Here is a 115,343-nt window from a genome sequence, read left to right as displayed (position 1 = left end):
AGCGGGGTATCGAGCTTGGAAGTCACTCTGGAGATAGCTCCACGATTTGAAACATGGCGGGCAGGCATACACCAACCGGATATAGGGCGCAAATCGGGCAGGGGGTATGCGCCAAATTGGCCTCATGATTTCGGTCGAAAATTTACCACGTCTTCGCCCCAGAAGACTTAAGACGGTGTTTGGCAGAAACCGTGCAATTTTTAGTGAAAATACGCGCAATCACCCCTTTGGGTGATGCAAAAAAATCAGAACTGGCCTACGGATTGGATGTGGTCGATGGGGCCACGTGCACAGTGATCAACTGGGAGTCGTAATCCACGGCTCCATTTTTTTATGCTTGGGCCGCTTTCCGGTTGCTGAAACAACAATGATCGCAAGTGGCTTCAACGCAAAATGCCCCGCCCAAGAATATTTTCAAAACAGACGGGCGATCCGGTGGACGAGCCGTGCGAGTTGAAGTTGTGTGTGCGCTCCGGTCTTTTCGTATATCCGTCGCAGGTGTGTTTTTGCTGTGTTCTGCGTGATGCCGAGATCCTGGATCGTGGTGTTCAGTGCGCCGGTCATGGTCAGATGCCAGGCCAGGCGTGCTTCGGAATGTGAAAGCTCGTAATGGTCCTGAAGGCAAATCTCGACCTCATCCGGAGGGTCCTTTGATGTTGTCGTGCGGATCAAAAACAAAGGTTGTGCGCAGGCGTCCGGCGTCAGGCTTGGACAGGAAACGGTCTCCAGCGACACCCGGCAGACAAGCCCGCTCTCGGGTGCGGGACAAAAAAGGACGCTTGTCGGGTCTGCGATGCCACCTTCTTCGAATGTCGCCAGTTGTTCCTGGAGGGCAATCTCAAGGCGTCTGCTGTTGATCGCCAGGTGTCGCTGCCGACGGACGGCGATATCCAGTTCGTTCAACCTTTCCAACCCCTCTGACGTCTCAGCAAGTATCACCCTGTTAGCGTCGACAAGAACCGCAGCGCTGTCCTGTTCCAAGAGCATCAATTCCCGGAGCTGGTTTTCGAGCCGTTGTTTTTCCAGTTGGAAATGCAGATCGAGTGCGGGCAGCAGCGCGCTGACAAGGGTGTGAAAGGTTGCACTGGCCCGGTCCGCGTCAATCCTTTCGGTGCTGTATCCTCTGAAAAGGCAGCCAAACAGGACGAAAGAGTGTGCAGTGCGCCTGACTGGGGTAACCAGCCCGGGAGCATTTTCCAGCCAGTTGCCTGCCATATTCGCATCTGGGTGCGAAGTTTCCTGCGATCCGGTGGCGGGGTCGGATGCCGTCTGTCGATGGTTCGCCAAGGATGTCTTTGAATAGGGGTAAAGCGGGGAGGCTTCGGTGAGCAGGAACTGAAATGCGGTGTTGCCGTTCACCGTTTCAATGCGGCTCAAAAGGGTCGCGAGCTCTCTGGCCTGCTCTTCACCGCCCAGGGACCTTAACGGCGTCCCGTCTCCATCGTATTCAGCAAGAAAGGTTCTGCAGTTCAGTTTGCCGTCGATGAAGTTCAGTACCGGGGGCCAACCTTCAGGTTGTAGCGGGCGCTTGAGCATCTGCATAAGTAGTTCTATGTGGTCGCGTTGGCTGAGTGCCGGCATGCTCTGCTGCGTCTATTAATGATTACATTGTCAGGGTTCTATTTGACAATATATTTATCAAATTATCGAATAAATGGCAATAAATACACCAACGATAACCTAGCGTACGAATGACAGAATGATCGTCGAACAGTATGAAATTTATTGTGTCAGGATCAGGGCGGAACTTGAACTTACTTTAAAATGAACAAAGTGAATGTCGGCTTGTACAGCTAAATTGGACGTAGTTGACGCCGTCGTCTGGATAAAGGTGGTCGACACTTCAACGAGGTGACGCGCTCGTAAAGTCTGCGTTGCTCCGGATGGTGGTGGGGCAGCCGCAAGCCGGTCAAAACGATGAGGGATGACGTAAGCTAAAAGCGTCTGCCGGTTGAACAGGCCACGTATAAGGGGGCTGATCGCGATTTGACGGTATGCGTCTGGTCGGACTGGAAAATGACCTTGTCGGATTATTGCGGGTCGAGTGCTTCGGTGCCGCTGGCTTCGCCATTTTGACCCAGTTGGATCTTCTCGACCTTGGCTTCCGCCGATTTCAGGAGTGTGTCGCAATGTTTGCGCAGCGCATCACCGCGCTCGTACATGTCGATGCTTCGCTCCAGCGGCACGTTCCCTTGCTCGAGTTCCCGCACAATGGTTTCCAACTGCTTCAGCGCTTCTTCAAAGGAAAGGCTGGCAATATCGTTGGCAGCATCGGTCATCGGTCGGATCCCGTTTGTCTGGATGGCATCTGGTCTTGAGGGAAACTTGCGGTCTGAGGGCCGAAGGTCAAGGTTTCATTTGGGCCTTCAGACGGTCATCCCCGTGCTTTTCGGTCTTGCTGCGCCGAAGCGGGATCGCTTAACCCGTCATCAACGTCATGACATGGGCTGCGACCGATCGCGCCAGGCCCTCGAGATCGTATCCGCCTTCAAGGACGGAGATCAGGTGACCGTTGCTGTGGGCATCGGCAACGTCCATCAGCGCCCGCGTTGCCCAGGCAAAGTCGGCTTCGACCAGATTAAGGCCCCCAAGCGGGTCGCGCATGTGCGCATCGAAACCTGCGGAAACGATGACCAACTCCGGTGCGAAGTGATTGAGGCGAGGCAGCAACAGGACTTCGAACGCTTCCTTGAAGCCGGTTCCATCCTCCCCCGGGGCCAGAGGTGCATTCACGATCGTGTTGGCTTCTCCGGTCTCCGAGGCGGCCCCCGAGCCCGGATAGAGCGGCATCTGGTGGGTGGAGCAATACATTACCGTGGGATCGTCCCAGAAAATGTCCTGCGTGCCGTTGCCGTGGTGAACGTCGAAATCGACGATGGCCACCCGCTCCAGTCCGAACTTTGCCTGCGCATAACGCGCGGCGACCGCTGCATTGTTGAAAAAGCAGAAGCCCATGGCGCGGTCTTTTTCCGCGTGGTGGCCCGGCGGGCGTGAGGCGGAAAAGGCGTTGTTGACCTTTTTCGTCAAGACCTCGTCGACAGCACGACATGCACCGCCAACGCCGCGAAGCGCTGCTTCCCAGGTGCCGGGCGACATGGTGGTGTCCGCATCAACCCGGGCTGTTCCTTCCGCCGGCGCCAGCCGGTGGATCTGGTCGACGTAGCTCATCGGGTGGGCGCGGGCGATGTCCTCAACGGTTCCCATGGGGGCAAGATCGCGTTCCACGGACTGGAATTTTTCGTGCTCCAGGATCCTGTCGATCGCCCGGATCCGGTCCGGTCGCTCCGGGTGCCCCACAGGTGTCAGGTGGTCGAGATAGGACGAATGATGCAGAAGCAAGGTAGACAAGGGGGCGTTTCCGGAAGGTGGATTGTTATCTTTTGTCGGCTCTGTATCAGAACGGTTGCCGGACAGGCTGTCAATTCCCGCATTGGAATAACGACTGCGGCAAAATTGGTGAGCCGCGGAAAGGAAAGCCGGGAGTTCGGGCGGGGCATTGAGCAAGTCAGATCGGACCCAACTCGAACCCCGATACCGGTTCCACCTCGGCTTGTCTCGCATCGAGGGAGGCGCATTGAGCGCGTTTGAGGCAAGTGACCTACATGAGGCAGCAGACTGGGCCAGTGTCGCACGCTTCCTGGTGTACCGGCTTCCGCTTCGGCTGGTCGGACTTGGGTCATGGAAAGGGAAGGTCAAAAAAAGGGGCCGGCTCTTTGCCGGCCCTTACCGAGGTGCGAGCACCGCAATGCCCGAGGGGAGGTCCGCTGCATCTCAAATCTGATTCTTAAACTACGTGATTCCAGTAAGGGAATGCGAGCTTTTTACCGTAATCCATTTGGGGCATGGTGTTGATAAGTTTGCAGTAGAGGGTCGTATCTCGATAGATATTGTATGATTTGCTTAACCAAAATCGAGTTGCGACGGCGACGGTTGCTTGTCCGTTAAAGCGGAAACTTGCGTCTCTTTTCGGTTAACTTAAGGCGATCCGGATTCAGCTTGAATTTTAGCGCCTGCTTCCGAGTTGCTGTTTTTTAAGGCCTTTTGTTTTGGTACCGAAGAATGCGCCAAAACATTGCCGGATGAATTTAGCCGGCTCATTCCATCGCAAGTGTTGATCGGGGTCAGTCGCGCGGTGCTGCCGCACGGCGCAGCCGATCGTTGATCGCTTCGCCCAATCCAAAGCTGGGGATAAACTGCACCTTGATGACGCGGACACCCTTGGCGTCCAGAAATCGCATGGCGCGAAACAGATTTGCGGCAGCTTCAGCAAGGTCACCGGCCGGGCTCAGGTTGAATTCAGCCTGTGCACGATCTGCCCCTGGCAAACGATCAGCCCCGAAGGAGAGCAGTCCGTCTGCGGCGTTCACCTCGCTGGCGTTCAGTATCATCGCAGCGTCGGGGGCATAGTGAGACGTCAACATGCCGGGGGCTGCAGGAGCGTCCGGCCGCATGTCGGGGCTGGCGCCTTGCAGCGATTGGCCAAGTACGCGTTCGATGTCCTCGCGAGCAAGGCCGCCTGGCCGCAACAGGCGCGGTGTGCCGTCAACCAGGCCGACAATGGTGGATTCGATGCCGACGGCACAAGCGCCCGCATCAATGACGAAGCTGAGCGAAGGGCCGAGATCGGCAACAACGTCTTCTGCCCGCGTCGGACTGATCTTGCCTGAGCGGTTTGCGCTTGGCGCCGCGAGAGGCCTGCCGGTCTTTTCTGCCAGAAATCGCATCACCGGACCGACCGGAACCCGAAGCGCAACAGTCTGAAGTCCAGCAGTGGCCAGATCGGAAATCGGGGAGGCTGGGCGTTTGGGCACGACCAGCGTCAAGGGGCCGGGCCAGAAGGCTTCAGCCAGTGCAAGTGCGCGTTCGTCGAAAACACCATGTTCCAGTGCTGCATCCAGCGTCTGGATGTGGGAGATGAGCGGATTGAACTGGGGCCTGCCCTTGGCGGCAAAAATCTTCGCACAGGCCGTGCCGTTGGTGGCATCGGCGGCAAGGCCGTAAACGGTTTCGGTTGGCACCGCCACAAGGTCACCCGCCATAAGCGCAGCGCACACCGCATCTGCTTCAGGCGCTTTCTTCCAGTCAGGTGCCACGATGTCGAGCGTCCAAGTCCGCATGTGCCTCACTCGCTTGCGTACCCGGCAGCCGAGAGCTGCCCGGATGTGCGAAGATTTCGGTTCCGACAGTGACGGTACAATGAGTTCCGGAAGGGCTCGAGCCGACCGGACGTGTCATTTCCGCAATTGACCAAAAAGACGATGACCTGCCGCTGCGATACGGGTTGACGTTAACGTCAACGGGTCTATTGTCCTTTCAAACCGCTGTCGATAGCGCCTTTTGCGGAGTAGCCTTGCCGCCGTCAAGCTCGGAACAGCGAAAACCGCCACCCGGCGGCAAGAATCGAAAGCCAATTGGTTTTGGGAGGACCTGAATGTATCGCGCACCCGTCGATGAGATTGCCTTCACTCTGAAACATGTCTGCGGTCTGCCCGACCTGCAAAAGAGTGCCCGTCATGCCGAACTCGGCGACGATCTTGTCGATGCCATCCTGACCGAGGCGGGCCGGTTTGCCGCCGAGGAAATCGCGCCTCTCAATGCAGTTGCCGACAAGCACGGCACACCGCTTGCCGATGGCAAGGTGTCCACTCCTCCGGGCTGGCGCGAAGCGTATCATGCATGGATCGAGGGCGGCTGGAACAGCCTGACCGCCAATCCGGAGTCCGGCGGCCAGGGCCTGCCGGTCATGATGTCGGCGGCGGCTCTGGAAATGTGGAACTCCGGCTCAATGGCATTCGCCATTGGACCGACCCTGACCATCGGCGCTATCGAGGCGATGGAAAAACACGCTTCGGAAGAGCTCAAGGAAAAATACCTGGAGAAGCTGGTTTCCGGCGAGTGGATGGGCACCATGAATCTGACCGAACCGCAGGCCGGTTCGGATCTGAACGCGCTCAAGGCAAAGGCCGAGCGTCGGGACGACGGCACCTACCGCATCTTCGGCCAGAAGATTTTCATTACCTACGGCGACCACGATCTTACCGACAACATCGTTCACATGGTGCTGGCGCGCCTGCCGGATGCGCCCGCAGGCACCAAGGGTATTTCGCTGTTCCTTGTGCCGAAGTTCCTGGTCAACGACGACGGTTCCTTGGGCGAGCGAAACGACGTGAAAGTGGCCGGTGTCGAACACAAGATGGGCATTCACGGTTCGCCCACCTGCACCATGGTCTATGGCGACGAGGGCGGTGCCATCGGCTGGCTGGTCGGTGAGGAAAATCGCGGTCTGGCCTGCATGTTCACAATGATGAACAACGCTCGCCTTGCGGTCGGTATTCAGGGGCTTGGTGTGGCCGAGCGCGCCTATCAGCATGCGCTTGCCTACGCGCTGGAGCGCAAGCAGGGCAGGGCTCCCGGCGAGACCGGCGAAGGCATGAGCCCGATTGCCCGCCACCCGGATATCAAGCGCATGTTGTTGGGCATGAAGGCGCGCACGCAGGTTGCCCGCGCCATCTGTTATGCCTGTGCCCACGCCATCGACATGTCGAAGATTGCCGAAGACGAAGCTGGCAAGACCTTCTGGAACGAGCGTGCAAGCCTGCTGACGCCGATCGCCAAGGCGCTGCCGACCGACTTCGGCGTCGAGGTCGCTTCGCTGGGTATTCAGATACACGGCGGCATGGGCTTCATCGAGGAAACCGGCGCCGCACAACATCTGCGCGACGCGCGCATCGCCCCGATTTATGAAGGCACCAACGGTATCCAGTCCATCGACCTGGTCATGCGCAAGCTGCCGCTGTCCGGCGGTGAACACATCAAGGGCTTCATCGCGGAACTGCAGACCGTGGCCGACGAGGTTGCTGCCTCCAACCGCCCTGAATTCGGTGCCACCGCGGATCGGCTCTCGGCCAGTATCCGGGATCTTGAGGACGCAACGAGCTTCATGCTGAGCGCGCAGGCGGAAGGCAGGGTCGGCGATGCCCTGGCCGGGGCGACGCCCTATCTGCGGCTGGCCGGGCTGACCCTGGGCGGCGCCTTGCTTGCCAAGGGGGCGCTTGCCTCGACAGGTGAACCGGCACAGCGGCTGTCAGAACGTACGCTGCTTGCCCGCAGTTTCTGTGAAACCACAATGGGGGAAACCGCCGGTTTGAAGTCGGATATTCTTCTGTCCGCCGAAGCCATTCAGGCGTTCGACGCCGAAGCCCTGGCGTCCTGAACCGCCTGATCGGAGTAGATGATGATCCGCAAGTCCCTTGAAGACGGTGTCCAGACCCTGCGTCTGGACCGGCCGGAAAAGAAGAATGCCCTGACCGGGCAGATGTACAGTGATCTCGCCGAAGCTCTGGAAACAGGCAACACGGATGCGGGTATTCGCTGTCATCTGATCTGCGGCCTGCCGGAAGTTTTTACCGCCGGCAACGATATTGGCGACTTCCTGCAATACGCTGGCAAGACTGGGCTTGGTGAAACACCGGTCGTCCGGTTCCTGAGGGCTCTGGTTCGCAACGAAAAGCCTTTGGTTGCCTCGATAGACGGTATCGCCATCGGTGTCGGCACGACCTTGTTGTTGCATTGCGACATGGTGTTTGCCAGCCCGCGCGCCCTCATCCGTTCCCCTTTCGTCGATCTTGGGCTTGTTCCGGAGGCGGGGTCCAGCCTGCTCGGACCACAGATCATGGGGCCGGCCCGGGCCTTTGAGCTGCTCTGCCTCGGCAACGCCTTTTCGGCCGAAAAGGCGGCACAGGCCGGACTGGTAAACGAGGTTGTCGAAGGTGACGTCGACGCGGCAGCACTTGCCTGCGCGAAGGAAATCGCCGCAAAGCCGCCCGAAGCAATGGCGCTTTCCAGAAAGCTTCTGCGCGGCGACACAGCTCAGCTGTCCGAGCGCGTAGAGGAAGAAATCAGGATCTTCGCCAGCCGGCTGAGTGCGCCGGAAACGATAGCTGCCTTCCAGGCTTTCATGACGAAAAAGAAGGCCTGAGCCACGTTTGCTCGGATGAGAAAATTTCAGACCGCAAGGTTGTCGCCGGAGAGCGGCTTACGGAGGAACCACCATGTCCCTGAAGGGCAAGACACTTTTCATCACTGGCGCGTCGCGCGGGATCGGCAAGGCAATTGCGCTGCGGGCTGCGCGTGACGGAGCCAACGTTGCCGTTGCCGCCAAAACCGCCGAGCCACATCCAAAACTGGAAGGAACGATCTATTCCGCTGCCGAAGAGATCGAGGCGGCAGGCGGCAAGGCACTGCCGGTGCTGCTCGACGTGCGCGACGACGAAGCGGTCAAGGAAGCAATGGACAAGACCGCGGCACATTTCGGCGGGCTCGACATTCTGGTCAACAACGCCAGTGCCATTCAACTGACCCCGCTGCAGCAGACCGACATGAAGCGGTTCGATCTGATGCACCAGATCAACACCCGTGGAACGCTTGCCTGTTCCAAACATGCCATCGAACATCTGAAACAGTCCGACAACCCGCATATCCTGATGCTGTCGCCCCCGCTGGACATGCAGGAGAAATGGTTCGCGCCCTTCACGCCCTATTCGATCGCCAAATACGGAATGAGCCTGGTGGTGCTGGGGCTGGCAGGCGAGCTGCGCTCCAAGGGGATTGCGGTCAACGCGCTATGGCCACGCACGACCATCGCGACGGCGGCGATCAAGAACATCATCGGTGGTGACAAGATGATGCAGCAGAGCCGGACGCCGGACATTCTGGCCGATGCAGCCTATGAGATCTTCACCACACCGTCGAAGGAATTTACCGGACAGTTCGTCATTGACGATACGTTCCTGGCCAGTCGCGGTGTCACCGATTTCGACAAGTATCGGGTGGACCCGAGCCTCGCACTGGCACCTGATTTCTTCGTACCTGACGAGAGCAAGGCGCCGTGCGACCTGGGGCCGGTCAAGAAGTAGAACCTGGTCTTCCAGACTGTTCAGAAGGTTTGGGGGCCGCCGGATGTCGATCCGGCGGCCTTGTCATTTAACCGCGCATGGTCTTCAGGGCGGTTGCCCACTTGGTCAGCTCGCCCAGAAGCTGCGTGGCGCCTTCACTCATCTTGTCATTCGGCGTGAAGACGCTTTCGTCGTTGATGAATTCCGGGAAGAAGGGAACCGGAACCACCTGCGGCAGAGCCATCACGTTGACGTTGCCAAGCAGCTCGCGCAGCGTCTGCGACGCGCGCAGGCCACCGGAAATCCCGCCGTAGCTGATGATGCCGGCCGGTTTGTAGTTCCATTCGCGGTAAAGCACCTGAACGGCATTCACCAAGGATGCCGGCGTGAAATAGTCGTATTCCGGGGTCAGGAACAGGAACGCGTCTGCGTCGGCGACAATGCTGCTCCAGCGCTTGGTGTGGTCGTGGGTGTATTGCTGGGCGGCTGGATGCGCCGGCTCGTCCAGAAGCGGCAGGTTGATGTCGGCGAGATCGATGCTTTCCACCTCGAAGCCGCCATGCGCTTCGGCGGCACTGGCTGCCCATTTCGCGATCGTCGGCCCGACGCGGCCAGGCCGGGTCGACCCGGAGATGATCTTCAGTTTCAGCGACATGATGAATTCCTTAAGAAACAAAAGCTTGGGAGGAGTATCCAGACGATACCTCGGTATACGTTGGATACTGGTATGAAATGATGTAAGACTGAGCCGACCGCAAGACGGCACTTTTTGGAAACCGAGGTATCCTTGATGAAACCGCTGGCGAAACCCGTCGAAGAGCTGCCGCGCGAACAGCTGCCGCACCACGAGGATCCGCGCTGCGTGCCGGTACGAAGACTGCTGCAAACTGTCGGCAGCAAATGGTGCAGCCTGGTGGTTGCCCATCTTGAATATGAGCCGCGCCGGTTTTCCGATCTCAAGCGGTCGATTGGCGGCGTGACCCAGAAATCGCTGACAGCGACCTTGCGGGAACTTGAAAAGGACGGCCTGGTCAACCGCGTCGTGACCCCCAGCATTCCCCCGCGTGTCGACTATTCGCTGACGCCGCTCGGCAGGACGCTTCTGGTGCCGCTGAAAGCGCTCACCAACTGGGCGATCGAGAACGAAGCGGCTGTCTCCTCGGCTCGAGAACGGTTCGAGAGGGAGAACGGTCCGGACTGACCTCCGGGGTTGCAATCCGTTGTGTCCTCATGCAATTTGGCGTTGCCGACGAGGGCGGCTGCCGGATCCGCGGAAAGCGAAAGCACCCTGACTTCTGACGACATATGCCGGTTTTTCACCTGCGCCCGACACCAGCGGATCGCCCGGGCTTTCGACACAGGAGAAAAGCCATGTCCGCAGGACCTGCAACTTCCCTCGACGACTTCAAGAAATCCGCACGCCGTCTCAGAAAAGCCTTTCTGAAAGGCGAGGCGGGAGCCACTGACCGTGTATCCGCCCACATAGACCCGGCAAAGCCCCTTCGCCACGCGGATTTTCTTCATGTGATTGCCCGTGAAGCCGGTCATGACAGCTGGCCGAAGCTGAAATTCACCCTCGAAGCAGCATCCCTGAGCAGGGAAGAGCGGGCAGAGCGTTTGAAACAGGCGCTCTATTTCGGCCAGCATTGGGTTACGGAAAAACTGCTTGCCGATGACCCGACGCTGAAGGACGACAATTTCGGTCTTCAGGTTGCCTTGTACGACCTCGACGCCGTTCGCGGGGTGGTGGCAGCGGACGCTGCAGCCGCCACGCGCCTGGTCGGTGTGCGCTCGCCGATCCTGCATCTGGCATTTTCGAAGGAAATACATCGGCGTCCGGAACGGGCGGCAGACATGATCGCCATTGCCGAACTGCTGGTCGCCAACGGAGCGGACGTGAATGACGGTCACCCGGAAAGGCCGGGTGACAAACACATGCTGTCCGCACTCTACGGCGCGTTGTGTCACGCGGATAATTTCGAACTCGGCCGTTGGTTGCTGGACCAGGGAGCCAGTCCCAACGACAACGAAAGCCTCTACCACGCCACTGAGCTTGAGCATCCGCGTTCGCTCGAACTGCTTCTGAAGCATGGCGCGCAGCCGGATGGGACCAATGCCTTGCCGCGCGCACTCGACTTTGACGATGAAATCAAGGTCCGTCTGCTTCTGGAAGCCGGAGCCGATCCGAACATCACCGTACCGGACCATCCGAGCGGCCAGCCCATGAACACGATTCCCTCCCTGCATCAGGCAGCCCGGCGCGGTGGCTCGGTAAAGATTGTCGAGCTGTTGCTTGCCCATGACGCCGACCCGGACGCGGTTTGGGACGGACATACCGGATACGCCATGGCGTTGATTTACGGCAATCTGCCGGTCGCCAAATACCTGGCGGAGAAAGGTCATTCGCACAAGCTGGACCGGAACGAACAGGTTCTGGCCGCCTGCGCCGAGGGAAAGGCAAATCCTGGTAGTCTCGATACTGCGCGTCTGAGCAAGGAAGACAAAAGCCTGCTGACGCGGCTCGCCTTCATTCCAGGCAAGCTGGAACACATGAAGGCGCTGATTGCGGCCGGGTTGGACCCGAATGAGCCCGACGACATGGGGCTGCCACCATTGCAGGTGGCAGGCTGGAACGGCCTTGCAGATGAAATGGCCTATTTCCTCTCGCTTGGACCAGATCTTACCCGCAAGAACCGCTTTGGCGGTGATGCTCTCGACACTGTCGTCCACGGTTCGGAATTTGCCCCGAAACGCCTTGAAGCCGATCATATTGCCTGTGCACGCCTGCTGCTTGAAGCCGGCAGCTTGCTTGATCCGCGCTACATCAGCGGATGCGGCAACGAGGAAATGGCACAGTTTCTCGAGGATTGGCTTGCCGGTTCAGCCGATGAAGCCAACTCCCCGGCAATATTCCGGTAAGTTACAGCAATCTCAGGGTGCATTGCTGGCCAGTGCCTAAATCTGCTGTTAGTACTTCCACGTATTCAAGTGATTGTACGGGAACGGAGGGACTTCATGGAAAGCGCAATCGACCAGGTGAGCGTCTATACGCCACTGATCATCAACGCAGTGAAAGCCATCATCGTTCTGGTGATCGGCTGGTTTCTGGCCGGCTTCCTGTCGAGCATCGTCAAGAGCAGGATCGTGGCTCACCCGCGCATCGACGACACGATCGGCAGCTTTGCTGCATCCATCGTTCGCTGGTTGATCCTGCTCATCACGGTTATCGCGGTTCTGCAACTCTTCGGTATTCAGGCCACCAGTCTCGTTGCCGTGCTGGGCGCCGGTACACTGGCCATCGGCCTGGCGTTGCAGGGAACATTGAGCGACATCGCCGCAGGCGTGATGCTGATCATCTTCCGGCCTTACAAGATAGGCCAATATGTTGATATCGGCGGAACGTCCGGAACGGTGAAGGATCTCAACATCTTCGTCACCGAGCTTGTGACGCCGGACAACGTTCAGATCATCATGCCGAACGGCAAGGCCTGGGGCACGGTCATCACCAATTTCTCGGCGCATTCCACCCGGCGTCTCGATCTGACTTTCGGCATCGACTATGATGACGATATCGACAAGGCGGTGCAGATCATTCTCGATGTCGCCAACGCGGACGAGCGCGTTCACAAGGATCCGGAGCCCTGGGTCCGGTTGACCAATCTGGGAGACAGTTCGGTCGATCTTGGCGTCAGGCTGTGGTGTGATGCCGGAAACTACTGGGAACTGAAGTTCCACATGCTGAAGTCGGTCAAGGAAGCGTTTGATGCCGGTGGCATCTCCATTCCCTATCCGCATTCGGTCGAAATTCAGAAAGCTGGATAATACGGCGTACCATCGCCGCAGGGGAACGTCCGCTGCGGCGATTGTATTCCAATCAGGGGCCTATGCCGTCTCGCGGGTCTTGGTCTTCGGCTTTCGAGTTTCCTCAGGCTCGCTCGTGGCGGCGGCCTCTTCAGTTGGTTCCGTCTTGCCCTGGTCCGGCGTTGATGCGTCCGCTGCAGAAGCTTCGAAGCTTTTCGAGTGTGGCTGTGTGCCTTCAGCGCCGCCCTTTTCCGGTTCCGCATCGGCAGAGCCGGCGTCGCTCTTGGCGAGTTCCTGTCCTTCTTCGTCTTCTTCGGCGTGGCTGTCTTTGTCCTTGTCCGACAGAGAGGGCTCTTCAGGCGTTGCAGTGACGGTATCCGCCGCGCTCAACTTCTCCATGAGCGAAGGGTCATTCTGCGCGTCCGCCTCATCGAAGGTGAGAATTTCGGTTTCTGTTTCTCCTGCATCAGGCTCCGCAAGAATGGTCTCCGGGGACAGCTCCTCACCGGTCTGGTTGCTGGTTCTGATCTCGGTGAAAATAGGAAAGACAGGGTCTTCCATTTCCGTTTCGCCGTCGTCCAGGTTCATCAGCTGACGCCGTTTGGTCAGCATGGCGACGTGGTTGCGCAAGTCCTCGTTTTCGGCCAGCAGCGCCTTGAAGTCCTGCGCCCTGAGGCTGAGCAACTGGCAATACCCGAGTGCGACGACATCCGCGCTGCGGCGGCCACCGGTCATCAGCGCGATTTCACCAAACACGTCACCGCGGCCAAGACGGATGTTGTGGCTGGGTGCACGCACTTCCACTGCGCCGGACGCAATGAAATAGGCAGCATCACCGCGGTCCCCCTTGCGGATCAGTTTCTCGCCCGGCGTCGCGAATTGCGGCCGCATCATCCGGCGAATGGCCTTCTGCTGCTTGCGGGTGAGGTCCGCAAACAGCGGATGCGCGCTGACGAGTTCGCGGGTCTTCAGGCCAAGATCGAGTTTAGGCCGCGTGTGACAGGCTTTTCGGGTCCGCTCGACATCCCGCAGAAGGTCGCGATGCAGTTCGGTGCCGATCAGCATCTGCTCCTTGGCTTCGTCATAGGCGGTTTCTTCCAGCCGGACGCCGGCCTTGCGCAGGAACTGTCCTTCCAGGGCGTCCGCGTAATCCGGATACTGCAGGCGCAGGGCATCGATGGCTGCAAGGGTCTCGTCCTGCCGGATCGCCAGTGTGTCCTGCAGAATGTCGGCAACACGGTCGCCGAGCAGGGGGCGTATCCGCTTGTTGTTGAAGTCGACCAGCTCGTCGGCAAGGATCCGGTAAACCAGCAGGAATTCGAACCGGTCGGCAAGACGGATTGCCAATGGCCGGGCAATCCTGAGCCGCCGCTGCAGTGTCTGGGCGAGGCGGAAGCCGAGGCCGAATTTCAACGGCTGACGCGCAGCCTGATTATAGCCGGACCGGCCGTCGCTTCGTGTCAGATCGCCGGTACGTCCGGTCAGGGCCAGGAACCGCGAAACAGACCGTCCGGAGATGGTCTTTTCATGGAAATGCTCCAGCACGAGCTGCTGTTCCCGGTCTGCCAGGGCAATCAGGCCAATGCGGACGCGGTCCCAGTCCTTCAGTTCTTCCAGCTTGTTGGTTTCCGCAGCTGCGGCTTCCGCACGGCTCTCGTAGTCTTTCAGCACATCGTCCGTGACGCGCGGTGCAATGTGATAGTTGCGGGCGGCGGTTTCCAGCTCGTGCCGGACGTCTGACAAAGCCAGGGCCAGGAACTGTGTTCGCAAGGCCTCGTCGCGGGCATTCAGCTTGTCGAGACCGAGCAGCCGGATCAGCGGCTTCAGACTGGTGCCGTAAACCAGCAGCGTGAACAGGACGAAGCCCGTCGCCAGTTTGGTAACGAAGACCGACACTTCGTCCGAGAGCATCGCATGCTCGGACACGCTGAGTGCCAGTGTCAGCGTGACCGCTCCGCGCATGCCGCCCCACAGGATCACCGTCTTGTAGCGGTCGTTGACCGCCTGTCCCATCCGAAACACGCTGAGCACCGGCAGCAATCCGAAGATGACGACCGCACGGGCGGCCAACGCGGCGACGATGACGACGAACAGCAACAGGATGTCGACAGGCGTGAAGCCTTCCACGAAACGCGGGATCAGGATGGCGGACAGGAGGAAGATGAGCGAAGCAGCCCAGAAGGAGATCTGCTCCCAGACCGCATGGAGAAATTGCCAGCTGGCCGGCTGAATGCGGGCCGGGCCGTAAAGGTTGAACACAGTGCCCGCACAGACGACGGCAACAACGGCGGAAACATCAACGAACTGGTCGCTGAGCACATAGGTGCCATAGGGCAGTGCCAGGCTCAGGGTCACCTGTGCCAGCGGAATGTCGCGCATGATCGGCAGAAGGGAAACCGCGATCCGGCCAAGCAGCGCACCCACGATGATGCCGCCGGCGAAAGAGCGGCAGAAGGCAATGGCGGCTTCGCCGACGGTCATGGTCTCGTGACCGGCCAGCATGTGCAGCAGGATGACGAAGATCACGATGGCGGCAGCATCGTTCAGCAGGCTCTCGCCTTCCACGATGCGGCCGAGCCGCGCGGGCGCACCAATGTCCCGGAAGATGGCGACAACGGCAACCGGGTCCGTCGTGGCGACAATCGAACCCAGCAGCAGGCAGGCGATCAGCGTGATGTCGGTGAGCGAAAACAGCGTTGCCAGCGGATAGAGGGCAAAGCCGATAAAGGCTGTTGCGACAAAGACGGCGACAACCGCCATCAGCAGGATCGGGGCAATGTCCTCGACGATCCGTCGAACTTCCAGGGTGAGTGCGGTTTGAAACAGAAGGATGGGCAGAAAAATGTAGAGGATCATCTCCGAATCCAGCGGGGGATTGATGAAGACGTCCGCAATAGCGTTGAAGGCATTCGTTTCGGCAGTGTAGCGCAGATAGATCGCCAAAATGCCGATCATGGTGCCGACCGTGGCCAGCAAAACGCTGGGCGCCAGCCCAAGCCGTCTGGCAAGGGGCTGCAGCAGGGAAATCGTAATCAGGAGCAGCGCGAAAGCGCCTGTAATTAATGGAGTTTCCATGTCGTTATGGTGCACCGCGATTGCGGCAATTTCAAATTGGCCATCCAAAATTATTGCCGCCACGGGCAATAGGGCACAGGATTACGCGCAAATGCGTTAACGTCCGAATGCTTTTCGGAACGGCCATGTAAGAAATCTCACCCAGTCGCCGATAAAGAGCCAGATCATCGCCGGAACCAGCATGATCAGTGCAAACGGCAGGAAGAAGACGATCTTCACGAGCTTGAGCGGCAAAGAGGGAGCATCGGCGGCAGCACGCTTGCCTAGCACGAAGCGCCAGAAGCGGTTCCACCAGCGCCAGAGATACCAGCTCATGAACAGCGTTACGACGGAAAGGACCGAGAGCAGGATCAGGTCGAAATTTGATATCCAGGGTATCCAGCGGCTTTCGACTTCTTCCGTGTGCTCGGGGTCCTCGCCATTGCGGTGAATGGTCCTGACACTTGTGCGCAAGCTTGCGTCCAGCAACCAGCCTGCGATCGTATAGTCGTCTCCGGCGGTGGCAGACACCTGAGGGGACGTCGTTACGGGGTTCGCTGCCGGGCTGAAACGGGCGGCGGTAACAAGGCGGAAGTTTCGTTCATCGGCAGCGTGGATCAGTGTCGTGCTGTTCGGAGGCGAAAGTGCCTTGAGCAACTCCGCCTGGGTCATTGCCGACTGCGCGGCCTCGAAGCGTTTTTCGAGCGCTGTTCTTGAAAACCAGCTTTTGCCGGGCTGAACCAGAGACTTGCTTTCCACAAGCATCAGGTTGACCCGCTGGCTTTCAGCCGCCTTCTGAAATGCGTCGAGGTCGATTTCCCGCACGGACTTGCCGTCACGCACGCTGAGCTGAGGCCGACCGGTTTGCGGGTGCGGGGTAATGCGGCCGGTGACAACCAGCGTCCTGTTTTTGTACTTCGCCAGGCTGGAGGCCAGAATGTCGGCATTCAGATCGGCAATCATGTCTCCGGGACCTGAAGCATTGGCTGCTTCGGAGCTGTTGAACCGCGCCATCTTGATATCCGCGCGTTTAACCGGACGGGACAGGAACCTGATGTTTCCGTCGAGCGCCCTTGCGGTTGCCGGATTGATCAGGACGTCTGGAGAAAGCGCAACCGCAAGCCGTGTGCCATTTGAAGTGCTGATCGGTTTCAGGTCGTAGGTCTTGCCATTTGGCCTCACCATCACCGGCCGTGCTTTGGGGGGGAGGCTATCCAGTTGGTCCCGAAGTTTGAAAAAATCGGTTTCCCGGAGCGCAAGTTGCAGGGCGTCGGGCACAGGAGCCTTGCCCGGGAGATCGCCCGCCAGTGGCCGGTGGGCCTGTCTGGCGGCATCATCCAGGGCATTCGGCAAGTCGTGCAGGGAGGCGAGCTGAAGGCTTTTCCCGTCAGGCGTGACAAGCTGCCAGGCGTTGCCGGGTGCCGGCATCAGGGCAAGGGATGCAGCACCAGTGACCTTGGGCAACCGCTTTGCAAGGGAGGCGCCTTCATCGAGAAGATGCTTGGGCGTGTCGATATGCTTGCCTGCGGACCCCGCCGCATCGCCTGCTTCCCGCGCAAGCCGCGACAACAGCCCGGCGTCGGCGGTCGAGACAACACACAAGGTGGCTGCCACGAGGGCAAGCACGCGGAGAGAACCTTTGAAACTGCGCAACACGCCTGAAATCCCGGTCAGATAGAAAAGATGTTTCCAAAAAACTCAAAACGGCAGCAAGGATAATGGGCCTCGACCCGGTTGCAGCTGGGGCGGCACTGTGCCGATCCGCTTAACCTGCCTTGCGCTCCGACAGCCAGATGCCGCCGATCACCAGTGCCAGAGCGGTGCCGTGGTACCATTTGAACGGTTCTCCGAGGATGGAGACCGCCAGTATGGCCGCAAAGATCGGCACGAGGTTGATAAAGACCCCCGCGCGCGCCGGCCCGATCAGTTCGACACCTCGCATGAAGAAGATCTGCGCGAGGCAGGAGGGAAACAGCGCGATATAAAGGACCACGAGCCAGCCTTGGAGTGACGGCCACTGAACGGTGCCGGCGGCGATGTCGTATGCAAGTCCGGGCAGAGATGTGATGGCCGCAATGCCGGACAGAACCGCAAAGAAGGCCAGCGGTGAGACCTGGGGTCGGTCACGCAGGGCAAGCGTATAGCCGGAATAGAGCACACAGGCGATCAGCATGACGCCATCGCCCGGATTGACGGCAAGCGCCAGCAGCACGTCCAGGCTGCCCTGGGCGGCAATCAGCGTCACCCCGGCAAGCGTCAGCAGAATGCCGATCACCTGCAGAGCTCGGATCCTGCTGCCGAAGGCAATCATGGAACCGATCAGAACAAGAATCGGGACGGACCCCTGGATAATGCCAAGGTTGACGGCCGTGGTTTCCGTCGCAGCGATGTAGAAAAGGGTGTTGAACCCGATGAACCCGAAGACGGCCATCAGCACCATGCGGAAGGAATAAGGCCGCATCAGGGGCCACTCCGCACGTATGTGCCGCCATTGCAGCGGGACCAGGATGCCGGCAACGATCACCCAACGCAGGAACACCACCACCATCGGAGACACTTCCCCCACCGCAAGGCGGCCGGCGACGGTGTTGCCGCCCCAGAACAGTGTGGTCAGGGCCAGCATCAACAGGGCGTTGCCGTAGGTCAGGTCGCCTACACGTTTAACCAGCGAAAACATGAAAACCGTTGCGTGGAAGATGGAGTGGAAACCCATCGGTAACGGATTGGCGGGCGCAGGCAAAGGGCTATCTTTTTGTATACCGACTTATACTGTTGGAGATAATGATCTGGATCTTTTCCAAAATGGAAAAAGTCATCCAATCGACCCGGCAATTGACGATTGCGTGTTAAGACCCCAAAACACGGGCTAATATCAGACATTCAAGTTCGTTTAGGGGAGCTGACAGATGACAGGCCGCGTCGATGCCCATGGATTGCAAGTTGCCAGGGTTCTTTATGACTTCGTCAATGAAAAGGCCCTTCCGGATACCGGCGTCGATCAAGACCATTTCTGGAAAAGCCTGTCCAGCCTGATCCACGATCTGGCACCGAAGAACCGGGCACTGCTGGCAAAGCGCGACAGCCTGCAGGAAAAGATCGATATCTGGCACAAGGCCAACCCCGGTACTCCGGACATGGACGGCTACAAGACCTTCCTGACGGAAATTGGTTACCTGGTGCCGGAAGGTGCGGACTTTGCCGTTGGTACCGCCAACATCGATCCGGAAATCGGCTCTGTCGCGGGCCCGCAGCTTGTCGTTCCGGTGATGAACGCGCGCTATGCGCTGAATGCCGCCAATGCCCGCTGGGGCTCTCTTTACGATGCACTTTACGGCACCGATGCGATGGGCTCTTTGCCGGCCGGCAAGGGATTTGATCCGGCACGCGGTGCCGAGGTGATCGCCTATGCACGCAAAGTCCTGGATGAGGCTGCACCGCTGGTTGATGGAAGCTGGTCCGACGTGACCGGTTTTGCCGTTGAAGGCGAAGCTCTGGTTCTTTCCACCAAGACGGGCTCCACGAGCCTTGCCGACGGTTCGCAGTTTGCCGGCTATTCCGGGGACAACGCGGCTCCCTATAAGGTCCTGCTGGTCAGAAACGGTCTGCACCTTGAAATCGACATTGATGCGCAGCATCCGATCGGCAAGACCGATGCCGCCCACATCGCCGACGTGATCCTGGAATCGGCCATGTCGACGATCATGGACTGCGAGGATTCCGTTGCCGCCGTCGACGCGGAAGACAAGGTCGTCGTCTACACCAACTGGCTTGGCCTGATGAAGGGTGACCTGGAAGAAACCTTTGTGAAAGGCGGCGAAACCGTTACCCGCCGCATGAATGGCGATCGCAATTACACCGCTCCCGACGGCTCCGCGCTGTCGCTGCACGGTCGCTCGCTGCTGCTGATCCGCAACGTCGGCCACCTGATGACCAACGATGCCGTGCTCGACAAGGACGGCAACGAGGTGCCGGAAGGTCTCCTCGACGGCATGATCACTTCCCTGATTGCGCTGCACGACATTGGCCCGAATGGCCGGGAGCTCAACAGCCGTGCGGGTTCGGTCTATATCGTCAAGCCGAAGATGCACGGACCGGAAGAAGTGGCATTCGCCTGCGAGATCTTCAACCGCGTTGAAGATGCGCTGGGCCTCGAGCGCAACACGCTCAAGATGGGCATCATGGACGAGGAACGCCGCACCACGGTGAACCTGAAGGAGTGTATCCGCCAGGCCAAGGACAGGGTGTTCTTCATCAACACCGGCTTCCTCGACCGGACCGGCGATGAAATGCACACGTCCATGGAAGCCGGCCCGATGATCCGCAAGGGCGACATGAAGGCCGCGACCTGGATTAGCGCCTACGAGAACAACAACGTCGATGTCGGACTTGCCTGCGGCCTGCCGGGCCACGCGCAGATCGGCAAAGGCATGTGGGCGATGCCGGACCTGATGCATGCCATGCTGGAGCAGAAGATCGGCCATCCGATGTCCGGAGCGAACACGGCCTGGGTTCCGTCACCGACCGCCGCAACGCTCCACGCGCTGCATTATCACAAGGTCGCCGTGAAGGATCGTCAGAACGAGCTGAAGAGCCGCGCTTCCGCGAAGCTGGAAGACATTCTCTCCATTCCTGTTGCCGAACGTCCCAACTGGGCACCGGAAGACATTCAGGCAGAACTCGACAACAACGCCCAGGGCATTCTGGGTTACGTCGTCCGCTGGGTAGAACAGGGAGTTGGCTGTTCGAAGGTGCCGGACATCAACGATGTCGGCCTGATGGAAGACCGCGCAACGCTGCGCATTTCTTCGCAGCACATCGCCAACTGGTTGCACCATGGCGTTGTCGGCCGAGAGCAGGTTCTGGAGACCATGAAACGCATGGCCGCTGTCGTTGACGGCCAGAATGAAGGTGACCCGCTCTACCGGCCGATGGCGGCGGATTTCGACGGCTCGGTCGCCTTCCAGGCAGCTTGCGAACTGGTGTTCGAAGGCACCAGCCAGCCAAATGGTTACACCGAGCCGGTGCTGCATCGCCGCAGGATCGAGTTCAAGGCGAAAACCGCAGCCTGACATTTGTCACCAGGTCTTGAAGTTTCGGCCGCCGGGAGCGATCCCGGCGGCCGAAATCGTTATGATCCCCTGTTCCCGCATGGCGTGTTGCTTCGCTTTGTGCTGCGCAATACGGGAATGGTAAACGGGTAAAAATCGAAGCAAACTGTCTTGGATCGAAAGCGTACAGTTTCCGGAAAATACTCTCGCATTTACAATCAGTTAAAACAATTTACCAACTGTTATCCATATTGCATGGGATATAGGTGTTTTTACTACTTTAGAGCAGAAAAACGCTATCTTGCATCATCTGGAGTTGATGATGCTAACCGTCCTGTCTTGCATAGCTTTCGAGCATGACCCGTTGTTTGTTGCCCTGGCGGTAATAATCCTGACGGTCGGTGCCGTTTTGACTATGCGGCTGTTCGCCCGTGTTCGGCGGACACAGGGCGATCTCAAGTATCTCTGGCTGCTGTTGTCCGGCCTGATTGCCGGCGGTACGATCTGGAGCACGCACTTCGTTGCCATGATCGCCTACAAGAGCCCGTTCATTCTGGGTTACGATCTCAAACTGACGGCCTTCTCGCTGGTTATCGCCATTGCCGGCACGACAGCAGGACTTCTCGTCAGTAGCATCTCCCAGCGCTCGGCACTTATCGAGGTCGGGGGTGTCATCTTTGGCGCCTCTATTGCGGCGATGCATTTCATCGGAATCAAGGCGCTTCAGATATCCGGCATCATGATGTTGTCGACGCCTTTCGTGGTGGTTTCCGTCGTTTTGGCCTGCGTCTTCTGCCTCATTGCCACAAGCCGTGTCGCCCGCCCGGTGACACGCTACTGCAAATACGGGGCTGTACTCAGCCTGATCCTGGCTGTGGCCAGCCTGCACTTTGTTGCGATGGCTGGTGTCGAAATTCTGCCCCTGCGGCTGGATGGCAGCGTCAAGGACCTTGTCTCCAACCAGTTGATCGGCATCTCGGTGGTCTTCACCATGAGCGTCCTGTTGCTGTCGGCGATGATCACCTATTCGATCGACAGTGCAAACTCCCAGGTTGCCGAAAGCAGGGTCAACCACATTACCCATCACGACCCGCTGACCGGTCTGCCGAACCGCCGGGCACTCGACCGCCATCTCGATAGTTTCCTGACAAGGTATGCTGCCGACAATGCTCGGGTCGTCGTGCTCAACTGCAGTCTGAGCCGGTTCAAGGAAGTCAACGAAGTTCATGGCCATGCGTGCGGAGATGCTCTGCTGCGGCACGTTGCCAAGCATCTGTCCGAGAACCTGGAGGCCGACGAATACATCGCCAGGAACGGCGGCGTCGAATTCGTGATCGTCGGCAAGCCGGTCTACTACCGGGGCTACATCCTTGACCTTTGCAAGCGCATCCAGAAGCTGGTCGCTCGGCCACTGCTATGGCAGGGCGAAGAAATCCGCGTCAGTTGCAGTGTCGGCTACGCGAACTATCCCGATCACGCATCGTCGGGTGCGCAGTTGATCGAAGCCGCGGAGCGGGCCATGCACCGTGCCAAGGCTGCCGGCGGCAATGCCGCGCTTTGTTATGACGTCGAGCTAGATCAACAGACCCGCGAGCGCAGCGCCCTTGCCATGGACCTGCGCAATGCCCTGAAGAACGGCGAGTTCGAGCTTTATTATCAGCTTCAGAACGATGTCATGACCCGGGAAGTCACCGGCACGGAAGTTCTGCTGCGCTGGAACCACCCGCAGCGCGGCATGATCCCGCCGTTCGAGTTCATCCCGATTGCGGAGGAGACCGGCCAAATCCGTGAAATCGGCGCCTGGATCATTCGTACCGCCTGCCGTGAGGCGGCTTCCTGGGACAACCGGGTCAAGATCGCGGTCAACGTGGCGCCAGTGCAGCTTGCTGACAGCAGCTTTCCGGATATCGTTGCCCACGCCTTGAAGGAAAGCGGCCTGTCACCGGAGCGTCTCGAACTGGAGATCACCGAGACCGGCATCATCGCCGACACATCGCACGCGCTTCAGATCATCCACCAGCTGAAACGTCTCGGCATTCGCATCGCCATGGACGACTTCGGCACCGGCTATTCGTCGCTTGCCACATTGCAGGCCTTTCCGTTCGACAAGATCAAGATCGACCGGGAGTTCGTCAAGGATCTCGGGGGCAACAAGCAGTCAGAAGCGATCATCAAGGCAACGATCATCCTGGGTGAAAGTCTCAATATTCCGGTGCTGGCCGAAGGTGTGGAAACGGAAGACCATCTCGGCTTTCTTGCTTCGCAAGGGTGCAACGAGGTTCAGGGCTTCCTGTTTGGCAGGCCCATGCCGGTGGCCGACGTCCGCCGTGCCTTGATGGCATCAACCGCCATCCGGGTCGAAGAACCTGTTCCGCCCGCTGAGCCCGCGCAGGACATGACCCTGATCAGCAAGGTGGCCTGAGGCAACCTTCTTTCCCGTCATCCCATGGCTTGACCATGAGATGACAAAGGCAAGGGCCAGGCAAAGGAATGCCGCCTTGCCGGCCCTGATCCCCTTATAGCGGCAAAGCCGGGCTTTCCTGAAACCCGAGATGCAATTCGTTGCCGGTATAGGGATGGGCCCGCGCGACGTCTTCGTTCAGATCATGACCGAGGCCCGGTTCGCTTGAAGGAATGACATAGCCGTCTTCCCATCGAATAGGCGTCTTCAAGAGGTCGGCATAAAAACCGTCGAAGGTCCGGATCGATTCCAGCACCAGGAAATTCGGGCTGCAGGTTGCCAGCTGGATATTTGCGAGCGCCACCAGCGGTCCGCAATAAAGGTGAGGGGCGATCTGCGCTGACCGGCATTCCGCCATGGCGGCAATCTTCTTGGCTTCCAGAAGGCCGCCGACGCGGCCGAGGTTCATCTGCAGGATACTGGCCGCACCGGTTTCAAGCACGCGGGCGAATTCATACTTGGTGCACAGACGCTCACCCGTCGCAACTGGCATGGAGGTAAACCGTGCAACCTCGGCCATGTCTTCCGGCTTTTCGGGCGGGATCGGCTCTTCGAACCAGAGCGGATCATAGCCCTCGATCCGGCGTGCAAGTCGCTTGGCCCCGGAAACGGTGAACTGTCCGTGGGTACCGAAAAGAAGATCGGCCCTCGTTCCGACGGCATTGCGGATCTGCCGGCAGAAGGCTTCCGAGCGTTCCAGATCGTCAAGGCTCGGCTGGTGGCCATCGTAGATCGTATAGGCACCGGCCGGGTCGAACTTCACCGCCGTGAAACCCTGATCGACGGCCTTGAGGGCTGCTTCGGCCGCCATATCCGGATCGTTGTAGACATTGGGTTTCGCGGGGTCCGGATAGACATCGCCATCGGAGGGATAAAGGTAGGTGTAGGAGCGCAGGCGCTCATGCACCTTACCGCCCAGAAGCTGATAGGCTGGCTTGCCGGCGGCTTTTCCGATGATGTCCCAGCAAGCCATTTCCAGGCCTGACAAAACGCCCATCACGGTCACATCGGGACGTTGCGTATATCCGGCACCATAGGTCTTGTGCCACAGCTTCTCGATATGATGCGGATCTTCGCCCTCGAACTGGCGCTGGAACACGTCCTTCGCCATCTCGGCCACCAGGTGCGGGCCGAAGGTGGCGTTGTAGATCTCGCCATAGCCTATGATGCCGCAAGCGGTCACCAGCTTGACGAAGATGAAGTAGCGCCCGCCATGGCGCGGCGGGGCGTTTTCGACGACGAAGGTCTCGATTTGGTCGAGTTTCATGGTGGTCCGCTTAGCTCGCGTTGCTGATCGTGATGGACTTTACCTTGGTATAGGCGTCGAGGCCTTCCCAGCCTTTTTCGCGGCCGTAACCTGATTTCTTGTTGCCGCCGAATGGCAGCTCAAGCCCCCCGGCCCAGTAATCGTTGACCGACACCTGGCCGCAATCCATTGCGCCGGCAACCCGCATCGCCCGCCCGACATCATTGGTATAGACGCTGGCAATCAGGCCGAAGTCCGTACCGTTGGCAAGGGCAACGGCTTCTTCCTCGCTTTCGAACAGTTGCACCGACAGGACAGGGCCGAAGATCTCTTCCTGGATTGCCGGATCGTTCGGTGCAAGGTCCGCAATTACCGTTGGCTGGAAGAACCAGCCTTTGCCCGTCTCTGCGTCGCCTGTAGCGTCGCCGCCGGTCAGGATGTTGGCACCGCGCGCCTTTGCGGCATCCACATGGGCCTTGATACGGGACAGGTGCAGCTCGGAATTGATGGCCCCCATGTCCGGAGCCGTCAGTCCGTGACCGGTCCTGATCTTGGCGGCTCGTTCGGCAAGGATGGAAAGCACTTCGTCGCGGATCGATTTATGCAGGATCAGCCGGGATCCGGCCGAACATATCTGACCGGCGTTCGAGAAGATTGCCCAGTAGGCTCCGTCGGCGACCTTTTCCGGATCGGCGTCGGCGAAGGCGATCAGCGGTGACTTGCCGCCAAGTTCCAGCGTCAGGCGGGTCACATTCGGGGCAGCCATCTGGGCAACATTGATACCGGTGGTGACGGAGCCAGTGAAGGTCAGCTGCTTGATGCGTGGATCGCGCGCCATCTGCGCGCCGACATTACTGCCCAGGCCGGTGACCACATTCACCAGCCCTTCCGGCACCCCGGCCTCGCAAAGCAGTTCCGCCATGACAAGTGCGGTAAAGGGCGTGGTCTCGGCCGGCTTGGCAACAACGGAACAGCCCGCGGCAAGGGCAGGGGCGACACCACGCGCGAAGGTCGAGGTGGGATAGTTCCAGGGAATGATGTGTCCTGTAACGCCGACCGGTTCGCGCACGGTGAAGGCGGTATAGGCCGGACCAAGATTGACCGATCGGCCATCGAGCTTGTCGGCAGCGCCGGCGTAATATTCGAAAAGGCGTGCGGAGGACTGAACGTCACCCTGGGCCTCGGCCAGCGTCTTGCCGCTGTCGACCACCTCTATCACGGCCAACCGGTCTGCGTTGTCGCGGAAGACCCGGGCAACATTGTTGAGGATACGGCAGCGCTCTGCCGGTGAGACTTGCCGCCAATGCAGAGCTGCTTTCTCGGCAGCGTCGATGGCGTTATCCACATCGGTGTCGGTCCCGAGAGAAAATTCGGCAAAGGCTTCTGCACGGCCCGGATCGAAGCTTTCCATCTTCTTGTTCGAGGCCGGAGTGCGTTTGCCGGCGATGAAATGCCCGTCGGGCAAGGCATCCAGCTTGCCGGTGGTCAGATAGTCTTGGGCGATGTCCTGAACGGTCATGAGAGGGCTCGCTTCTGGTCTTCTAGAATGAGATCGGCTCCCTTGAGAGCCAGCATCATGGTCGGGGCGTTGGTGTTGCCGGAGGTTATGTTCGGAAAGGCGGAGGCGTCGGCAACGCGAAGCCCTTCAATTCCGTGCACCTGCAGCCGGCTGTTGACGACGGTTGTCTCGCGGTTCTCGCCCATGCGGCAAGTCGATACCGGATGGAAGACGGTGCTGGCCCGGGCGCGGAAGTCCGCCAGGATGCCGTCGCCGTCGAGTTCTCCGAGGTTCGGAGCGATGGGGTGTTCGACAAGCGCGCTCAAGGCCTGGCTTGCCATCAGCTTCTGGCAGAGCTTGCCGCCATCGATCACGGTCTGGCGGTCTTCCTCAGTCGCCAGCGAATTGGGCTGGATCGAAGGCGCCGCACTGGCATTGGCACTTTTGATGTCGATGCGGCCGCGGCTCGTCGGGCGGGCCGGCTGTGCGCAAATGATGAAGCCGTTGAACGGATCGATGTTCAGCCGTGTCTTGTCCTTGTAAGGCCTCAGGCGATAGCTGATAGGATTGAAATAGAGCTGCTGGTCCGGCCGGCTCAGCTCGGGGCGCGAGCGCAGGAATCCACCGCACTGGTTGACGGATAGAGCCAGAGGACCCTTGCGGGTTGCTGCGTATTGCATGGCGGACAGGGCCTGACCCAGCAAGGGACGCAGGATCGCATTGAGTGTCGGTTCCCTGGCGCGGAAGGTGAAATTCGCAGCCAGATGATCCTGCAGATTGCCGCCGACGTTGTCATTGGCCTGGATCACCGGAATGCCGAGCTCATTCAGCAACCTTCCCGGGCCGATGCCGGAAACCTGAAGCAGTTGCGGCGAACCGATTGCGCCTGCCGCCAGGATGACCTCTCGGCTGGCAAGCAGGGTTTCCCCGCTCAGGAGTTCGACGCCGACAGCCGTTCTTCCTTCAAACAGGATGCGGGCAACCTGGGCCTGTGTCCGGACGCTTAGGTTCTTGCGGGCAAGGGCAGGATGGAGGTAGGCGCGTGCGGACGAGCACCGGCGGCCATCTTGCGTGTTGATCTGGTAAATGCCGCCACCTTCGGGAGCATCACCGTTGAAGTCGTCACTCCAGGGCAGGCCCACTTCACGGATCGCGGCAAAGAAGTGCCGGTTCACTCTGTGGATCTGGTCGGACACATTCTGGATATGGATCGGTCCCTCGCCTTGCTTCACGCCCTCGCAGGTCACCCGGGTTTCAAGGCGCTCGTAAGTTGCCTTTACATTCGCCCAGCCCCAACCTGCCGCGCCGGAGGCCTCCCAGTCTTCGAAATCGCCAGGCAGACCTCGGCAATAGACCATGGCGTTGATCGAGCCGGAGCCACCCAGCAATCGACCGCGGGGCCAGTAGACACTGCGCCCGCCGAGGCCTTCGTCTGGTTCGGTCATGAAGCGCCACGTGCGTTTTGGGTCGGAATTCAGCTTGCCATAGCCGAGTGGCAGCGACACCCAGGGTGAGGCATCGGACCCACCGGCCTCCAGCAGCAGAACTCGCGTCTGCGGATCTGCGCTCAGGCGTTCCGCCAGGATGCATCCGGCCGAACCGGCTCCCACGATGATGTAATCGACCTTGTCCATGATGCGCTGCCGGTTGACCGCTGTTTCGGAGAAGTGTCTGCGAGGATGGAAAATTCCTGAAACGAAAAAAAATTTGGTATAGCTTTGAAAAAATTTGAAGGAGACGCTTGTTGCACAGGTGCGAATTCGTTTCAGAAAATGAAAACAGCTTCTGCACCGGATGATAAAAGGAAGACGAAATGGCCTACAGCCTACCACCGCTCACATGGCTGCGCGCCTTCGAGGCGGCTGCGCGCCTGGGGAACTTCACCCGGGCGGCGGAGGAGCTGCTGATCACTCCGGCTGCTGTCAGCTACCAGGTTCGCCAGCTGGAACAGCTCCTCGGCTACCCGCTGTTCGACCGTGTTCACAGGGAACTGGCCCTGACCAGACTGGGGCAGACTTACCTGCCGACGGTCGAGAAGGCGTTTTCGGATCTTTCCATCGCCACCGTCTCGGTGTTTGGCGAGCGGGACAGGCAGCCGGTTCGTTTTCGCTGCCTCAACAGCTTCGGCCAGCTCTGGATGATCCCACGTCTGCGGGCTTTTCAGGAGGCACACCCGGGCATCGACCTGCAGATGATCTCGGCCTCCTGGGCGGAAACTCTCAGCCCGGAACTGTTCGACATCGATATCCGCTTCGGCGACGGCAGCTGGACTGACGGAGTGGTGGCCTTTCTGTTGAACGACCCGATCATCCCGGTCTGTCATCCGGATCTGGCGCTTGACCCTGGCAAGCGTGAAATCGAGGCGCTGGCGGAAGCAACCCGGCTCGACATAATGGGCGTGATCGACACCTGGGAGAGCTTCTTCCGCAGCCACGGGCATGCGGTTCCAAAACGCAACGGCCTGCAGGTCGACCAGACCCTCTCGGCCCTGGAACTGGCTGCTCTCGGCCATGGACACGCTCTGGTTCTGGAAACGCTCGCCCAGCCGTATCTCGACAGCGGCCGGCTGATCCGTTCATCGGACAAGAAGATAAAAAGCCGGCACAGCTACTATCTCGTCACTGACGGCTCGCGTCAGGCACTCGGCCCCGACGCCCAGATCTTTTGCGACTGGATGTTCCGGGAACTTGGCGGCGAAGCGGGAGAAGGGAGGAGCAAGGATATGAGAAGTTTGTCGGACTGACCACGAAAAACACCGGTTCAAACTGGACGTCTGGACTGAAAGTGTCAGAGGGCGCAGTTGACGTGGTTCGTGTAACGAACTTCCGCCCTCCTCAGTTGTCATCCCCGCGAAGGCGGGGATCCAGTAACAACATGAATTTGCTTTGGAAATATAATTCTCACCTCATGGCGTGCTGGTTTCCCGCTTTCGCGGGAATGACAAGTGTGGTTGTGGCAGTCGCCCAGAGTACCACTTTCGGATCAGACACTCAGGATGAGGAAGAGAGTTTGGCTGAACAAAAGCTCATCCGCTCAAGCTGCAAGATTAATCCAGCGAGAAGGTGAACTCGAACAACCGGTCAATCGGGTCGAGCGGTTTGGGGTCGCGGTATCGATTGAGGTCCAGCAAGCCTGCCTGAAGGGTGTCCTGGTCTTTCAGGGCGGTCTGGATCCGGTCGAAGTCGGTCCAGAATTCCGGGTCGGTTCTGCGGACGCCAAAACGGTCGACGAGCTTGAGGAAATCATCTTGTGACCTGATCTCCCGAACCGTCTCCACGAAGGCCGGCAGGTGATCCTGCTTCACCTTGAACATGAAATTCGGATAGCTGCTGAACTGGCCGGGCACGACCGTCACGCTGTCGTTCTGGGGTTCGCGGCGCAGATCCTCGTTGAAGATGAAGGCAACGTTGCTGTGGGCCATGTCATGCACCAGGGTAAAGACCTGCGTGTCCCGTTCCGTTTCCACGAGCAGAACCGAGATATCAGGCAGGAACTTTGCATATGGCGCAGGTTTCTGGGCAAGCGGACGTAGTTGCCCGGCAGGCGTGTCACTGGACGCACAGGCATTGCCGGTGCAGCGGTTGATAGGGTCTTGTTCAGCCCACAGGCCAGCAGGTTCGCGCAGTAGCTCGGTGAGGAACTCCTCCTTGGGATCGCTGGTGGAAAAGTCGATACCTGTCGGAGACCTGGTGTCGAGCGCGCTTTCCTTCCAGAGATCGACCATGCTGACAAGCGGACCCTGATACCAGCTTTCGTGCATGGGTTTGCGCACTTGTGGCGGCAGGAACGACAGGAAGGTTCGCTCTCCTTCACGGCGCAGGCTGTCCATATAAAGACGTGTCGTGAGCTGGTGTTCCACATTGCCGAAGACATCGAACCCGGCAACGAGATTGTAGTAGATCCGCTCGAACAGCGGGAAATCGATTACCCAGGCGGTTTCGGGCACCGCGCCGACGAAGCCTGTCACCACCGAGGCGGAAGAGAAATTACGGTAGACGGTCAGACGGGCATCGACCTCGGAGCCATCACCTTGCCAGATGTCACCGTAGTCGGGGCCGCCTTCCGCCAGGAACTTGCGTTCATACCGCCCCTTGCGAAACTCCTGATACTTGACCGGTCCGAGCGACAGGAAGCCTTCCAGACGCTTGGACAGTTTTCCCTTCGACTGGGCAACCGGCAGTTCGAGGATCGGGGTCGCGGCTTCCAGGAAGCTCGGGTCGGTGACGGAGAGATCGGCGTCGGGTGTCAGGAAGGAGACCCAGAAACGGTCCTCGATCACGTTCACCGCGACCTGGCCGTAGCAGACCGGACCACGAATGAAAGAGCGGACAAAATAAAGTGCTTCGTCCAGCAGGAACTGGTAGCGGCTGCGCGCAGGAATGGCGCGGAAGGTCGACAGCGGGTTGCCGCCTGCAGCCGTTGAATAGGGCGGCAGGCTCGCAATCTCCCAGTCGCTTTTCAGGAACAGGTCTTCATAGCGGTTCAGGCGTTCGGGGCCGATCTCATAGACCATGTGCTCCTTGTGCAGGATGGTGCCGTCAATCGGGATGAGCCTGTAATGAAAGGGGCCACCTGGATCGTCAAAGGGTCGGCGCGAGGCAATCTCATCTGGAGGCGACCCGGTCGCGGTTCTGGAACGGATTATGCGGAAGAAGCGGTTCTGGTCATCGCCTTCCAGGTGCAGATGGGCCAGGAACAGATGTTCATAGATATAGCGCGCGACAAGTTTCGACCGTTTGTCGCCGCGGTTGAAGAACGTTTCGATAGTGTGCACCGACTGTTCGACACTCTGTGGCAATCCTTTGCCGGCGTCCGGTGCAGGTGCCCCATCCCTGGCCCAGGACAGCAGGGTCTCGTAGTCGCCATCTGCAAGCGGCGCCATGGCAAAGGGCATGCCGCCCTGCGGGTGTTCCTCGAGGTAGTCCTTCACCTTGCCAGGCATGGCGCAGGTGTTTGCACGCAGCGTCGAAATGTCGATGTCGTCAGGAAGCGGCGCTCCGAGCTTGAACGAATTCTTGCGGCCGGCCAGCAGCAGTTGTTCCAGAACGGATGGTCCGTCCTGTGCACCGACAACGTCGAAGAAACCCTTGGCGCGCCAGCCCGGAACAGACTTTGCGTCGATCCCCAGGCGTGTCATCGGAGCATCTTCCAGACGCGAGGAATCGTAGACTTTCTGCTTGCTCGCTCCGCGCATCCAGCCCGCGGCGGATGACAGCTTGAGCTGACAAGGTGCGTCATAGCAGCCGTGGCAGACGACGCAGCGCTTGTTGAGGACATCGAGAGCTGATGTATCCTCCTGCGCCGATGCAGCGCCGGCACAGCAAATCAGAAGTATGGCGCGAAACGCCTGTTTCAGGATCCGAGGCCAGAGAGCCTGAAGGCGGCCGGCCGCAATCATGCCAGAGGCATCAACCTTCATCGTCTTCCATCCGTGGACGGGTCACCCGGCTCGGGTCATCAGGCCCCTTGTAGTTGAACAGGTAAGCCCAGGCGGCATAGGCGGTGATTGCCGCCATGATGTAGACCCATGTGATATTGCCGAATGCATATTCCACACCGGTCCAGCCGGCGCAAAAAGCGACCAGAACAATTCTGCGCCAAAGCGCATCGAACCAGGGATGTTCTACGGGACCAAACACAGTTTTGCCTTCCTTTTGCGTCATCTGAGCCGAGCTGCCCGGGCTTGCTGACGTAGCGGGAGCCTCAAGAGCTTGCAAAATCAGGCAAAACTTGCCTGCCATCACCTGATTACACCTTGAAACTGGCTGCTGAACAAGGGAATGTGGCGTACCACTCCCGGCCACGGAAATTCATGTTGATAAGAGGAGCCTGGCTTCCGACATGCTGACTGCGCTTGATCTCCTGACAGCTAATGACACGCCAGGTCAACACCCACCTTCCTATTACGCTGCAACTGCCAACAGGCAAACGGCTCACCCGGTTCTCGATGGCTCACACACCTGCACTGTCTGCGTCATCGGTGGCGGTTATACGGGGCTATCGGCTGCATTGCATCTGGCTGAACGGGGTGTTGACGTCATCCTCCTGGAAGCCAACCGGATCGGGTGGGGCGCCTCGGGCCGCAATGGCGGCCAGGTCGGTTCCGGCCAGCGCATGGACCAGACGGTTCTGGAAGAACGCCATGGCAAGTCTCACGCCAGATTGCTGTGGGACCTTGCCGAGGATTCCAAGGCGCTGGTCAAGGACCTGATCATCAAGCACCAGATCGCCTGCGACTACACGCCGGGGATACTGCATGCCGATCACCGCAAGAGTTTTGTCGAGGAAAGCCGCGACTATGTCGAGCATCTCAGGCTCGTCTACGGCTATGAGGACATTCGCTTTGTCGGTCCGGATGAAATCGGCGAACAGGTCGGCAGTCCCCGGTATTACGGCGGCTCTCTGGACACGGGCGCAGGCCATCTGCATCCGCTCAATTTCGCACTGGGTCTCGGGCAGGCAGCCGAAGCGGCAGGGGCCAGGATTTTCGAGGAAACCAAGGTCACCGGCATTGACGGCCAGGGCACGGGACGGATCACGGTGAGGACGGGGCAGGGCGACGTTCGTGCAGAGCACGTCATTCTGGCGTGCAACGGTTATCTCGGCCGCCTTGACCGGCAGACCGCCGCGCACGTCATGCCGATCAACAATTTCATCGTCGCAACGGAGCCCTTTTCGGAAGACGAGGCGCAAAAGATCATCCGCAACAATGTCGCCGTGGCCGACAGCAAGTTCGTCATCAACTACTTCCGTCTGTCGGCAGACCGCCGGCTGCTTTTCGGTGGCGGTGAGAATTACGGCTATCGCTTTCCGGAAGACATCAAGGCCTTCGTGCGCGAACCGATGCTGGAAATCTTCCCCCAGCTCAGCGACGTGGCCATCGATTACGGCTGGGGCGGTACGCTGGCGATTACGCCCAAGCGCATGCCCTATTTCGCAAGGATTGCACCCAACATGCTGACCGCAGGTGGGTACTCCGGCCACGGGGTTGCCATGGCAACCCTTGGTGGTCAGGTGCTGGCGGAAGCCGTGACGGGAACTGCGGGTCGCTTCGACGTCTTTGAGAAACTGAACGTACCGGCTTTCCCCGGCGGTGACCGGCTCCGCTTCCCGCTTCTGGTACTTGCCATGACGTGGTTCTCTCTGCGGGACAGGCTCGGGTTCTGAGATGCCGCAGAGCCGTACAGAAGCGCGCCGGACGATCGGCAGTTACTGGGAAGCCAGCGTTCCGCAGGTCAAGCTGGACCGGCAGCTCATCGGCAACGCGCTTTTCGATGTTGCGATTATCGGCGCCGGGTTCGCCGGGCTGAGCGCAGCGCTACGGCTCGCGCAGGCAGGCGTTTCCGTGTGCGTTCTGGAAGCGGAACACGTTGGTTACGGCGCTTCGGGCCGCAACGGCGGATTTTGTTGCCTGGGTGGTACCAAACTCGATGAACGCCGCCTCATCAAGAAATTCGGCCTCGAGGAAGCGCGCCGTTTCGTTGCCTATCAGGTCGCGGGCGTCAATCTGGTTGCCCAGAGGCTCGACAGCTGGGGTGTTGACGCCGACCGCCATTCCAATGGGGAAATCTATCTTGCCCACCGGCGGAAGGATTACGCCGGCTTTCAGGCGGAAGCAGCGTTCCTGAAGGAGAACTTCGGCATCAAGGCCCGGGTGCTTTCCAAGACGGACCTGGACGCGGAAGGCTATGGCGGGCCAACATTCCACGGCGGACTGCAAGTACCCTACGGCTTTGCACTCAATCCGATGGCCTATGTCCAGGCTCTGGCGGATCAGGTGCGCCGAGCCGGCGGCAAGATCTTCGGCAAGTCGCCGGTGACTGGGATGACCCGGGACAATGACCGCTGGCAACTGGAGACCGAACACGGCTTCATTCGGGCCCGGAAGGTTGTCCTGGCGGGTAATGGTTATGCACGCGAGGATGCGCCCAAATGGCTGCACGGGCGTACACTGCCGGTCATGTCGTCAATCCTGGTGACCCGCCCCCTGAGCGAGGGTGAACTCGCCGCACAGGGCTGGACCTCCGACACCATGGCTGCCGACACTCGTAACCTTTTGCATTATTTCCGCCTGTTGCCCGACCGGCGGTTCCTGTTCGGAACGCGCGGCGGCATCTTCGAAAATGCCCAGTCGCTCGCGGCGATGTACAAGCGTGCAAGGTTGGATTTCGACGAGATGTTTCCTGCCTGGGCGGGCATTGAGGCCGAACACAGCTGGTATGGACATGTGTGCCTGGCGCGAAATCTGACCCCCTTCGTTGGGGAAGTGCCCGGTCTCGGCGGCGTCTATGCCGCAATGGGGTGGCACGGCAGCGGTATAGCAATGGCATCGATCTCGGGGGAGAAAGTAGCCGGTCTGATCCTGGGCAAACTTCAGCCGGAAGATCTGCCGGTTGCCCTGCGCCGGCCTTTTGCAAGGTTTCCCCTACCGTCACTGCGCAAACTCTATCTTCAGGGCGCTTACTGGTGGTACGGCTGGCAGGACAGGTAAACCGCAGATCTGCATTCGCCATGATCCGGGACCATTGAAGACAGAAATCGGATGCTTATGACTGATACCATGATCGTTCGGCAGGCCGAGCTTCGGGACCTGGAAGCCGTTTACGATATCTGCCTGAAAACCGGCCAGGCCGGGCGCGACGCGACGGATCTTTATTCTGACCCCGCATTGATCGGCCATATCTACGCAGGGCCCTATGTGGCTTTGAAAGGTCCCATCAGCTTTGTCGCTGAAGATGATCTCGGCGTATTCGGTTATGCCGTCGGCGTCAGCGATACACGGGCTTTCGAGCGCGAACTGGAGCGGGAATGGTGGCCGGCTTTGCGGGAACGTTACCCGGAACCGGTGCAGCAGGAAACCGAGCAGTCAGCAGATGATCAGCGGATCCGCACGATCCACAATCCGTCGCCCGTGCCACAGGCCGTCATCGATGAATATCCGGCGCATATTCACATGAACCTCTTGCCGCGCGCGCGCGGGAGAGGAGTTGGCACCAGGCTGCTGGACGCCTGGATTGCCGCCGCCAAACTGAAGGGGGTCTCGGCTGTTCATGCCGGGGTGAGCGCTGCCAACGAAGCCGGGCTCGCTTTCTGGACAGCACGGGAGTTCCATCCGGTTCTGACAGTCAGCACCAGCGGATCTCATGGCACCATCTGGTGCGGACGAAGCCTGTAGTCGCCACGGGCCAACAAGGCTTTAGCTCCGCATAGTTCGCACTGAATGTTGTGGTCACGGGAGAGCGGAATGCCTGCAACCACGAAAACGGAATTGCTCGCCGCAAGCGAGAGCGAGTTTTCAAAGCTGCAAACGCTCCTCGATGACCTGCCCGCGATGCTGCGTCTTGAAAAGGATGCGGACGGCATATCGCCAAAGGATATCGTCGGTCACCGGGCCCACTGGATAGACCTGTTTCTGGGCTGGTACCGGGACGGCCAGGCCGGCAGACCGGTCTGGTTTCCGGCCAAAGGCTACAAGTGGAACGAGACACCCAGATACAATGCCGACTTGCGGCAAAAGCAATCCAGTCTTTCCTGGCGATCGGTGCGATCCCTTCTGGAGGGAAACCACGCCGAACTGCTCGCCCTCGTGGAAAGTCTGGAGAATGACGAACTCTACGGCGAACCGAAGAAAGGCTCCAACAACAAGTGGACGACGGGACGCTGGGCGGAAGCCGCCGGTCCAAGCCATTACCGGTCGGCTTCGAAATATCTTCGCCAACGTCTTTCTCAGTTTCAGGAGGAAAGAAACCGGCGCAATTCCGATGTAAGGGATCAGTCCGGGTCGATCTGAGCCTTGCGTCTGACAACGGCTACGTTGACCTCCCGCCATATCTCGAAACCCAGCTTGCGGTAGAGGGCAATTGCTCCGTGATTGTCCGCATAGGCGTGAAGGAACGGAATGTCGCCGCGGCTCCTGATGACTTCAGTCACATGAAGAGAGAGCTCGGATGCCAGGCCTCTGCCTCGGAAATCGGGATGAGTGCAGATCCCGCTCACTTCCGTATAGCCGTCGAGGTTGATCCTGCTACCCGCCATTGCAGCCAGACGGCCGTCCAGCCTGATGCCGAAGAAAGTGCCCAGCTCCGGCGTGCGAGCGGTGAACGGACCCGGTTTTGTCAGCGCTGCAAGCTCGACCATCTCCGGGACATCGGTTTCGTCCAGCTGCACGATTGAAGTCGATCGGGATGGGCCTGCTGGCGGGGAAACTTCCACCATGAGAACACCCAGCGCGGTGATCTCTGCCTCAAGTTCATGGGGCAGGGCGATGTCGTCCGCCTGCAGTATGAAAGCCCGGTCGTCACCCGGTTGAATCAGTTCCGCCAGCGCGGCCAGAGCTTCGGGCGAGTTGTTCGCCGCTGCCGCAAAGGGGGAGATGGCCGGATCGAAACGGCGGGCAAGGTCGCCCCCCTGGCTGAATTGCGCATGCCGGGAAGTCAGGGCTGACCAGACAACCCGCTTCAGAAGGCTGTCCCGGCTCGGTTCATTCGTAACTGCGTGCATCTTCGAGCTCATAGTGTTGTGAAATCAGATCCCATCGCTTCAACACGTCCCGGGCGGCATCGGGCACATAACAGCGCTCGTAATCCGGGCCTTGAAACGCGATGATGTCGTCAAGCGAGCGGAAACTCATGATGGTGATGAACTCCACCTCGGTTTCCAGGTTCTTTCGAAGGACCTCGATGCCGAGATAGCCGGGAATGGCTTTCGCCTCGATGCCCGGAATGACCTGTGTCGTGAGAACATGGGCATAGGTGTCGGCCATGCCGGGGTCCGTCCAGCCATGCCAGATGCGCTTGATCATCGTTCAAGCTCCGGGGGCGTTTGCAGAGAGTTCCAGTCCTGCAACGGCCTGTCCTTGCAGCGGACGGAAAGCGGCCTCGTGCAAAGGGCATCCTCCAGACCTGCAAGCTGGTCAAGCAAAGGACCTTCCAGACTGTTGCAGGCATCGGCAACTGCCAGTGTGATCGCGGGCCAGAGCGTTTCTTTCAGATGGGCGACGAGGGCTACTCCCTTGTCGGTCAGGCCGATTGTCGTCACGCGACGGTCCTGTTGCGAGGCAACGGATTCAACCAGTCCATCCGACTTCATCTTGTTGATCGTTCTGGTAACGCCCGGTTGGCTCTGGCCAAGGGTCTTCGCCAGATCGCCGATACTCAGCGGGCCTTGCCGGTCAAGTGCGGCAAGAACGGGGTTGTGCGGCGTCGGCAGACTGGTGTCGGCAAGCTCGGCCGCAACGATCTGCGTTTGTGCCTGCAGCATTTCCCCGATCCGTTTCAGCCGGCTGCCCAGGGTGGCATAGCCAAGCGCGCGGACGACATCTTCGCTCATGGGTCACTCCATTTACATAACTTAGTATATAACTAGTTATATAAATTCGCAAGACCTGGTGGGTGAAGAACTTGGAGACTGACCTAAGGCGGAGATGTGGAAGGTTGAAAAACCTCGCCCTACCAGTAGCACTGGCGGGGCGAGGTGATGGTCAACAGTTGACGAAGAAGCAGCCTAGTCGAATTCCGGTCCGCGTGCGCGGTACGGAGTGATTTCCTTCCAGGCCCGCATCAGCGTGTCCAACTCGTCGTCGCCGTGCGGCGGCATTACGATCTGCAGCTTGACCAGAAGGTCGCCATGACCACCGGTCTTGGTCGGAAGGCCCTTGCCCTTCAACCGCATGGACTTGCCGCTGGAGGCGTTGGCCGGAATGGTCAGGTTGACGGCACCGGACAGGGTTGGCGTACGCACCTTTGCGCCCAGGACAGCTTCATAAAGTGTCAGAGGCAGGTCAAGGTGGAGGTCGGACCCCTTCACTTCGAAAAGCTTGTGAGGCTTGAAGCGGATCTCGACCAGGGCGTCGCCTGCGGGGCCGCCGTTTTCCCCGGGGTGCCCCTGGCCCTTGAGCCGGATCTTTTCGCCTTCGACCACCCCCTTGGGCAGGGTAACATTCACCGTCTTGCCGCTTGGAAGCGTTACCTGGGTCTTGCCGGAGTTGACGATATCCTCCAGCGAGGCGCGGGCGACGATTTCCGCGTTGGCGCCTTTTGTCTTGGGCGGCGCCTTCGCGCGGGCGCCGCCGCCGAAACCTGCACCGGGTCCAGCGCCTGCACCTGCGCCGGCGCGTGCACGACCACCGCCGAAGCTGCCGAAAATGTCGTTCAGAATATCGTCGAAACTGCCGCCGCCACCGGATGTCTTCTGGGTGCGTGCACCGCCGAAGTCTTCATATCCGGAAAAGCCGTCAAAACCATGCGCCTGATAGCGCTGCTTGCCCTCCGCATCGATTTCTCCGCGGTCGAACTTGGCACGTTTTTCCTTGTCGCCGACAATTTCATAGGCCTGATTTGCTTCGGAAAAACGCTGTGCGGCCGTCGGATCATCCTTGTTCTGATCCGGATGGTATTTTTTGGCCAGCTTCCGAAAGGCCTTCTTGATTTCGCTCTCGCTGGCAGATTTTGCCACCCCGAGAACGCTATAGGGATCACGCATTCGTCTCACCAGGTTCCTAAGATTTTCCGGCAGGCTGCCCCGCGCACTGCTCCGTTCGGCGAGCCGAACACAAGCGTGCAAGTTTAGCAGGTCATGCTTGACCGGACTTGTCCTCTATATCGGGATGGATAGGAAAAAATTCCAGACCCCGAATTCGTCTTGAGGACCTTCCGGTTTTAGCGGTTTTTTGACGGGGTTCAAGCTTCGGCGACAGTCAGGCTGGTGACCGCGAATTTTTGCGTGATGTCCCGGCAGGCCGTGCCGGAGTACAGCTTGATGCCGACGATGGTATTTGCCGTCGTCTGAAAGCCGAGACAGCCTGTCTCGCCGTAGGTGGAGGCATTGATGTTCGACAATGTGCCGGAATTGCCGCTGATCGCGTTGAGCCACGTCAGCGACAAGGCCTGCGTCGGCTTTCCGGCGGCAAGGTCCTGGCTGATAGTGTCGAGGTTCTGCGCGATCACAGACCGGTCGTCCTCGTTGATATCGGCATAGGCGACGTCGGATGCGGACGGAATTGAGCCGGTCAGGACTGTCGGGGAATCGATGTTGTTGCTGCCCACCGGAACGGACAACTGGCTACAGCCGCCAAGTGCGGTTGCAACGGCCATGCAAAGTGCGGCTAAGGGTTGGATCTTTATGTGCCCGGCAGTATATGAACGCATACGATACATTTTTCAGGCAGCCCCCCGGTCCGGCTTTTCGAGCCGCTTTAAAGGCTGTCGTTTCCTTCGACAGGTTACCGATGACAGACCTTAAAGATCCCCCTGAAGAGTTAACAAAAGGTGACTTTACAGAGGTAGTGAAGCCATTTGAGCTTTTTGCAGAATGGCTTGAGGACGCCAGGGCTTCGGAGCCCAACGATCCCAACGCACTGGCGCTGTCGACCGTTGACCCAGACGGCCTGCCGAATGTGCGGATGGTTCTGCTGAAGGACTTCGACGAACGCGGCTTTGTTTTTTACACAAATTTCGAAAGCGCCAAGGGGCAGGAGCTGCTCTCCGCCGGCAAGGCTGCCATGTGCTTCCATTGGAAGTCCTTGCGCCGGCAGGTTCGCATTCGTGGTCTTGTCGAACAGGTTTCGAACGAGGAAGCGGACGAGTACTACCGCTCCCGGCCGCGCGGCAGCCGGATCGGTGCCTGGGCGTCCAGGCAATCGCGGCCGCTGGAAAGCCGTTTCGCGCTGGAAAAGGAAGTGGCGAAATATACCGCCAAGTTCGGTATAGGCGACATTCCGCGGCCCGACCACTGGTCAGGCATGCGCCTGGTGCCGGTTTCCATCGAATTCTGGCATGACCGGCCGTTCCGACTTCATGACCGCGTGCAGTTCACCCGAACTGGCGTGGATCAGCCATGGTCCAAGGCGCGCCTTTATCCGTAACGCGCCTGCGACTGGGGCCGAAAGTTTCAAGATGCCGGACCGGTTAAAGCAGGCGTTTCCAGCGGAAGAACAGGAACGTCAGCCCGACTGACGACACCATCAGGCCCAACGAGAACAGGAACCCGAGCTGCCAGTTCAGCTCGGGCATGTTGGCAAAGTTCATGCCGTAGATCGATGCGATCAAGGTCGGTGGCAGGAAGATCACGCTGACGACCGTAAAGATCTTCGAGATCTGGTTCTGCTCCAGCGTGACGAGGCCGACCGTTGCGTCCAACAGGAAGGACAGCTTGTTGTCCAGCGCGTCGCCGTGTTCCTTGATGGAATGGATGTCCCTGCCGAACATCTTGCAGTCGGCTTCCTGCTCTTCGTTCAGGTTCAGACGTTTGGCATGTGTGCTGAGGTAAAGCATCATCCGCGACAGGCTGGTGCAGACATCGTGCATCTTGGACACATGCAGTCCGATCTGCCCCAATTGCTTGATGGCGATCTGATAGCTTGCGGTCTTGCGCATGTTGAGGCCGTCGCCGAACACCTGCACTGCCAGCTTGTCATACCGTGCTGACGCGCTTTCCATTTCATCGGCACACCGGTCGACGATGATGTCGAGCATCGTGAAGAGAACAGCCGGCCCCTTGTGGGCGATCGTCGAATCGGCCTGAACCTTGCGGGACAGAAGGGCGATGGATTTCGGTTCGCCATAGCGCACAGTCACCAGCCGCTTGGCATTGACGACAAATGTGACAGACGAAAGCGCCGGGTCGATCATCTGCGTGGCGATCGGAAGCTGCGCGGTCATCACCACGGCGCCGGGCTCCAGGTAAAGGCGTTCGGAGGTTTCGATGGAGGCGATCTCGTCCCGTGTCGGGATTTCCGCGCCCATCAGCTTTTCTGCTGCCTTTTGCTCTTCCTGCGTCGGCGCGATCAGGTCGATCCATACAGACGTGGTCGGAAGGGGGGCGCCGGAGGCAAGCTCAAGACGCTCCAGACCTTTGACGGTCGGGCAGTAGGCAATGATCATGCAGGCAATCTCCGCCGAAGGACACGGAGCGTGCCCTGTTCGGCGGCAGTTTGCCCAACAGATCGGAAGACGGCAACCGTCTGAAGAAAGTGATTTTGCGGCACCCCGACGGGGCTTGGCCGCTTCAGAATGGCGGACATTCAATCGTCACCGATTGTATGTCCGAACGCTATCCTGGACCGGTCACGCCGGCCGTCAACCAGCGTCTCGAAACAGCATGGCAAGCTGGCCGTCACCAGCGGCTTGCCGCGTCTTCGGACGCTATAGCGCAGCGGCTCAGTTCTTCTTTTTGGCCACCGTGCCCGCATTCTTGCAAAGGGCAGCTGCATTGAGGGCTGCGATGCCGACGGGCTTGTAGAGGTTCACCAGTTTCGCATCGGCGCTTTGCTTCGGGGCAGGGCGGGCAGATTGCTCAGACATTTGTCTCGTCCGTTGTCTTTTCCAGTGCCCGCTCTCTGGGTTAAAGTTTTCATGGCTCGCGGGCGGTGTGCATGTCGTATCCAATTGCGGCAAACGGAAGGCAGAAAACACGCCTTTCAGCCGGTTTTCGCAATGGATGTGAAAAAGCATGCGCTTATTGGCGGAAATCGGCCAGTCAAAAACAATAACAAGATGTAACGAATCCCGGCCGGATTTGAAGTAATACAGTAAGGATTTATTTACGAATTAGGCCTGCCAGTCATTTGAGCAAGTATATGACTGCCCATTCATATGAAATAGCTTCTGTGATTCCGTAGTGGAGAGCCCCGCAAGGCACTGCAGAATCCTAGCAGCGATCGCGCGTAGCTGAGCAGTACCGTCGTGGCACAAAGGCCCAGTCCGGCCAGCATCAATGCAGAAGAGATCGAAGCTCCCAGAAGGATCATCAGGCCTCCTGTGCCGAGGCCTATGACCAAGAGGGCAATGGTTGTCCGCAGGTAATGATAGTGGGCTTGCAGCCAGCGTCCGCCCGGTTCGGCATAGAGGATCGCAAATGCCAGGGCGATGGGCGACAGGAGTATCGTCAGAACCAGCAGGTGGCACAGGCAGATATTGGCAGAGCCTGGCCGAAACAAGCCAAATGGTGAAAACGCCTTTTGTTTTCCGTCACCGGCAGCGCGGTGTTCCTGTTCGCTCGCCGTATGACGGGACCGCAATCCGGTCATGCCTTACCCCGATTTGCAACTGTATTTCCGGCGTGTCTTGCTTGCACGTTTATCGTTTGCCCAGAAGGAATGTATGATGTGTTCGCTGTCGAAGTGAAGTTCATTTTTGACAAATTGGCTGTAAACGAAGAAACAATCAGGTGGACACCTTGCCGCGCAGATGCGGCAAGCCAGGCGAGATAGGATCTCATGAAGCGCTACGCCGTCTATAAAACAGCTTCGGCACCGGCCAGTCGCACGACCGGCTCCGTGGCGCTGGCGCTCGCGGCAATTGCCTTTCTGGCAAAGCGGTTCGGCCTGATCGACGCGGATGTGTTTGTCCTGTCTCTGATTGCAGCGGCTACGATTGCGCTCGCCGCCATCCTGCTTGCCCTGTTCGGCTTCCACCGGATCTGGACCTATGGTGGACCCGGCGTGCCGGCGGCGCTCACAGGTTTGTTCCTGGGGCTGCTGGCGCTTGCGACGCCCGTGCTTGTGGTCGGAATGCTGGTCATGCACGCGGGAGCGAGCGACCTGGCCACCAACCGAACCGATCCACCCGAACTTGAAACAAATGTGGCTTCAAGCGAACAACCTTTTCTCGACTGGCTGAACACCGCGCTTGTTGAAGACGTCTGGCCGGCGGTTGCCGCTTATACGGGTGCCGCGCCGGGCATGACTGCTGTGGCCAATTCGGCGGAAGACCGTCTTTACCCCGATATCGTTCCGCGCCGATACCGCATTTCTACCGCTCAACTGCATGCGGCGAGTGTCAAGGCGCTTGAAGGTCTGAACTGGCAGGTCGTTGATGAATTGCCACCCGATCTCCTCGATGCACCGACCTATCTGCAGGCCGAGGGCACTTCGCAGATCCTGGGATTGAAACACGATATCGTACTGCGCGTCCGGCCGGATTCGGTGGGGGCCCTGCTTGACGTCCGTTCGCGTTCGCGCACACCGCTGAAGGACCTGACCGACAATGCGGACCGCATCCGACTTGTCTTCAGCGAGATCGACCGTGTGCTTCTGGAAACATACGGCGATCTGGCGCGGCTTTCGGTCGACGAGACAGAGCTGGAAGAAGACCTGCCGGCCGAACCGGTTGAAGACTTGCGCGAAACCATTCCGTTGCCGAGCTTCAAACCCTATTTCGAGGACGAGGATGCGCCGGTTGCCGAAGGTCTGGATGCGGTCGATCTGGAAGGCTGATCGCTTGCAGGCTCAGCCGGTGAGGCGATAGCGGGCGGCAAGAGACAGCTCCGGACTGGCCTCGACGCGGCCTCTGTCCGCGAGGTCCTCCAGGTGCGCGAATACGGACAGACCTGCTGCCGGGTGCAGCGCCGGATCAACCGCTGCATAGAGCACCGATACGATTTCCGGAATCGATCTTTCGCCTTTTGCCAGTTCATGAAGGATAGAGGCTTCCCGGTCGTGCCTGTGCCGCTTCAGGTCGCGGACGTAGTCGATGGCATTGCGAACAATACCGCCGTGTCCGGGCAGATAGACGGATTCGGAACGGGCCAGCAGTTTGTCGATCGAGGCCATGTAGTCCCGCATGCTGCCGTCGGGTGGGGCGACGACCGATGTCGACCAGCCCATGACGTGATCGGCGGACAGCAGAACCGGTTCCCCGGCAAGGGCAAAACATAGATGGTTGGACGTGTGGCCGGGGGTGGCGACGGCTTCAAGCGAAATGCCTGCGGCCTCGAACATCTCGCCATCTTCCAGCAACCTGTCGGGCGCGTAGTCCTTGTCGCCGCTGGCGTCGAGCGGATTGACCTCGTTTTCAAGAAGCGCGCGTGCCGGCCGGTGCGGCCCGCACCCGATGATCTCGGCACCGGTTCTTTCTTTCAACAGCCGTGCGCCCGGCGAATGATCCACATGCGTGTGGGTGATCAGGATCGCCTCGATGACTGCGCCTTGTGCAGCCTTCAAGATGGTGTCGACCTGGCCTTCCAGGGCAGGCCCGGGGTCAACGCAGATCAGCCGATTGGTCCCCAGCAGATAGCTGTTGGTGCCATGAAAGGTGAAAGGCCCCGGGTTGTTTACCGTTAGCCGGCGCACGCCCGGCATCAGCTCGACGGCAGTTCCATATTGCGGATCGAACGTGCGATCGTGCTTCATGATGTCTCCAGTTGGTTCCGCCAGGGGCGACAGTTTCGGCAGGTTCTGCCTCGGTCTGTACGTCATGTATCTGACGTTTGAATCGGCTAGGGAAGCGGTACTTTGCCAAGCCGGGTCCAAATGTGAAACAGTGCGTTTGGGGTTGGAAAGAACGAATTTGACGGAAAATCATGACACATGACACCGAGTGCCGGGTTGAAGGCATGTTGAATCTGCCGCGGAGCCAGGCGTTTTCACTGTTTGTCGACCGGCTTGATCTGTGGTGGACATCGCCTTTCAAGGATGCGGGCGAGGGCAAGATTCAGGCGGGTATCGATCCCTATGCGGGCGGTAGCTGTTATGAGATAGACAGTGAAGGCCAGCACAGGGTCTGGGGAACCGTCCTCTCACTGGAACCGCCGCTTTACATTCGTCTGGCCTGGCAGGTCAGCCGGGATGGCGAGGAAGTTGCGGATCCTGCGACGGCAAGCCGTGTCATGGTGAACTTCCGCGAGGCCGGGGACAGCACGCGCCTTGAAATCGTTCACAGTGAGTTTCTGAGACATGGCGAAGCGGGAGCGGAATATCTGGAACGCATGCGCCAGCCTGATGGCTGGCCGCGTATTCTGGACAACCTGAAATCCGCCGCCAGACATCCCTTGCCTCAAAATCGGTGATTGGTGCGGGTATTTAGCGCCGGTTCGGAAGTTTCGGTTCACCTGACGCGAACAGCGTTGGTGGGTCAGAGCCCATTTTCAGGGGTGTATTTGATTGTCGCTTGGCTGACATGCTTTCCGTGTTAGGGGAGTGGTCCGATGCTGCCCCGATCTCCCTATTCCGGCCTTGCACATTTACTGAGACGTCGAAATAGTGTCTGCACTCGGGACACCTAACTGCTGAAACGAATTCGCTCGACCGTCCATGACCCAACCGCCTTCGCCAATCGAAGAACCTGCTGAAGACCGGCAGGCCGCATCGCCGCTGACCCGACTTGGCGAGGCCCGCTGGATTCTGCTGTTCGCGTTTGCTGCTGCCGCAGGCGCGGTCATCGTCCATGAAGTGCCGTTGACGACGGCGCTGCTCGCCATGGCGGCAATTGTTGTCGTGGCCTGTTTCGTGCCGCGCAAGTCTTCGAGCCGCAGGGTCAAGCTGAATGCCCAGCGGGAAATCCGCAGGATGTGGCCGGGTACGGGCATGAAGGTCACTGTTGATGCGTTGCCGACACCCTGCTTCGTTGCCGACGGGCGGGGCATCACCCGCTATGTCAACAAGCAGGCGCTGTCGATTTATGAAGGCGTGAAACCGGGTGATCCTCTGTCCTTCTCGCTCCGGGCTCCTTCGCTGCTGGAAGCGTTCGACCGTGTCTGCACAACGGGTGAGGCCGAGAAGATCAGCTGGATCGAGAAGGTGCCGACCGAAACCTGGTACGAGGCTCATATCTCGCCAATCTACATGCCCGGAAGCGCAGGCCTGGAAAAGATGCCGAGCTTGCCGGACTTCATTCTGGTGGTCATTCAGGACCTGACAGAAAATCGCCGGCTTGAACGCATGCGCACGGACTTCGTCGCCAATGCCAGCCATGAACTGCGCACGCCGCTGGCCTCGCTCACCGGATTTATCGAGACCTTGCAAGGACCTGCGCGCAACGATCCGGAAGCGAGAGACAGGTTTCTGTCGATCATGCTGGATCAGGCGGGGCGCATGCGCCGGTTGATCGATGATATCCTGTCACTGTCGCGGATCGAGCTGAAGGCGCACGTCCGGCCCGCAAATGCTGTCGATCTGTCAGAAATCGTCCGGCATACGACCGATGCGCTGTCTCCACTGGCCTCCGACATGGGCGTCGAGATCCGGCTTCAGCTCCCGGACACCCCCGTGCGGATCAGGGGCGACAGGGACGAGCTCATCCAGGTGACGGAAAACCTGATCGAGAACGCGCTGAAATACGGCCATGACGGCAAGTTCGTCGACGTCGGTCTTGAAAGACCGCAGGCGCCGCAGGATGCACTGACCTGGCAACTTTCGGTACGCGACTACGGGGAGGGCATTCCGCGTGAGCATCTGCCGCGCCTGACAGAGAGGTTCTACAGGGTCGATGTCGAATCGAGCCGGGCGATGAAGGGGACGGGCCTCGGGCTTGCCATCGTGAAGCACATCCTGACACGCCACAGGGGCCGGCTGGAGGTGGAGAGCGAGCCGGGGCAGGGGGCGACGTTCAAGATCAGTTTGCCTGCCATGGAGAACGTTGAAGGTCTGCCCGAGAAGATCTCCGCCTGATGCCGGATTGGCGACTGTCGTATTCCTGAGACGCGAGACTGCTAGAGACTTGCCACTGCAAGATCGGAAAAGTCTTTTGTGACCGGTCAGGCGATCCGCCTAAAGGAAGGCCTGTCTTGCCGGATCGCGCCAGCATTTTTGTCCAGGAGTTTTAACGTGCCGATGTATTTTTCAGCCCGCGCTGTGTTGTGTGGCGTTTTTTGTTTGGCATCCCTGACCGCCGAAGCGCGTGACCGATTGCTTATCGTCGGCTCGTCCACGGTATTTCCATTTGCGACCGCGGTCGCAGAAGCAGTCGGCAGCAATGGCGTAAAGTTCCCGATTGTCGAATCCACGGGCTCAGGCGCCGGTTTCAACCTGTTCTGCAAGGGCGTTGGTGAACACACGCCGGACATCACGAATGCATCCAGGCGCATGAAACCTTCGGAACTGGACACCTGCCTCGCAAACGGTGTCACGCCGGTCGAAGTGGAAATCGGTTATGACGGCATCGTGCTGGCCAATTCGCGCAATGGCCCGAAATTCACCCTGACAGTGGAGCAGATCTTCGAGGCGCTGGCCGAGAAACTTCCGAAGGACGGACAGCTTGTCGACAACGGCAACCTCGCCTGGTCGGACATCGATGCGGATTTGCCGAATGAGGAGATCGAGGTGCTTGGACCGCCTCCGACCTCCGGCACCCGTGACGCGTTCGAAGAACTTGTCATGGAAGAAGGCTGCAAGTCGGTCAAGGATCTGGAAAAGGACGGTTGCACGCGCATTCGCCGGGACGGCAGCTTTGTCGAAGCGGGCGAGAACGACGACCTGATCGTCGGTGCTCTGGAGGCCAATCCCGTGACGGTCGGCATCTTCGGTTATTCCTTCCTGATGCAGAACCGGGACAAGATCCAGAGTGTTGGCGTCAACGGGGTCGAGCCGACGTTCGAAAAGATTGCCTCCGGGGAATACCCGGTGTCCCGCCCGCTGTTTTTCTACATCAAGAAGGAACACGTCGGCCTTATTCCTGGCATGGAGGAGTATGTGGCTGCCTTCACCAGCGAAGAGGCCTGGGGCGACGATGGGTATCTGGCGAGCAAGGGACTGATTCCCCTGTCTGCCGAAAAACGCAGGCGAGAGGCGACCGACGCAATGGCGTTGCCGGCCTTGCAACTCTGATCGAGCTGAACCGGGCAATGCAAAACCCCGTTCGGCCGCAGCGGCAGGTGCCTGAAAGCCTCCCTGATCTGGCATAACGCTCGCCAGATGGATAAAAGGGATGCCTGTCAGCTTTGCCGAGGCAAGCGAGAGCTGCACCATGTGCACCTCGAGACGGGTTTTTGTGACCCTTTGCGACATAAAACCGTCAAGGAACAGGTTTTCTTGAGTAATTTCAGCATCTTAAATTGTCACAAAACTGAAAAGGAACTGTCATAGAACTCTCATCCGTGGAGCCTAGGTTCCCCGCATCGCTCGTGCACATCCAAGCGCGGTGATCATCTAGAAACCTTGACATTCAAAGGGAGTGGTCAAGTGAAATTTACGACCCTCGTTAGCGCAACTGCTCTTGCCGTTGCTTCCACTGCATTCGTTGGTTCGGCTCAGGCTCGCGACCAGGTGCAGATTGCTGGTTCCTCCACGGTTCTTCCTTATGCTTCCATCGTTGCTGAAGCATTCGGCGAAAACACCGATTTCCCGACACCGGTCGTTGAATCCGGTGGCTCCTCTGCTGGTCTGAAGAAGTTCTGCACCGGCGTTGGCGAAAACACCATCGACATCGCAAACGCTTCCCGCGCTATCCGCGAAAAGGAAATCAAGGCTTGTGCCGAAGCTGGCGTGAAAGACATCATCGAAGTCCGCATCGGCTACGATGGCATCGTCTTCGCTTCCCAGAAAGACGGCCCGGCTTTCAACGAATTCACCCAGGTTCAGTGGTTCAACGCTCTGTCCCCGAAAGTCCTGAAGGACGGTCAGATCGTCGACAACCCGTATACCAAGTGGTCCGAAGTTGACGCTTCCCTGCCGGACGCGGAAATTGCTGCTTTCATCCCGGGCACCAAGCACGGCACCCGTGAAGTGTTCGAAGAAAAAGTTCTGGCTGTTGGCTGTGAAGAATCCGGCGCTCTGAAAGCCATGATCGACGGCGGCATGTCCGAAGACGACGCTGAAGACGCTTGCATCGCAGTTCGCACGGACGGCAAGTCGGTCGACATCGACGGCGACTACACCGAGACCCTGGCTCGCATCGACTCCAACCCGAACGGCGTTGGCGTTTTCGGCCTGGCGTTCTACGAGAACAACACCGACAAACTCAAAGTGGCAACGATGGCCGGTATCGCTCCGTCCACCGAAACCATCGCCAAGGGTGAGTACCCGGTTTCCCGTCCGCTGTTCTTCTACATCAAGAAGGCACACATCGGCGTTATCCCAGGCCTGAAAGAATACGCTCAGTTCTTCGTTTCTGACGAAATCGCTGGCCCGGACGGCCCGCTGGCCCAGTATGGCCTGGTTTCCGATCCGGAGCTTGCAGCTACGCAGGCTTCCATCGAAGCCGAAGAAACGATGGGCAACTAAGCACATCTTTCCGGAAGGGCGGCTTCGGCCGCCCTTTCTTTCTTCTTTGCCGGTTGGGTCGCCCTATGTCACTTCCATATATTCTTATTGCGCTGCTGGTTCTGGCTGTCGCCGGATACATAGTCGGCCGCGGAAAAGCCTTAAGTTCTGCCGGAGGGGATGTGCGAGAGCTCCATTCCCTGCCTGGTTATTACGGCTGGAACGTCGTCGTTTCGATACTGGTTCCTGCCCTCCTGCTGCTCATTGCGTGGCTGATCTTCCAGCCCATCATTCTTGACAGTCAGGTTTCCTCCAAGATTTCCGAAGAGACCATTGCCGCAAGTTCGCTCGACCTCGTCATGAGCGACGTCGTACGTGTTGCCGAGGGTCTCGACCTTGCCGTTTCTCAAGGTGCCATGTCGGCCGACATGGCGTCTTCCATCCGTACCGATCTGACCGACGTGCGCAGCCGTCTCGGCGAGATAGGTGTCGCGCTCGGTTCCGAAGTGACCTCCGAAACGTTGCGGGCCGCGCAGACATACCGCAGCATCTCGGGTACAGGCCTGCTGTTGCGGACAATCGGCGTTCTGGCGGTCGGCCTGATCGGTTTCGCTGTCGGTGTTCTGCGCACCAACAAGGATTTCCGTGCCCGCAACGTCGTGGAAACGGTCGTCCGCTATATCCTGATTGCAGCAGCCTCGATCGCCATCCTGACGACTGTCGGCATCGTGCTGTCGCTGATCTTCAACACGGTCGAGTTCTTCCGGCTCTATCCGGCCGCGGACTTCTTCTTCGGCCTGACCTGGGCGCCGAGCTTCGGCGGTGGATCGGAGCTGGGGATCGTGCCGCTGATCTGGGCGACCATGTATATCTCCCTGATCGCACTCGCCGTTGCTGTGCCTATCGGTCTGTTCGCTGCCATCTACCTGTCTGAGTATGCAACGCCTCACGTACGCGCCGTTGCCAAGCCACTGCTCGAGATCCTGGCCGGTATTCCGACCATCGTTTACGGTCTCTTCGCGCTGCTCACAGTCGGCCCGCTTCTGATGAACGTCTTCGGCTCCGGCGGTGCGCTCGGCGTAAGCTGGATGTCCGGTGCTTCCTCGGTGTTCACTGCGGGCGCTGTCATGGGCATCATGCTGATCCCTTTCGTCAGCTCGCTTTCCGACGACATCATCAACGCTGTGCCGCAGGCCATGCGTGACGGTTCGCTCGGACTTGGTGCCACCCATTCGGAAACCGTGAAGCAGGTCATTCTGCCGGCGGCCCTGCCGGGGATCGTCGGGGCCATCCTGCTGGCGGCCTCTCGCGCCATCGGTGAAACCATGATCGTTGTTCTGGGGGCCGGCGCAGCTGCCCGCCTCAGCATGAACCCGCTCGAAGCGATGACCACCGTGACCGCGAAGATCGTCAGCCAGCTCACTGGTGACGCCGACTTTGCCTCCCCGGAAGCCCTTGTCGCCTTCGCACTCGGCATGACCCTGTTCGTCGTGACCCTGGGGCTCAACATCGTCGCGCTCTACATCGTGCGCAAATATCGGGAGCAGTACGACTAATGACCGACACGACCCTTACGCCACCGTCGGGCAAGACCAGTGCTCCGACCCCGCACAAGACCACGTCGATCCTCGAACTCGATCCGCTGACCAGAAAGCGCAACGCCGCTGAAGCGCGCTTCAAGCTCTACGGCATCATTGCCATCGGCATCGGCCTGTTCTTCCTCGTTGCGCTGTTGTGGGCAATCCTTTCCAACGGCCTTGGCGCCTTCAGCCAGACCTTCCTGAAGGTGGATGTCCCGCTCAATCAGGAGCAGATTGCTGAAGCGGAAAAGTCGGTGGTCAAGACGTCCAAGTACCGGGCCATCATCGATGACGCCTTTGCCAAGGAACTCGCCGGTGCAAACATCACCACAGACATGTCGGCAAAAGACCTGCAGAAGCTGTTCTCGTCGGGTGCTGCCGCCACGGTCCGTGACTTTGCGCTTGCCAACCCGGACAAGATCGGTTCGACGGTAACCTTCGAGCTTATCGCCTCATCCCGTGTCGACGGCTACCTGAAGGGCCGCGTCAAGCGCGAGGATCTTGCCGAAGACAAGAACCTGGATGCCGCACACCTGGATCTGGCTGACCAGATGCAGTCCGCCGGCATGCTGGAGAAGCGCTTCAACTGGGCCTTCATCACCGGAACCGATGCTTCCGACAGCCGTCCGGAGCAGGCCGGCATCGGGGCGTCCATGATCGGGTCGCTGTTCATGATGCTGGTGGTGCTGTTCCTGTCGCTGCCGATCGGCGTGGCCGCTTCCATCTACCTGGAAGAGTTCGCTCCGCAGAACAAGTTCACAGATCTGATCGAGGTGAATATCTCGAACCTGGCCGCCGTTCCGTCCATCGTGTTCGGTATTCTCGGCCTGGCGGTGTTCATCCAGTTCATGCATCTGCCGCAATCCGCACCGCTGGTCGGTGGTCTGGTGCTGACGCTGATGACGCTTCCGACGATCATCATCTCCACCCGCGCCTCCTTGAAGGCCGTTCCGCCGAGCATCCGCGATGCGGCCCTTGGCATTGGCGCCTCCAAGATGCAGTCGATCTTCCACCATGTCCTGCCGCTGGCAATGCCGGGCATTCTGACCGGCACGATCATCGGTCTGGCACAGGCGCTTGGGGAAACCGCTCCGCTGCTCCTGATCGGGATGGTCGGTTTCATCGCCTCCAATTTCCCGGACGGTGTGGCTGCCGGTTTCTTCTCTCCGAACTCGGCCATGCCGGCCCAGATCTACGAGTGGGCGAAACGTGCCGACCCGGCTTTCTATGAACGCGCTTGGGGCGGGATCATCGTGCTGCTGGTCTTCCTCATGACCATGAACATTATCGCTATCATCCTGCGCCGCAGGTTTGAACGCCGCTGGTAAGGATTGCTCCGATGAACGAGATGCCGAATTTTGAACAGGCGAAAACCATGACCGACAGCAAAATTTCCGCGAACAAGGTGCAGGTCTATTATGGCGATACCCACGCCATCAAGGACGTGGACATCGAGATCCAGCCGAGGTCCGTGACTGCCTTCATCGGTCCGTCCGGGTGTGGCAAGTCGACGTTCCTGCGGACGATCAACCGCATGAACGACACCATCGACATCTGCCGTGTGGAAGGGTCGATCAAGATCGACGGTGAGGACATCTACGATCCCAAGGTCGATCCCGTACAGCTGCGCGCCAAGGTCGGCATGGTGTTCCAGAAGCCGAACCCGTTTCCCAAGTCGATCTACGACAACATTGCCTACGGTCCGCGGATCCATGGTCTGGCCCGCAACAAGTCCGAGCTTGATGAAATCGTTGCCTCCAGCCTGCAGAAGGCCGGGCTTTGGGAAGAAGTCAAAAACCGTCTGGACGAGCCGGGCACCGGCATGTCGGGTGGTCAGCAGCAGCGTCTGTGCATTGCCCGCGCGATTGCCGTCAGCCCGGAAGTGATCCTGATGGACGAACCGTGCTCGGCGCTCGACCCCATCGCGACCGCGAAGGTGGAAGAGCTGATCGACGAACTGCGGGAAAACTTCACCATCGTGATCGTGACCCACTCGATGCAGCAGGCTGCCCGTGTGTCTCAGCGTACCGCGTTCTTCCACCTGGGTATTTTGGTTGAAGAAGGTCTGACGGAGGACATCTTTACCAATCCGAAGGACAAGCGTACGCAGGACTATATTACGGGCCGCTTCGGCTAAGCATTTTTTAGGTTTCTGAAGGGGACACAGGATGTCTGAACATACAGTCTCGGCTTACGATGACGAACTGACGGCCATGGCCGGCAAGGTTGCCGAAATGGGTGGTATTGCCGAAAAGGCTTTCGCCGATGCGGTGTCCGCGCTGGTGTCGCAGGATCTGGAGCTTGCCAAGGCGACGATCAAGGGCGATGTCCGGCTGGACAGCCTTTACAACGAACTTGAAGTGAAGCTGATCGAGCTGATCGTCCGCCGCCAGCCGATGGGGCAGGACCTGCGTGAAATCACCGCCGCAACGCGCATTGCCAATGACCTGGAGCGTGTTGGCGATCTTGCAAAGAACGTTGCCAAGCGCGTCATCGCCATCGACAGCGACTTGCAGTCGAAGAAGCTTGCGATCGGTGTGGAGCACATGACGGAACTCGCTCTTTCGCAGCTCAAGCAGGTGCTGGATGCCTACGCCCGGAAGGATGCGGAAGCCGCCCGCCGGGTTCAGGAAGCCGACGCCGAGGTCGACGCGATCTACACGTCGATCTTTCGCGAACTCCTGACCTACATGATGGAAGACCCGCGGGTCATTACCCAGTGCGTCCATCTCTTGTTCTGCGCAAAGAACATCGAGCGCATCGGCGATCACGCGACGAATATCGCCGAGAACGTCTACTACATGGTCACTGGCGAGCGTTTGCCGGAAGACCGGGCAAAGGTCGACGAAACAGGCGCGGTCTGACCCGCTGGTAATCGTCGGATTTGCAGAAGATCTTAACGGCCGGCGCTTCGGCGCCGGTTGCGGTAATTGGAGCGAGATGTATGCCGAAGGTGCTCATCGTTGAAGACGAAGAACCGCTCAGCCTTCTATTGAGATACAATTTGGAAGCGGAAGGGTACTCGGTCGAGTCCTGTGTCCGGGGTGACGAGGCGGAAATCCGCCTGCGGGAAAGCCTGCCGGACCTGTTGCTGCTCGACTGGATGCTGCCGGGCCTGTCCGGAATTGAACTGTGCCGCCGCCTGCGGGCGCGCGAGGATACCGAGCGCCTGCCGGTCATCATGCTGACGGCACGCGGTGAGGAAGCAGAGCGCATCCGCGGCCTGTCGACCGGTGCCGACGACTACGTGGTCAAGCCCTTCTCGGTACCGGAATTGATGGCCCGCGTGCGCGCCATCCTGCGCCGGGCAAGCCCGGAAGTGGTGTCCAGCATGTTGCGATCCGGCGATATCGAACTGGATCGCGAAACGCACCGCGTTCGCCGCAACACCAAGGAAATACACCTGGGGCCGACGGAATTCCGCCTGCTGGAATTCCTGATGACATCGCCTGGTCGTGTCTTCTCCCGCGAACAACTGCTGGATGGGGTCTGGGGTCACGATGTCTACGTGGACGAACGCACTGTCGATGTTCACGTCGGTCGCTTGCGCAAGGCTCTGAACAAGGGCAAGGCGAAGGATCCTATCCGTACCGTCCGTGGTGCCGGATACGCCTTCAATGACCAGTTCACCTCTGCCACCGCCTGAGGGCAACTTGCAGAATGGAATTAAGGAGCCCGCTTTCAAGCGGGCTTTTTGTTTCTCAGCGGTTTTGTGCCTTTCGCGGAGCAAGGTTCTCTTCTGCGACTACCCCATCAGTTGTGTCGGTGTCGGGGCTGATCCTGCGGTCCCTGTCGTGGCGGAGCGGTCAAACAAGGTTTGATTTGATGGGGCGGAAACGGCATGGATCGGTGCCGTGATTAAGCTGTGGGAGGTCATTGGTCGGGGTCGGACATCTGGTCAATGGAAGGCCCAAACAAAAAAGCCCGCCAAATTGGCGGGCTTTCTCATGAACTGCTTCGGTGCGAGACTATCAGCCTGCCTGAGCCATCGTCTTGCGGTCGCGGCGGCGGTCGGCGACCGGCTGATACGCGATCTTGCAGTGATGAGCGCAGTAGGGGACGCCGGCATCGGACTGGCGGCCGCAGAAGTAGAAGTCGTCGGTTGCCGGGTCGCCAATCGGCCATTTGCAGGTCCGCTCGGTCAGCGTCAGGATGGTAGCCCGCTGCGAGATCGGAACGAGCTCCGCAATCGGCTCTACGCGCGGCTTGGCAGCCACCACTGGAGCCGGCGAGATGTCTGCTTTCAGGGCCGTTGCGCCGATCGACTGCGGATGTGACGTCGTCGGTTTCTTCGGCGCTGCACCCGTTGCAGGAGCTGCGGTGCGCGGCCGGCGCGGCTTGGCGCTTGAAGAGGTGGACTTGGCGCGGCCGGACAGGCCAAGGCGGTGCACCTTGCCGATCACGGCGTTACGGGTAACACCACCCAGTTCGCCTGCGATCTGGCTTGCGCTCAAGCCGCCGCCCCAAAGCTTTTTGAGAAGCTCAACTCGTTCGTTTGTCCAACTCATTGCCGCACCCTTTAGTTTGACCGTCCTGCGGCCATTAACCCCGTGTTAAGCATGCGCAAGCACGCTTAATGCTGGCAGATCTAGTGCCTCTTGGTGATTTGCCTCACGAGATCTCGTGTCTGATTGCTGAGAGGTTACAATAACGTTAATTTGTCAGGCAACCACTCGACCCAAACCAGTTGGGGATGAAACGACTTTTCCCCAATTATGGCGAGGTCATTGAGAATTTTATGAAATCCGCCCTCCGCGGCACATGAAATGTCTTGTGCGCCATTTCCATTGACAGTGCATGGTACCGGCAGTGTATAAGAAAGCCGCTGCGTGCCGCCTCATCGGGGCGGCACGTTGCGTTTTGGCCCTTCGGCATCTTTTCAAGGTGACGGCCCGGCGTCGGGGCGACGCAGGGGACAGCAGGGGCGTTTAAAGGAGACAAACGAGGTTATGTCCGCGACTGCACTATTCGGAAATTACGCAAGATCGAACCTGTCTTTCGATCATGGGGAAGGCGTCTGGCTGGTTACCACCGATGGCCGACGATTCCTCGATTGCGGTTCCGGCATCGCGGTCAACGCACTCGGTCATGCCCATCCGCATCTGGTCAAGGCGTTGAAGGATCAGGCAGCCAAGCTGTGGCATACCTCCAACCTGCACCAGATCCCGGATGGCGAACGGCTGGCGCAGCGCCTGTGCGCGGAAACCTTTGCCGACAAGGTGCTGTTCGTGAATTCCGGCGCGGAAGCGATGGAAGCTGCCATCAAATGCGCGCGCCGTCATCATTATGACAACGGCAACCCCGAGCGGTTCCACATCGTGACCTTCGAAGGGGCTTTCCATGGCCGGACCATCGCGACCATCGCGGCTGGCGGCCAGGCGAAATATCTTGAAGGCTTTGGCCCGAAGGCTCCCGGTTTCGACCAGGTGCCGGCAGGAGACCTGGATGCGCTGAAAGATGCCATCGGTCCGCAAACGGCCGCGATCGCGATCGAGCCCGTGCAGGGCGAGGGCGGGATCCGCGAAATTCCGGCCGATTTCCTGCGTGCGCTGCGCAAGATCTGTGATGACAACGGCATTCTGCTGATCTTCGACGAGATCCAGACCGGTGTCGGACGGACCGGCAAGCTGTTCGCTCACCAGTGGGCGGGCGTGGAACCGGACCTGATGGCAATCGCCAAGGGTATCGGCGGCGGGTTCCCGATGGGCGCATGTCTTGCAACGGCAGAAACGGCAGCGGCGCTGTCCCCCGGGACCCATGGCACCACCTTTGGCGGCAATCCGCTGGCCATGGCAGTCGGCAATGCCGTTCTGGATGTCGTTCTGGAAGACGGGTTCCTGGAAGGTGTCCGTCAGAAGGGGCTCAGCTTCAAGCAGAAGCTGGCCGGACTGGTGGATAGTCATCCGGACGTTCTGGCCGAAGTGCGCGGCAACGGCCTGATGCTCGGTCTGAAATGCGTGGTGCCGGTGGCAGATTATGTGCTTGCAGCCCGTGAAGCCGGTCTGCTGGCAGTTCCTGCCGGCGATAACGTGGTGCGCATCATGCCGCCGCTGACCATGAGCGAAGAGGAAATTTCCATTGCTGTCGAGCGCCTGGAACAGGCTGCTGTCGCCGTGGAAGCGAAATTGGCGGAAGGAGCGGCCTGATGACCGCAAACGGAACCTACCGGAACTTTCTGGATCTGACGGACTTCGAAGGCGACGAACTGCGCGCCATCCTGGACACCAGCCGGAAGATCAAGTCGAGCCGTAACGGCGTGCATCGCGGCCAGGGTCCTCTGGCCGGCAAGGTGCTGGCCATGATCTTCGAACAACCGTCGACCCGTACGCGCATTTCCTTCGATGTCGGCATGCGCGAGCTTGGCGGCGAGACCTTGATGCTGACCGGTGCGGAAATGCAGCTTGGCCGCGGCGAGACAATCGCCGATACGGCGCGGGTCCTGTCACGCTTTGTCGACGCGATCATGATCCGCATCCTCGATCACAACGACCTGCGCGAACTTGCCGAAAATGCGACGGTGCCGGTGATCAACGGCCTAACCAAGCTCTCGCATCCCTGTCAGATCATGGCGGATCTGTTGACCTTTGAAGAGCATCGCGGTTCGATCAAGGGCAAGAGCGTTGCCTGGACCGGTGACAGCAACAACGTGCTGGCTTCCTGGATTCATGCCGCGCCGCGCTTCGATTTCGAATTGCGCATCGCGACGCCGGGCGAACTGGCGCCGCCAATGGACCTGATTGAAACTGCTCGTGCCAAGGGTGGTTCCATTCAGGTCACGACGGACCCATATGAGGCAGTCAAGGGGACCGACTGTGTCGTGACCGACTGCTGGGTGTCCATGGGCGATGACGATGCGGAATCGCGTCACAACCTCCTCAGCGCCTATCAGGTCAACAAACGCCTGATGGCTGAGGCAAACCAGGACGCCCTGTTCATGCATTGCCTGCCGGCCCACCGGGGTGAGGAAGTCACCTCGGACGTCATGGACGGTCCCAACTCCGTTGTGTTTGACGAAGCCGAAAACCGGCTCCATGCCCAAAAGGGCATTCTGGCCTGGTGCTTCGGCGCAGCATAAGGCAAGCCAAGTGGCACTTAATCTTGATGAACTGGGCATTACGCCTGCAGGGCTGGACGCTGTCCGGCCCTTTGCCGTGGAAGGGCTCGACGTGCGCGGCCGTGCGGTCGCGCTTGGTCCTGTCCTGGAAAAAATTCTTGACCGGCATGCCTATCCGGAACCGGTCTCGCGCCTGCTGGCGGAAGCGATCGTTCTGACCAGCCTCTTGGGAACGTCGCTGAAATTCGACGGTCGCTTCACGCTGCAGACGCAGACGAAGGGGCCGGTGTCCATGCTGGTCGTCGACTTCAAGTCACCCGACGCAATCCGCGCCTGCGCAACCTTCGATGCTGCTGAAGTCGCAGCGCTGATAGCTGACGGCAAGGCGACGCAGGAGGCCCTTCTCGGGCACGGACATCTGGCGATGACCATCGACCAGGGAATGCACATGCAGCGCTACCAGGGACTGGTGGAGCTGGATGGTGTGTCGCTGGAAGAAGTCGCACGCCGGTACTTCGAGCGATCCGAGCAGATCCCGACAGAAGTTCGTCTTGGTGTTGGTGAACTGTTCACCCGCCAGGAAGGCGAGGGGCACGTGAAAACCTGGACAGCCGGCGGGATCCTGATTCAGTTCCTGCCCGAAGCGCCGGAACGCATGCGCCAGGCTGACATTGATCCGGGCAATGCCCCGGAAGGCACGAGCCCGCACGAGATTGACGAGGACGATGCCTGGGTGGAAGCCAAGGTACTGGTCGAGACGGTCAAGGATGTCGAACTGACCGATCCGGAAGTCAGCGTGGAAATGCTGCTCTTCCGGCTGTTTCACGAACGCGGCGTCCGCCTTTTCGAGCCGCAGCCGCTGGTCGACAAGTGCAGCTGCTCTCGCGAGAAGATCGAGAATGTTCTCGCCGGGTTCAGCGACGACGACGTCGACCACATGACTGTCGACGGCAAGATCATCGTCACCTGCGAGTTCTGCAGCACCAGCTACGAATTCGACGGCAAGCCCGGCCAGTAAGCCGGACTGTCATCAAATTCAAAAAGCCCGGATCGGAAACGGTCCGGGCTTTTTTTCTTGCTGCCTTGCGCGTAAGCCCTGGACTTGCGCTGCGCTTGTCCGGGCACGTAGTGGGCCCTAACTCGTGAGCCGATCCACGAATGCCCTGACTGCTTCGGCTGCCAGCTTGATGTTGCCGTCGAGTGTCGCCGGCGACTTGCCGCGCGGTCCGAAGTCGTGGTTGCCGTCTTCCAGATAAGTCAGGCTGACATGAGCTGGCAGGGTGACTTCATCGAGTTCCGCCTTCGAGCCGAACGGATCCCGGTCGCCCTGGAGAACCAGAACCGGCCGTTTGACGTCCTGCAGCGGTTGGAGCCGCCACTCGGCATCGGCCTTGCCGGTCGGGTGGAAAGGGTAGCCGAAACAGGCAACACCCTTGGCGCGCCCAGGCAGCGAGCCGCCGCCTGCCAGCATCGCGGCGACCCTACCACCCATGGATTTGCCGCCGATCAGCAGAGGGCCGTCGCTCTGGCTGAGGGCAGATTGCAGGGCGGTCTGGAACTCGGCAATCAGCTTGTCGGCCCGGGGCGGCGGCTTTTTCGGGCCTCCCGTCCGGCGGCCGGCCATATAGGCAAATTCAAAGCGTGCGGCCGCAATGCCTTGGCTCGCGAGGGCTGCCGCGAGCTTGTTCATGAACGCTGAGTCCATGGCAGCGCCAGCGCCATGGGCCAGCAGCAGGGTTGCCACAGGTGGCGTTTCGGGGCGGGTCCAGAGAAAGTCGGTCATGATGATGTGATCTGTCGCAGCGGCAAGGAATGATATCAGGAGTATTGTCGTATCGCCCTATCGTGCCATCGGGACCGTGGCAAGCAGCATTAGTCAGGACGTTTCAAAAGACCCCATGTTTGACCAGATCGACATCAACCAGGTTCGCATGGCCTGTTTCGGCGGCATCTTTCTGATAATGGCGCTGTTGGAGGCGGGCTTGCCAAGGCGGCGCCTGAAGAGCAGCCGTTTGAAGCGCTGGCCGACTAACTGGGGCATTGTTCTGCTTGATGCCCTTCTGGTGCGGCTGATCTTCCCCATCGGCGGCGTCGGCCTTGCAATGCTGGCACAGGAAAAGGGTTGGGGCCTCTTTGCATTTCTCGGCTGGTCGGGTGTTGTGGCCGGTTTGATCACCTTCGTCGTGCTCGATCTTGCGGTGTGGTTTCAACACCTGGTGTCGCACAAGGTTCCCCTGTTCTGGCGCATTCACCGCATGCACCACGCAGATAGTGAGGTGGACGCAACAACCGCGCTCAGGTTCCACCCGATCGAAATTCTGCTATCCTTCCTCTGGAAGGGGCTGGTCATCATCGCCCTCGGCGGTCCTGTTGAAGCCGTGCTGATCTTCGAGATCGTTCTCAACGGCTCTGCGGTTTTCAGCCACGCCAATGTCCGCTTGCCGCTTTGGCTGGACCGCCCCTTGCGGTTTCTGATCGTCACTCCGGACATGCACCGCATTCATCACTCGGTGCTACCGCACGAGACGGATTCCAACTACGGGTTCTATCTTTCAGTCTGGGACCGCCTGTTCGGAACCTACGTGGAAGATCCCGAGCAAGGACAGGAGACGATGGAAATCGGGCTCGGTGCCGCGCTCACGCCGCGTGCGCATTCGTTTCCCTTCAGCCTGGCGATCCCGTTCCTGAAAAATCCGGACCGCCGGAAGGCGGCGCGTGTCGAGGACGCGAAAGGCAAAAGCTGACCTGGTTCTTTGTCGGGAATGGCCGGAAAGGTCAGAAGAAGCTCATGGGAAAATAGCGCAGGTAAAGCTCGCGGTAGATGCCCTTCTGGTGAAGCTGGCGCAAGGCATATGTAAGGGCCGCAGCCCGTTCCGGATCGTCCTGGCGGGTCGCAATGGCCATGCCTTCATCAAAATAGCCCGGCTCCAGCCACGGGCCGCCGGCAAAGGCACAGCAGCCATCTGCAGCTTCGCTTGGCAGCCAGAACGACAGGTTCAGGCCGTCGCCGAACAGAGCATCGGCCGAGCCGCCCTTGACCGCCTCACGTGTTGCCTCTGCGGTTTCCAGGCTGATGATCTCGGCATCGGGAAAGAAGCGCTTGGCAAACGCCTCGTAGCGGGACCCTGCTTCAACGGCTATCCGCTTGCCAGTGAGCGCCTGCTCGTTGAAATCGGACGCGTTGTATGCCCGAACCACAAACCGCGCCGGCAGCTTCAGATAGTCCTCGGTGAAGTTGAGGCGGCGCGTGGAGGGGAGGCTGCGCGACAGGCCGGAGATAATCGCGTCACCTTCTTCTTCGTCCAGTGCAGGCAGAAGAACCTCGAAGTCCTTGATGCGCAGGGCGCAGGAACTTCCAAGTTCCTGGCAGAGAGCCCGTGCGAGATCGACATTGAAGCCTGTAAGACGGCCATGCTGGTCACGGAACACGAAGGGCGGATATCCGTCGGTTGCCAGAAACTGGATCTTGTCCGGAATGGCATTCGGCCGGTCGTGGACGGCTTTCGGATCCCAGAAATTGGGAACGCGGACCGAAGCCTCCTGGGCTGAAACCGACAGGACGCCGAGCGCCAAAGTACCAAGCGCCAAAGTGCCAAGCGTCAGCAGCCCGGCTGCAACGCGGCAGATCGTCTTGAGAAGTGGCAGTGAAGCTGGCACGCGGACGCCTCGTTCCATATCAGGTCATGGTCGGCAATACGCGCCGGGAATCGTACAGACAGAATATCGCGAACCGGCAGCGCTTGTCAGCCCGCTCCGCCGAAGATGGCACGAGGCATTCCTGAAAACAAACGCGTGACCTCTGACATTCACAGCGTCGACTGAATTCCGCGGAATGCGGTCAGGTCTCCGGTTCCGGATCATAGGAGCGCAGGACGACGATCGTATCGAAGCCCTTGATGTCGTCTTCATAGAAATGCGCCTCGGTGAAAGTTGCATAGGCTTCCATGGAAGAGCACTGCACGGTGAGTACCAGATCGGCCGGACCCGTGACGTGATAGATCTTTTTCACTTCCCGAAGCGTCAGCAACTTCTGCCGCAACTTCGCCATGCGTTCCGGCTGTCCACGCGACAGCATCAGCATCACGAGCAAGGTAACGGAGGCGCCAGTTGCCTCCGGTGACACGATGGCCACTTCCCGCTCGATCGCCCCGACTTCTCTCAGGCGTTGCACCCTGCGCAGGCAGGCGGCAGAAGACAGGCCAACCTTCTCGGAAAGCTCCTTGCCGGTTTGCCGGGCATCGAGGCTGAGGAGACGCAGCAGCTGATGATCGAAATCGTCCAGATCCATGATGGGGGAGGTCCTGTTCGGTGCAATTGTGCGGTAGTTTATCTCAAAATCCAAATTTTTGCGAATTTATCGCTCAAACTTGAGAATTTTGCGCTCTGTCCGTAGAGGCTTTTTCTAAAATTGCTCCTGTCCCGTCGGAAAGGAGCAAAACAGATGACCGATCACCTTGTACACCTGCACCTGGCACGCGTCCGTAGAGCCGGTCTCGGTGCTGCCGTCTTGCATTTTGCGCTGAAGTGCCTGCGCCGTCGGCGCGACATGGCCCACCTGGCGGATCTGCCCGACTATCTCTTGAAGGATGTTGGCCTCAGCCGCGCTGATGTCCGGCAAACCCCGCAGGTCGGCGAAACGCTGCGCTGAAGAAAAGCCACTGGGAAATTCGGGAATTGGATTGGTTGTTTGGAGCGGGTGAGGGGAATCGAACCCCCGTCTTAAGCTTGGGAAGCTTAAGACGGTATTTCTCTGCATTTCGATGGTATGCGATAATTGGCTGAAAATTAAAGAAAAAAGGCCTAATTGGCTACGCTGCTTTGCGACGTAGGTTGCGCTGAGTTGCTTCCCCGTGCTTCCCTATTGCTTCCCCGGCGGATATGGACAGGCGTAGTCTGACCGGTCCCACGGGCTGGTTTGTCTGCGCAGCTATAAGACAGTAGGGGGAGATCTGCCGTCCATGCCGTCCGTGCCGTCTAAGATGTTGTTATGCACGAAGAAGCTTTCGGACGGCAGCCGAAATGGTGCCGTCCTTGTCATCATCGCTGCTGTCCAACCTCTGTGTGTCATCGTCATCGGCGGGCTGGCAATGACCAGCGGCCAGACAGAGGTGTCGTTGCCTGGATGTGCAGGGACCGTACGCCGGGGTTTCAGCCATTACGGGCGGGAAGACCCCGACGTTTCACCAGTAGCTCAGTTCGCAACCGATACACGCTTTTCTTGCACGCGTTCGCACAAATGCACGAATGCACAGATGCATGCGAGAAAGTTAGGGACCTTACAAACGCACTTGCCGACTACGGGTGGAAAGCTCCCGGCATCGCGCCAGTCTCACGCTCAGAACAAAGCCTAAAGTCTAAAGTTGAGGACTAAAGTTGAGATCCAGAAAGAGACTGACCAAACGAACGGTCGATGCAGTGCGCGCGGATGCCAAGGATTTGTTTCTCTGGGATGACGAAGTGCGGGGATTTGGCCTTCGGGTCAAGCCGAGCGGAACAAAGACTTATTTTATCCAGTACCGCAACAAGCAGCGCCGAACCCGAAAATTCGCGATTGGCCAGCACGGCGCGTTGGCTCCCGATGAGGCTAGAAAAATCGCCAGACAACTTCTTGCGGATGTTGCACGCGGCGCGGACCCTTCTGCGGAGCGCAAGGCGATCAGGGATGCGGAAACTGTCGCCAAGTTTCTCGATCGTTTCGAGACGGACCACATTGCGAAGAACCTGGCAGCGAGTACGGCCAAGGTCTGGCGATATCTCATTGCCACCCATATTCGTCCGGCGCTGGGCACGTTTCTGGTAGCGTCAGTCACGCGGCAGGACATCATCAAACTGCACCGTTCTATCCCTGGTGGCGGACGGCAAGCCAACAATGCGCTGACCGTTCTCAGTAGCATTTTCGCGCGTGCCGAGGAGTGGGGCGCGCGGCCGGAAGGGACAAATCCGGTTGCCGGTGTGCAGCGGCACAAGGAAAATGCACGGGAACGGTTTTTGACCGACAAGGAAATCACCCGGCTCGGCAAGGCTTTGCGAGCCGCCGAAGAGTCTGGCAGTGAACACCCCTGCCACCTGACCGCCGTCCGTCTTCTGCTGTTCAGCGGAGCACGTACAACGGAAATCCTCACGCTGGAATGGAAACACGTCAACCTGGCGAACGGCCTTGTTGCTTTTCCAGGAGTGAAAGGCGGAGAACGGGTGGAGCACCCTGTCAGCAGTCACGTGCTTGAGATCCTGAAGACGCTGCCCCGTGTGAAAGGATCACCTTGGGTGTTGCCGATGCCAACCGATCAGAAAGAGGCGATGCCATACCACCAATTGCGGCGTTGTTGGGATCGGCTACGGACGGCGGCCGAACTGCAGGACGTGCATCTGCACGATCTGCGACACACTGTCGGCACAATGGGGGGACAGTCGGGCGCGAATGCGTTCATGGTCCGCGATCTGCTCCGTCATCGCACTGTGGCAATGACAAGCCGGTATGCGAACCGTGACAATGACCCCTTGCGTGAATTATCAGACAAGGTTTCCGGCAGAATAGCTGCGGCGCTGGGCGGCCTACAGGTGGCCGTAGAAGGGAGCGCTGATCACGTTGAAGAACGGAGCGGCAGCACGGCCAACGGCAGTGCCGGAAGCACGCAAAAAGCCTGACACTGACAAAAAAACGGCCCTGAAACAGGGCCGCGTGAAACTGTAACCCGTTTTGACGGTTATGCCGCGAGGTTCTTCGATGCCTGTTGTTGTCTCAATAGCAGAAGCTCTTGCGACGCAAAGTTGGCGGCGCGAGACGCCATTTCTGCTGCGGATATGCCGTATTGCGCGTAAACCTTCAGAAGAAACTCTGCGCGATTTTCGAACTCGGAATAGCTCGCAGGAGTGCGCGCCTCAATGGACGCAACAATTTCATCGTTTATGTGCCAGAGGCATTCGATCAAACTGTCTACTACGTTTCCTGCCGCATTCGGGTTCACGCCGGCTTCCATAGAGTGAGATGGTTGGCAAAGGTTGGCGGCAAGAATGTCGCAGATCGCTGACAGCGTTTCGTATAAATGATAGCGATCAGAAGGATCGGCTTCCTTGAGGTTTATTTTGACCGATGCGAAATCGGCAGCCTTCCCAAAGCTGTTGCTGATTGTGTTGACTTCTGTTGCCGTTTTCTGGATTTCTTGTCCTGTTGCCGGGTTGATTCCAGCCATTGCATAGGCGCGCGTGGCCAGCGCCTCCTGATGGGTATTTCTGTCCATATCGCCATTGTCGTCGGCGAAGATGATTTTGAAAGTCAGGTCTTCCATCGTACACGGCTCAAAGTCAGCGGCTTGCTGTTGTAGCAACTCAATCTCTTCGGAAATCGTTTCCCTCACGGCGTCGTCACAGTCGTCATGCAGGTTCCGTAACTTTTCTTCTTGGGTCCGCCAGCGGTGGAAAAGTTCGCGCAGCTGGCTTTGGCCGGCGCTATTGGGTTTAGCTGCCAAATCCTCGTTCAGGCTGTGACTGATATCCTTGTCCCGCATGTCGTACTCCTTTTGGTTTTGGGAATTCGCAGCCGAGGCAGGCCGCGACTTTTTTGTCCGGTTGAAAATTCAATCCGGCACGGGTCGCTTCACGCGGCCATTGTGAGCGCTTCGATTTCGGTCTGAAGATCAGCCTGGCGGGCAGAGCGAAAGTTCGCGACCGCGTTGCTGTATGTCAGCAAGGCCAGCTTTTCTATTGCTGCTTCCAGCCGGAAGGCGCGGATTTCGGGGGAGAGAGATGCTGCGTAGGTGCACATCCGTTCGGTTCGACGGCTCGCGATCGCAGCGCACCGGGCTTCAAACCAACCATCGCGAAGGGCCTGCGCAAAGCAGCTCCGGAGCGAACGGGGCGTGCCGTAAATGTGCTGATTGCGAATGCAGTTTGCCCGGGTTTCGCGAGCCATGGTCCAAGCGGTGCTGAAGATAATCGAGTGATTGAAAGCCATAGTGGACACCTCGTCGAAACATGTTATCTTTTTAGTATCATATTAACTAATAAAGGTCAATCTAAATAGATCATATGATACAGAAAGGATGAAAAATGATAAGCATGGCGCAGTTACGGGCAGCGCGCGCTTTGATCGGAATATCTCAAGCCGATTTAGCAAGGCGAGCATCGCTTTCCCTGCCGACTATCAAGCGAATGGAGACGATGGGACCAGAGCGAAGTACCGCAGCGAACGTAGAGGCAGTGAGGCGTGCGCTCGATGCGGCCGGGGTGGAGTTTATCCCGGAAAATGGCGGCGGCGCTGGGGTGAGGCTGAAGACGGCCAACGTGACTGCTGATACAGCCGCGCGGCCATGAGTACGAACTATTCGGAATGCGGTGCAGTTAGATGAAGAAATACAGGCCTGATCAGGCACCATGGCACTCTGGCGGACTTGAGCCCACACTGAATGAACTAAAAGACTTAAGGGAAAAAAGAGCGACTTCGGTCCTGTCATCTGATGAGGCCAAGAACCTTGATCGGTGTATTCGGGATGAGGCTTTGTGGCATCGCTTGTTTGGACTGCGGACGCCGTTTCAAGGTCGGGCGCTTCTATACGAAGCCCCATTTCCACCAGGTTGGCGTCCGTGGGAACGACCGTCCGCCCCGTTTCCACGGTATGAATTTGACAAACTCATCGAGGAAGCTTTGTCCCGGCGGGGAGATCCATGGAAGTCGGAGCTAGAGCAGTCTGGGGTCCGCTGCCTGTTTCTTGAAACGAGGGCGGAAATTCGCCGATGGTTTCTTCGGATCGAGGCCGCGCACGGCGGTTACATCCAAAGGACAGAAACTGCCAAAAAATTTAAAATGCTCTTGGAGTCCAGTTCAGCAGTTCTTGAGGCGATTGATAAGATGAGGGAGGCGATAATCTACCTTTCAAATATTCAAATTGAAGATGGAGACAAAAATATCGATCCATTTACGAAGTACATCGATCTATACGACGATTTTATTTTTGATAGGCGATTTAAGGATATAGAGGAATACCTTGTTAATCTTGAATACCCGACTAGGCGACACATAGATTATTATTCTCCAAAAGGAGCGCTATCGACATCAGAAAAGCTGCCTGGACGAAAAAAGGGAACGGGCGTCAATGTCAGGCGTAGACTATTGGGCATCAATGCCATGGTCTTATTCGCGTTTCTCAAGAATGCATTTCCGGGCCAAGACAACACGGCCTTTGAAAATTTTCTCTCGGATCTTGAAAACCTTTTCTTTGCCGATGAAGACACTGAAGCACCAAGGCCATCTGAAGTGCCATCGGTTAATCGCAAAGACATACATCGGCTCGCGCGCGATACCGTTCAGCTACTCAAGGATATCGAACTGGACGAGCGCATGGATTTGATCCCGAAGGAATTTGACGATTTAGGCAGATCACAAGAGAAACTTCGGCAAATTTTTGAGGAACAAGTCTGGAATAGTTGGGACGAAACGGCTCCTGGGCTTTGGTCCCATCCGTGCACAGATGCACGCGACACCACTTAATTGGCTGAAAAAATCGTAATTCACGTTGGGTACTGAACTTCATCGCCCAACTATCAAACTCCTGCGTAACTCATAACGCAGGAGAGCAGATAATGATGAATTTGGTTGAGCAGCTTGATCCCGACCGGCTGATGAACGAACAGGAAGCGGCGGATTTTCTAAGTATCAGTTTCAGGACCTTGCAGGCCTGGCGCGTCCGCGGTGGTGGGCCACGCTACTGCAAAATGGGCCGTGCCGTCAGGTATCGCCGCGCTGATCTAGTTGCCTTTGCTGGGGCCAACACCGCCCGCACCACGACCGAAGCAGATGCGAAGCGGGACGGTGCCAATGGCTGATATAGATAAGCAGAGCGCCCGCATCGAAGAATGCGACACGCCGCACCTCAATGCAGTCCGAATTGGCGCGAGCGCGCAACTCGTTACCGCGCCGTGCCCATGGTGCGGCCGAAGTCATCCGCACGGTGGCGGAACCGATTTCAAATCCGGTGAAATGCTCGTTGATCGGGGGTCTCGTGTCGCGGACCAGTGTTTTGATGACTATGCCTGTAAGATTGGTCCGCGCGGCTACAAGCTGATCGAATGGACTTCGGTTGCCAACTATCGAGAGGCTGCCAACTTCTTCGGTGTGCTTGCAGATCGTCCGTTGATCGCCAGGCTACACCCGAAGAATGGACGGCACTCACGCTTGATGTCAGTGATCGCGAAAACGATGTTTCCGGGCCCGCGGGTGGACGCGGGCCGTTGTCGCTCCGGTAAAATTGTGGCGGCTCTCGATGAGAATTCGCGGTGTTTCTATCTCGGGCGTGACGGCTCTTGGTTCGTGTCGTCAAACGACAATGAAACAAAGGTGCTCGCACGTGGCGACAACCTGTTGCAAGCGCTGGCATTGTTCTCAGGAATGCCTGCGAGTCATGTGGCGGAAAACCTGCTGTTTGCCACAACCGGTTGTGTCCTGGGGCATTTGACTGGATCTGCATTCGGTTCGCTGATCGATCAGTGCGCGGGGCACGCGGAGATCGTCGATCGGGATCGTTTTCCAGGCAATCCGGAATTTCTCCTGCGGATGATTGGCGGTGGGTTGGCTTCGCCTTCGTCGCAAGTCCCTCCGCTAATAGAGGTCTTTTTTCTCCTGATGTTGCCGGGTGGAACGGCGCATGGCGGTGTGATGGAGTACAAGAACGCCCAGCGCCAAATCAGCACAGTCATACTTCATACTGGCGATTGGGCTGGAAGCTTTCCCTATGCCGGATCTAGCGCAAATTCGGGGCAGCCGGTCCGAATGCAGGGCCACAATTTGTTGAGCCTGCTTGCCGCGCTCACAGGTCTCGATGCCGGTTGGTATGCCGAGCGGATCTTGACGGCCGGGCTGGGGTTCGATCTTCCCGCAAAAATCCGTAGTCAACTTGCCGGGGGACTCACGGAAGCCATTGGGCAAGCGGCCGTCCGTGATGGGTTGGAAGGCTCGGAATGAGGCGGCGGCAAGTGAATTTTGAGCGGATTGCGGCAGCGGCGCTGTCGCGATCCGACGCACTCGTGGAGCGTTGGCTGCCAGATGGCCGGCGAGAAGGTGCGGAGTGGGTGGCTCGCAATCCTCGCAGGTCAGACCGGAGATATGGCTCCCTGAAAGTGAACCTGCAAACGGGGAAGTGGGCGGATTTCGCAACCGGTGACAGCGGCCGGGATCTGATCGCACTGGCAGCTTTCCTGTTCGGTTTGTCGCAACCTGATGCGGCTGTGAAGGTCGCGGAGATGTTGGGGGCCCATCCGTATGACGAATGACCCCTTCGCGCCGCTCGACGGGGCGGGGAGGCCGGTGCGCCGCTCTGCGTCACAGGATTGGACGGCCATTATCCCCGTGCCGGAAACCGCTCCCAAGCCTCCTGCGCGACACCCCAAACGCGGCAAGCCGTCAGGGGTATGGAAGTATCTCGACGCGGACGGCAAGCTTTGCTCCCTGGCTGTACGTTTTGACGGCAAGGACGGCGACAAAGCCGTCCTTCCGTTAACCTGGCAAAAAGATACCAAAGGCCGAGAGGGTTGGCGATGGGCAGCAATCCCCGATGCGAGGCCGCTCTATCACCTCGATCAACTCGCCCAGCGCCCGGATCTGCCGGTACTGGTATGCGAAGGTGAAAAGGCAGCGGACGCGGGGCAGGTTCTGTTATCTGGCTTTATCGTGGTGACCAGTGGCGGCGGCAGCAAAGCGGCCGAGAAAACGGACTGGTCGCCACTAATTGCGCGGCGGGTTGTGATCTGGCCGGACGCCGATGAAGCGGGCGATGCCTACGCGGCAGACGTGGCGCGCATGGCGCTCGACGCCGGGGCCGATACCGTTGCAATAATTGAACCGCCCAATGAAGTTGAGCGTGGTTGGGATGCTGCCGATGCCTTGGCTGAAGGTTGGGACCAAACACGTGCACTGGACCTGATTTCACGTGCAAATGCGTGCACGACGCGTGCACCCAACGTCACCCACAAGAATGAAATTTCAGCCAATTCCAATGATTTGCGTTCCGCGCATAGCTCGTCCAGCCGGACGCCCCCGGACACCATTGCCGATAGGGATGCTGAAGGGGGGGGCAATTCCCGGAAGCGCAAGCGTCCGCCTCAGCGGGATCAGGTATTGAGCTTGTGCGAATTTGTTGAGCTTTGGCACGATGAGGGGTTTGAAGCGTGGGCCACGTTCAAGGTCCGAAACCATTCTGAAAACTGGCCCATTCGCTCGCGGGAATTTCGGCGCTGGATCGCAGCTCGTTACTATGAGGAAAGTGGAGGAACGCTTGGCGGTCAGGCGATGGAAGACGCCCTGCGAGTGCTCGACGCCCGTGCCGTAAACGAAGGGCCGCAACATCGCGTCTTTATCCGGTCCGGTGAGACACCTGGGGTTATCTGGATAGATTTGGGAGATGCAGACTGGCGCGCGGTGAAGATAACACCGTCAGGTTGGGAAATTGTCTCCCGGCCGGAATGCAAATTCCGCCGATGCCAAGCGATGTTGCCTATGCCTGATCCGGAGAAGGGTGCCTTTATCGAAGAGTTGGCGAATTTCGTCCGCGTGTCGAAAGACGAGGATATGCTTTTGATTGTCGCTTGGCTGGTGACTTCGCTCCGGCCAAATGGCCCTTTCCCGATCTTGCTGGTGAACGGGGAACACGGCAGCGCGAAATCCACCACAAGTCGCATGCTGCGAAAGCTTGTTGATCCAGCTCGCGCTCCGTTGCGGTCTGCGCCGAAGGATGATCAAAACGTTGCTGTCGAAGCTGCAAATGCTTGGGTGATGGCTATCGACAATCTGAGTGGCATGCCGAACTGGCTTTCGGATGCCCTTTGCATGGTCGCCACGGGATCGGGGCTGACGACTCGTCGCCTTCATACAGATCGAGAGCAAGAGGTATTTGACGCAGCGCGACCCATCATTCTCAACGGCATCAATGATCTGGCAGAGCGAGGCGACCTAGCTTCACGCGGCGTTGGTGTCTATTTACCGGCAATTCCGGAAGAAGAACGACGCACGGAAGAGGAAATATGGTCGGAGTTCGATGAGGCTTGGCCTCGCATCATGGGATGTTTGTTCGACGGTGTATCGCGCGCCATGCAGCGCAAGAACCTTGTTCGGCTTGAACGTCTTCCTCGCATGGCGGATTTCGCGCGGTGGGCCGAGGCGGCAGGTCCAGCGCTCGGCTGGGAGCCGGGGCAGTTTCTGGCGGCGTATGAGCAAAACCTGAGAGGAGCCACAGAGAGCAAGTTCGAAAATGACGCCGTAGCAGTCGCAATTCGCGACAAGCTTTTCGAGGATTTCCCAAACAGTTTTGCTGGCACGCCCACGGCGCTATTCACTGCGATGATGCTATATGCGCCGGACTCGCGCGAGCAGCGCCGTGGTTGGCCGGCAAACGCAGCCGCTCTGGGAAAGCACTTGCGTCGTATCGCGCCCATGCTGCGGACTGTGGGAATTAGTTTTGAAAGCGCTCATTCGGGTGACCGGATGTGCCGATTGTGGCGGGATACGTGAATTGCAACTGCGGATGTTTAAGGTGTCACTGGCGGAATACCTCAAACTATTGTTCACGCGGGAAGCGGATATCTGTAGCGAAAAAATGCAGAAACACTCTCGTTAATAAGAGGCACGGGTAACAAGATCAGCGCAGATGGAAATTACAATAACTCAGGCCCTGAGACCTGTGAGGTCCGTCTTCGAAGGCTTTCGCAAGCCTACCGGCCCCAGAGACTCTTTAAGAGAGCGGAAGTGCCGATTGCGGGAAATCCGCTATTGGAAAAAGTTCAGTATCAATGGAACCCAGAAAAAAATTTTTGCGACTCTAGCCCCTAAATTTTCGAGGACGATGTCAGGTGCGAATTTTTCCGGGGCGATTTCTATTCTGCCGACGGATCTTTGGAGACACCCTTGAAGTGAACGTTTCGTTGTTTTGACAAAATAGCAGGAGATCTTGCCTCAGGAGGCGGGCATAGCCCTTGGCTGGTAAGCCTATTTTCTGTAGTGAGCTCGGGTTTCGGTGTGCCCATTACTGATGGAGGGACAGGTATTGTCAGCTGCATTCCATGTGTTTGGATCAGTAATGTTTCCGCAGTGGATGTTGACGAAGTATCTCGGCCTGCGGTGGGTACGAAGAAGCTAACCGCGATGGCGATGGTGAACGCGACCACGCCGTTGCGGATGAGTTTAATTGCTGTCGATGCTTCATTTGAACGAATAATGTTCATGATTTGAAAGCCGCTCGCAGCCTTCCTTATCTCATCCGCTGCCTCGTTTCCGCCTCGCGCAATGATGCGAAGATAACCAGCGCCATACCCATATCGCGGCTTCGGGCGGAGACCGCTGAAACCGATCAGGGCGCCACATAGAAACATGCTCATCGACACGAAGAGAAGGACTGCGATGACCGTCTTTGCTGGCGTCGCGGCCAGCCCATCGAAGATGGTTTTGGAAGCAACGCCCCCCACTGTGACGGCCACAGATAGTGCAACAGTCAACTTAGTCAGTTTTTCGTCAAGCTCTTTGGCACGGGTCCATTCGGTCTCTAGATATTTAGTCAGTTGGTCAGTGTCTAATGCCCTGATGTCGTCAAACTCCGGAGCTGTTTCCCAGGCTTCAAGCTGCCTAGCCAGCTTCCGATTAACGGTCAACATGCCGATTGCATCAGGCACCGCCCGCTTCGCCAATTTTCGAAGCTTCAACAGGATGGACATGCCAATTCCTCTGCAATTGCAGCGGATAAGCCGCGCCCTTCTCGGTCTAACCATCCCCATTCGCCAGTTGGATTGATTTCGATGAACCAATAGCGCTCATCGGAATGAGCTAAGTCGATCGCGCCAAATCGCAAACCGAGGTCGCGAACAAGTGAACGACAACGTTCGGCTATATCCATGGGAAGATCGTAGTCCCGATAAGAAATTTCATTCTTGGCTAGGACGCGCCAGTCGCCATCGATGGCTCCATGCTCACTAGTGATGGCGTCACACCACAAGCGATCTCCGACAACTGTTACTCGCAGGTCTAATTTGGGGGCGAGGACGCTTTGACAAGTTGCAGGTGCGAAGTGGAAATGCTCGTCAGCGCATTTTGCCCAGTCAATCAAAGTCGTGTAGCCGAAATGCTGATAGTGTTCATCCTGTAGCAGCACCGTATCGACGCTTTTCAATGCGATTCGAGTGCCGATCTTACCTGGGACGTCTGCCTTGGGATCATTCGTCACCAGTGTTGATGGCACGTCGAAACCAAGAGCTGCTGCGCGCCTCAATTGGTAGGGCTTAGACTCTGCTTGATACGTCTCTGCCGGATGGTTCATCCAGATCGCATGGTCGAACAGCATCATGCCGCGCATGGCGCCTGACCATTGTGAGCGTTCCAACTGTTCGGTCGTCGTCAATCTGCGACCCGGAGTATTTCGGAGAAAAGTTGCTTGCCGCCACCACACCGATCGCAATTCAGATCCCACATGCCAAGTTTGGCTATCATATCGGCACGTCATAGTGGCTGCCAAGGGGTCGATTGAGAACCTTAAATCGGCAAGCTGATCTTGGTTTATACGCAAGAACGATACGCCTTGCCGAGAGAGATGGTCGCATATTCTGTCGGTCGAATAATCCAACAATCCGGACAGAATAAGAACAGCGACACTATTTTCTGTCATGGGATTACTGACCCTTTTGATCCTCACCTGTCTCGAGGTCATTTTTTTTGGTCTGTATGTCGCATCGAGTGTCGTAAGCGATCAAGCCCTCGTTGTTGCGCCAGACACCGGCGGCGAAATCATACTCGGCATCTGCCGGCACGGCGATTTTCCCGAGTTTTGTCGCCTTTGCCTCTCGCTGTAGAACGTGCATCGTCGTATCCCTCTCCGAGCAAGTCGCGTCTGCCGATGGTGCTAGCCGCTCCTATTGAACACTTGTGTCTCATAGCACAGGCGCTCCGCAAGCGGCCAGAACTGAACCGAACGTTTGCTTACGGGTCGCTTCGAAAGCACTCTGAAAGCGCCGGACGGCAAGTCGCGGCTCTTTCTGCGTGATCCAAAATCAGTAAAGGACCAAGAGCTGCCTATCGCAAGCGAGCTTCACTGAAAAGGCAATCTCACTAGGGTATACCAAAACGAGACAAGCTATTGAGACAACAAATATGTCTCAATAGGGTTGATTTAATATTTTTGAGACGATATAGCGCTGTAAGCGCCGTCTGCGGCCCACCGGGTTTCATCTTGACGGGGTGAAGTTCCACGGCAGGAGTTCGTCGATCCTGCTTTTCGGATGACCGCCAGCAATGGCTTCGAGGGTGGCCTTGAGATAGGCGAAGGGTTCGACGTTGTTGATTTTCGCGGTCTCGATGAGCGATGCGATGCGGCCCCAGGTGCGGCCGCCCTCGTCATGGCCGGCGAACAATGCATTTTTCCTGTTCAATGCAATTGGCCGGATCAAATTCTCGACACTGTTGCTATCAATCTCGACACGGCCGTCGTGGAGGAAGGTCTGCAAACCGTCCCAGTGACGATGGATGTAGGCAAGCTTCTCGCCGAGACGGGACTTGGCGGAGACCCGGCGGCGTTGCTCTTGCAGCCATTCGCCAAAGGCGGCGACCAGAGGCGCGGTGCGGGCCTGCCGGGCCGAGAGCCGCTGCCCGGGCGCCGTTCCGCGGATATCGGCCTCGACCCTGTAGAAGTCGGCGATCCGGCGCAAGCCTTCGGCGGCGATCTCGGAGCCGTCTCTATCGAACACCTCCTTCAGTTTCCGCCGTGCGTGCGCCCAGCAATGGGCCACGCGGATCGGATCGCCACCCTTGCGGGACGGGCGCGTCAGGCAGTTGTAGCCCTGGTAGCCGTCGAGTTGCAGGACCCCGTCGAAGCCACGAAGGATTTTCTCCGCGTTCTCTCCGCGGCGGTCAGGCGCATAGAAGAAGACCACGCCGGGTGGATCGTCCCCGCCCCAGGCCCGGTCGTCTCGGGCCAAGGCCCATAGATATCCGGTTTTCGTCTTGCCGCGGCCCGGATCCAGCACCGGCGCCGTGGTCTCGTCCATGAACAGCTTGGTCGACACCTTCAGATGCTCGGCCAGCCGGTCGAACACCGGGGCGAGGTGGAACGCGGCGGTGCCGACCCAATCCGCCAGCGTGCTGCGATGGATATCGATGCCCGACCGGGCAAGGATCTGGCTCTGCCGGTGCAAGGGCAAATGGTCTGCGTACTTGGCAACCAGAACATGCGCAATGGCGCCTTCCGTCGGCAGACCGCCTTCGATGAGATGCGCCGGTGCCGGCATCTGGGTGACGCCGTCGGTACAGGCGCGGCAGGCGTATTTGGGGCGGACGGTGACGATCACGCGCAGCTGTGCGGGCACGATGTCGAGCCGCTCCGTGCGATCCTCGCCAATCTTGTGCATCTCACCACAGCCGCAGGGACATTGCAGGTTGTCGGGCTCGATCACACGCTCGATGCGCGGTAGGTCCTTCGGCAGGTTGCCCCGGTTGCGACGGGCCGGACGGCGGGTTTTGCCCTCGGAAGGGATCTGCGTGTCCTGGCTTTCCTCAACCTCGGCGATGGCAGTCTCGAGGTCTTCGAAAGCCAATTGCCGTTCATCTTCGCTGAGTTTCTCCGACCTTTTGCCGTGAACCGCGTGGTTCAACTCCGCGACCAGGTGCTCCAGGCGCCTGTTGATCTCCTTGAGCGCATCCCTTTCGCGCAAGAGCGCGGCGACAGCATCACGCTGGTCGGCGGGGATCGCGGAAAGGTCGATGGCGACAGTGGAAGGCATGGGCCGAGAATAGCCCGAGGCGGCTGCGGATGCCCGCCATTTCCGGCACCTGATTCATTCTGCCGCAGCCGGAGAACGAGCCTCCAATGCCTTCACCTTGCGCCAGTCCAGGCCCGAGAACAGTGCCTCGAACTGAGCATGGTTCAGCGACATCATACCATCCCGAACGGCGGGCCAGGTGAAGGTCGTATCTTCCAGCCGCTTGTAAGCCATGACCAGGCCGGTGCCGTCAAAATACAGGAGCTTCAAGCGGTCGGCTCGCCTGGACCGGAACACAAAAACCGTGCCGGTGAACGGGTCCTTGCGCAAAACGGACTGGACCAGGGCGCTTAGCCCATCATGTCCTTTTCTGAAGTCGACTGGCTTTGTCGCCACCAGGATACGCACCCGGTTCGAGGGGAAAATCATGATCCACGCCCAAGGGCGCACACGATATCGGCAATCCTGTCCGGGCTCACGGAAGCGTCCAGCCGGATTGTGGTTCCGCCGTGAATGATCTCCACCGCGGCCAGCGGCTTCGCATCCTCTTCAATGGACACAGGGGGCGGTTCCAGAACGGCCGGTACAAACTCGGCTCCCGGAAGATCCGGCACCACAAGTTTGCCCTCCCGTGCCAAACGCCGCCATGCCGAGAGATGGTTGGGCTTCATGCCGACACGCCGGGCGACCTCGTTCACTGTCACCCCGGGAAGATAGGTCTCCGCGACAAGCTGCCCCTTCACTTCATTGGGCCAACGGCGCATTCCCGTGTCGCGCGGCAAAATCTCATAACCGCATACGGACTCCATATGGAGCTCTCTATGGACTCCCAAACCCGCCTCCATTCCCAAATCAACAATGGGTATGGATTCCTGCATCACGACGGAAGTGAATAGGTGGGGGACAGCCGCCGCTTACATAGCGCTGTCATCTAGACCCTATTGAGACATTGAGGTTCGGTATGGCAATTTATGGTTACGCTCGCGTCAGTACGGCCGAACAGGATTTGACCGTCCAACTTGAAGCGTTGAAATCGGCTGGGTGCGAAGTCGTCCGAGAGGAAAAGGCATCGGGCACAACACGTGCCGGACGGACCGAGCTTGAGACCTTGCTCGCATTCCTGAGGCCCGGTGACACGCTCATGGTGACCCGAGTTGACCGCTTGGCTCGTTCCATAGCAGACCTTCAAGAAATTGTTGGATCTCTGAGAGAGAAAGGGGCCTCACTAAAGGCCACTGAACAGCCAATCGACACATCAAGCGCCGCTGGCAAAGCGTTCCTCGACATGCTTGGTGTCTTTGCTGAATTTGAGACGAACCTTCGTCGTGAGCGACAGATGGAAGGCATCGCCAAAGCGAAGGCCAATGGCGTCTACAAGGGGCGCAAGCCCAGCGTAGATATTGAGGCAGTAAGGACATTGAGGGCTGCGGGCTTTGGTGCTTCCGAAATTGCCAAGCGTTTGGGTATCGGTCGCGCAAGCGTATATCGGGCATTGGAAGCGTAATTGGCACGCCGAACAGTTCCATAGGTGCTACGGCTTGCACCTATTCGCAGCCCGAATGCAAACTTCGCGGATGATTGCCTAAATTAATTGATCTTATGCGAGTTAACAAAATGGAGTTAGTCGTGAATAACTACTGATTAGTTTCTGCTGGATTGCAAGCATCAACATCGGATTACATCACATAGAATTCGCAGCCAAATTTAAAACAGATTACACTCAGCCGCTGCATGTCGGCGTCGGTTTTGGCAGGCGCCTTAATCTCGGCATCGATGGTTGCAACCCGGCAATTGATCTCTTCCAGCTCAGATGCCATGTCTGACTGCATCAAGACGATCCGTTGCGACAGATCGGCAACGCCCTTCGCCGTCAACTTCGTCAGTTCTTTCTGGAATATGTGACGGCCTGTACCGACACGGATGCCGCGTTCCATCAGAAAGGCACGGCCCTGATTGATCAGGCGGGTCCTGTCCGACACCTGACGTTCACGCGCACGGTGTAATGCCTGGAGGTCGAGCTGCTCTTCGGATTTGATTGGGATGAATGGCATGGTCGGTCGGGTGGTGGCTTCGGCGATCGCCTCCGCATCGCGGTCGTCATTCTTGTGAACCTTCACATAAGGTCGGACATACAGCGGTGACATCAATCGGGGTCATGCCCATGTTCGAGGCCGAAGCGCCCGATGTGATGTGCACCCCCGCAGGCCTCCATTGCGACAATACAGCTTGGCAACTCCGCCAAGAAATCCAGCAACCGGAGTCGTTTGCGAAAAACTACAGTGCCGCTGGCATCAAGCCCCGCAAGGCTACAAACCGACTTGCCCAGATCAATCCCAAGCACTGTGATGTCCATCAAAATGCTCCTTCTTATCCACCATTACGCGCAACAATAGTTGCGTCTCGGTGGGAAGGTAGTTCATCCCATTAGTTCAACCTTATGATCTGACAAGCAATGGTTGCAGAAAATGGCCAGTGGCCGCCCTTGCTTACGATCACAAACCCCAATTTTTACCGAAAATCTCCTTTACGCGGATGCAACTAAGGACGTCACGCTTTCCGCCGGCCTGTAGGTCCATTCGACACCGTCTTGTCCGGTCCCCAGCAGATTGAGGACGGCGCAGGGCAGGCTTCGAGATGCCATCTTGCGCCGCAGAAACTCAGCCTGAGCGCGGTCGTGAGTTGATAAGAGCACCTGATATCCACGGCTGGCCACCAGATTGCAGACGAAATCCGCGAACGCCGCAGCGTGGATAGTGTCGTTGTGTTGCAGCGGGTCATCTAGGACCAACCCCCGCCAGCGAGACCATGGGTAGGTCAGGCTGGCGGCACACAGCATACTGACAGACAAGGCCGCCATTTGGCCTTCGCTATGTATCAATCGTGCATCTATAGACGCGATCTCGGGAGGGAGGGCCTGCCCCTCTTTTGTTGGCCGCTGTTCGACGCGGCGGTTCTTAACATGTGACTCCAAACCTACCCTTGGATCGCCCATGATTGACCTATTTATGGCCTTCATCAGGGTGTCGAGAGGCTGCATATAGCTGGTGTTGAAATCCGCCAGTTCGTCGAGAATGTCTGAGCTCGCGGCCTGGGCGATGTCCTTTGTCTCTCTGGTTGCCTGCGCGAGTTTGACCTTAGCAAACACGCGATCCTGCGCCTCCTTACGAAGCTGTAGTCTCTCGCTGTTCGGTGCACCATCTACCGCGGCCCGCAGCCGCTCTAATGCTGCCAGATGATTATCTACGAGAGCTTTGGCAGCTCGACCGTCCTTCAGCCGCTTCAGTAAATCGTCGGCATCTCCCAACTTCTCTCGAAGTCTACTGATGGTCGTTTTCTGCAGAGTGATCGAGTGCTTGTCGGGTACTTCCGATTGAGCGAATGCAAGTCTCCGCCAAATTTCCTGGGCGTCAACTTTTCGTCGCGCGACAGCGGCGATCTGATCAATAGCCTGCTGCTGACGCGTCCTTGCGATGGGAAGAGCAACGTCAAGTGATGCCAGCCGCTGTTCAATCGCCTGCCTCGCCTGCGTTGCCTGACGGCTCTTTTCCTCAGCTGCTGAAAGATCACTCTGAGTTCCACGGATCGCTTCTGCCAATTGGTTTTCGCCAAGATCGCCAACGATTTTCACGAGCTCGCGAACGGACGACGCCGCTGCGTCGAATTCCGCTGCAATAGTTGACTGTGTTTGGGTTGCGGTATTTAGTTGAAGCTGAGCTTGGTCACGCCTCTTGGTGGCGGTGGCCTGCTCGCCTCCGGGTGCAAAGAAGTCGCCGTTCACTAGGTTCCGCCAATACCACTTGCGCTGCCTCAATCTCGTTATTTCTTCGGCGCTCCTTGCCAGTTGCCTATGACGCTCTTCAGCGACCATACGATCAACCGCGGTGTCGCCGAACACGCCAACACCCGCCTCAGTCCTTGCGCGTTCCTCGGATTGGAGTTCTTCAATGAGCGTGGTCAGCTCTTTCTTGGCGGCCTTCAATCGGTCGAGACGGTTGGTGGCTGTCTCAGAGCGCTGCGACGCGGATTGAACGCGCTCCTCTTGCACAAGAACCAGGGGAGCTAGCCTTGCTGCAGCACTTGCTGCGCGTTGTTGTAGTTCGCCATTAACCTCAAAGTGGGTCGCGCAAACAGGACAGTCGCATGCATCGTGCGGAAGGTTGGCGGCGACGCTAGCGATCGCGCTCGACATTTCCGAGACCGTCTTCCTTAACTCGATAAGGACGGCGTTCTGCTCATCAAGGAGTGTCTTCGCTTCTCGAGCCGATACTTCCGCCTGCTCGATGTCCAAGTCAAGTGTGGGGAAGCGCAACTGGGACGACTGTATCGACGCCTGCAGCTCTGCAACCTTCACATCGTGAGCAAGCCACAGCTCTACTTTGTGCCTCTCGATCTGGGCTAATTGGCTCCGTTCATCGAGCCGGCCCACATCACTCTCAATTCGACGCACGATCTGCAGCCGACGTTCCAAGGCCTTCACGGTTAGGTTTTCGTCGGCGACTGCCTTTTGAGCCCTTGCGAGGGCAGCGTCCGCCTCCTCTTTCTGGATCTGCACAACTGTCTGGGCAGTCTTTGCGTCTCGCAAGCCGGTCAGCAGACTGAAGACTTCTCGGTGCTCTTCTGCCAAACTGGTCGCACTGACCTCATCGGCCTTAGCCTTCTCCAATGAGGCCAGGGTCTCCGCATGCTGTGAGGTCATTGTCACTACCTGCCCGTCAACGATGGCCTTTGCAGCCTCTTGCTCAAGCACTTGCTGTGTCGCACTCTCCCATGCCTCAAGCACAGACGTGGCTTCTACTAGCCCTTTTTCAAGGATCCGCAGCCGTTTCCGCTGCTCATCGAGACGCCCGTCCAGCCACGAGATCGTGTACTGATCGAAGCCAGCTACTCGCGTCTGAGGGGTGTTGCCCACCGCATCATCCAATAGCTGCGAAATGATGTGGGCCGCCTCTGTGGCAGCAGCGTCATCCAAGGCGCCAACTCCGGTCAAACCGGACCAAAGGTTCGCCTCTGTGTCGAGAATACCTTGGAGAGCGTCTACCTCGTCATTCAGCAGTTTTATCCGACCGTTATAGGCTCGAGCGGTTTTCGTGTTGCCTTTCCCATGAAGCGCCTTTGCGACGTCTTCGATCTCCTTGCTTTCTGCTGCCTCCTTCAGGATATCGAACCGTTCACTCGGATCTCGATTCGTGAGCCGGGACATCGTGGACTGCCCAAGGAAGTGGGTAAGTAGCAAGTACCTCGAGAGTCCGGAAATGCTCCGGCCCCAATTCTCGTCTTTTAAGAATTCCGTGATGTCATCGATGTTGCCTCCCGTGACCGACTTGGTAGCCTCGGAGGAAGACAGGGTGCGCGAAATACATTTCTCGCCAGTGAAATCCATGGTCACGGACGTGGGGCCAGGCGTTCCTTTGCGCCATCGGCAAAGATAGCTGCCAACTTTTTTGACGCCGTCGGCATCACGGAAGTGGTCAATCTTGTCTGTCAGCGCCCATTCGAGTCCATCGAATAGTGAAGACTTACCGATACCGTTGCTGCCCTGGACAATGAGCACGCCGGGCCCGTCACGGAGGCGAATATCCAACTGTCTGAAGGTTCGGTACTGTTCTAGCCGGACACGGGTAAGGTAAACGTTGCTCATCTCGACGCCTCCCAGGTCTGGACAAGTTCTGTCACAAGGCTTTCTGGGTCGTCTATTAACTGCTCTGCGAGCGAAACCCACTGATGAGCCACATCCTGATCGAGCCCGTGTTTCTCGAGAAGGCGCTGAGCCAACTCGTGGGTCTGATCGAGTTGGGCGTCACTCACCGCCGTCACTTGCTTCCATGGCATCGACAGAAACGTTCTCGCCATGAAAGCGTCGAATGACTCCTGCATCTCCGTCTGTTTCGGGATCCAAACAAGTTTCCGACAGACGGTTTCGTCACGTTCGATTAGATCGACCAGTCGCGCCCAGTCGCCTGTTGGAGTAGGAGCGGTTGCACATAGCAGTAGATGTGCGTTAATGACCTCTCGCTCATACATGTACGACCTGGCGACAACCATCTGGGCGTGCAGCTTTTTGAGTGCGCTCATAACACCCTCAACCGTGTCCAGAGCTATAGGAGCAACGATCACCGGATACTGACCTAGGCGGAGACCAAACAGACCAGGTATCGCCTTCGTCTCGGCTTCGGCCGGCCGGCTGCGAAACGTCGGAGAGGTGAAGTCTTTGACTTCATCGACCCGCCAACCAAGTTGCTCCGTCGCGGCGGTCAACAGGAACTTTAAAACCTCGGGTGTCATGTCAGTACCCTATCGCGATCGTTGTTCTGCCGCTCACGCCACGCCTGGAATTCTTCCCTCACCGCAGTTTTCCACGCGGGAAGCCCGGTCTTGAGTGCCGTGCGCCACGGCCCATCGTTGCGAACGATCGCCGGTTTGGTCCGTCGCGCTACATCAAGCCCAGTTCCGGGATCTCCGCCGTTCATGATTGTATCATCAGGTCCTGTTACAGATACCTCGGAGCTGCGGGAAAGGATTAGGGCGTCGACATCCCAGTGTTCGGGCATACTCCATTCAGTGAGCAGGCCGCCATCGTCCAACTTATCGGCAGACGAACCCAGTGCATGCCCATTCTCGTCGAAGCTAAGATTTCCTCTGGGTACTGAAGCCGGCTGGAGCGGCTCGCCAAGATGAGTTGCAAGGATCAGCACCAATGCACCAGCCATTTGCTCTAACACCGTTACGTCGCCGCTCCATGGCTTTGCGCTCTCAGAGCCGATACTGCCTAACCAAGCAAAGAAATCACGGCGAAGGGCGGGTGACGCATCAAGTGTATGGCGCCATCCCGCCCAAGTGGCAAGAACCTCAGCGAAAACATCTGCTGCGATTGTTCCCAAAGTATCGCATGTGCCAACAGCCTGCGCTGTTTTGAGAATTGCATCCAATTGTCGGACTAGGGAGGCGTCGACATGCTCTCCGATATTGATCGCGCTGACCAACCGATAAGGGTAGCGTGAAGCCGCTGTCATAGCGATAGAAGCGTTGGGCAGCCTGGATTTCCACGCTTCTTGCACGGTTGCTCCAAGGCTGAGGGAGATCTTACCTCCACTGGCTTTGCTCAAGCGGATCAAATCATCAGCATCGATTTTCTCCGGTGGCACTTCTAGTTGCACAATGATAGGCGTGGCTGCGGACTCACACTGGGTCACGAGCTCCTCAAGCGAGACCTGGCCGCGCTGCACCAACGTCTGAGTTGCGACGTCCCAAGTGACTAATATGGTGGTGGCTTCAAGTGCAGATCGCCCAGCGAGCTGCGATTTTCTGGCAGCGTCGGCAAGTTTATCCAGCCAGAGGTCGAAAAACACAGTATAGGTTTCGGCATCGAGCGTGGGCGGGACAAGCAGGTCGGGCTTCGCCTCGAACCGATCCGTGGATACCCTCTGATACTCGTCAAACTGTTCTTTGACCGGGTGATACCGCTCGTTCTTATTTGGACCATGCCGCAGGATAACATGATGGAACCGTTCCACAAGAGCTGCCCCATTTAAGGTTATCCCAACAGGCTCAAGACCATCTGCGTGCTCGATCACATTTTCGATCTTACCGGAGCTGCGGCGGACGACGACACCTTTCTGCTGAGCTGCGTGCAGGACAGCGAAAACCATGGCTTGGTTGAGCTGAGCTGCCTTTCCCACCGAGAACAGCGGACCGCTCGAGTTGACGGTAAGAAGCCGATCGGTCCGGAGCTGAGGCACAAGCCGATCTAGGATCCCCCGCTCATTAAAGATCGGGAGCACATTCTTTTCGAAATTCGGCTCCAGATCAGCATCCGGCAGGAGACCATCATACGCCCTCAGGACAGTAGTCCTCAGGATGTCCCGATTGAAATAGCCGAGGAAGGTCTCTGTGAAGGGGACGTGCTCGAACCCGTCGATAAGGAGGTTTAGGATGTCAGTTAGTGCGCCGTCGCCATTGCCGCTTACAAGATAGGTCGCATGCGCAATGGCCTCGACCGCGGCTGTCCCGACGCCCCGCTCCTTCCAATAGTCATATGTGTCAGCCGCCCCAACCGTCCGTTCGTCGCCAAAGCCCATGGCGAGGAATACCTTCTGGACGATTCTTGATGCTCCATCGGCGAAGGTCATTCGCCATTCTGTACCGGACTTTTCTAGCTTCTCAAGGCGAGTTCCCTTATTCCAGATAAGCTTCGGGAGCATCGCGTTATGGCTATGGAATTCGGCTGCAAGCCGCTTCGCGATCGGCTTGCCGGTATCCAGATCCCAGTCGAGCAACGGCAACCCGGCGCTCTTGTCGAGCGAGCCCGGCGATGGCCATTCGTAGATATGGGGATGGAGCAGGCGAGGCGAAGCGCTCTGAAGTTGAAGCACTTCAAGCGCCGGGTCGTATAGGGCAACGTCGTAATCCAGAAGGGCCAACGCCAATGCGCAAGTCACGCCCGCGGCGCCAGCACCGACAACGGCCACTGTATCGTACGGTTTAAGCATACCTCGCTCGTGCAGCGCTCTGACCAATCGGAATGCACGTACCTGCTGGGAATAGAATGTGATGCGCCGCTCGAACGTGCCTAGAAAATATATGCCGTCGCTTCCCGGCAGCGTGCTTGCCGTAATCCATTCATTAAGCGTATCTGCGATACCGATCATGCCTACTTTACTCGGCGCGGGCATCTGCGCGCACAGCGCGGCGCCGGCCAATTGCTCCCAACACTTTGTTTGCCCCACCTCAGGATCTCCCAAGAGATCCGAAACACCGCATAAATCCTTGCCGGCAAAGTCCGGCCCGCGCAACAGTGGATCTATCAAAAAACACCCCAGAAGGTTGAGTGTACCGTTTTGAAGTGACAGTTGGGGAGAACGTCCGCTTCTGGCAATCGGCAGAAGAAGCCTAATGAGGGAATTGGGGGCGGGTTACTGACTGACAGATAATGGGAGGTTCAGCCCCTCTGTTTCGGGGGCGTGAAGGGGCTGTCGGCTTTCGAGCAGTTCGCTTCAAAATCAGACGTTAGGGAAGACAAAATCTTCCGTAACGCTGCCTTTCCGCTACCGCCATGCGAGCAGACTGCCCCTGGCATCAGTAGCGGTTCGAACCGTGCCGGCCACCCAGCCTGAACCGTCAAGGACCCGAAGCAAAACGATTGGGTCAGTTATCTCGTTCGCTCCAAGATACATTGCTGCGTGCGTGTATGGACTGTCCGTGACCTGCAATATCTGTTTCTCGTGCTCATTGGGCATCAGAGGTCGGTACAGTAGGACATCGCCTGGCAGAAGTTCACCGAAGGTAATAATCGGCAGAGTTTCGCTCGGAACGTCATTCATAGAACCACCAACTTCCTCTTCGTCGTTTCAGTCAAATCTCATTTCTAGAAAGCAGCTATTGGCTCTCGCGTTGATGAGCCGAAACGAACTCACGACGACCGCTTTTTCCGCGTTCGCCGGAAAAGGTGGCGATGACTCTTGCGGCTAGTTGAAGCGTCCCTGCTACTGCCTCAAGTTGTGCCCTCCCATCGGACGTGAGAAGCAATAACTGCCCCGTTCCAAACCTTTCCCCTTCATACTGTGCTTGCTGCTTTGTGCCTTCTACCCATCGGATCGTTCTTGCAACGAGGCTTCCGGAAGCGTCAGAGAACTCAAGCGGATTGGTATCAGTGCGGCTCCATCCGAGCTCTTTGGCAACGAACGGACAAATGGTGATTGTCTCATTTCGAAAGTCGCCAAACAGATCGCCGGGAATGCGGCAAACGAGTGGGCTTTCGGACTGCTTATACATCGGCCGGAGATAGTCGTGGGAGAACAGCCGAGGCAGACCACTGATACCTTCTGTTATATCAACACAGCTAGGCAGCATCGTGCGGTGAGCGTCGGCGGAAGAGCGGACTGCTTGGATCAAAAAATGGGAATCTTCCGCCAGGATGAATTCATCGGTTAATAACGTGGGTCGCAGCATGCTCTCGCAGTATTCGAGCCACTGATCACCTTCGATACCTCCATACTTCCGTATGGCCAACTCAGGCCAAATCAGCCAACTCGGCCTTGGATTATCCTCAGGCAGTTTATCAGACATAGATGGCCCGCCCATTTCATCCCAGAGGGCGCGAAACACATTGGGGTCGACAGCACCGGCGCGTTCCAATTCACGCAAAACTTTTCCAAATGCTCTGAGGCAAGACGAGGCCATAGGTCGCCGATAAGCAAACTTCAAGTCCAATCGGCGGAGTTGTCCCGCTAGCTTGTCTTCTACACCTGGCCCGAAGGCGGATTGCCCACCTTCTTTGCTCATGAAGCTCGCACACCGCCTACGCAGTAGCTCCAAAGGTACGTGAGTAGCATCCGCAAGGAGACGAAGAGTACCTCTTAGCATCGATGTCCATGTCCACGGGTCATCGGACCAAACCGGTCGTTGTCCAGACAAAAGTCCGGGGGGGGGATCGAAATTGTCCGCTTGGTCGGAATTCGATGGCAGAAGCGAATAGAAGGCAGGTAGGTCGGTTGACGGGAGGTCGTCCATTTCCTCTCCGATATCATGCAGCACCTTTCGCCCGATTACCGAGACGACGAAGTCGTCGTCCAGGACAAGTTCGTTTGCTTCCTTGATGACGAATGCGCGCAAAGAAGTGTCTACCCTTAGACTGTGCAGCAGGGCAGCGCGTTCACGCCCTCCATCCGAGTAGACTTGCAGGTAGTTCGCAAGCTTGTCAGCAAAGCCGGCGCCTTTGCCACTTTTAGAGATCAGGCGTCCGGCCCGCCGCGCATGGATGGTCACCTCCGGGCAGCACAATTTGAAAGCAAAAGCGACGATGAAGGCGAGAACGTCGGAGTATGTTTGAGCGCTTTCGATTGTATCGACGGGCTCGGCAAGCCGAAACTCTCGATACTCCTTTAAGTGCTCTTCAGTCTCCGACCAGAATTCACTGAAGGGGATTGGATCTGAGATCACCGCAAGCACGTCATCGAGGTTCAAGAAAAGCGAACTGCCGTGTGTCTGGCCCGCTGAAAGCTCAGTGACCAGGACGTCAAACCCCTTGTCGATCGCCGTCCTTCCTTCTAGCTCCAACCGAAGCCGTTGCACTTCAAGTTTCTGACCGCCCATGAATGTTGACCAGTAGCCAGAGAACGCGGCCATTTCGGCGAGTTCAAAGTATGTGATCGCCTCCTTGCGAAGGCCAAGTTGCAGGAAACGCCGCGAAATTGCACAGGCAGCTTTGGCATCTGCGACGATGTGAGGTCGCTTGGCGATAAAGTCCTTGATGTCTTCCTTGCTGGAGCTAAGAAAAAGACGTTCTGCTGCGCGGGCATATGAATAGTCGACTCGATCTCCATAGGTCGTCTTTCCGTCGCCGGCAGCAAGAAGAGAGCCCAAGGAGTCCGCTTCAATGTCGACTGAGACATTAGGTTTGGAACTATGGCCGCGCGGCTCTCCAAGGGTAAATCGGCGAAGCTCCTCGGCAACCTCGGCGGCGCCCTGCATCAGCGGCTCTATCGATAGTGTTGCTTCGGGAGCAAACTGAATGATCTCCTTCAGGATGATTTCGCGTTCTGAGGGCGGACACCAGCGCTGCACTGACGACAGAAGAATTGAAATTGGTTCCGCCCTTTCGGCAGGCGTGAGCGCGGGAAGCGCCATCTTAAGACACCGCTCGATCCCTCCCTTTGCGAACGGCACGACGAGGCAAGCGCAGGCGATGATGGTTTTACCAGCAAGGGTTGGGTCATGCTTAGCAACGGAAGCAAGGGCGGCCTCCACAGTATCGGCCCAGGTGGACAGACTACTTTGGAGCAACCTGTTAGTGACCCCTGCAAGGACACGAGGACTCGCTCCAGCGCCATCCAAGAGATCCGCGACCAGCCGGGCGGCCGTCTCATCTCCTTCAGTCTGTTCCATGCCAAGAATGAACTGGGCGAAGGCGAGACAAGATCTCTCCATGGAGCTTGGAGAAGTCTCGCAGGCATTTAGGAAAGACCAGGCCCAGAACTCATATTGAGGTTCCTTCTTGGCCCTCAACCAATAGCCAAATGTATCTTCGTGCATAGCATCGAGTGTGGCGCGTGCTTCGTCCGCGAGACCGATGTGACAATATGCATGCGCGCGAGACGCGCAGGAATCTACCACCTCCTGGGGAGTGCGGCCGGATCGCCCAGCGGCCCGTGCAAGGTCAATGCGCGTTCGTGCAGCAGCGGAGTCGCCGTTCACGTTGAATACTGCTTTGGCGAAATTGACCCGGAAACCTTCGGACCCCGCAAGGTTATTGTCTCCGCGCGCTAGCCTATCATCCACTGTTGCGACAAATTCGTTGAACGCTGTTTGTCCGCAAGTCTCGGCTATCTGGACAAGGTGCTGAGCAATGCTGCCGAGAGAGCCAACAAACCGGTATGCAGCGAGATCATCGGGATCCTGTCGCGCTTGAGCGAAAAAGAGGACAAGGGATTTCAGCGCCTTCATCGTCAGGCTGGTTTTTTGCTCGGAGGCAAGAGCTCTTAACGCGCCCAGCTCTCGCAATTTCAAGTGGGCCGTTGCCAGGAGCGTGCTGCCGTCCGGATCGCGGGCACAGGTTTCCTCCGGAATCGATACGCTTAAAGCTGCACCCAGGAAGGCGGTCTCGATGATCGCTTGAGAGAGGTCCCCTAGGTCTTCTTGCATTGTATCCTGACGATCGAGCCTAGGAACCGTTAGCTTGGAGGCAAGCCTTACCGCGAGGGTCAGGTCTCCGAGTTTTCTCGCAGCGAAGGCGGCTGCTCGTCTCCACGATGAATGTGTTGCATCGAGATTTCTGGATGCGAGTGCGAGACATTTGAGGGCTTCATCTCGCTTCTCATCTTTAAACGCTAGTTCTGCTGCATGCACACCCAAGCATGCAGCTTCTTCGTCGGATAATTCGAGCAGCTTTTTGATCTCTGACAAGTCTGTGATGTGCTGGTCGCTGACAACACCTAAGGCAAGGCTGAACTTAAGTCCGCGCCGTGTACCCGAGCCATCGTCGTCATCATGCGTCCAATGTGTCTGTACGACAACGGAGTCGACCAGTGCAGCGAGCTTCTCGAGTGGCCGGAAGCGCTGCGCTCTCTCGATCCAACCACGCGCGCGTTTCATTTCGTTGTATGGATCGAAGCCCTCTCCAGCGAAAAGAACCTCAAGGGGCTCATTGGCTTCAAAAACTTGCCGAGCTCGCTCAGTATCTCCTTTATACCAATAGTGGTCGACAAGTTTGAGCCAACCCTCGCCACTCTCGCCAACCTCAAGAGCGTGCCGGGTCGCGAGCTCAACGTCTCCAAGTTCCAGTAGGAGCTCGACGAAGTCGATATTGCTGACTGCCTCCAAACGATATTCGAGCTCTTTCTCGACGAGCAGCCGGTTCAATAGGACGACACGATCACGTGTCGGCTTCACTGCGGCATAAGTAAGCCGCAAGTCCGTGTATATTTCGCCAGAGGGACGCAACGCGCGAAGCGATTGCCGGAAATAGCTCGGAGTGCCAAGCGCGAGAACCGCTGCAAGATCTCCAGCCCTCGACTGATACCGTAACTGAAACCAGTATTGTGGGTCGTCGAGCTGTGCTTTGTTTGCGATCACTGCAAGCTTTGAATGGATAGATTGCTCTAGTTCGTTGCTCGGTTTGCCGAACTTCCGACCGGTCTCCTGTGTCACAAATAGTCGGAAGCTGTTGTGGAATATGGAAACTCGGTCCTGGCGATCGATGGATAGCAAGAAACCAGCTGTCGCAAGGACGTCCTCGACGGCCTCTTCGTTGCTGCATTCCGCGAGCTGCTCGCATGAGAGCGTTCCTTCTGCCCGCGCGAGAAGACCTAAAGCCGCGCGAGATGATGGCGATGTGTCAAGTTTTTGCCAAACTCGCTCGTAGATTTGTTGGAGCGACTGACCCAGGCCATCAGTGTCGGAAAGGATTTTCTCTGCGACGTCGGCTTCGGTGACAGAACGAAGCGCCTCGATGAAGTAGCGTGCCGTCAAAGGATGGCCACTGCACTTTTCAAACAGAACGTCTCTGTCGACGATTGGGAGAAGATTGGCTGCGTCTGCTAGGGCAAATACAGCTGCCTTGCTCAATGGCTCAATCTTGACTGTTCTGTCACCCTCTTTTACTTGCTGAATAATCGTCGCTTGCAAACCGGGAAGTTCGATACGCTGAGTGCCGAGGACAATCACCACGCCTTCAGGGACAGCTACGGCGGCCGGTAACTCGGCTAAAAAGCTAACTTCGGGATTTTCCTCGCGCGGAACATGGTCTAGCCCGTCAATGACGATGATTGTCTTCCGACCTGAATCCGTATACTTGGCCCCTGCGGCTTCTAGCTGTTTCGCAAATTCCGTCCTCAACCCCGAAAGTTTGTCGTTCGAAAACTTTGAGGCGTGAAGCCCCTGACTGCGCAGCTCGGCGATTATGTCGTTTAGGAATTCGCCTGCTTCGGCTCGGCCGAGACCGTGCCGCTGCCCGGGATGAAAAGCGAGGTACCTCGAGATACTGTAGCTGGGGGTCGAAAATAGCCCACGTTGCAGGAGTGTAGACTTGCCGGTCCCTGGAGGTCCAATAAGCGCTATGTAGCCCTGCGTTGTATGCTCAATAAGATCGAGCAGCTTTCTCTCTGACGCTTCGTTCTCTTGATAGTCCGGAGGAACTGGAAAGATGTGGACGTTGTGCTGGCTTAACCTAGATCGCCACCCCAACTTGTCTATCAGGTCTTGCTCGGTGTATCTCTGACCGGCGTTCGAGGCACGGACGAGTGCCGGAAGCAGGTTCTGGATCGCTGCTACTTTCGATCGGTTCTCTGGGGCAAAGTTGGCTATCGCATTTGCCTGAAGTGCCCGCTCATCCTTCAGCTCAAGATGTTGCAAAAACTCGAGGAAGGCAGATTGACTTAGGCCAGATCGAGTTTGTAGCTCTGTTAGCGCGTCCCTCCAAATCGAGCAAGCGATGGAATCTTCGTTAAGTTCTGCGTGCGAGATGAAATCGGCAAATGCAGCACTGTGACGTGCACCCTCAGCATTGGTGTTCGCAAGAACAGTATCGGAAGTGCTGAAGAGACCGGCAAAAACGTAACGTAGCTGCACGTTGCTCGTTTGGAAACGTTCTTTCAGGGCGAGCCAAGAAGCGGTCATTTCCGCAATCAGGGCACCTTTAAACTCTGTACCGAGTGAAACATACGTCGCACTCTTTTCGCTCTTTACCTGAGTGGCAACGACGCGCCCCTCGGAGTGCAGAACCAAATCGTCGAATATGCCGGCAGATGGCTCCGCGATCGATATAGCTTCGAGCGTTCCGTCTTGCATGTGTCGAAAGAGGACGCATGCCGAATACTCGTACTGTTTCCAGTACCCAGTTATCGCGTTCGCTTCGCCTGTCGAGGATGCTTTGTTTTGATTGGTTGCCATTCCTTAAAACTTAACATTCCGACCAGAAAAACAGAAGCTTGGCGAGCCTTTCCTTTTCCCGCCCCTTTTCCAATCCAAAGCGGCACGCTGTCCAAAGGTGAGCTTGTTGACGGACAGTAGGTTAGACGGGGTGGACAGGAACGGACAGCAGCGAGGAGCTTCGAAAATCGTTGAGATTGCCTCTGACTGGACAGCTTGGACGGCATGGACGGGAGATTTTCTAATAAGTCTTAGATTGAATATGCTGTAAAATATTGGAGAGTGAAACTCATCCACATGCTTCCCTATTGCTTCCCCGAAAATATGGAAGCCGAACAACATGTTGCTAAATATTTGAAAACATTGGAGCGGGTGAGGGGAATCGAACCCCCGTCTTAAGCTTGGGAAGCTTCTGCTCTACCATTGAGCTACACCCGCCGAACCTGATGAGCTTTCTGCGCCGACTTGCCCGACCTGTCAAGCACGCTTCTCTGATGGGTAGATGCTTTTCCAAAGCGCTGCGATCTTGCGCTGCGACGCTGAAATCGCCATGTTCCGGCCCGGGCAGTGCGGTACGCACGAAAAGACATCAAACCGGGTCATATATATGCGAAATCAGGTCAGGGCGCTGGTCACCTCCCGCAACTGGGAAGTCTGCATCATCGGCGTTATCGTTTTGAATGCGGTGACGCTCGGTCTGGAGACCAGTCCTGCTGTCATGGCAGAGGTAGGCAGTTTCCTCAGGCTGGTCGATCAGGTGATCCTGGGCATTTTCGTCGTTGAACTTGCTCTGCGGCTCTATGCGCATGGCCTGAAGTTCTTCAAGGATCCCTGGAGCCTCTTCGACTTCAGCATCGTTGCAATCTCGCTGATGCCGGCAACAGGCAACCTGTCCGTTCTGCGGTCGCTGCGAATTTTGAGGGCTCTGCGCCTCATTTCCGTCGTGCCGTCCCTGCGCCGTGTTATCGGTGGGCTGGTGGCCGCCCTGCCGGGCATGGGCTCCATCGTCGTTCTGATGGCGCTGGTCTTTTATGTCTTCGCCGTCATGGCGACCAAGCTCTATGGCGAAGCCTTTCCGGAATGGTTCGGCAATCTCGGCGCATCGCTCTACACGCTGTTCCAGGTCATGACCTTGGAAAGCTGGTCCATGGGCATCGTGCGTCCGGTCATGGATGTCTATCCCTATTCCTGGCTGTTCTTTGTCCCCTTCATCCTGTGCACGGCCTTCACGGTGCTGAACCTCTTTATCGGTATCATCGTCTCCGCCATGCAGGAGGAACACGAGGCTGAAGCCGACGCCAACCGTCAGGCCATCCATGACGACACAGGGCTGATCCTGGAAGAGGTCAGGGCGCTTCGAGCAGAACTGAAAGAGCTGAAGGCGGAAGCCGGCAAGACGCGGACGTAAGGCGGCGCGGTGGACTGAAGCAGAGGCATCAGCCGATGAACCGAGAGCTATAGACTATCCGAGGCGTCGTCCCTTGGCTGAACCGTGGGAACCAGGACACTCCGTCTCCTGAACCAATTGTCTCTTTGTGACCAAGATCCCCGTATGGATTGCCGGATCAAGCCCGGCAATGACGACTGGGGGAGGGGCCGGCCCTAGTGACTTGGAAGGAGTGACGGGACGTCGACGCTCCCTAAAGTTCAGCCAGAACCTCTTCCGGCCCTTCGACGGTCAGCGTCACTCCGTCTTCGGTGTAGTCGCGCGCCATCACCGTCAGGCCGAGGGTCTCGATCCGCCGTTCCAGTTCCGATCCGGACGCAAAATCTGCGCGAACTGTTTTCGACAGTATCTTTTGAAACAGTACCAGGTCGGCGTTGTTGATCGCATCCTGCGCTGCGCCTGAATAGGCTCGGGCCAGGCCCCCACCGCCGAGTTTCGTTCCGCCGAAATAACGCACGATCAGAACAGCGCAGTTGATCAGGTCTGCCCCTTGCAGCACGCGCAATGTTGGCATGCCGGAGGTGCCTGCCGGTTCACCGTCGTCCTTGCCACTCTCCTCAATCCGGTCGTCCTCCAGAAGTCTCCGGTGCGCCGTGACGATGTGATTGGCCTTCTTGTGCTCCTTGCGCAGCTCTTCCATCCGCTGGTCGAACATGTCCACCGGCACCAGATGCGCCAGAAAGCGGGACTTCCGGTCTTCCAGAAATCCTTCAAACTCACGGGTGACGGTTTTCAGGGCCATCGGCGGTCAGGCGGGTGCCTTGAAGTGCTTGGACAGCTTGAGTGCCTGGCCCTGATAGTTGGAGCCGATGCCTTCACCGTAGAGTGTCGCCGGGCGCTCCGCCATGTGTTCATAGACCAGACGCCCGATGGTCTGGCCGTGTTCCACGATGAACGGGACATCATGCGAGCGGACTTCAAGAACCGCGCGCGAGCCGACACCACCGGCACTGGCGTGGCCAAAACCGGGATCGAAGAAGCCTGCATAATGGACGCGGAATTCGCCGACGAGCGGATCGAACGGCACCATTTCGGCCGCATAGTCCGGCGGCACATGCACAGCTTCCTGGCTGACCAGAATATAGAATGCATCCGGGTCGAGGATAAGTTCCGCCCGCTGGCGGCGATAGATAGGTTCCCAGAAATCCAGAACGTCCTGCGCGCCGACGACATCCACATCGATCAGTCCGGAGTGTTGCTTGGCGCGATATCCGATCAGGCTGTCGGGTCCGGTCCCTTCCAGATCGATGGAGAGCTGCACACCGTTGCCGATGCGTTCGTTGCCACCGCTCATCAATGTGTGGGCCTTATGCACCTCTTCCAGCTCCGCATCGGGAATGAGCGATTGACCGCGCCGGAAACGGATCTGGCTGAGGCGGGACCCGGACCGCACGAGGATCGGAAAGGTCAGCGGCGAGATTTCGGCATAAAGCGGACCGGTGTAGCCGGCCGGAATGGTGTCGAAGGCAAGGCCGTTGTCTGTGATGACGCGGGTGAAGACATCCAGGCGGCCGGTCGAGCTTTTCGGGTTGGCAGTTGCCGAAATATCGGGAGCCAGGGCGAGGCTTTCCTGCAGCGGCACGATATAGACGCAGCCTGTTTCAAGGACGGCACCTTCGCTCAGGTCGACCGTGTGCAGTTTCATCTGCTCAAGCCGAGCCGCTACCTGGATGTCGGGGCCCGGCAGGAAGCTGGCACGCACCCGGTAGGCTTCCTTGCCCAGACGCAGGTCGAGGCTGGCAGGCTGTATCTGACCGGTGACAGGCGGCGCGTCCGCTGAAATCTCTCCGGCGGCGAACATGGCCTGGATTACCCGTTCCGGCAGAATGCCGTTTGCTGTGAGAAGTGCGCTTCCGTTCAAGACCTGACCCGCTGTGACGTTCATGAAGATGTTCCGCATTATGCTGGTCTATGGTCATTAAAGGATCGGGCCGCCCGCGCCAACAGGCATTCTGGCAGAACGGGGCTTTTGAGAGGATCGTGCGCAAGACAATTGACCTGTGCCTGCTTTTCCCGTAGGACAGGCTCACTTCGTGGTGATTTGGGCCGGCCGGCTTGCAGCCACGTTAAACAAGTTGCTAAAAAGGCCGGAGGTGAGAACCCCGGTCTTGAGGCTGGGGTTTTTTGCGTTTGGAGCGAATGAAAGACATGACTGAGACCACCAAGACCGGAAACAAGAACTGGCGCCCTGCAACCACTCTGGTTCATGGCGGCACCATGCGGTCACCGTTTGGTGAGACCTCGGAGACCATCTACCTGACCCAGGGCTTCACCTACAGCGGTGCCGAAGCTGCCGAGGCCAGGTTCAATGGCGAGGACCCGGGTTATGTCTATTCGCGCTATGCCAACCCGACCGTCACCATGTTCGAGGACCGCATCAAGGCGCTTGAAGGGGCTGAGGCCGCACGGGCAACCGCCAGCGGCATGGCGGCTGTCAATCTGGCGCTGATGGCAGCGGTAAGGGCAGGCGATCACGTGATTGCCGCCAAGGCCCTGTTCGGCTCCTGCCGCTATATTTGCGAAACATTGTTGCCGCGCTTCGGCGTTGAAAGCACGCTGGTAGACGGAACGGACATCGAGCAGTGGAAGGCGGCTGTCCGGCCGAACACCAAGGCCCTGTTCCTGGAAAGCCCGACCAACCCGACGCTGGAAGTCATCGACATCGAGGCCGTGGCACAGATCGCCAAGGAAGCCGGTGCTCGTCTGATCGTCGACAACGTGTTTGCGACCCCGCTGTATCAGTCGCCGTTTCAGCTCGGTGCCGATGTGGTCGTCTATTCGGCCACCAAGCACATCGATGGCCAGGGCCGGTGCCTCGGCGGTGTGATCCTGTCGGACGAGGAATGGATCAACGACGAGGTCATGCCTTTCATCAAGCATACCGGTCCGCACATGAGCCCGTTCAGTGCCTGGGTCCTGTTGAAGGGCCTGGAAACGCTGCCGCTGCGCGTTGCGCGCCAGACGGAAACGGCGGGCAGGATTGCCGACTATCTGGCAAGCCAGTCCAAGGTCGCGCGGCTGATCTATCCGGGCCGGGACGACCACCCGCAGGCCGATGTTGCCAAACGCCAGATGAGCGGCGGATCCACCATGCTGGCGATGGAAATCGAGGGCGGCAAGGAAACCGCGTTCCGTTTCACAAACGCGCTGGAAATCGTCAAGATTTCCAACAACCTGGGCGACGCCAAGAGCCTGATCACCCATCCGGCGACGACCACGCACCAGTCGATTGGCGAGGAAGCGCGCGCGGAACTCGGTATCACCGATGGTATCCTGCGGCTTTCAATCGGTCTGGAGGATCCGCAGGATCTGCTGGAAGATATCGAGAAGGCGCTCCAGGCGATCTAACGGCCTGTCTGCCGCAGCGCCTTCACGCCAATGAGCACCCGGGCGCCGGCGGACACGACGCATATCGCGGCAAAACCATAGGCAAGCGCAGGAAACCAGGCGGGGACCAGGGCCATCAGCAGGAATAGCGCGATGGTCTCGGTACCTTCGGCCAGCCCGCCTATGTAATAGAGCGATTTGGAGCCCTGAGCGTCGGTGGTCAGTTTGTTCTTCTCCGCCATGATGGCAAAGGCCAGAAAGGCCGAGCCGTTCGCGTAGAAGCTGGCAAGAAGTGCCACCGCCGGCAAAGCGTTGCTGGCCGGGTCCTGTATGGCAAAGGCCAGAGGGATTGCGCTGTAGAAGAAGAAATCCAGTGTGATGTCGAGGTAGCCGCCAAGATCGGTCTTGGCCGTTGCCCGGGCCAACGCGCCATCGAGACCGTCTGCAAATCGGTTGACCGCGATCAGGAACAAGCCGATCAGGGTATGACCCGTTGCGATAGCGATGGCTGCCCCCATGCCGGCAGCAAAGCCCGCCAGCGTCACGCTGTTGGCAGTAAGCCCCGTGCCGGCAAGGATCAGGCCCAGCCGGTTCAACGGCGGATCGATCAGCGGGCGCAGGTGGGCATCGAACATGAAGAGATCACTGTTTTGGGTCTGACAGATGGTGTTCTTGCAAAATCCGGCCTCAAATCTCAAGCAATTCCGGCCTCATATGTCACAACCCTCTTTCACGCTTGCGTCATTCGCCCTATAAGCCCCTCCTGAACGAGCGGGCACCACCCGTGGAAGTCGCTTCGGACCGGTCTATTTCAAGGTTCGCAGTTCTGAAATTAAGGAAAAGCCGTGTCTGGCAGTTACACCGCCATCACCCAAGGGATCGAAGTCTCCGTCGAGCCGTTTTATCTGGACGATGAATCGCGTCCGGAAGAGAGCGAGTATATCTGGGCGTATATGGTCGAGATCCACAATGGTGGCAGCGAACCGGTGCAGCTGAAGACGCGTTACTGGCAGATAACCGACGCCAGAGGGCGCCAGGAAGAAGTCAGCGGCGAGGGCGTGGTCGGCGAACAGCCGGTGATAGAGCCCGGCGAGACCTATGAGTATTCGTCGCACTGCCCGCTTTCGACCGACAGCGGCATCATGGCCGGGTCCTACTCGATGGAACGTCCGGACGGCTCCATGTTCGACGTCGTCATTCCGGCGTTTTCACTCGATCTGCCGGATGCGATCCACAGCCTGAATTGAGGCTATCAGCCGATCAGATACTCAGTAGTCCGCCGACAAAGCCGATCAGCAGCCACAAGATCCACTTGCGGCGGTTGAAGGCCGTCAGCAACGTGACCGCTAGTATTCCGAAGATCAGATAGAGGATATGGCCGGCAAAGCCGGTGCCGAGCACCCATGCGAAAAGATCCGGATCCCGGTTCTTTGCCAGATGGAAATGGTCTTCGGCAAACATCACCAGCGCGTCGGCTGCAAGTCCGCAGACGAAGCCTGCAAAGGCAATCATCATTCGCGTGCCCCAGTTCGCCTGCTTTGGAGCGGTGCGAACCTGCACGTACCGGACAGCATAAGGCATGGGGCGCTGTACGCGCAGCCTCTGGCGGCGCCGCCTCAGTGGATAGCGCACACTTGTCCGCTCTCCGATTGCCTGATTGCTCATGTCCCCGTCTCCGCACTGAAGGACCCAAGGGTCCCGGCAGCCCACAAGCGTGCTGTCCCCGCACCGGTGATAAGGCGCGGCGGATTGAAGGACCGAAAACAAAAAGGGTTCAATTTGATCGATCTGGTGAAGTTGAAAGGCTGTTTGCTGTTGAGGCCTGTTCCTTGATCCAGATTGTTATGGTGTCCAGTGCGCCCGGTGCGTAGGCACGGCGCCCCAGGACCATGAACAAGGCCTTCGACCAGGAAGGCATTTGCCCCTCGAGCTGGTAGTTGAAGGCTTCCGCCCGCAACAGCGCATGGGTTGCTTCCGGGACGATCACGAAGCGGTTGGCGGGATTGTTGTCCGTCAGCATCTTTCGATAGATGCCGGAATTGAAATGAGGATCGACATTGAGGTCCTCTGCTCCGTGCAGTGTCAGAACGGGCGAGGAGATACGGGCAAGGGAGGCGGTGGAGTCGGAGGCCGCATTCCGGCGCGCGAAGGTGAAGCGATCTTCCGGCATCGGAACCCTGTCCATGCCGCTGTCGAGATAGTCCTGATACGAAAAATCCCGGTCTAGAAACTTTTGTCCGTCTTTTGCGTCCTGCGCGAGTGTCTTGTCGATCGCCTTGCTGTCTGCACCTGCAAGGTCCAGCCTGCGCCGGGTATAATAACCAGCCTGCCGCAACCAGTTGACGGCTCCGCCGACAATCACGAAGAAATCGCCTTGCGCTGGCTCTTCCGCCAGAATGGGCAAAACCCACCCCGCCTGGGAAAAGCCGAGAAATCCGGCTGGAGACGTCTTCAATTCGGGCTGTTCTTTTGCAGTCGCAAGGGCCGTTGCCGCGAGGCGCGCTCGCTCTTCCATGGAAAAGGACAGCCAGTTGCCCTGGCTTTCGCCGACGCCCGGCTTGTCCCAGGAATAGACGGCAAGACCACTGTCCAGAAGACGGCTGATGAGAGGCATGTACCCACCGCCGGAGTAGCGGTCGGCGGGCCCATCCCCGTGAACGATCAGAACCAGAGGCGGGTTTGCGGGTCGAGAATCTTGCAGGCGGGGCAGGTGCAACGTTCCGGCGACGGAATATCCGTCGAAGGAAAAGGCAATCGGCCGGGTTTCGTATTCAGAAAGATCGAAATCCTGAAGGCCCTGGAAAATCAGGAAAACACCTGCCAGGACGGCAATCGATACCGCCCCGGCCCAGGCAAGGGCCTTCGTTGCTTTCAAATACCTGCTCCGAGAGGATCAGATGGTCCGGTGACGGGCAATCGCACCGCGCTCGATTGCGGCAACGGTGAGTTTGTCGAGTTTGAAGCGGTCGCGCAGTAGCTGAAGGATGCGCAATTCTTCCTTCTCGACGTGGAGATCGGCAGCCGCGACTTCAACCCCAAGCGCATATGCAGTGTCGTAAAGCTTTGCCGGCAGGACGTCGCCAACCAGCTCCAGCACCAGCTGCAAGCCGTTGTCTTCCTGCAGTATGTCGCCGCAGCGCTGGGCTGCCGGGATGATCCGGTTGCCGTCATAACCATTGAAAACGGGCAGCATCTTGATCATGTCGCCGATGGTGGCCAGTTCGTTGTCGGTCATCTGGTTGTCCGACGCCGAGACGATAACCATCACGTAGATAAGGGCTTCCTGTACGCTGATCGGCTCGTTCATAGACACTATTCATTCTCCCGTAGCGCCAAAAGACGGAAAATTTCTTCTTGATCGTGCGCCCGATGTAACGGGTTGGAAGACAAGCTTCAAGTCACCGCTACGAGACAATCGATTGACCGGCGTGATCCGCTTTTTTCCGGCGCGACATGTCCGCAGGCGGAAAGAGTTCGCAAAGCCCGAGATTTCGGTCAACTTAGCTGTGTTCATGTGATTGCACATAGAGGCGCGTTGATCTAGTGTCGCGCCGCAGCAACCGGCCGAAAAGTCAAAAAACCGACCGGGTTGCATTCCATCCATTCTCATGAACAGAACGACTTGAAAAATGACCGATCAATCCCTGCCTCCGCTTGACCTTTCGCAAGAGTTTGTCGAGGCGGCCACGAAATCGAAAGCGTGGCCGTTCGAAGAAGCGCGAAAACTGGTCAAACGGATCGAGAAACGGGGAACGGACAAACCGGTTCTGTTCGAAACGGGCTATGGCCCGTCCGGCCTGCCGCACATCGGCACCTTCGGCGAAGTTCTGCGCACCACCATGGTGCGCACGGCGTTTCGGCTGCTGACCGAAGACAAGATCCCGACGCGGCTGCTGTGCTTCTCCGACGACATGGACGGCATGCGCAAGATCCCGGAAAACGTGCCGGACCGCGCAGCGCTTGAGCCATATCTGCAGATGCCTCTGACGGCGGTGCCGAACCCCTTCGGCGGCGACTATGAAAGCTTTGCCGAGCACAACAACGCCATGCTGCGCCGGTTCCTGGATACCTTCGGCTTCGATTATGAATTCGCCAGCGCGACCGAATACTACAAGGCCGGCAAGTTCGATGACGTGCTGATCCGGGCGACCGAGAAGTACCAGAAGATCATGGACGTGATGCTGCCGACGCTCGGCGCAGAACGTCAGGCGACCTATTCGCCCTTCCTGCCGATCTCGCCGACGTCCGGCCGCGTGCTCTATGTGCCCATGAAGGACGTCAATTCGAAGGACGGCACCATCACCTTTGCGGACGAGACGGGCGAGGACATCACGCTGCCGGTCACCGGCGGCAAGGTGAAGCTGCAGTGGAAGCCCGACTTCGGCATGCGCTGGGCTGCGCTTGACGTCGATTTCGAGATGTTCGGCAAGGATCATATGACCAATGCGCCGATCTACGACAAGATCTGCAACATCCTGGGCGGGACCGCTCCGGAACACTTCGTCTACGAACTGTTCCTGGACGAAAAGGGCGAGAAGATCTCCAAGTCCAAGGGCAACGGTCTGACCATTGACGAGTGGTTGACCTACGCTGCACCGGAGAGCCTTGCGCTCTACAATTTCCAGAAGCCGAAGACGGCCAAGAAGCTCTATTTCGACGTCATTCCGAAGGCGGTCGACGAATATTACACCTTCGTCCAGAAGTACGAGCAGATGCCGGTGGAGCAGAAGCTTCAGAACCCGGTCTGGCACATCCATTCGGGCAACATTCCGAAGATCGACATGCCGGTGCCCTTTGCCATGCTGCTGAACCTTGTGTCCGCCTCCAACGCGGAAAACAAGGACGTGCTGTGGGCGTTCATCTCCCGCTACGCTCCGGGCGTGACGGCGTCGACCCATCCGGAACTGGATGCGCTTGTCGGCTATGCGATCCGCTACTTCGACGATTTCGTCAAACCAACCAAGTCGTTCAAGGTGCCGGACGATGTCGAGCGCACTGCGCTGGAAAAACTGGACGAAACACTGGCAGCCCTGCCGGCCGGTGCGGATGGCGGTGCCATCCAGGATGCCGTGCTGGACGTCGCCCGGTCCATCGAGCGTTATCAGGACCCGTCCAAAAAGGGTCCCGATGGTGGTCCTGGCGTGTCCGTCGTCTGGTTCTCTGCGCTTTACCAGCTTCTGCTCGGGCAGGAAAAGGGACCGCGCTTCGGGTCTTTCGTTGCTCTTTACGGCATTGCCGAAACGCGTGAGATGATCCGCAAGGCACTGGCTGACGAACTGACAGCCTGATTATCAGACTTCAGGAAAAGCGGCGCACCAGCGCCGCTTTTTTTGTTATCAGCTGTGCTCTCCGGCGGAAGAAACGCGGTATCAGTCTTTGCCGGCAATAGTTCTGACGCGCTCCGTACTGGCGTCCAGCCCTTCACTGATCAGAACCGAAACACCCAGTTCCTTCAGCTTGACGAGACCGGCGGCAGTTGTTCCTGCGTAGTCGACCATTTCCTGAACATGTTCCGCCGGAGATCTGGTGTCACCGGCCATGATTTGCCCAGCCGACAGGATCAGCTGTTTTGCGGCGCGTTCAGCAATATGCCTGTCGACACCGTTTGACCTTGCATAGTCCACAATGCAGTCGGCGAAGAAGGCCGCAAATCCCGGTACCGGACCGGTTATGGCGGTGAAGACCTCGATCTGCTGTTCATCCTGGACTTCATCACTCGGGCCGCAGGCCGACAACAACGACTGGACGAGGTCCCTGTCTTCCTGCGAAAGCGACGAAGCCGCACACCAGGGGGAGTAGGCCAGCTGCTTGCCCGCCGCCGGGCTCGACATGGCACGAACGACCTTTTCCGAGCCTGTGAGGGCTTTGAGCCTCTCACGCGAGACACCCGCCATGACCGAGAGGACCAGTTTGCCGGGCGCCGAAATGCTGACCGTTTCGACAAGCGCTGGCGGAACCGACAGAAGGATGACATCACAGGCGTCAGCCAGAAGCTGATTGGATGCGGTGAAGGTGATCTCCGGCCAGCTTTCGAAGCCTGCGGCGGTTCCGGATCGATTGGATATCCAGAGCTGGCGAGGTTTGACACAGCCGCTTTCCAGCCAAGCCGTCGCAATGGCGCTGCCGAGTTGCCCGGTTCCACCAACGATGCCGACCTTGATTTCTCCAGTCATGAATACTCCAGATTCGGGACTTCCGAAGTCCGGAGCCTAATACCAATCAGGAAAAATAAGAAACCGGCGGATCGCAATTGAGCAGAGGTCTGTCAGCAAGTCTGCCTGCGTCCAGTGGTGTGAATGGCTGTAGCAGCCGTTCATTCAAACGTGCATGGCGATAAAGCTGGATAAGGTGCCCATGGGCACCTTATCAGGGTCGTCTGCAGGCATTTCCCGCGAAGATCATTTGTTTTCGTCGAAGAACTGGACGCCCGCCCTGGTGCCGTCCACCCAGATGATATGGCCAAGGCGCTCCTTGCCATCGCATCGAATGCAAACGGTCTTGCCCGCCTTGGCATCCCTTATGCCCTTCAAGCCCACACCGGTCACGGACACGTTTTCCAGCTCCACTGTCTGGGCTCCCCCGTCCAGCAGAACTTCGGCCTTCTTGCCGACGTCCTGTCTTGGCGACTTGCGGGGTTCTGCATCCGCCAGATCGGTTTCCATGGCGGCGGCAAGAACTGTAAGGCCCTTGAGAACTTCCTTGCTGGCCTTGTCCAGGTCAACGAGTGCCGCGAAAGCTTCCGTGGAATTGCCTTGTTCAGTGGCATGCAGCGCCCGGTGACCCGCTTCGTGAACCGCTTTGTGAGGAGCGATCAGGTTGCGGAACGCTGGATGTGATTTGATCTTCTCGTTCTTGATCGAGTCGTACCATTTGCCAAGACGGCAATGATGATGGTCGGGCATGCCGGAAGTCGCCCAGTCGTCGTGGCCGGTCACCGTATCGACGACACGTTTCTTGAACAGGACGTGGTCGATCCGAGCCATTTCCAGCAAGGACTTGTCTGAGTTGGCATCAAAGAAGTTTTTTGCTGCTCCGCTGAAACTGTCGTTGCTCTGTTTCAGAACACGCTGCATGGCGCCGAGCTGCTGATCCGTATTCCGGTTAGATTCAGCGACATTGGCGACATTGCGCGCAATTTCGTGGCTGGCTTCTTTCTGCTGGTGCAGGATGCCCGTTATCTGGGTGACCCGTTCGGATACATTGCCAACCATCCCGTCGATGGATTGCATGAGTTCATTGGCGGCCGCGATGGCATCCTCGCCATTCTGGATGGCGCCTTCGGAGCTCTGGATAGCTGTCTGGATTGTTTCCATGCCAGCGGTCAGTGCTTCGATCCGCTGTGCGATGTCTTCCGTCGCCTTGCCGGTCTGCGAGGCGAGGGTTTTGACTTCCGAAGCAACGACGGCAAAGCCTTTGCCGGCTTCCCCTGCACGGGCGGCTTCAATGGTGGCATTCAGCGCCAGAAGATTGGTCTGGTCTGCGATGGATTGAATGACCGACAGGAATTCGCCGATCTGCGATGCAGCTTCGCTCAAGTCTGACAGGCTCTGCGCGGTTTGCCGGGACGTTGAGGAAATATCGCCGATAGCACTCGACACGGCCGACATCTTGTCCAGGCCATCCTTGGCGGCGTTGTTTGTTTGCACGGCTTCGTTGGCCGCGCCTTCGCTGTTTTCGGAAATCTGGCCGATGGAAGCGACAAGCTGGTCCGCCGCGGCGGAAATCGACTGGCCGTTCGCGTTGGCTTCCTGGGTATTGCGCGACAACAACGCCATCGACATCACGATTTCGTTCAGCTCGCTGATGGTGTTCGCGGTCGTGCGCAGGTTCTCCAGACCGATCGTATCCCGCATTTCAGCGTCTTCAATGCGGCGCTGTTCCGTTTCGAACGCGCGTTGTGCAAGGATCATGTCCAGAAAGAACCGTGTCACCACGGCCTGCATCTCGGCAATCATGGCCTTTTGCGAGAACCGGTGCTTCTTGACGATGACGGGAAGGATTTCGTTCAACAGCCGTCCAAACGCGGACATCAGCCATTCGGCCTTCAGCCCGATCTTTACGTGAGCCTGACCGATACGCGCAGCCTGTCCGATGAACTCCAGGTCCGGGTCGTGATTGAAGATGTATTCCCAGTGTTTGGTTTGCGCGTTTTTGAGAGGAACGGTGTTCTTCTCATGCGTTCCCATTTTCTGGCGCAGCTCTTCTTGCGAAAGGAGCTCTACGTAGAAGCGATCCAGAATGGCCGGAAGGTGTTTTTGAAGGGTGTTCCAAGCCGTCTGCGCAGAAGCTGTATTGCTTCCGGAACTGGACATGAACTTGATATATTTTGCGATATTGTCAGTTTCGACAGTGTTCTTGGGGGCAGGTGTGCTCATATTTCTTTGGTCCTCGTCACGGACTGATAATGTTTGAGCCACTTTCCCTTAAGGGCGTAAATATTGAACTAATTGTACTGATTGATTTGTCTATGTATTAACCCTATTCGCCGAAGGTATGAGCTGCTTCGAGGCGCTCGCAAGGATTTTTCAGCAGCAGTGAGAGGCGGTCGGTTGAGGAGGAGAAACTAAGGCTTGCTTCAACGCGAAGCGGTGCCGCTCCAGCCCTACTGCACCGGCCGTTCTACTTGCGGGTAATCCTCGATTGCCGGTTGACCGTGCCCCGGCTGTTCCGGTTCAGTCCTCAGGCTCCATTCGACGATTTCCGGGGCAAGTTCCTCAAGGCCTGGCAAGGCAGACGGCACTTCTGTTTCCAGTTCGCTCGTCGGCAACTCGGTCAGCCATTCCGATTGCCACTTGCCGACTTTCCTGTCTCTGGCCTTTTCGGCAAGTTCCATGAAATCGGCAGGTGCGTCCGGCGCCGGATCCGCCCAGCCATAGCGGACAAGACGCTTGCTGAGGTCCATCGATCCGCGGGTGCAGGTTGCCAGAATCTGTTGCGGCCCGGTCTCCTCGATCTTTTCGCATACCACCTTCAATTGCCGCACCAGTCCTCTTAAGAAAGTGCGCGCCCTGGCACCGCAGGGCCAGGTGCCACCGAGACGGGAAACACAGGTTTCGTCCGATTTCAGCGGAACGATATGGGCAAGCGTTACTGTCAACCGGTCCGACTTGATGCGTCCGCCGTCGAGAACCTGCACGCGCATCAGCTCCAGTGGGCCGTCCGGAACCGGTTCAATCGGCGGATCCTTCAGTTCCAGGTAGCGTTTGGAAGGTTCGATACGTTTGAGGTCACCTTGTACCTGCGGTGCCGATACCCCCTCCGGCGAAACGTTGCGAATGTCGTTCGGCAAAGGCGCAGCGGCAACGACGACGGGTTCACTTTGTGTCTGTGCAGGTTTCTGCGTCTGGGCTTGGGGAGGGGACGATTGCGGAGCGGGCTCGGGCGTCTCTGCCGGCTCGCTTGTTTCCTCGGCGGTGCTGGTGATGCTGCCTGCCGCTACCGGCTCGTCCTGTACGGACGGCGGGTCTGCCAGGAGCAGCCAGGCGAGCAGACCACCTGCGGTGGTCAGCACGATTGCTGGCGTTATGAGAGGCCGAAGCTTCATCAAATGTGTGCTCGCAGGTTATTGGCTCGCCCAGATAATACGGGCTGTCCACTCGATTGCCGAGTGCTGAAAGCGCACTGACTGTGAATTGTCCCCGATTGTGCAAACCGCCAGGTCTTCGTCGCCTGTCTCCTGCAACGTGTAAAGCGACAACCGGCCACTGTTGAGCTTGATGGCAAGCCTGTCACCGGTGCGAAGGGGCGCGCCGGGAGCAACCACGACGATATCGCCGTTTCTGTAAAGGGGATGGAAGTCTTCGGTGCTGACCTGCAGCGCAAACGCAGCGCCGATTTGGGGAAAGCTGAGACTTTGCCACGTCGCGCCGGCTGGCCGGCCGGCACTGTCGAAGGCGTTTCGCTCCGAGGCAGCATCAAATCCTGCAAGGGGGACCAAAGCTGGCGCAGCGTCGGTTGGCCCGCCCGGGGTTTCGACCCTGGCGGCAAACGTGTTCAAGGCTTCGCCGGTGGCGGCCAGCACCTTGGCAAGCGACTCTGTCGATGGCCACCGTGGGCGTCCGTCGCCCGCAACGCGTTTCGACGGGTTGAAAGCGGTCGGATCCAGTCCGGCACGCCGAGCCAGGCCGGACGGCGAAAGCCCGTTCTGCGAGGCGAGGGCATCAATGGCCGCCCAGACCTTTTCATGTGAGAGCACGGCTGCCGTTTCTCCGTATTGGCGCGACAGGAATAAATACCTTTCGCTCATATGGGTTTTCCCGACCAAAATTCAAAAGAAACAGGCTGGAGTCACTTGTGCCGCTTGTTCGCTACGGTTCGGATGAGTAGTGTCCCGACCGGCTGAGCATGCGCCGGGCCTTTGCCTGCCATGCCATCCCCGGCAAGAGGCAAGGCAGACAGATGACCCTGATTTTCAAGATCGTCCCGAAATCCATGTGGCAGGAGGCAACCGACCAAGGCGTCTTCAAGGGTGCGCCGGTGGACCTTCAGGACGGCTTCATTCATTTTTCCGCCGAGGATCAGGTCCGGGAAACCGCTGCAAAGCATTTCGCGGGCCAGCAGGATCTGTTGCTGGCCGCCTTTGATGCTGATGGGTTTGGCGACTTGTTGAAATGGGAAACTTCCCGGGGCGGGGCCCTGTTTCCCCATCTCTATGGCTCGCTGGACCCGAAGGTCGCACTCTGGGTGAAGGAACTGCCGCTTTCACCGGACGGGTCACATGACTTTCCGGAGCTGGATCAATGATACCGCCTTTCCTTGAAAACGTTGCGCTGAGAGGCCTGCAGTGCCTGGACGCCGAAACCGCGCACCGTGCGACTGTTGTGGCTTTGAAATCCGGTTTGATGCCGCCGCGCCGGAAAGTGTCTGACCCGCGCCTTGCAGTGAAGCTCTGGGATCTGACCTTTCCCAATCCGCTCGGAATGGCTGCAGGGTTCGACAAGAACGGCGAAGTGCCCGATGCGCTGCTGAAGCTGGGGTTCGGATATACCGAGGCAGGATCGGTCACCCCGAAGCCACAGCCCGGCAATCCGCGGCCGAGGGTGTTCCGCTTGCCCGCAGACGAAGGCGTGATCAACCGCTATGGATTCAACAACGAAGGCCACGCAGCCTTGCGCCAGCGGCTTGAAGCCCGCCGATGGTTGACGGGAATTGTGGGCATCAATGTTGGCGCCAACAAGGATGCAACCGACCGGATTGCCGACTACGTCGCCGGTATCACCGCATTCGCCGATATGGCGTCTTATTTTACCGTCAACATTTCTTCACCCAACACACCGGGACTGCGCGACTTGCAGGCCCGGTCCGCACTTGCCGATCTGCTGACCGCCGTGATCACGGCGCGGGACGAGTGCACGCAGACGTTTGGGCGCAAGGTTCCTGTGCTCTTGAAGATCGCGCCGGACGTTGCTGATGAGGACCTGCAGGATATCGTCGAGGAAGTGCTCGCCAAGAGCGTCGACGGCCTGATCGTCTCCAACACGACGATCGGACGAGATGGCCTGAGCGGCAAGGGGCCGGCACAGGAAACCGGAGGCTTGTCGGGCAAGCCCCTGTTCCGGAAATCGACCATCATGCTGGCGCGCGCACGCAAACTGGCCGGACCGGACCTGCCGATCATCGGTGTCGGCGGTATCGACAGTGCGGAAACCGCCTGGGCCAAGATCACGGCGGGGGCGGACCTGTTGCAGCTCTATTCGGCCCTTGTGTTCAAGGGCGCGGGGCTGATTGACGAGATCCTGAGCGGCCTTTCTGCAAAACTGGACCAGCACGGGATTGCGTCGCTTCGCGACGCGCGGGATGCCAATGTCGATGCCTGGGCATCGGAAACGGCCTAGATACAGCTGTTCTTATGCGTTGCCGAACGTCTCGGCTGCCCGCTTTCTGCAGGCGGCCAGCAATGTCAGGCCACGCGTTCCGAAGAACAGCAGGAAGGCGAGCCAAAGACCGTGGTTCCCCAGGATAGGAAACAGAAGGTAATAGGCAGCCAGGTAAACGACGAGCGACAACAGCATCATGTTGCGCATGGTCGATGACCACGTAGCGCCGATAAAGACCCCGTCCATCTGGAATGCCAGCACGCCGAAGACTGGGGTCAGTATGGCCCACACAAGATAGGTCGACGTTACCTGACGGACATCTTCTGCCGTTGTCATGAAATCGATCATGTACTGCCCGAAAAACCAGAACAGCGTCGACAGGATCCCCGCCAGGGCGAAGCTCCACAGTGCTGTCAGTTTCAATGCGCGGTCAAAGGCGGGCCGGTATCTTGCTCCAACTGCCCGGCCGGCAAGCTGTTCCGCCGCAGTTGCCAGGCCATCCAGAAAGAACGCAGCCAGCATGATGAACTTCTCAAGCAAAGCGTTTGCGGCCAATACGGTGTCACCCTGGTCTGCCGAACGCGCCGTGAAAAACGCGAAGGCGAAGAGAAGGGTGAAGGAGCGGATCATGATGTCCCGGTTGACGGCCATCATGCGCACCAGCAGGCGGCGGTCGAAAATCACCTGTAAAGCCGGCCAGGACGTCTTGCCGGTGGTGAAGACGACCAGGCAGACGCCCAGTGCCGTTGCCGCGATTTCACTCAGGACAGTTGCCAGCGCGACACCTTCCACGCTCCAGCCGAAACCGGTGACGAACCAGACACTGAGTCCGATGTTGAGCCCGTTCAGAACAAGCTGAAGCACCAGCCCTGTTCCCGCACGCCCGAGGCCGATGAACCAGCCGAGCATGGCATAGTTGGCAAGGAGAAAAGGGGCACTGTAGACGCGGATGTCAAAGTAGCGGCTCGTTGCGGCCTGCACATCCGCACTGCCCCCCAGGAACCAGAGCCCGATTTCTCGCAAGGGGGCTTGCAAGAGGATGACCAGCAGACCGCCGATGGCCGCAATCACGAAGGCGCGCAGCAGTGTTGCCCTGACTTCTTCTTCGTTCTGGGCGCCGAAAGCCTGGGCTGTCAGGCCTGTCGTCCCGGACCTCAAGAAGTTGAAGGTCGTGAACACCAGGTCGAAGATGATCCCGCCTATGGCAATCCCGCCAAGCAGAGCCGGGTCGCCAAGGCGGCCGATCACGGCCATGTCGACGATGCCGAGCAGGGGCGTCGACAGATAGGCGAGTGTCATCGGAATGGCGATGGCAAGAACAGTGCGGTGGGTAACCGCAAACGCCAGTTTCGGCCGCTCGCCGGTTGCTGAAAGTTGGGACATCGATGGCTCGCTTCGAGAGGAAGACCTTCATGTCTGCCTTGCCTCGGCACGTCAATTCATTTCGGCACATACCGGGTATTCACGGACATGGCTGCCGAATTTGCACTGAGCCGTAAAATTCGGATCTGCTGTGTCGTTCAAAGGGGTGCCCGTAGCGCCGGCGCGCCTTATATTGCGCACAGATGACCCTGCCTATCGTTCACCATCCGGCCTATTGCGCTGATCTTCCCGCCAATCACCGGTTCCCGATGGACAAGTTCCGTGCCGTCGCCGAGTTGATACGGCAGGAAGGGCTTCTCGGCGACAGCGCCTTTTTCAGGCCTCGTCCCGCTCCCTTCGAGTGGGTCGCACTCGCACATGATCCTGCCTATGTGGATCAGGTCTTCAATGCCCGGGTGCCGGAAAAGGTGGCGCGGGAAATCGGTTTTCCGATGCGCGAGGACATCGCCCTTCGGGCGCGCTGTGCAACGGGCGGGACTGTGTTGACGGGATATCTGGCGCTGGAACACGGCATTGCCTGCAACACCGCCGGCGGCAGTCATCATGCCCGGCGGGCGCATGGCGCCGGGTTCTGCGTCTTCAACGATGTTGCCGTCGCCATCAAGGTGCTGCAGGCGGACGGGGCCATTCGAAGGGCGCTGGTGGTCGACCTGGACGTGCATCAGGGCGACGGTACTGCGGATATCTTTCAGGGAGATCCGGATGTCTTCACGTTCTCGCTCCATTCGGAGAAGAACTACCCCGTGCGCAAGGTCCCCTCCCATCTCGATATAGGTCTTGCCGATGGGACGAGTGACGAAGTCTATCTTGCTGTTCTGGAAGAGGTTCTGCCTGACCTGCTGCGCCAGGAGCCCTGGGACATTGTTTTCTTCAATGCCGGTGTCGATCCCTATGCCGGTGATCGTCTCGGCAGACTGTCGCTGTCACGAGAGGGGCTTTGCCGGCGTGACCGCTATGTCATCGAAACGGTGCGAAAGGCGGGCGTGCCGCTGGCAGGAGTTCTGGGTGGAGGCTATTCGACGGATATCGACGAATTGGCCGATCGCCATGTGACACTGCATCGAACAGCCAAGGCTGTGATGGCTGAAGATTTCACTATGGTTGCGGCGCATGAACAGGTGGCCGGCTAAAGCCAGCCGGTTCATACCAGGATATCGGACACCTGCAGGGAGACCGATGTCGAACCGGTTGCGGTCGAAACCCCGTCCGTACCCGCAGGGCTCGCGGTGGAAGCTGGGCCTGGCTGCGCGCTGAAATCTGAGGCCCTCAGTGCCTTGACGCCGTCCTTGAGATCTGCACGGACGTCTTTCAGATCTTTTTTTGTGTCGCGCTCATCGCGCTTGAGCAGGCGTTCTATCTGTTGGGCAAGAGATTTGATGTCCTCAGCCATCTTGGCGAGGGCTTCCTTGTCGCCCTGCAGCCCGGACCTGCGGCTTGCGGCGAGTGCCTTGTTCGTTTCCTGTTGCTGTTCTGTGTAGGTCAGGACAGCCGCTTTCAGGTCTTCCCGCCAGCTGTCCGGTTCCCGTGCGCCTGCGGAAGTACCATCCTGCTCCACTCCGGTCTGAGCCTGACCCGTCGCCTGGCTCTCCGGTCCCGAAGTCGCAGCACTCGTTTCAGATCCGGATACCGGAATTTGTGTCTCGGGACTGCTCGCTGCCGCAGAAACCGTCTCGACCAATGCGGAGGTTGCATTAACCTGCGTCCCGGCACCGGTTATGACATCTGCTGTGGCGGCGACGTTTGAAGCGCCTGAAAGAACACCCGTGCCGACGCCTCCACCGCTCAAGCCCTGGCCTGCCGACTTGAGGTCCTGGGAGGCGGACTTGAACTCCTTGGAGATCTGTTTCAGCTCCTTGAGCAGACGCTTGGCCTGCTCCGGCGTTGCGAACCGCAGCATTTCCTTGAGCCGTTCGATGCGCTTCTGGACCATCTCGATCTTTTGCCTGCGCATCGCATCCTTGTTGTTCTCTACCGACCGGGCGAGGCCGTCGCTGAGCTCAACAGAATCCTTGTAGGTTTCGAAGAGGGATTTTGCCTTGTCCGCGTCGTCGGCCGAACCGTTGGCCCCAAGAAACGTGGTGAGCGTTTGTGCGGCAGCAAGCGAACCTGAGCGATTGTCCGCACCAGAACCCGCGCGGGCGTAGGCCTGGTAGGAGGCAGCAAATTTCGATGTTGCGATGGCGGACATGCAAGGGCCCCTTAAGGCTCGGGGAGGTTCCGCCAGTTTCAGTTAATTATGATTAAGAAAGGGTTAATTTCCCGCAAGGGTTGCGTGCTTGCCTTAAGTGACAAACGCAGGCCTCTGCCGGGACTAGCGGTTTCGACCCATGGCCAGAATGCGAGTAACCAGCCAGATCGGGACAACCACCATTGCGCCGATAACCAGATACTTGCCCAGGCGTCCAAGGGCGTTGAAACCCATGTTCCACAAGCGTTCGACAAAATCGATCGACATGGTGATCAGGTCGAGCGGGTCGAGGTTCAGCGCGGACAGGATAATGCCGACAACGAAGGACAGGAACACAAGCCGCAAAAGCACCTGGGCTGGTGAACCTCCCAGAAATCGGCTCAGGCCGGTGTCGGACATATGTGTCTCCTGCATGACGTTGCTTACCATTCCTGGCCAGAAGTTAGGAATATTCGGTGTCGATTACAATGAGGCCTGGCAAGCACGGCGGCAACTCCAGCTCGTGCGAAGGCCGTTTGTAAAATTTCTTATTAATTAAGTTTGGTGTCGTAATTCGTAAAGTTCTGTTCGCTTCCTGCCAAAGACGCAGAGGCCCTGCTGGCGTATTAAACTTTCAGGAATGTGCATCTAGATTGTTTGCGGCCACCCACAACCGCGACGGTCTGCCTTCCTCTACCTGCGGTGAAAGACAGCCGCCGGACCGGCACAAGTGTTGAACCGGCAGAAAAGGCGCACACACTGCAGGATGGGCCAGCCGCCATCGACCCGTCCTGTTCTTCATGCAAATGAAAGAGCAGCCGATAGTGGTATTGGCGGGTTCAGTCGAGTGTTCTCGACGGAACCGCCGGCAACAAGAATGATCTCTGGCACGGTGGTGACAAGCCCGTAACCGCCGTGCCGCAATTCTCAAACCATCACAGCTTCGCGGTGACCAAGCCCTGTCCAGGGCTGGAAACGAAATCATTTTGTGGCAGCGGATTGCCGAACAGCGGAGGGTGTCGCCACCGTGACCTTGGAGCGCTGCATCGGTTGCTTGCGCCCCGTCGTGGAATTAGCAGCAGCAGGAGATCTGGAGCGGGGTGCATCCCGAACCTTCTTGGGGGAGACGCCAAACCATGTCTTCACGGCGCGCGAAAAGGTGCTCAGTTCCGAAAAGCCGAGGAGATAGGCGATCTCCTTCATCGGAAGGTCCGTTCCCAGAAGATATCGTTCGGCTGCGGAACGTCGTACTTCCTCGCTTAGCTGACGGAAGCTGGTGCCTTCCTTTTCCAGAAGCCTCTGCACCGCCCTCTGCGACATGCCAAGTTTCGCTGAAATGAGCGGCAGGGTGCATGTCCCGGTCGACAGACTGGCGGAAACTTCATTGGCAATGCGCGACAGCGGAGATTCAAACTGGCCGAACCTTTCCAGTTCCGAATTCGCAGACGTCAGGATGATCTCGTAAAGGTGGGCGTCGTGGCGCCGGAGCGGGCGGGAGAGCAACGTTTTCGGAAACGAAATCCTGTTGCGGGTCGCGCCGAACTTGATCCGGCCCTGATATTTCTTCTGAAAAATGGACGTGCAATTTGGTTGTGAGGTCGCGAGCTCGATAAGGATTGGCGGCGCTTTCATGTCGAGTGCATGTTCAATCTGCTGGGTCGCCCAGCCGATGCGTCCAAACACGTTCTGTCGCCATTCACCGCGTCCTTCAAGGATAGGCCATTCCACGAAGCCGCCGGTCTCGTCTTCCTCGAAAATCACCCGATAGGCATTGGTTCTGATCGGACTGAACTTCGCCCAGGCCTGACAGGCTTCCCTGAGTGACGGAGCGCAGGCAAACAGATAGTCGAAGATTGAAAAGCAGCCGATGTCGATCGTGTTGAACAGATCGAACATGACGGCGTCATCGCCCAGAACATTGGCGATATGTTCAAAAACGGCATGCCAGGCGGCTATCGGCACGGTACCTTGCGGATCGTCCAGGCTGGCGAGATCGAATTCATAGTCCCTGGCCATTTGAGGCCAGTCCAGATTGGCGTTCGAACAAATGTCGCGCAGAACGCGGAAGACATCCGAGCGCGCCCATTCGCCATCTAGCGGCATTCGTATCTCCAGCCTGCCCATGCTTAATTTCAAGCAGAACTGTGCATGACAAGTCACGCCGGATCAAGTTTTGTCGTAAAATGCTAACAATTGCTGGCGAATGCGATAGGCCGATGCCGCTCCCGTTCGGAAGCGGCATCGGTTGTCGATCAGGCTGCGTCCTTGACCTTCGCTTCGGCCTTCGGCGGGAATTTGCCGTAGAACGTCTCGTTTTCCTTGGCCATATCCTTCAGCAGCTTGTTCGGCTTGAAGCGCGGCCCCCACTTGCGGGTGAACTTCTTGCACAAGTCGACAAAGGCCGGCGTGCCCATCATGTCGATATAGCTGAGCGTACCGCCGGTATAGGGGGCGAAGCCGAAGCCAAGGATGGAGCCGACATCGGCTTCACGCACGTCCGTCAGGCACTTTTCCTCGAAGATGCGGGCGGTTTCGAGCGCCTGCATCACCAGGAGACGCTGCTTGAGTTCCTCGATGTTGAAGCTCTCTGCAGGTTTCGGCTGACCGGTGACTTCCGGAATGCCGGGCCACAGGCTCTTGTCCTTGCCCTTGTAGTCGTAAAAGCCCTTGCCGTTCTTGCGGCCGAAACGCTCCTGCTTCACCACCATCTCTTCCAGGATGTTGTCGAGTGGGCCTTCGACATATTTGACGCCGAGGTCCTTGCGAGTTGCGGAAACGATCTTCCAGGCAAGATCCAGCGCCACTTCATCGCCAAGCGACAGCGGTCCGACCGGCATGCCGGCCATCTTGCCCGCATTCTCGATCATCGCTGCCGGAACGCCGTCCGCAAGCATCATCAGACCTTCGCGGATATAGGTCATGACGACACGCGAGGTATAGAAGCCGCGGCTGTCATTGACGACGATCGGGGTCTTCTTGATGGCCTTGATATAGTCGAGCGCCATGGCAAGCGCGCGATCGGAAGTGCGCTTGCCGAGGATCACTTCCACCAGCATCATCTTGTCGACGGGCGAGAAGAAGTGAATGCCGATGAAGTTCTTCGGCCGCTTGGACGCCTGCGCCAGGGAGGTGATCGGCAGTGTCGAGGTGTTGGAAGCATAGATGGCACGAGACTTCATCACCGCCTCGGCCTTCTCCGTCACCGCCTTCTTGATCTCACGATCTTCGAAGACGGCTTCGATCACCAGATCGCAATCTGCCAGGGCTTCATAATCGACGGTGGCGGTGATCTTCGACAGCAGCTTTTCCTTCTGCTCCTCGCTCGCCCGGCCACGCTTGATCGCCTTGGTGATCAGCTCTTCTGAATGAGCCTTGCCCTTGTCGGCGGCTTCCTGGTCGCGGTCGATCAGGACGACGTCGATGCCCGCCTGTGCCGTAACATAGGCAATGCCTGCACCCATGAAGCCTGCGCCGAGAATGCCGATCTTGCGGATCTTGTTTGGACGCTGATCCACCGGGCGGCGGGCCAGCTTGTTCAGCTCCTGCATGGAGACGAACAGCGAGCGGATCATGTTGGCGGCTTCCGGGGCCTGCAGCACCTTGGCGAAGTAGCGGCTTTCCACTTGAAGCGCGAGATCCATCGGCAGCTGCAGACCTTCGACGACGGAGCGCAGCAGGTAGCGGGCACCCGGATAGTTGTCATAGGTCTCGCGGCGGTAGATCGCATTGGCGGCCGGCCAGAACTGGAAACCGGCTGGGGAATAGACCTTGCCGTTTGGCAGCTTGTAACCCTTCTTGTCCCAGTCCTTGACCGGGTCGAGGCCTGCCTTCAGCATCTTCTTGGCGGCGGCGACCAGTTTCTTGGTCGGGGCGACTTCATCCACCAGTTTCATCTGTTTGGCCTGGGGTGCCCGCAGGGTGCGGCCCTGGAGCAGGAACTGCATGCCCTGCTGTCCGTCCGTCATGCGCATGACACGCTGGGTGCCGCCGGCGCCCGGAAAGAGGCCTACCTTGACTTCCGGCAGACCCATCTTCAGGCCTTCGTCAACGACGCGGCCATGACAGGCCAGTGCCAGCTCGGTACCGCCGCCCATGCAGGTGCCGGCAACGGCGGCGACGAACGGTTTGCCGCAGGTTTCCAGCTTGCGGTAGACCTGAGAAAGCTTGCGCGATCCTTCGAACAGAGCCTTGGCTGCAGCTTCCGCATCGTTACCGCGCTTGATGTGGAAGTCCTTCAGAAGCCCTTCCAGCATGGTCAGGTCGGCACCACCGGAAAAGGCGGACTTGCCGGACGTGATCACGGCCCCCTTGATGGCGTCGTCACTTGCCACCTGGTCGACAATCGCATCCAGCTCGTCCATGACCGACAGATCGATGACGTTCATCGATTTTTCCGGCATGTCCCAGGTGATCAGGGCAAAACCGTCCTCATCGGTTTCAACGGTGAAATTCTTGTAGCTCATTTGATGGTCCTCCTCGGGTCAGGCGCCGGTCGACTGCAGATGGGCGCGCTGTTGCGCAGCCGTCTTCGTGCCGTCGACGACAACGTCGCCGGTGTGTTTGGTCTCTGCGGG

101 protein-coding genes, 1 tRNA gene and 1 riboswitch (2 of these 103 only partly in view) are annotated in these 115,343 nt (G+C 58.3%); of the genes, 44 read left to right on the top strand and 58 right to left on the bottom strand.

Going from position 1 to position 115,343, the window contains the following annotated elements; genetic code table 11:
- The 5 genes from dxs to ACP90_RS22125 all read right to left on the bottom strand — a co-directional run.
- Nucleotides 1-68: the 5' end (the start) of a 1-deoxy-D-xylulose-5-phosphate synthase gene (gene dxs / locus ACP90_RS22145; protein ID WP_062490100.1), read on the bottom strand. 1,894 nt of this gene lie to the left of the window's left edge; the window shows 68 of its 1,962 coding nt (coding positions 1-68); the start codon lies at nt 66-68; its stop codon lies off the left edge, out of view.
- A gap of 346 nt (nt 69-414) precedes the next feature.
- On the bottom strand, nt 415-1,581 hold the full coding sequence (locus ACP90_RS22140; RefSeq protein ID WP_145915826.1) for a hypothetical protein: 1,167 nt from the start codon (nt 1,579-1,581) through the stop codon (nt 415-417).
- A gap of 449 nt (nt 1,582-2,030) precedes the next feature.
- On the bottom strand, nt 2,031-2,279 hold the full coding sequence (locus ACP90_RS22135; RefSeq protein WP_062490096.1) for an exodeoxyribonuclease VII small subunit: 249 nt from the start codon (nt 2,277-2,279) through the stop codon (nt 2,031-2,033).
- 139 nt (nt 2,280-2,418) lie between these two features.
- Nucleotides 2,419-3,348 carry a histone deacetylase family protein gene (locus ACP90_RS22130; RefSeq protein WP_201030423.1) on the bottom strand — a complete coding sequence of 310 codons (930 nt, stop codon included), beginning with the start codon at nt 3,346-3,348 and terminating at the stop codon, nt 2,419-2,421.
- Between the two features lie 773 nt (nt 3,349-4,121).
- Nucleotides 4,122-5,117 carry an L-threonylcarbamoyladenylate synthase gene (locus tag ACP90_RS22125; protein WP_062490092.1) on the bottom strand — a complete coding sequence of 332 codons (996 nt, stop codon included), beginning with the start codon at nt 5,115-5,117 and terminating at the stop codon, nt 4,122-4,124.
- Nucleotides 5,118-5,431: 314 nt separating this feature from the next.
- Between ACP90_RS22125 and ACP90_RS22120 the strand changes: the two genes are divergently transcribed.
- The 3 genes from ACP90_RS22120 (at nt 5,432) to ACP90_RS22110 (ending at nt 8,915) form a co-directional block, all read left to right on the top strand.
- Entirely contained in the window at nt 5,432-7,213 is a 1,782-nt protein-coding gene (locus ACP90_RS22120; protein ID WP_062490091.1) for an acyl-CoA dehydrogenase, read from the top strand.
- Nucleotides 7,214-7,234: 21 nt separating this feature from the next.
- Complete coding sequence (locus ACP90_RS22115) at nt 7,235-7,978, top strand: crotonase/enoyl-CoA hydratase family protein (RefSeq protein WP_201030502.1); 744 nt, start codon at nt 7,235-7,237, stop codon at nt 7,976-7,978.
- A 73-nt stretch (nt 7,979-8,051) separates the two neighbouring features.
- Nucleotides 8,052-8,915 carry an NAD(P)-dependent oxidoreductase gene (locus ACP90_RS22110; protein WP_062490086.1) on the top strand — a complete coding sequence of 288 codons (864 nt, stop codon included), beginning with the start codon at nt 8,052-8,054 and terminating at the stop codon, nt 8,913-8,915.
- 67 nt (nt 8,916-8,982) lie between these two features.
- Here the strand turns inward: ACP90_RS22110 and ACP90_RS22105 are convergent, their stop codons facing one another.
- Nucleotides 8,983-9,549 carry an NADPH-dependent FMN reductase gene (locus ACP90_RS22105; protein WP_023001853.1) on the bottom strand — a complete coding sequence of 189 codons (567 nt, stop codon included), beginning with the start codon at nt 9,547-9,549 and terminating at the stop codon, nt 8,983-8,985.
- A gap of 135 nt (nt 9,550-9,684) precedes the next feature.
- Here ACP90_RS22105 and ACP90_RS22100 point away from each other — a divergent pair, with 135 nt between their 5' ends.
- The 3 genes from ACP90_RS22100 (at nt 9,685) to ACP90_RS22090 (ending at nt 12,716) form a co-directional block, all read left to right on the top strand.
- Nucleotides 9,685-10,095 (top strand): helix-turn-helix domain-containing protein, encoded by a 411-nt coding sequence (locus ACP90_RS22100; protein ID WP_023001852.1) that lies wholly within the window; start codon nt 9,685-9,687, stop codon nt 10,093-10,095.
- Nucleotides 10,096-10,265: 170 nt separating this feature from the next.
- Nucleotides 10,266-11,813 carry an ankyrin repeat domain-containing protein gene (locus ACP90_RS22095; protein WP_062490084.1) on the top strand — a complete coding sequence of 516 codons (1,548 nt, stop codon included), beginning with the start codon at nt 10,266-10,268 and terminating at the stop codon, nt 11,811-11,813.
- 96 nt (nt 11,814-11,909) lie between these two features.
- Nucleotides 11,910-12,716 (top strand): mechanosensitive ion channel domain-containing protein, encoded by an 807-nt coding sequence (locus tag ACP90_RS22090; RefSeq protein ID WP_062490082.1) that lies wholly within the window; start codon nt 11,910-11,912, stop codon nt 12,714-12,716.
- A 60-nt stretch (nt 12,717-12,776) separates the two neighbouring features.
- Here the strand turns inward: ACP90_RS22090 and ACP90_RS22085 are convergent, their stop codons facing one another.
- The 3 genes from ACP90_RS22085 to ACP90_RS22075 form a co-directional block, all read right to left on the bottom strand.
- Complete coding sequence (locus tag ACP90_RS22085) at nt 12,777-15,770, bottom strand: cation:proton antiporter (protein WP_062490081.1); 2,994 nt, start codon at nt 15,768-15,770, stop codon at nt 12,777-12,779.
- Nucleotides 15,771-15,866: 96 nt separating this feature from the next.
- Nucleotides 15,867-17,405 (bottom strand): hypothetical protein, encoded by a 1,539-nt coding sequence (locus ACP90_RS22080; protein WP_145915825.1) that lies wholly within the window; start codon nt 17,403-17,405, stop codon nt 15,867-15,869.
- Between the two features lie 109 nt (nt 17,406-17,514).
- The gene (locus tag ACP90_RS22075; protein WP_031269674.1) at nt 17,515-18,426 is read right to left on the bottom strand and encodes a DMT family transporter; all 912 of its coding nucleotides are present in this window, start codon (nt 18,424-18,426) and stop codon (nt 17,515-17,517) included.
- A 229-nt stretch (nt 18,427-18,655) separates the two neighbouring features.
- On the opposite strand from ACP90_RS22075, the gene ACP90_RS22070 reads away from it, so the two are divergent.
- Entirely contained in the window at nt 18,656-20,818 is a 2,163-nt protein-coding gene (locus ACP90_RS22070; RefSeq protein WP_062490077.1) for a malate synthase G, read from the top strand.
- 298 nt (nt 20,819-21,116) lie between these two features.
- On the top strand, nt 21,117-23,219 hold the full coding sequence (locus tag ACP90_RS22065; protein ID WP_082809826.1) for an EAL domain-containing protein: 2,103 nt from the start codon (nt 21,117-21,119) through the stop codon (nt 23,217-23,219).
- A gap of 94 nt (nt 23,220-23,313) precedes the next feature.
- On the opposite strand, the gene ACP90_RS22060 is transcribed toward ACP90_RS22065, so the two are convergent.
- The 3 genes from ACP90_RS22060 to ACP90_RS22050 are packed head-to-tail and all read right to left on the bottom strand — an operon-like array spanning nt 23,314 to nt 27,636.
- Nucleotides 23,314-24,525: a mandelate racemase/muconate lactonizing enzyme family protein gene (locus ACP90_RS22060; RefSeq protein WP_062490073.1), complete on the bottom strand. Its 1,212-nt coding sequence runs from the start codon at nt 24,523-24,525 to the stop codon at nt 23,314-23,316.
- Nucleotides 24,526-24,535: 10 nt separating this feature from the next.
- Complete coding sequence (locus tag ACP90_RS22055; protein ID WP_062490071.1) at nt 24,536-26,023, bottom strand: aldehyde dehydrogenase family protein; 1,488 nt, start codon at nt 26,021-26,023, stop codon at nt 24,536-24,538.
- Nucleotides 26,020-27,636, bottom strand: a complete 1,617-nt coding sequence (locus ACP90_RS22050; RefSeq protein ID WP_062490069.1) for a GMC family oxidoreductase N-terminal domain-containing protein — start codon at nt 27,634-27,636, stop codon at nt 26,020-26,022. Before ACP90_RS22050 ends, ACP90_RS22055 begins: the two co-directional genes overlap by 4 nt.
- A gap of 179 nt (nt 27,637-27,815) precedes the next feature.
- Between ACP90_RS22050 and ACP90_RS22045 the strand changes: the two genes are divergently transcribed.
- Nucleotides 27,816-28,745 carry a LysR substrate-binding domain-containing protein gene (locus tag ACP90_RS22045; protein ID WP_062490067.1) on the top strand — a complete coding sequence of 310 codons (930 nt, stop codon included), beginning with the start codon at nt 27,816-27,818 and terminating at the stop codon, nt 28,743-28,745.
- Between the two features lie 303 nt (nt 28,746-29,048).
- Here the strand turns inward: ACP90_RS22045 and ACP90_RS22040 are convergent, their stop codons facing one another.
- Nucleotides 29,049-31,421 (bottom strand): fatty acid cis/trans isomerase, encoded by a 2,373-nt coding sequence (locus ACP90_RS22040; protein ID WP_062490065.1) that lies wholly within the window; start codon nt 31,419-31,421, stop codon nt 29,049-29,051.
- Nucleotides 31,411-31,641, bottom strand: coding sequence for a hypothetical protein (locus tag ACP90_RS22035; protein WP_208984440.1), 231 nt, complete (start codon nt 31,639-31,641; stop codon nt 31,411-31,413). Before ACP90_RS22035 ends, ACP90_RS22040 begins: the two co-directional genes overlap by 11 nt.
- Nucleotides 31,642-31,843: 202 nt before the next feature.
- Between ACP90_RS22035 and ACP90_RS22030 the strand changes: the two genes are divergently transcribed.
- From ACP90_RS22030 to ACP90_RS22015, 4 genes are all read left to right on the top strand, one after another.
- On the top strand, nt 31,844-33,169 hold the full coding sequence (locus tag ACP90_RS22030; protein ID WP_062490063.1) for an FAD-binding oxidoreductase: 1,326 nt from the start codon (nt 31,844-31,846) through the stop codon (nt 33,167-33,169).
- Between the two features lies 1 nt (nt 33,170).
- The gene (locus ACP90_RS22025) at nt 33,171-34,493 is read left to right on the top strand and encodes an FAD-binding oxidoreductase (RefSeq protein WP_062490062.1); all 1,323 of its coding nucleotides are present in this window, start codon (nt 33,171-33,173) and stop codon (nt 34,491-34,493) included.
- Between the two features lie 57 nt (nt 34,494-34,550).
- Entirely contained in the window at nt 34,551-35,177 is a 627-nt protein-coding gene (locus ACP90_RS22020) for a GNAT family N-acetyltransferase (protein ID WP_062491869.1), read from the top strand.
- A gap of 69 nt (nt 35,178-35,246) precedes the next feature.
- Nucleotides 35,247-35,792, top strand: coding sequence for a ClbS/DfsB family four-helix bundle protein (locus tag ACP90_RS22015; RefSeq protein WP_062490060.1), 546 nt, complete (start codon nt 35,247-35,249; stop codon nt 35,790-35,792).
- Here ACP90_RS22015 and ACP90_RS22010 read toward each other — a convergent pair.
- The 5 genes from ACP90_RS22010 to ACP90_RS21990 form a co-directional block, all read right to left on the bottom strand.
- On the bottom strand, nt 35,774-36,502 hold the full coding sequence (locus ACP90_RS22010) for a GNAT family N-acetyltransferase (protein ID WP_201030422.1): 729 nt from the start codon (nt 36,500-36,502) through the stop codon (nt 35,774-35,776). The genes ACP90_RS22015 and ACP90_RS22010 overlap by 19 nt on opposite strands.
- On the bottom strand, nt 36,483-36,803 hold the full coding sequence (locus ACP90_RS28820; RefSeq protein WP_062490056.1) for a hypothetical protein: 321 nt from the start codon (nt 36,801-36,803) through the stop codon (nt 36,483-36,485). Before ACP90_RS28820 ends, ACP90_RS22010 begins: the two co-directional genes overlap by 20 nt.
- Complete coding sequence (locus ACP90_RS22000; protein WP_062490054.1) at nt 36,800-37,330, bottom strand: MarR family transcriptional regulator; 531 nt, start codon at nt 37,328-37,330, stop codon at nt 36,800-36,802. The genes ACP90_RS28820 and ACP90_RS22000 overlap by 4 nt, the downstream gene beginning before the upstream one ends.
- Before the next feature lie 174 nt (nt 37,331-37,504).
- A complete protein-coding gene (locus ACP90_RS21995) occupies nt 37,505-38,482 on the bottom strand; it encodes a J domain-containing protein (RefSeq protein ID WP_023001831.1) in 978 nt (325 codons plus the stop codon).
- Between the two features lie 197 nt (nt 38,483-38,679).
- Nucleotides 38,680-39,093: an RT0821/Lpp0805 family surface protein gene (locus ACP90_RS21990; protein WP_062490053.1), complete on the bottom strand. Its 414-nt coding sequence runs from the start codon at nt 39,091-39,093 to the stop codon at nt 38,680-38,682.
- Between the two features lie 134 nt (nt 39,094-39,227).
- On the opposite strand from ACP90_RS21990, the gene pdxH reads away from it, so the two are divergent.
- A complete protein-coding gene (pdxH, locus tag ACP90_RS21985) occupies nt 39,228-39,863 on the top strand; it encodes a pyridoxamine 5'-phosphate oxidase (RefSeq protein ID WP_062490051.1) in 636 nt (211 codons plus the stop codon).
- A gap of 43 nt (nt 39,864-39,906) precedes the next feature.
- Here pdxH and ACP90_RS21980 read toward each other — a convergent pair whose 3' ends face one another.
- The 3 genes from ACP90_RS21980 to ACP90_RS21975 all read right to left on the bottom strand — a co-directional run bounded on the left by ACP90_RS21980 (nt 39,907) and on the right by ACP90_RS21975 (nt 42,026).
- On the bottom strand, nt 39,907-40,881 hold the full coding sequence (locus ACP90_RS21980; RefSeq protein WP_055658081.1) for a magnesium transporter CorA family protein: 975 nt from the start codon (nt 40,879-40,881) through the stop codon (nt 39,907-39,909).
- 276 nt (nt 40,882-41,157) lie between these two features.
- Nucleotides 41,158-41,301, bottom strand: coding sequence for a hypothetical protein (locus tag ACP90_RS28555; RefSeq protein ID WP_201030421.1), 144 nt, complete (start codon nt 41,299-41,301; stop codon nt 41,158-41,160).
- Between the two features lie 287 nt (nt 41,302-41,588).
- A complete protein-coding gene (locus tag ACP90_RS21975) occupies nt 41,589-42,026 on the bottom strand; it encodes a hypothetical protein (protein ID WP_023001825.1) in 438 nt (145 codons plus the stop codon).
- 189 nt (nt 42,027-42,215) lie between these two features.
- On the opposite strand from ACP90_RS21975, the gene ACP90_RS21970 reads away from it, so the two are divergent.
- The gene (locus ACP90_RS21970) at nt 42,216-43,214 is read left to right on the top strand and encodes a DUF1499 domain-containing protein (RefSeq protein WP_062490049.1); all 999 of its coding nucleotides are present in this window, start codon (nt 42,216-42,218) and stop codon (nt 43,212-43,214) included.
- A gap of 12 nt (nt 43,215-43,226) precedes the next feature.
- On the opposite strand, the gene ACP90_RS21965 is transcribed toward ACP90_RS21970, so the two are convergent.
- Nucleotides 43,227-44,129, bottom strand: a complete 903-nt coding sequence (locus ACP90_RS21965) for an MBL fold metallo-hydrolase (RefSeq protein WP_062491867.1) — start codon at nt 44,127-44,129, stop codon at nt 43,227-43,229.
- 170 nt (nt 44,130-44,299) lie between these two features.
- Here ACP90_RS21965 and ACP90_RS21960 point away from each other — a divergent pair, with 170 nt between their 5' ends.
- From ACP90_RS21960 to phoB, 9 genes are all read left to right on the top strand, one after another.
- Nucleotides 44,300-44,785: an SRPBCC family protein gene (locus tag ACP90_RS21960; protein WP_062490047.1), complete on the top strand. Its 486-nt coding sequence runs from the start codon at nt 44,300-44,302 to the stop codon at nt 44,783-44,785.
- Between the two features lie 244 nt (nt 44,786-45,029).
- The gene (locus ACP90_RS21955; RefSeq protein WP_062490046.1) at nt 45,030-46,385 is read left to right on the top strand and encodes an ATP-binding protein; all 1,356 of its coding nucleotides are present in this window, start codon (nt 45,030-45,032) and stop codon (nt 46,383-46,385) included.
- Between the two features lie 204 nt (nt 46,386-46,589).
- Nucleotides 46,590-47,540 carry a substrate-binding domain-containing protein gene (locus ACP90_RS21950; protein WP_286145699.1) on the top strand — a complete coding sequence of 317 codons (951 nt, stop codon included), beginning with the start codon at nt 46,590-46,592 and terminating at the stop codon, nt 47,538-47,540.
- 354 nt (nt 47,541-47,894) lie between these two features.
- Nucleotides 47,895-48,935: a substrate-binding domain-containing protein gene (locus ACP90_RS21945; RefSeq protein ID WP_023001818.1), complete on the top strand. Its 1,041-nt coding sequence runs from the start codon at nt 47,895-47,897 to the stop codon at nt 48,933-48,935.
- Between the two features lie 65 nt (nt 48,936-49,000).
- Nucleotides 49,001-50,470 carry a phosphate ABC transporter permease subunit PstC gene (gene pstC / locus ACP90_RS21940; protein ID WP_062490042.1) on the top strand — a complete coding sequence of 490 codons (1,470 nt, stop codon included), beginning with the start codon at nt 49,001-49,003 and terminating at the stop codon, nt 50,468-50,470.
- Nucleotides 50,470-51,822: a phosphate ABC transporter permease PstA gene (pstA, locus tag ACP90_RS21935; protein ID WP_062490040.1), complete on the top strand. Its 1,353-nt coding sequence runs from the start codon at nt 50,470-50,472 to the stop codon at nt 51,820-51,822. Before pstC ends, pstA begins: the two co-directional genes overlap by 1 nt.
- Nucleotides 51,823-51,869: 47 nt before the next feature.
- Nucleotides 51,870-52,631: a phosphate ABC transporter ATP-binding protein PstB gene (gene pstB / locus ACP90_RS21930; RefSeq protein ID WP_228869519.1), complete on the top strand. Its 762-nt coding sequence runs from the start codon at nt 51,870-51,872 to the stop codon at nt 52,629-52,631.
- 31 nt (nt 52,632-52,662) lie between these two features.
- Nucleotides 52,663-53,358, top strand: a complete 696-nt coding sequence (gene phoU, locus ACP90_RS21925) for a phosphate signaling complex protein PhoU (protein ID WP_023001814.1) — start codon at nt 52,663-52,665, stop codon at nt 53,356-53,358.
- A gap of 80 nt (nt 53,359-53,438) precedes the next feature.
- Complete coding sequence (gene phoB / locus ACP90_RS21920; RefSeq protein ID WP_023001813.1) at nt 53,439-54,140, top strand: phosphate regulon transcriptional regulator PhoB; 702 nt, start codon at nt 53,439-53,441, stop codon at nt 54,138-54,140.
- Nucleotides 54,141-54,465: 325 nt separating this feature from the next.
- On the opposite strand, the gene ACP90_RS21915 is transcribed toward phoB, so the two are convergent.
- Entirely contained in the window at nt 54,466-55,002 is a 537-nt protein-coding gene (locus ACP90_RS21915; RefSeq protein WP_062490038.1) for a GcrA family cell cycle regulator, read from the bottom strand.
- Between the two features lie 441 nt (nt 55,003-55,443).
- On the opposite strand from ACP90_RS21915, the gene ACP90_RS21910 reads away from it, so the two are divergent.
- Genes ACP90_RS21910 through ACP90_RS21900 form a run of 3 tightly spaced genes read left to right on the top strand, consistent with a single transcriptional unit; the run spans nt 55,444 to nt 58,566 of the window.
- The gene (locus ACP90_RS21910; RefSeq protein WP_062490036.1) at nt 55,444-56,640 is read left to right on the top strand and encodes an aspartate aminotransferase family protein; all 1,197 of its coding nucleotides are present in this window, start codon (nt 55,444-55,446) and stop codon (nt 56,638-56,640) included.
- The gene (argF, locus tag ACP90_RS21905; protein WP_062490034.1) at nt 56,640-57,569 is read left to right on the top strand and encodes an ornithine carbamoyltransferase; all 930 of its coding nucleotides are present in this window, start codon (nt 56,640-56,642) and stop codon (nt 57,567-57,569) included. Before ACP90_RS21910 ends, argF begins: the two co-directional genes overlap by 1 nt.
- Before the next feature lie 10 nt (nt 57,570-57,579).
- Nucleotides 57,580-58,566, top strand: a complete 987-nt coding sequence (locus ACP90_RS21900; RefSeq protein WP_062490032.1) for an Hsp33 family molecular chaperone — start codon at nt 57,580-57,582, stop codon at nt 58,564-58,566.
- A gap of 117 nt (nt 58,567-58,683) precedes the next feature.
- Here the strand turns inward: ACP90_RS21900 and ACP90_RS21895 are convergent, their stop codons facing one another.
- Entirely contained in the window at nt 58,684-59,331 is a 648-nt protein-coding gene (locus tag ACP90_RS21895) for an alpha/beta family hydrolase (protein ID WP_062490030.1), read from the bottom strand.
- Nucleotides 59,332-59,446: 115 nt separating this feature from the next.
- Between ACP90_RS21895 and ACP90_RS21890 the strand changes: the two genes are divergently transcribed.
- A complete protein-coding gene (locus tag ACP90_RS21890; RefSeq protein ID WP_062490029.1) occupies nt 59,447-60,292 on the top strand; it encodes a sterol desaturase family protein in 846 nt (281 codons plus the stop codon).
- A gap of 31 nt (nt 60,293-60,323) precedes the next feature.
- On the opposite strand, the gene ACP90_RS21885 is transcribed toward ACP90_RS21890, so the two are convergent.
- Together ACP90_RS21885 and ACP90_RS21880 are read right to left on the bottom strand one after the other, a co-directional pair.
- Nucleotides 60,324-61,205 carry a transporter substrate-binding domain-containing protein gene (locus ACP90_RS21885; protein WP_208984441.1) on the bottom strand — a complete coding sequence of 294 codons (882 nt, stop codon included), beginning with the start codon at nt 61,203-61,205 and terminating at the stop codon, nt 60,324-60,326.
- A gap of 181 nt (nt 61,206-61,386) precedes the next feature.
- Nucleotides 61,387-61,836 carry an Lrp/AsnC family transcriptional regulator gene (locus ACP90_RS21880; protein ID WP_062490028.1) on the bottom strand — a complete coding sequence of 150 codons (450 nt, stop codon included), beginning with the start codon at nt 61,834-61,836 and terminating at the stop codon, nt 61,387-61,389.
- 153 nt (nt 61,837-61,989) lie between these two features.
- Here ACP90_RS21880 and ACP90_RS21875 point away from each other — a divergent pair, with 153 nt between their 5' ends.
- Together ACP90_RS21875 and ACP90_RS21870 are read left to right on the top strand one after the other, a co-directional pair.
- Complete coding sequence (locus tag ACP90_RS21875; protein WP_062490026.1) at nt 61,990-62,196, top strand: DUF1127 domain-containing protein; 207 nt, start codon at nt 61,990-61,992, stop codon at nt 62,194-62,196.
- Nucleotides 62,197-62,921: 725 nt separating this feature from the next.
- Complete coding sequence (locus tag ACP90_RS21870) at nt 62,922-64,193, top strand: site-specific integrase (RefSeq protein WP_062490025.1); 1,272 nt, start codon at nt 62,922-62,924, stop codon at nt 64,191-64,193.
- Between the two features lie 59 nt (nt 64,194-64,252).
- Here the strand turns inward: ACP90_RS21870 and ACP90_RS21865 are convergent, their stop codons facing one another.
- Nucleotides 64,253-65,053 carry a hypothetical protein gene (locus tag ACP90_RS21865; RefSeq protein ID WP_062490023.1) on the bottom strand — a complete coding sequence of 267 codons (801 nt, stop codon included), beginning with the start codon at nt 65,051-65,053 and terminating at the stop codon, nt 64,253-64,255.
- A gap of 89 nt (nt 65,054-65,142) precedes the next feature.
- On the bottom strand, nt 65,143-65,499 hold the full coding sequence (locus ACP90_RS21860; protein WP_062490021.1) for a hypothetical protein: 357 nt from the start codon (nt 65,497-65,499) through the stop codon (nt 65,143-65,145).
- 95 nt (nt 65,500-65,594) lie between these two features.
- Between ACP90_RS21860 and ACP90_RS21855 the strand changes: the two genes are divergently transcribed.
- The 6 genes from ACP90_RS21855 to ACP90_RS28315 all read left to right on the top strand — a co-directional run bounded on the left by ACP90_RS21855 (nt 65,595) and on the right by ACP90_RS28315 (nt 71,043).
- The gene (locus ACP90_RS21855; protein WP_082809825.1) at nt 65,595-65,858 is read left to right on the top strand and encodes a helix-turn-helix transcriptional regulator; all 264 of its coding nucleotides are present in this window, start codon (nt 65,595-65,597) and stop codon (nt 65,856-65,858) included.
- Between the two features lie 31 nt (nt 65,859-65,889).
- Entirely contained in the window at nt 65,890-67,032 is a 1,143-nt protein-coding gene (locus ACP90_RS21850; RefSeq protein ID WP_145915824.1) for a hypothetical protein, read from the top strand.
- Nucleotides 67,033-67,124: 92 nt separating this feature from the next.
- Complete coding sequence (locus ACP90_RS21845) at nt 67,125-67,367, top strand: helix-turn-helix domain-containing protein (protein ID WP_286145698.1); 243 nt, start codon at nt 67,125-67,127, stop codon at nt 67,365-67,367.
- Complete coding sequence (locus ACP90_RS21840; RefSeq protein WP_145915823.1) at nt 67,360-68,502, top strand: hypothetical protein; 1,143 nt, start codon at nt 67,360-67,362, stop codon at nt 68,500-68,502. The genes ACP90_RS21845 and ACP90_RS21840 overlap by 8 nt, the downstream gene beginning before the upstream one ends.
- Nucleotides 68,499-68,810: a hypothetical protein gene (locus tag ACP90_RS21835; RefSeq protein ID WP_062490016.1), complete on the top strand. Its 312-nt coding sequence runs from the start codon at nt 68,499-68,501 to the stop codon at nt 68,808-68,810. Before ACP90_RS21840 ends, ACP90_RS21835 begins: the two co-directional genes overlap by 4 nt.
- On the top strand, nt 68,800-71,043 hold the full coding sequence (locus ACP90_RS28315; RefSeq protein ID WP_088665304.1) for an ATP-binding protein: 2,244 nt from the start codon (nt 68,800-68,802) through the stop codon (nt 71,041-71,043). The genes ACP90_RS21835 and ACP90_RS28315 overlap by 11 nt, the downstream gene beginning before the upstream one ends.
- A 362-nt stretch (nt 71,044-71,405) precedes the next feature.
- On the opposite strand, the gene ACP90_RS21825 is transcribed toward ACP90_RS28315, so the two are convergent.
- From ACP90_RS21825 to ACP90_RS21800, 6 genes are all read right to left on the bottom strand, one after another.
- Complete coding sequence (locus ACP90_RS21825; RefSeq protein WP_062490014.1) at nt 71,406-72,239, bottom strand: hypothetical protein; 834 nt, start codon at nt 72,237-72,239, stop codon at nt 71,406-71,408.
- Nucleotides 72,224-72,919 carry a hypothetical protein gene (locus tag ACP90_RS21820; RefSeq protein WP_201030419.1) on the bottom strand — a complete coding sequence of 232 codons (696 nt, stop codon included), beginning with the start codon at nt 72,917-72,919 and terminating at the stop codon, nt 72,224-72,226. Before ACP90_RS21820 ends, ACP90_RS21825 begins: the two co-directional genes overlap by 16 nt.
- A 268-nt stretch (nt 72,920-73,187) precedes the next feature.
- Complete coding sequence (locus ACP90_RS21815; RefSeq protein ID WP_062490011.1) at nt 73,188-73,376, bottom strand: hypothetical protein; 189 nt, start codon at nt 73,374-73,376, stop codon at nt 73,188-73,190.
- Between the two features lie 363 nt (nt 73,377-73,739).
- Nucleotides 73,740-75,290, bottom strand: a complete 1,551-nt coding sequence (locus tag ACP90_RS21810; protein ID WP_062488578.1) for an IS66 family transposase — start codon at nt 75,288-75,290, stop codon at nt 73,740-73,742.
- 54 nt (nt 75,291-75,344) lie between these two features.
- Entirely contained in the window at nt 75,345-75,698 is a 354-nt protein-coding gene (tnpB, locus tag ACP90_RS21805) for an IS66 family insertion sequence element accessory protein TnpB (RefSeq protein WP_023001579.1), read from the bottom strand.
- Nucleotides 75,695-76,078, bottom strand: coding sequence for a transposase (locus tag ACP90_RS21800; RefSeq protein ID WP_023014559.1), 384 nt, complete (start codon nt 76,076-76,078; stop codon nt 75,695-75,697). Before ACP90_RS21800 ends, tnpB begins: the two co-directional genes overlap by 4 nt.
- A 152-nt stretch (nt 76,079-76,230) precedes the next feature.
- On the opposite strand from ACP90_RS21800, the gene ACP90_RS21795 reads away from it, so the two are divergent.
- The gene (locus ACP90_RS21795; protein WP_062490010.1) at nt 76,231-76,773 is read left to right on the top strand and encodes a recombinase family protein; all 543 of its coding nucleotides are present in this window, start codon (nt 76,231-76,233) and stop codon (nt 76,771-76,773) included.
- 172 nt (nt 76,774-76,945) lie between these two features.
- Here ACP90_RS21795 and ACP90_RS21790 read toward each other — a convergent pair whose 3' ends face one another.
- The 7 genes from ACP90_RS21790 to ACP90_RS21755 form a co-directional block, all read right to left on the bottom strand.
- On the bottom strand, nt 76,946-77,413 hold the full coding sequence (locus tag ACP90_RS21790) for an IS110 family transposase (protein ID WP_062490008.1): 468 nt from the start codon (nt 77,411-77,413) through the stop codon (nt 76,946-76,948).
- Entirely contained in the window at nt 77,413-77,622 is a 210-nt protein-coding gene (locus ACP90_RS21785; RefSeq protein WP_062490007.1) for an IS110 family transposase, read from the bottom strand. The genes ACP90_RS21790 and ACP90_RS21785 overlap by 1 nt, the downstream gene beginning before the upstream one ends.
- Before the next feature lie 171 nt (nt 77,623-77,793).
- Nucleotides 77,794-80,907 carry an AAA family ATPase gene (locus ACP90_RS21780; protein WP_062490006.1) on the bottom strand — a complete coding sequence of 1,038 codons (3,114 nt, stop codon included), beginning with the start codon at nt 80,905-80,907 and terminating at the stop codon, nt 77,794-77,796.
- Nucleotides 80,904-81,551: an ABC-three component system middle component 1 gene (locus ACP90_RS21775; RefSeq protein WP_062490005.1), complete on the bottom strand. Its 648-nt coding sequence runs from the start codon at nt 81,549-81,551 to the stop codon at nt 80,904-80,906. Before ACP90_RS21775 ends, ACP90_RS21780 begins: the two co-directional genes overlap by 4 nt.
- Nucleotides 81,548-84,073 carry an ABC-three component system protein gene (locus ACP90_RS21770; RefSeq protein WP_088665290.1) on the bottom strand — a complete coding sequence of 842 codons (2,526 nt, stop codon included), beginning with the start codon at nt 84,071-84,073 and terminating at the stop codon, nt 81,548-81,550. Before ACP90_RS21770 ends, ACP90_RS21775 begins: the two co-directional genes overlap by 4 nt.
- 568 nt (nt 84,074-84,641) lie before the next feature.
- Nucleotides 84,642-90,650: an ATP-binding protein gene (locus ACP90_RS21760; protein ID WP_062489999.1), complete on the bottom strand. Its 6,009-nt coding sequence runs from the start codon at nt 90,648-90,650 to the stop codon at nt 84,642-84,644.
- Nucleotides 90,651-90,993: 343 nt separating this feature from the next.
- A tRNA-Gly gene (locus ACP90_RS21755) sits at nt 90,994-91,067 on the bottom strand.
- A gap of 169 nt (nt 91,068-91,236) precedes the next feature.
- Between ACP90_RS21755 and ACP90_RS21750 the strand changes: the two genes are divergently transcribed.
- Nucleotides 91,237-92,037, top strand: coding sequence for an ion transporter (locus ACP90_RS21750; RefSeq protein ID WP_031269660.1), 801 nt, complete (start codon nt 91,237-91,239; stop codon nt 92,035-92,037).
- A gap of 232 nt (nt 92,038-92,269) precedes the next feature.
- On the opposite strand, the gene ACP90_RS21745 is transcribed toward ACP90_RS21750, so the two are convergent.
- Nucleotides 92,270-92,818 (bottom strand): YigZ family protein, encoded by a 549-nt coding sequence (locus ACP90_RS21745; protein WP_062489997.1) that lies wholly within the window; start codon nt 92,816-92,818, stop codon nt 92,270-92,272.
- A 6-nt stretch (nt 92,819-92,824) separates the two neighbouring features.
- Nucleotides 92,825-93,961: a 2'-deoxycytidine 5'-triphosphate deaminase gene (locus ACP90_RS21740; protein ID WP_062491861.1), complete on the bottom strand. Its 1,137-nt coding sequence runs from the start codon at nt 93,959-93,961 to the stop codon at nt 92,825-92,827.
- Nucleotides 93,962-94,099: 138 nt separating this feature from the next.
- A riboswitch (SAM riboswitch) is annotated at nt 94,100-94,179 on the top strand.
- Nucleotides 94,180-94,224: 45 nt separating this feature from the next.
- Here ACP90_RS21740 and ACP90_RS21735 point away from each other — a divergent pair.
- On the top strand, nt 94,225-95,424 hold the full coding sequence (locus ACP90_RS21735; RefSeq protein WP_062491860.1) for an O-succinylhomoserine sulfhydrylase: 1,200 nt from the start codon (nt 94,225-94,227) through the stop codon (nt 95,422-95,424).
- On the opposite strand, the gene ACP90_RS21730 is transcribed toward ACP90_RS21735, so the two are convergent.
- Nucleotides 95,421-96,038 (bottom strand): CDP-alcohol phosphatidyltransferase family protein, encoded by a 618-nt coding sequence (locus ACP90_RS21730; protein ID WP_031269656.1) that lies wholly within the window; start codon nt 96,036-96,038, stop codon nt 95,421-95,423. The genes ACP90_RS21735 and ACP90_RS21730 overlap by 4 nt on opposite strands.
- Before the next feature lie 210 nt (nt 96,039-96,248).
- Here ACP90_RS21730 and apaG point away from each other — a divergent pair, with 210 nt between their 5' ends.
- The gene (gene apaG, locus ACP90_RS21725) at nt 96,249-96,650 is read left to right on the top strand and encodes a Co2+/Mg2+ efflux protein ApaG (RefSeq protein ID WP_023001798.1); all 402 of its coding nucleotides are present in this window, start codon (nt 96,249-96,251) and stop codon (nt 96,648-96,650) included.
- A 13-nt stretch (nt 96,651-96,663) separates the two neighbouring features.
- On the opposite strand, the gene ACP90_RS21720 is transcribed toward apaG, so the two are convergent.
- The 3 genes from ACP90_RS21720 to ACP90_RS21710 all read right to left on the bottom strand — a co-directional run bounded on the left by ACP90_RS21720 (nt 96,664) and on the right by ACP90_RS21710 (nt 98,710).
- Nucleotides 96,664-97,068, bottom strand: coding sequence for a hypothetical protein (locus tag ACP90_RS21720; protein WP_023001797.1), 405 nt, complete (start codon nt 97,066-97,068; stop codon nt 96,664-96,666).
- 109 nt (nt 97,069-97,177) lie between these two features.
- Nucleotides 97,178-98,278 carry an alpha/beta fold hydrolase gene (locus ACP90_RS21715; RefSeq protein WP_062489996.1) on the bottom strand — a complete coding sequence of 367 codons (1,101 nt, stop codon included), beginning with the start codon at nt 98,276-98,278 and terminating at the stop codon, nt 97,178-97,180.
- Between the two features lie 18 nt (nt 98,279-98,296).
- Complete coding sequence (locus ACP90_RS21710) at nt 98,297-98,710, bottom strand: tellurite resistance TerB family protein (RefSeq protein ID WP_023001795.1); 414 nt, start codon at nt 98,708-98,710, stop codon at nt 98,297-98,299.
- A 322-nt stretch (nt 98,711-99,032) separates the two neighbouring features.
- On the opposite strand from ACP90_RS21710, the gene ACP90_RS21705 reads away from it, so the two are divergent.
- A complete protein-coding gene (locus ACP90_RS21705; protein WP_062489994.1) occupies nt 99,033-100,691 on the top strand; it encodes a lysine--tRNA ligase in 1,659 nt (552 codons plus the stop codon).
- Nucleotides 100,692-100,772: 81 nt separating this feature from the next.
- Here ACP90_RS21705 and ACP90_RS21700 read toward each other — a convergent pair whose 3' ends face one another.
- The 4 genes from ACP90_RS21700 to ACP90_RS21685 form a co-directional block, all read right to left on the bottom strand.
- Nucleotides 100,773-101,576: a pyrroline-5-carboxylate reductase dimerization domain-containing protein gene (locus tag ACP90_RS21700; RefSeq protein WP_062489992.1), complete on the bottom strand. Its 804-nt coding sequence runs from the start codon at nt 101,574-101,576 to the stop codon at nt 100,773-100,775.
- Between the two features lie 225 nt (nt 101,577-101,801).
- A complete protein-coding gene (locus tag ACP90_RS21695; RefSeq protein WP_062489990.1) occupies nt 101,802-103,778 on the bottom strand; it encodes a methyl-accepting chemotaxis protein in 1,977 nt (658 codons plus the stop codon).
- 227 nt (nt 103,779-104,005) lie between these two features.
- Nucleotides 104,006-104,947, bottom strand: a complete 942-nt coding sequence (locus ACP90_RS21690; RefSeq protein ID WP_062489989.1) for a hypothetical protein — start codon at nt 104,945-104,947, stop codon at nt 104,006-104,008.
- A gap of 18 nt (nt 104,948-104,965) precedes the next feature.
- Nucleotides 104,966-105,649, bottom strand: coding sequence for a helix-turn-helix transcriptional regulator (locus ACP90_RS21685; protein WP_062489987.1), 684 nt, complete (start codon nt 105,647-105,649; stop codon nt 104,966-104,968).
- A gap of 152 nt (nt 105,650-105,801) precedes the next feature.
- Here ACP90_RS21685 and ACP90_RS21680 point away from each other — a divergent pair, with 152 nt between their 5' ends.
- A complete protein-coding gene (locus ACP90_RS21680; RefSeq protein ID WP_031269651.1) occupies nt 105,802-106,146 on the top strand; it encodes a DUF952 domain-containing protein in 345 nt (114 codons plus the stop codon).
- Entirely contained in the window at nt 106,143-107,237 is a 1,095-nt protein-coding gene (locus ACP90_RS21675) for a quinone-dependent dihydroorotate dehydrogenase (RefSeq protein ID WP_062489985.1), read from the top strand. The genes ACP90_RS21680 and ACP90_RS21675 overlap by 4 nt, the downstream gene beginning before the upstream one ends.
- Nucleotides 107,238-107,249: 12 nt before the next feature.
- On the opposite strand, the gene ACP90_RS21670 is transcribed toward ACP90_RS21675, so the two are convergent.
- Nucleotides 107,250-108,602 (bottom strand): MATE family efflux transporter, encoded by a 1,353-nt coding sequence (locus ACP90_RS21670; RefSeq protein ID WP_062489983.1) that lies wholly within the window; start codon nt 108,600-108,602, stop codon nt 107,250-107,252.
- 182 nt (nt 108,603-108,784) lie between these two features.
- On the opposite strand from ACP90_RS21670, the gene ACP90_RS21665 reads away from it, so the two are divergent.
- Nucleotides 108,785-109,732 carry a histone deacetylase gene (locus tag ACP90_RS21665; protein WP_062489982.1) on the top strand — a complete coding sequence of 316 codons (948 nt, stop codon included), beginning with the start codon at nt 108,785-108,787 and terminating at the stop codon, nt 109,730-109,732.
- 11 nt (nt 109,733-109,743) lie between these two features.
- Here the strand turns inward: ACP90_RS21665 and ACP90_RS21660 are convergent, their stop codons facing one another.
- From ACP90_RS21660 to ACP90_RS21640, 5 genes are all read right to left on the bottom strand, one after another.
- Nucleotides 109,744-110,790: a hypothetical protein gene (locus tag ACP90_RS21660; RefSeq protein WP_062489980.1), complete on the bottom strand. Its 1,047-nt coding sequence runs from the start codon at nt 110,788-110,790 to the stop codon at nt 109,744-109,746.
- Between the two features lie 123 nt (nt 110,791-110,913).
- The gene (locus ACP90_RS21655; protein WP_031269649.1) at nt 110,914-111,189 is read right to left on the bottom strand and encodes a DUF6460 domain-containing protein; all 276 of its coding nucleotides are present in this window, start codon (nt 111,187-111,189) and stop codon (nt 110,914-110,916) included.
- Between the two features lie 561 nt (nt 111,190-111,750).
- On the bottom strand, nt 111,751-112,872 hold the full coding sequence (locus ACP90_RS21650) for an AraC family transcriptional regulator (protein ID WP_062489977.1): 1,122 nt from the start codon (nt 112,870-112,872) through the stop codon (nt 111,751-111,753).
- Nucleotides 112,873-113,021: 149 nt separating this feature from the next.
- On the bottom strand, nt 113,022-115,232 hold the full coding sequence (locus ACP90_RS21645; protein WP_062489975.1) for a 3-hydroxyacyl-CoA dehydrogenase NAD-binding domain-containing protein: 2,211 nt from the start codon (nt 115,230-115,232) through the stop codon (nt 113,022-113,024).
- A gap of 18 nt (nt 115,233-115,250) precedes the next feature.
- Nucleotides 115,251-115,343, bottom strand: partial view of a cupin domain-containing protein gene (locus tag ACP90_RS21640; RefSeq protein WP_023001781.1) — the end only. 291 nt of this gene lie beyond the right edge of the window; only the last 93 of its 384 coding nucleotides appear in the window; the start codon falls outside the window, past its right edge — the gene reads right to left on this strand; the stop codon is at nt 115,251-115,253.

The sequence above is a fragment of the Labrenzia sp. CP4 genome (genome assembly GCF_001579905.1).
Taxonomy (GTDB): Bacteria; Pseudomonadota; Alphaproteobacteria; order Rhizobiales; family Stappiaceae; genus Roseibium; species Roseibium algicola.
Note: the sequence above shows the minus strand (reverse complement) of the source record. Positions and strands in the feature narration are given on the sequence as shown.

Coding starts and splice junctions, on each gene's coding strand:
- ACP90_RS22140 (WP_145915826.1), bottom strand. CDS start 1,581: ATGCCGGCACTCAGCCAACGCGACCACATAGAACTACTTATGCAGATG.
- ACP90_RS22135 (WP_062490096.1), bottom strand. CDS start 2,279: ATGACCGATGCTGCCAACGATATTGCCAGCCTTTCCTTTGAAGAAGCG.
- ACP90_RS22125 (WP_062490092.1), bottom strand. CDS start 5,117: ATGCGGACTTGGACGCTCGACATCGTGGCACCTGACTGGAAGAAAGCG.
- ACP90_RS22120 (WP_062490091.1), top strand. CDS start 5,432: ATGTATCGCGCACCCGTCGATGAGATTGCCTTCACTCTGAAACATGTC.
- ACP90_RS22115 (WP_201030502.1), top strand. CDS start 7,235: ATGATCCGCAAGTCCCTTGAAGACGGTGTCCAGACCCTGCGTCTGGAC.
- ACP90_RS22110 (WP_062490086.1), top strand. CDS start 8,052: ATGTCCCTGAAGGGCAAGACACTTTTCATCACTGGCGCGTCGCGCGGG.
- ACP90_RS22105 (WP_023001853.1), bottom strand. CDS start 9,549: ATGTCGCTGAAACTGAAGATCATCTCCGGGTCGACCCGGCCTGGCCGC.
- ACP90_RS22100 (WP_023001852.1), top strand. CDS start 9,685: ATGAAACCGCTGGCGAAACCCGTCGAAGAGCTGCCGCGCGAACAGCTG.
- ACP90_RS22095 (WP_062490084.1), top strand. CDS start 10,266: ATGTCCGCAGGACCTGCAACTTCCCTCGACGACTTCAAGAAATCCGCA.
- ACP90_RS22090 (WP_062490082.1), top strand. CDS start 11,910: ATGGAAAGCGCAATCGACCAGGTGAGCGTCTATACGCCACTGATCATC.
- ACP90_RS22085 (WP_062490081.1), bottom strand. CDS start 15,770: ATGGAAACTCCATTAATTACAGGCGCTTTCGCGCTGCTCCTGATTACG.
- ACP90_RS22075 (WP_031269674.1), bottom strand. CDS start 18,426: ATGTTTTCGCTGGTTAAACGTGTAGGCGACCTGACCTACGGCAACGCC.
- ACP90_RS22070 (WP_062490077.1), top strand. CDS start 18,656: ATGACAGGCCGCGTCGATGCCCATGGATTGCAAGTTGCCAGGGTTCTT.
- ACP90_RS22065 (WP_082809826.1), top strand. CDS start 21,117: ATGATGCTAACCGTCCTGTCTTGCATAGCTTTCGAGCATGACCCGTTG.
- ACP90_RS22060 (WP_062490073.1), bottom strand. CDS start 24,525: ATGAAACTCGACCAAATCGAGACCTTCGTCGTCGAAAACGCCCCGCCG.
- ACP90_RS22055 (WP_062490071.1), bottom strand. CDS start 26,023: ATGACCGTTCAGGACATCGCCCAAGACTATCTGACCACCGGCAAGCTG.
- ACP90_RS22050 (WP_062490069.1), bottom strand. CDS start 27,636: ATGGACAAGGTCGATTACATCATCGTGGGAGCCGGTTCGGCCGGATGC.
- ACP90_RS22045 (WP_062490067.1), top strand. CDS start 27,816: ATGGCCTACAGCCTACCACCGCTCACATGGCTGCGCGCCTTCGAGGCG.
- ACP90_RS22040 (WP_062490065.1), bottom strand. CDS start 31,421: ATGAAGGTTGATGCCTCTGGCATGATTGCGGCCGGCCGCCTTCAGGCT.
- ACP90_RS22030 (WP_062490063.1), top strand. CDS start 31,844: ATGCTGACTGCGCTTGATCTCCTGACAGCTAATGACACGCCAGGTCAA.
- ACP90_RS22025 (WP_062490062.1), top strand. CDS start 33,171: ATGCCGCAGAGCCGTACAGAAGCGCGCCGGACGATCGGCAGTTACTGG.
- ACP90_RS22020 (WP_062491869.1), top strand. CDS start 34,551: ATGACTGATACCATGATCGTTCGGCAGGCCGAGCTTCGGGACCTGGAA.
- ACP90_RS22015 (WP_062490060.1), top strand. CDS start 35,247: ATGCCTGCAACCACGAAAACGGAATTGCTCGCCGCAAGCGAGAGCGAG.
- ACP90_RS22010 (WP_201030422.1), bottom strand. CDS start 36,502: ATGCACGCAGTTACGAATGAACCGAGCCGGGACAGCCTTCTGAAGCGG.
- ACP90_RS28820 (WP_062490056.1), bottom strand. CDS start 36,803: ATGATCAAGCGCATCTGGCATGGCTGGACGGACCCCGGCATGGCCGAC.
- ACP90_RS22000 (WP_062490054.1), bottom strand. CDS start 37,330: ATGAGCGAAGATGTCGTCCGCGCGCTTGGCTATGCCACCCTGGGCAGC.
- ACP90_RS21995 (WP_023001831.1), bottom strand. CDS start 38,482: ATGCGTGATCCCTATAGCGTTCTCGGGGTGGCAAAATCTGCCAGCGAG.
- ACP90_RS21990 (WP_062490053.1), bottom strand. CDS start 39,093: ATGGCCGTTGCAACCGCACTTGGCGGCTGTAGCCAGTTGTCCGTTCCG.
- pdxH (WP_062490051.1), top strand. CDS start 39,228: ATGACAGACCTTAAAGATCCCCCTGAAGAGTTAACAAAAGGTGACTTT.
- ACP90_RS21980 (WP_055658081.1), bottom strand. CDS start 40,881: ATGATCATTGCCTACTGCCCGACCGTCAAAGGTCTGGAGCGTCTTGAG.
- ACP90_RS28555 (WP_201030421.1), bottom strand. CDS start 41,301: ATGTCTGAGCAATCTGCCCGCCCTGCCCCGAAGCAAAGCGCCGATGCG.
- ACP90_RS21975 (WP_023001825.1), bottom strand. CDS start 42,026: ATGACCGGATTGCGGTCCCGTCATACGGCGAGCGAACAGGAACACCGC.
- ACP90_RS21970 (WP_062490049.1), top strand. CDS start 42,216: ATGAAGCGCTACGCCGTCTATAAAACAGCTTCGGCACCGGCCAGTCGC.
- ACP90_RS21965 (WP_062491867.1), bottom strand. CDS start 44,129: ATGAAGCACGATCGCACGTTCGATCCGCAATATGGAACTGCCGTCGAG.
- ACP90_RS21960 (WP_062490047.1), top strand. CDS start 44,300: ATGACACATGACACCGAGTGCCGGGTTGAAGGCATGTTGAATCTGCCG.
- ACP90_RS21955 (WP_062490046.1), top strand. CDS start 45,030: ATGACCCAACCGCCTTCGCCAATCGAAGAACCTGCTGAAGACCGGCAG.
- pstC (WP_062490042.1), top strand. CDS start 49,001: ATGTCACTTCCATATATTCTTATTGCGCTGCTGGTTCTGGCTGTCGCC.
- pstA (WP_062490040.1), top strand. CDS start 50,470: ATGACCGACACGACCCTTACGCCACCGTCGGGCAAGACCAGTGCTCCG.
- pstB (WP_228869519.1), top strand. CDS start 51,870: ATGACCGACAGCAAAATTTCCGCGAACAAGGTGCAGGTCTATTATGGC.
- phoU (WP_023001814.1), top strand. CDS start 52,663: ATGTCTGAACATACAGTCTCGGCTTACGATGACGAACTGACGGCCATG.
- phoB (WP_023001813.1), top strand. CDS start 53,439: ATGCCGAAGGTGCTCATCGTTGAAGACGAAGAACCGCTCAGCCTTCTA.
- ACP90_RS21915 (WP_062490038.1), bottom strand. CDS start 55,002: ATGAGTTGGACAAACGAACGAGTTGAGCTTCTCAAAAAGCTTTGGGGC.
- ACP90_RS21910 (WP_062490036.1), top strand. CDS start 55,444: ATGTCCGCGACTGCACTATTCGGAAATTACGCAAGATCGAACCTGTCT.
- argF (WP_062490034.1), top strand. CDS start 56,640: ATGACCGCAAACGGAACCTACCGGAACTTTCTGGATCTGACGGACTTC.
- ACP90_RS21895 (WP_062490030.1), bottom strand. CDS start 59,331: ATGACCGACTTTCTCTGGACCCGCCCCGAAACGCCACCTGTGGCAACC.
- ACP90_RS21890 (WP_062490029.1), top strand. CDS start 59,447: ATGTTTGACCAGATCGACATCAACCAGGTTCGCATGGCCTGTTTCGGC.
- ACP90_RS21880 (WP_062490028.1), bottom strand. CDS start 61,836: ATGGATCTGGACGATTTCGATCATCAGCTGCTGCGTCTCCTCAGCCTC.
- ACP90_RS21875 (WP_062490026.1), top strand. CDS start 61,990: ATGACCGATCACCTTGTACACCTGCACCTGGCACGCGTCCGTAGAGCC.
- ACP90_RS21865 (WP_062490023.1), bottom strand. CDS start 65,053: ATGCGGGACAAGGATATCAGTCACAGCCTGAACGAGGATTTGGCAGCT.
- ACP90_RS21860 (WP_062490021.1), bottom strand. CDS start 65,499: ATGGCTTTCAATCACTCGATTATCTTCAGCACCGCTTGGACCATGGCT.
- ACP90_RS21855 (WP_082809825.1), top strand. CDS start 65,595: ATGATAAGCATGGCGCAGTTACGGGCAGCGCGCGCTTTGATCGGAATA.
- ACP90_RS21850 (WP_145915824.1), top strand. CDS start 65,890: ATGAAGAAATACAGGCCTGATCAGGCACCATGGCACTCTGGCGGACTT.
- ACP90_RS21845 (WP_286145698.1), top strand. CDS start 67,125: ATGATGAATTTGGTTGAGCAGCTTGATCCCGACCGGCTGATGAACGAA.
- ACP90_RS21840 (WP_145915823.1), top strand. CDS start 67,360: ATGGCTGATATAGATAAGCAGAGCGCCCGCATCGAAGAATGCGACACG.
- ACP90_RS21835 (WP_062490016.1), top strand. CDS start 68,499: ATGAGGCGGCGGCAAGTGAATTTTGAGCGGATTGCGGCAGCGGCGCTG.
- ACP90_RS28315 (WP_088665304.1), top strand. CDS start 68,800: ATGACGAATGACCCCTTCGCGCCGCTCGACGGGGCGGGGAGGCCGGTG.
- ACP90_RS21825 (WP_062490014.1), bottom strand. CDS start 72,239: ATGTCCATCCTGTTGAAGCTTCGAAAATTGGCGAAGCGGGCGGTGCCT.
- ACP90_RS21815 (WP_062490011.1), bottom strand. CDS start 73,376: ATGCACGTTCTACAGCGAGAGGCAAAGGCGACAAAACTCGGGAAAATC.
- ACP90_RS21810 (WP_062488578.1), bottom strand. CDS start 75,290: ATGCCTTCCACTGTCGCCATCGACCTTTCCGCGATCCCCGCCGACCAG.
- tnpB (WP_023001579.1), bottom strand. CDS start 75,698: ATGATTTTCCCCTCGAACCGGGTGCGTATCCTGGTGGCGACAAAGCCA.
- ACP90_RS21800 (WP_023014559.1), bottom strand. CDS start 76,078: ATGGAGTCCGTATGCGGTTATGAGATTTTGCCGCGCGACACGGGAATG.
- ACP90_RS21795 (WP_062490010.1), top strand. CDS start 76,231: ATGGCAATTTATGGTTACGCTCGCGTCAGTACGGCCGAACAGGATTTG.
- ACP90_RS21790 (WP_062490008.1), bottom strand. CDS start 77,413: ATGTCACCGCTGTATGTCCGACCTTATGTGAAGGTTCACAAGAATGAC.
- ACP90_RS21785 (WP_062490007.1), bottom strand. CDS start 77,622: ATGGACATCACAGTGCTTGGGATTGATCTGGGCAAGTCGGTTTGTAGC.
- ACP90_RS21780 (WP_062490006.1), bottom strand. CDS start 80,907: ATGAGCAACGTTTACCTTACCCGTGTCCGGCTAGAACAGTACCGAACC.
- ACP90_RS21775 (WP_062490005.1), bottom strand. CDS start 81,551: ATGACACCCGAGGTTTTAAAGTTCCTGTTGACCGCCGCGACGGAGCAA.
- ACP90_RS21760 (WP_062489999.1), bottom strand. CDS start 90,650: ATGGCAACCAATCAAAACAAAGCATCCTCGACAGGCGAAGCGAACGCG.
- ACP90_RS21750 (WP_031269660.1), top strand. CDS start 91,237: ATGCGAAATCAGGTCAGGGCGCTGGTCACCTCCCGCAACTGGGAAGTC.
- ACP90_RS21745 (WP_062489997.1), bottom strand. CDS start 92,818: ATGGCCCTGAAAACCGTCACCCGTGAGTTTGAAGGATTTCTGGAAGAC.
- ACP90_RS21740 (WP_062491861.1), bottom strand. CDS start 93,961: ATGAACGTCACAGCGGGTCAGGTCTTGAACGGAAGCGCACTTCTCACA.
- ACP90_RS21735 (WP_062491860.1), top strand. CDS start 94,225: ATGACTGAGACCACCAAGACCGGAAACAAGAACTGGCGCCCTGCAACC.
- ACP90_RS21730 (WP_031269656.1), bottom strand. CDS start 96,038: ATGTTCGATGCCCACCTGCGCCCGCTGATCGATCCGCCGTTGAACCGG.
- ACP90_RS21720 (WP_023001797.1), bottom strand. CDS start 97,068: ATGAGCAATCAGGCAATCGGAGAGCGGACAAGTGTGCGCTATCCACTG.
- ACP90_RS21710 (WP_023001795.1), bottom strand. CDS start 98,710: ATGAACGAGCCGATCAGCGTACAGGAAGCCCTTATCTACGTGATGGTT.
- ACP90_RS21705 (WP_062489994.1), top strand. CDS start 99,033: ATGACCGATCAATCCCTGCCTCCGCTTGACCTTTCGCAAGAGTTTGTC.
- ACP90_RS21700 (WP_062489992.1), bottom strand. CDS start 101,576: ATGACTGGAGAAATCAAGGTCGGCATCGTTGGTGGAACCGGGCAACTC.
- ACP90_RS21695 (WP_062489990.1), bottom strand. CDS start 103,778: ATGAGCACACCTGCCCCCAAGAACACTGTCGAAACTGACAATATCGCA.
- ACP90_RS21690 (WP_062489989.1), bottom strand. CDS start 104,947: ATGAAGCTTCGGCCTCTCATAACGCCAGCAATCGTGCTGACCACCGCA.
- ACP90_RS21685 (WP_062489987.1), bottom strand. CDS start 105,649: ATGAGCGAAAGGTATTTATTCCTGTCGCGCCAATACGGAGAAACGGCA.
- ACP90_RS21680 (WP_031269651.1), top strand. CDS start 105,802: ATGACCCTGATTTTCAAGATCGTCCCGAAATCCATGTGGCAGGAGGCA.
- ACP90_RS21675 (WP_062489985.1), top strand. CDS start 106,143: ATGATACCGCCTTTCCTTGAAAACGTTGCGCTGAGAGGCCTGCAGTGC.
- ACP90_RS21670 (WP_062489983.1), bottom strand. CDS start 108,602: ATGTCCCAACTTTCAGCAACCGGCGAGCGGCCGAAACTGGCGTTTGCG.
- ACP90_RS21665 (WP_062489982.1), top strand. CDS start 108,785: ATGACCCTGCCTATCGTTCACCATCCGGCCTATTGCGCTGATCTTCCC.
- ACP90_RS21660 (WP_062489980.1), bottom strand. CDS start 110,790: ATGTCCGCCATCGCAACATCGAAATTTGCTGCCTCCTACCAGGCCTAC.
- ACP90_RS21655 (WP_031269649.1), bottom strand. CDS start 111,189: ATGTCCGACACCGGCCTGAGCCGATTTCTGGGAGGTTCACCAGCCCAG.
- ACP90_RS21650 (WP_062489977.1), bottom strand. CDS start 112,872: ATGCCGCTAGATGGCGAATGGGCGCGCTCGGATGTCTTCCGCGTTCTG.
- ACP90_RS21645 (WP_062489975.1), bottom strand. CDS start 115,232: ATGAGCTACAAGAATTTCACCGTTGAAACCGATGAGGACGGTTTTGCC.